A 115,343-nucleotide genomic window follows, 5' to 3' on the forward strand; every position below is an offset into this window, starting at 1 on the left:
CCGTGAACGGCAGGGCGGGCGGGAAGCGCTCGGGGACGTACGCCGTCCTGGCCGGACGGCCGGTGATCCGGCCCTCGGCGGGCGCGTCGACCCCGGCGACGAGCCGCAGCAGCGTCGACTTGCCGGTGCCGTTCGCTCCGGTGACCCGGACGAGCCGGCCGGCGGGCAGCTCCGCGTCGACGCCCCGCAGCACCCACGGGCCGCGCGGCCCGTACCGGCGCCCCACCCCCGCGAGCCGCACCGGCTCCCGCGCTCCGACGATCGTGCTCATGGGCGGGATCCTCGCCCGGCCACGGGCCGGGCCGCAAGATCCGGCTCCCGGAGGCCGGTGGCAGACTTGCCGGGTGAGCAGCAACGACACCGATCCCCGCGACGAGAAGCCGCAGTTCGTCCTGCCCCTGGTGGTACGGATCGAGCGCGACGCGCCCCCGGCCCGTACCGACGCCCTGGAGACGGCGGCCCGCGCCGTGCTCCGGCTCCTCACCGACGAGCGGTCGCTCGGCGACGGCGAGTGGGCCGCGGCCGTCGCCGACTGGGAGGACGCCCGCATCCGCAAGGTCGTGCGGCGGGCGCGCGGCGCGGAGTGGCGGCGCGCCGGGGCCCTGCCCGGCATCACCGTGACCGGCGAGACCGCGGAGGTACGCGTCTTCCCGCCGGTCCCCCTGGACGGCTGGCCCAAGGAGCTGGCCAAGCTCCAGGTCTCCGGCACCGACCTCGACGACCCGGATGCCGCGCCGGGACCCGTGCCGGAAGGGGCGGCCGTGCTGTGGATGAATCCGGGGCTCGACATGTCCGCCGGCAAGGCGATGGCCCAGGCCGGGCACGGCGCCCAGCTGCTGTGGTGGGCGCTGGACGACGCCGCCCGCGCGGCCTGGCGGGAGGCGGGCTTCCCGCTGGCCGTGCGCACGGCGCCGGAGGCCGAGTGGCCCGCGCTCGCCGCGAGCGGCCTGCCGGTGGTCAGGGACGCGGGCTTCACGGAGATCGCGCCGGGCAGCGCCACGGTCGTGTCGGCGTACCCCGGCGTCCTGGCCGTGGCGCCCGGGAACCTCAAATGAAGCTCTGAACCTCTTCCTCCTTGGGTTCGACCGGCTCCGCCGGGGTCATCACGTGGATGACTGAGGACCGAAGGAGGGGGACATGACGGAACTCGGCATCGGCATCGGCTGGCGTCCCGAGATCGCGGACGCGGTCGAGGGGCTGTCCGGGATCGACTGGGTGGAGGTCGTCGCGGAGAACGTGTGCGCCGGCCACCTGCCCGACTCGCTGGCCCGGCTGCGGGCCCGGGGCGTCACGGTCGTGCCGCACGGGGTGTCGCTGGGGCTCGGCGGGGCGGACCGGCCGGACCCGGAGCGGCTGGCCGCGCTCGCGGCGAAGGCGGAGGCGCTGGGGGCGCCGCTCGTCACCGAGCACATCGCGTTCGTCCGGGCCGGCGGGCCGCTGACCGCCACCCCGCGCCTGGAGGCCGGGCACCTGCTGCCCGTCCCCCGCACCCGCGACGCCCTGGGCGTGCTCTGCGAGAACGTGCGGATCGCGCAGGAGTCGCTGCCGGTGCCGCTGGCCCTGGAGAACATCGCCGCCCTGTTCTCCTGGCCGGACGAGGAGCTGACGGAGGGCCGGTTCCTGGCGGAACTGGTGGAGCGCACGGGGGTACGGCTCCTCATCGACGTCGCCAACCTCCACACCAACCACGTCAACCGCGGCGAGGACCCGGCGCGGGCGCTCTCGGAGCTTCCGGTCGAGGCCCTCGCGTACGTCCACGTGGCGGGCGGCCTCGAACGGGACGGCGTCTGGCACGACACCCACGCCCACCCGGTCCCGGAGCCGGTCCTGGACATCCTCGCCGACCTCGTCGGCCGGGTCGCCCCGCCGGGCGTCCTCCTGGAGCGCGACGACCACTTCCCGCCCGCGGCGGAACTCGCCGCGGAGCTCTCCACGATCCGCGCGACGCTGACGGCGGCGACCCGCCGGCGGCCGGCGCGCCCGGCACCCGCCGCCGGCCCGCTCGCCGCGCGCCACGGCGTCGGCGCCGCCGCGCTGCGCGCGGGCCGTGCCCTCGCGGGCCACGACCCGCTCCACATCGGCGCCGGCGCCCGCGTCTCGGGCGGCCCGATGCCGGCCACCCGGCCGAGCGCCCCGGCCCCGGAGCCGGAGCGGCCCGGCACGGCGGCCGGGCCCGCGACGGCGCGCCCCGACGGCGCGCTGGCCGTCCTCTCCCGTCCCACGGCCGAGGCCGTCACCGACACGGCACGGCAGCGCGTCGGAGTGGGACAGGCCGCCGTGCTGTCCGCGCTGGTCGCGGGGACTCCGGTGCCCGAGGGCTTCGACGTGCGGCGGATGCGGGTGCAGAGCCGGGCGCTCGCCGCCAAGCGGGCCTCCGTCGTGGCGCGGATCGCGCCCGAGCTGCCGGAGATCCTCGGCGACGGCTTCCGGCCCGCGTTCCTCGCGTACGCCAGGACCCGGCCCATGCCGGGCAGCTACCGGCGCGACGCGCTCGACTTCGTCGAGGCACTGCTCCTGGAGGACCGGCCCGAACGGCGGGAGCTGACCCGCTGGTGGCGGGAGCGGGCCGAGAGCCAGCCGGCCGGCGGGCTCCTGGGGCGGCTGGCGCGGCGCCTCCTCGGGGGGCGGTGACCGGTATGAACCCGCTCCTCCTCGTGCTCCACCTCGCCGCCGCCGCCGTGCTGGTCCGTCTCTTCGTGCTGGCCCGCCGCGTCCGGAGCGGCCCCGGCGGGCCGCTCCAGGACGTCTACGAGGCCGCGTTCCTCGGCGGCGGCCCCGGCAGGGTCGCCGACACGGCGCTCGCCGCCATGCACCTGGACGGCCGGATCGTCATCGGCGGCCCCGGGGTCGTCGCGGTCGTCCACCGGATCGCCCACGACCCGGTGGAGCGGGCGGTGCTGGACACCCACGCGACCGCCCCCAGCGGCTCCCTGCGCGCGCTGCGCCTGGGCGTGATGACGCACCCGGCGGTGCAGGAAATCGGCGACGCCCTCGCCGACCGGGGCCTGGTGACCCCGCCGGGCCCGCGCCGCACCCTGCGCCGGTGGTGCGTCGGGCTCGTCATCGGGTCCTTCCTGCTGTTCCCGCTGGGCATCCTGGTCACCGTCGCCGAGTTCGCCCTGGACGGGCCGGCCGTGCCGTTCTTCGTGAAGCTCCTGCCGCTCTTCCTCGTCTGCCTCGTCTCGGCGCTGGTCTGCGGGACCACCTCCACCCGTCAGGTGAGCCCGGCGGGGCTCACGGCGCTCACCGCCTACCGGCGCGCCTACGGCCACGGGGGCGTCAACACGGTGGCGCTCGGCGGGATCCGGGCGCTGTCCGACCGCGAGCTGTGGGAGCGGCTGCGGGACGCGGCCCGGCCCGACGGGCCGGTGCGCGGGGGCCGGAGCCGTGGCGCGTACCGGCACTCCTCCGACACGACCGCCGCCGCGGCCGTGGTGATGTGGTGCGCGGGGGCGGCGGCGGGCGGCGGCGACGGCTGGGGCTCGGACTCGGACTCCGGGTCGGGCGGCTCGTCCTGCGGTTCCTCGTCCTCGTCCTGTGGCTCCTCGTCGTCGTCCTGCGGCTCCTCGTCCTCCTCGTGCGGCTCCTCGTCGTCCTCCTCCTGCGGGTCGAGCGGCTGAGCCGTTCGGGTGGCGGGGCCGGAGGTCCTGACGTACAACTCGATCATGGTGTGGATCCCGCTGCTCCTCCTCGCCGGCGTCGTGACCGCCCTCGCCTGCGCCCGGCTCTGCCGGGCCTCGATCGCCGCCGGCGGGCCCCCCGCGGGGGCGGGCGGGGACGGCGAACTGACCCTGGGCGAGGCCGCGTTCCTCGCCGGGGGTCCCGGGCGGGTCGCCGAGCTGACGCTGGTGTCGATGCACCGGGCCCGGCGGCTGCTGCTCGCGCGCACCGGCTGGGCCACCGTCGTGGACGGCTCGGGCGGCGGGGACGAGCTGGAGCGGGCGGTGCTCGGCGCGATCGGCCCCGAGGGGCAGGCGCCGGTGCCGGGGCTGCGTCCGGCGGTCGCCGCCGCCGCGTGCGTACGCCGCATCGAGGCGGGTCTGGTGGAGCGGGGGCTCGCGGTGCCGGCGCCGGGGCGGCGGGAGGTCGCGGCCGGGCTGCGGGCGGTGCGGGGAGCGTTCCTGCTGGCGCTCGCGCTGGGGGCGGTGGCGGTGCCGCTGGTGCCGGAGGCGGACCGGACGCGGGTGATCGCCGGGTTCGTGCTGCCGCTGACGGTCTCGGGGCTCTGTCTGCTGATCGGGCGGGCGGAGTCGTATCCGCGCAGCCCGTGGGCCTCGCACGCCGGTCAGCGGCTGCTCGCGGGGCTTTCGGCGGAGGACCCGCTCACCGCGCTCGCCACCCGGGGGCCGGCGGTCCTGGAGCCGGAGCTGAGGGCCGCGCTGGGGACCCCGTAGGTCCCCGTAGGGCATCCCCGGGAAGGGACCCTCGGGGAAGGGATCCCGGGGCGGGAAGGGACGCCGGTGCGGCGCGCTCGCGCGCGCCGCACCCGGTGCCGGACCCGGTGTCGCTGGAGCGGCCGGCCATGGCGTGGCGGCCGTCTGATCTTCCGGGTCGAGGGACGGACGCCCCGGCTGGGAGCCGGGGCGCCGCCAGGTTCACGGGGCGGCCGTCAGGCCAGGCCCGCCACCAGGTCCGCGACGGTCTTGCGGCGGCCGGTGTAGAAGGGGACCTCCTCGCGGACGTGCATCCGGGCCTCGGAGGCGCGCAGGTGGCGCATGAGGTCGACGATGCGGTACAGCTCGTCGGCCTCGAAGGCGAGGATCCACTCGTAGTCGCCGAGCGAGAAGGAGGCGACCGTGTTGGCGCGGACGTCGGGGTAGCCGCGGGCCATCTTGCCGTGGTCGGCGAGCATCCGGCGACGGTCCTCGTCCGGCAGCAGGTACCAGTCGTAGGAACGGACGAAGGGGTAGACCGAGACGTAGTCGCGCGGGGTCTCGTCGGCCAGGAAGGCCGGGATGTGCGACTTGTTGAACTCGGCCGGGCGGTGCAGCGCCATGTTCGACCAGACCGGCTCCAGGGCGCGGCCCAGCTTCGTACGGCGGAAGAGGCTGTACGCCTCCTGGAGCTGGTCGCTCGTCTCGGCGTGCCACCAGATCATGACGTCGGCGTCGGCGCGCAGACCGGAGAGGTCGTACGTGCCCCGGATGGTGATGTCCTTCTCCGCGAGCCGGTCGAACAGCTCCTGGACCTCGTCGGCGTAGCCGGTCCGGTCGGCGGGCAGGACGTCGCGCAGCTTGAAGACAGACCACAGGGTGTAGCGGATGACCTCGTTGAGGTCCTTCGCCTTCTTACCGGCGTTCGGGATCTTTTCGGGCGCACTCATACGCCTATTCTCGCCCGTCACGAGGAGTGCCCCGCACCGGGGTGCCCCGTTTCCGACGTGGCGATGATCTCGTCGGCCAGGGCGTCCGCCGCGCGGTGGGCGGAGGCGACGCAGGCGGGGATGCCGACGCCGTCGTAGGCGGCGCCCGCGAGGCGCACTCCGGGCAGGTCCGCGAGGGCGGCGCGGGCCCGGGCGACCCGGTCCAGGTGGCCGACCGGGTACTGCGGCAGGCCGCCGGTCCAGCGGGTCACGGTGGTGGCGACGGGCCGGGCGGCGAGTCCGGTGGCGGCGCCGAGGTCCTTGAGGGAGGCGGCGACCAGGTCCTCGTCGTCGCGGAGGAGCTGGGCCTCCTCGCCGTACCGGCCGACGGAGGTGCGGAGCACGAAGAGCTCGGGGGCGGCCTCGCCGACCCAGCCCCACTTCCGGCTGGAGAAGGTGGAGGCCTTGATGGTGTGGCCGTCGACGGGCGGCACCAGGAAGCCGGAGCCGGGCAGCTCGGGCACGTCGGCGCGGCGGAAGGCGAGGGTGACCAGGGCCATGGAGGCGTACTCGATCGCGCCGAGGAGCGCGGAGGCCCCGGGGGCGTGGCCGCCGAGGAGTCCGGCGGCGACGGGCGCGGGGGCGGCGAGGACGACGGCGTCCGCGTCGAGGGTCCGCTCCGGGGTCTCCACCCGCCAGCCGGTGGCGCCGGCCCGGTGCAGGGCGGTCGCCGGGGTGCCGGTGAGGATCGTGCCGCCGGCCGCGCGGACGGCGTCGGCGACGGCCCCCGGGAGGGTGCCGATGCCGCCGGAGATGCCGGCGAAGACGGACCCGCCGAGGCCGGTGGCGGCGCCCGCGACGTCGGCGGGGACGGCTCCGCCCGCGGCCTGGACGGCGCGGACGGCGGCGGTGAGGCTCGGGTGGCGGCGGGCGGCCTCGAAGAGCGCGGGGACGGCGGCCTTCATCGAGATGCGGTAGGCGTCCCCGGCGTAGACGCCGCCGAGGAGGGGCTCGACGAGCCGGTCGACGACCTCGTGGCCCATGCGCTCGGCGACGTACGCGCCGATGGCGATGTCCTCGCCGATCTCGGTGGGGGGCAGCTCGGTGTCCCGGCCGATCCGTCGCAGGCCCTCCTCGGAGAGGAGCCCGGCGACGGCGACGGCGTCGCCGGGGACGCCCATGACGTGGCCCTTGGGCATGGGCACGAGCCGGCCCCGGGACCAGACGGAGGCGGTGGTGGTGGCCGGCGCCCGGAGCCGGTCGCCGAGGCCGACGGACTCGGCGAGGGCGATCGCCTCGGGGCGGCGGGCGAGCAGGGACTCGGCGCCGAGGTCCACGGGGGCGCCGGCGATCTCCCCGGCGAGCAGCTTGCCGCCGAGCCGGCCGCCGGCTTCCAGGAGGGTGACGCGCGCGCCGGCGGCGAGCAGCCGGTGGGCGGCGGCGAGGCCGGTGATGCCGCCGCCGACGACGACGGCGTGCGGTCCGGCGTGGGGTCCCGTGGTGTCCGCGTTCATGGGACCACTCTCTCAAATCGCCCGGGCCGCCCCGCCCCGAGGCGGGCCGTAGCGTGGGCGCATGAGCGAACGACTGGTGATCATCGGCGGGGACGCGGCGGGCATGTCCGCCGCCTCGCAGGCGCGCAGGCTCAAGGGGCCCGGGGAGCTGGAGATCACGGCCTTCGAACGGGGCCGCTTCTCCTCGTACTCGGCCTGCGGCATCCCGTACTGGGTCGGCGGCGACGTGGCGGGGCGCGAGGAGCTGATCGCCCGCTCCCCGGAGGAGCACCGGGCGCGCGGGATCGACCTGCGGACGCGGACCGAGGTGACGGAGATCGACCTGGCCGGGCAGCGCGTTCTGGCCAGGGACCTGGCGGTCGGCACGGAGGCGTGGACGGGCTTCGACAAGCTGGTGATCGCGACGGGGGCGCGCCCGGCCCGGCCGGCGGTGCCGGGGATCGACGCGGCGGGCGTGCACGGGGTGCAGACGCTGGAGGACGGGCAGGCGCTGCTCGACTCGCTGGCCGGGACGGCGGGGCGGCGGGCGGTGGTCGTCGGCGCCGGGTACATCGGCGTGGAGATGGCCGAGGCGCTGCTGAACCGGGGCTACGAGGTGACGGTCCTCAACCGGGGCGAGCAGCCGATGGCGACGCTCGATCCGGACATGGGGCGTCTGGTGCACGCGGCGATGGACGGGCTCGGGATCCGTACGGTCGGCGCGTCCCCGGTGACGGGGATCCTCACGGGTGACGACGGCGGGGTCCAGGCGGTGGTCACGGACAGGGACGAGTACCCGGCGGACGTGGTGGTCCTGGGGACGGGCGTGGTGCCGGAGACCTCGCTCGCGGAGGCGGCGGGGCTGCCGCTCGGCACGCACGGCGGGCTGCTGACGGACCTGTCGATGCGGGTGCGGGGGCAGGAGAACGTCTGGGCGGGCGGGGACTGCGTGGAGGTCCTGGACCTGGTGTCGGGCCGGGAGCGGCACGTGCCGCTGGGGACGCACGCCAACAAGCAGGGGCAGGTCATCGGCTCGAACGCGGGCGGTGACTACGCGACCTTCCCCGGGGTGGTGGGGACGGCGGTGTCGAAGGTCTGCGACCTGGAGATCGCCCGCACCGGGCTGCGGGAGAAGGACGCCCGCGAGGTCGGGCTGCGGTACGTGACGGTGACCGTGGAGTCGACGAGCCGGGCCGGGTACTACCCGGGGGCGGCGCCGATGACGGTGAAGATGCTGGCCGAGAAGCGGACCGGGCGGCTGCTCGGGGTGCAGATCGTGGGCCGGGAGGGCGCGGCGAAGCGGGTGGACGTCGCGGCGGTGGCGCTGACGGCCCGGATGACGGTGGAGCAGATGGCGGCGCTCGACCTGGGGTACGCGCCGCCGTTCTCCCCGGTGTGGGACCCGGTGCTGATCGCGGCCCGGAAGGCGGTGGCGGCGGTACGGGCGGCGGGCTGACCCCGCCGCCCGTACCGCGTGGGCCGCCGGGTCAGACGGCGGTGCGCTCGTGGACGTAGGCGACGAGGCGGGTGAGGGCGTCCGGGTCCATGGACGGCATGACGCCGTGGCCCAGGTTGAAGACGTGCCCCTCCAGGTCCTTCGCGGCGGCCAGGACCTCGTCGGCCTTGGCCTCGACGACGTCGGTGGAGGCGAAGAGGACGGCGGGGTCGAGGTTGCCCTGGAGGGCCTTGCCGGGGCCGACGCGGCGGGCGGCCTCGTCGAGCGGGACGCGCCAGTCGACGCCGACGACGTCCGCGCCGGCCTCGCCCATGAGGCCGAGGAGCTCGCCGGTGCCGACGCCGAAGTGGATGCGCGGGACGCCGTAGCCGGCGACCGCGTCGAAGACCTTGGCGGAGGCCGGGAGGATCGAGCGGCGGTAGTCGGCGGGGGCGAGGGCGCCGACCCAGGAGTCGAAGAGCTGGACCGCGGAGGCGCCGGCCTCGATCTGCACCTTCAGGAAGGCGGAGGTGATCTCGGCGAGGCGGTCGAGCAGGTCGGCCCAGAGCTGCGGGTCGCCGTACATGAGCGCCTTGGTGTGCTCGTGGTTGCGGGACGGGCCGCCCTCGACGAGGTAGCTCGCGAGGGTGAAGGGCGCGCCGGCGAAACCGATGAGCGGGGTGTCGCCGAGCTCCTCGGTGAGCATGCCGATGGCCTCGGTGACGTAGTGCACGTCGTCGGGGGTGAGGTCGCGCAGCCGGTCGAGGTCGGCGCGGGTGCGGATCGGGTCGGCGACGACGGGGCCGACGCCGGGCTTGATGTCGAGGTCGACGCCGATGGCCTTGAGCGGGACGACGATGTCGCTGAAGTAGATCGCGGCGTCGACCCGGTGGCGGCGGACGGGCTGGAGGGTGATCTCCTTGACCAGCTCGGGCCGCATGCAGGACTCCAGCATGGGGATGCCCTCGCGGACCTTCAGGTACTCGGGGAGGGAGCGCCCGGCCTGCCGCATGAACCAGACGGGGGTGTGCGGCACGGGCTCGCGCCGGCACGCCTTGAGGAACGCGGAGTCGTACGTCCGCGACTGCTGCTTCGTCTGCTGGCCCGTCGGGCTGTTCATGGCGCTCACGCCCAAATCTTCGCATGTGGCCGGAAGCCGCTCGTGCCGGGCGGGTGTCCCTCCCCGCATGGCGGCCCCGTTCCGCCTACTCTTCCCCGCATGGCTGCGGCTCAGGGACATTTTTCCGATCATTCCGACGGCATTCGAGGGACGGGCGACAAGGCGGAGAGTACGGCGGGGACCCCGGTGCCGACGGCGTTCCGGAGGGCGGTGGAGGCCCTGCGGGCGGCGCGGCTGCGGTCCGAGATGGAGGTCGAGCCGACCCGGCCGCCGCAGCGGCTCGCGCCGTACGCGTACGCGGTGGAGGCGGCGGTCGTCGACGGCGAGGAGGATCTCGCGGACGGGCGGCTCGTGCTGCTGCACGACCCGGCGGGCCACGAGGCCTGGAAGGGCACCTTCCGCCTGGTGACGCTGGTGCGGGCGGAGCTGGAGCCGGAGATGGCGGCGGACCCGCTGCTGCCGGAGGTGTGCTGGTCGTGGCTGACCGGGGCCCTGGAGGCGCGCGGGCTCGCGTACGGGGAGGCGAGCGGGACGGTCACGATGGCCGGCTCGCACTACTTCGGGGGGCTCGCGGAGCGGCGGCCGGCCACCCAGATCGAGATCCGGGCGTCCTGGACGCCCCGGGAGGGTCTCGCCGGGGTGCCGGACACGGCGGCGCACCTGGCGGCCTGGTCGGATCTCCTCTGCCAGATCGCGGGCCTCCCGCCGGCGCCGGCCGATCCGCCGTCCCCGCCGGGCCCCTCGGGGCCGACGGGCCCGGCGGGGACGGTGTCGGGGGCGGGGGTCGTCTCGCTGCCCCAGCGGCGGGGACCGCAGGGCGCCTGAGCGGTCCGGACAGGTGTGCGGCGGGACGGATGTCCAGGGGGCCCTTCGGGGCCCCCTCGGCGTTCGTACGGGGGGTCCCTCGTGGGGGTGAGGGAGCGGGGGCCGCTCGTAGGATGATCGATCGCGCGTCCGAATTGCCCTAATTGTTACTCACTAAATCGTGATCTTTCCCTAAAGGCGGGCGGCCCTGCTGCCGAAGGAGTCAATGACCCCTTCAGAGCACGGGTTCGCCCCCGGCTTCTTCCCCGAGCCGGCTCCGTCCCGCACCTTCCCCCAGGAGGCCGAGTGTCCGTTCTGCTCGAGCAGCCCGCTAGCCTGGTCGCCTACCGCCCGAACAAGCCGACGGCCATGGTCGTCGTGGCCGACCCGCGCGTCCGCTCCACCGTCACCCGCCACCTGTGGGCGCTCGGCGTACGGGACGTGATCGAGGCGTCGTCCATCGCGGAGGCCCGTCCCCGCGTCGGCAACCCGCGCGACATCTGCGTGGCCGACGTCCACCTTCCCGACGGCAGCGGCCTCACCCTGCTGTCCGAGACCCGCGCCGCCGGCTGGCCCAACGGCCTCGCCCTCTCGGCCGCCGACGACATCGGCGCGGTGCGCAACGCCCTCGCCGGCGGCGTGAAGGGCTACGTCGTCACCGGCACGAGGACCAATATCGGCCACCCGACGCGTCCCGGCGCCGCGCCCATCGGCGCCGCGGCCGCCCGGCTCGGCCACCGCCGCCCCCCGGGTGCCCCGAGCCACCCGGGCGGCTACCGCGAGCTCTCCGGCCGCGAGGTCGAGGTGCTCCGGCTCGTCGCGGAGGGCCAGTCCAACAAGGCCATCGGCGTCTCCATGGGGCTCTCGGCACTCACCGTGAAGAGCCACCTCGCCCGGATCGCCCGCAAGCTGGGCACCGGCGACCGGGCCGGCATGGTCGCCGTCGCGCTGCGGACCGGGATCATCCACTGACCCGGCCCTGACGGAAACGCTGCGCCTGCCGACGGAACGTTCCGTCGGCAGGCGCTTGCCGTCGGCGGATACCCTTGACAGGTGACCGACGCCCAAGAGACCGCGGCTGACACCGCACCGCGCACCACCGGGGGCGGCCCCCCGGACGAAAACGTCCCTGCGAATGGGCTTCCGATCCCGTTGCTGGAGCCCCGCGAGGGCATCCCGCCGGTCGTCGCGAGCGACGAGGCCCTCGCCCAGGTGATCGCCGCCTTCGCCGCCGGGCGCGGGCCGGTCGCCGTCGACGCCGAGCGGGCCTCCGGCTACCGCTACGGCCAGCGCGCCTACCTCGTGCAGCTCCGCCGCGAGGGCGCGGGCACGGCCCTGATCGACCCGGTCGGCTGCCCGGACCTCTCCGGGCTCGGCGAGGCCCTCGGCGGCACCGAGTGGATCCTGCACGCCGCCACCCAGGACCTCCCCTGCCTGCGCGACATAGGCATGCGCCCCTCCTCGCTCTTCGACACCGAGCTGGCCGGCCGGCTCGCGGGCTTCCCGCGCGTCGGACTCGGCGCCATGGTCGAGTCCGTCCTCGGCTACGCCCTGGAGAAGGGCCACTCGGCGGTCGACTGGTCCAACCGCCCGCTGCCCGAGCCCTGGCTGCGCTACGCGGCCCTGGACGTCGAGCTCCTCGTCGACCTGCGCGACGCGCTGGAGAAGGAGTTGGACCGGCAGGGGAAGCTGGAGTGGGCCCACGAGGAGTTCGAGGCCATCGCCACCGCCCCGCCGGCGCCGCCGCGCAAGGACCCCTGGCGCCGCACCTCCGGGATGCACAAGGTCCGCCGGCGCCGCCAGATGGCGGTCGTACGGGAGCTGTGGACGGCCCGCGACCGGGTGGCGCAGCGGCGCGACGTCTCCCCCGGCAAGGTGCTGAGCGACGCGGCGATCGTCGAGGCGGCGCTCGCCGTCCCGGTGAACGTGGCCGCGCTGACCGCCCTGCCCGGTTTCGGGCACCGCATGGGCCGGCGCCAGCTGGAGCAGTGGCAGGCGGCGATCGACCGGGCCCGGGCGCTCCCCGAGAGCGAGCTGCCGCAGCCCGGCCAGCAGCCGGCCGGCCCTCCCCCGCCGCGCGCCTGGGCGGACAAGGACCCGGCGGCCGCCGCCCGGCTCTCCGCCGCCCGCGCCGGGGTCACGGCCCTCGCCGAGGAACTGCACCTGCCGCAGGAGAACCTGATCACCCCGGACACCGTCCGCCGGGTCTGCTGGGAGCCCCCGGCCCACGGGGACCGGGACGCCGTCGCGGCCGCCCTCGCCGCCTACGGCGCCCGCCGCTGGCAGGTCGGCCTGGTGACCCCGCTCCTGGTGGAGGCCCTCTCCGCGAAGGCGTGACCCGTGTCCCGCCCCGCACGTCGAAGCCCCCGGCACCCGTCCCGGTGCCGGGGGCTTCCCCGTACGCCGGGGTGTGACCTTCGCCGCTTGGCCCCCAGGGGGTGGGCAGCTTGGTTACCCGCAAGTAGCATGGGGGGAAGCAAGCGCACGCTTAGTGGTGCGCCGCAGCAGTGCCGTCCCGCACCTGGAGGAGAGCCATCGTGCCTCGTACCGTCAGGGACGTCGTCTTCGTCGACGGCGTCCGCACCCCGTTCGGCAAGGCGGGCCCGAAGGGCATCTACCACGAGACCCGCGCCGACGACCTCGTCGTGAAGGCCATCCGGGAGCTGCTGCGCCGCAACCCGGCCCTCGACCCGGCGAAGATCGACGAGGTCGCGATCGCCGCGACGACCCAGATCGGCGACCAGGGCCTCACCCTCGGCCGTACCGCCGGCATCCTCGCGGGCCTCCCGCAGTCCGTGCCCGGCTACTCGATCGACCGCATGTGCGCCGGTGCGCTCACGGCCGTGACGAGCGTCGCCGGTTCCATCGCCTTCGGCGCCTACGACGCCGTCATCGCCGGCGGTGTCGAGCACATGGGCCGACACCCCATGGGCGAGGGCGTGGACCCGAACCCGCGCTTCGTCAGCGAGAAGCTGGTCGACGAGTCCGCCCTCTTCATGGGCATGACCGCCGAGAACCTGCACGACCGCTACCCGAGCATCACCAAGCAGCGCGCCGACGAGTACGCCGTGCGCTCGCAGGAGAAGGCCGCCAAGGCCTACGCGGACAACAAGATCCAGCCCGACCTGGTGCCGATCTCCGTCCGCCGCACCAACGCCGAGGCCGGCGAGACCGGCTGGGGCCTGGTCACCGCCGACGAGCCGATGCGCCCGGGCACCACCCTGGAGTCGCTGGCGGGCCTGAAGACGCCGTTCCGCGTCCACGGCAACGTCACCGCGGGCAACGCGGCCGGCCTGAACGACGGCGCCACCGCCTCGATCATCGCCTCCGAGGACTTCGCGCGGGAGAACGGCCTCCCCGTCAAGATGCGCCTCGTCTCGTACGCCTTCGCCGGCGTCGAGCCCGAGGTCATGGGCTACGGCCCGATCCCGGCGACCGAGAAGGCCCTGGCCCAGGCCGGCCTCTCGATCGACGACATCGGTCTCTTCGAGATCAACGAGGCCTTCGCCGTCCAGGTCCTCGCGTTCCTCGAGCACTACGGCATCGCCGACGACGACGCGCGCGTCAACCAGTACGGCGGCGCCATCGCCTACGGTCACCCGCTGGCCTCCTCCGGCGTCCGTCTGATGACGCAGCTGGCGCGCCAGTTCGAGGAGAACCCGCAGGTCCGTTACGGCCTCAACACCATGTGCGTCGGCTTCGGCATGGGCGCGACGGTCATCTGGGAAAACCCCCACTGGGAGGGCAAGTGAGCACCACCGCCGAGCTTCTGAAGGGCGCCGCCGAGCTCTTCCCGGACGAGGTCGTCACCTCGGCCCACGTGCGTCACTTCGAGCTGCCCTTCGGGGCCGGCCGTTTCGCGCTGATCACGCTGGACAACGGCTTCGACCACACCAAGCCGACCACCTTCGGCCCGCAGTCCCTCGCCAACCTGAACACGGCGATCGACCAGGTCGAGGCCGAGGCCGCGAACGGCGAGATCGTCGCCGCCGGCATCACCGGCAAGCCGTTCATCTTCGCCGTCGGCGCCGACCTCAAGGGCGTCGAGCTGCTGAAGAAGCACGACGAGGCGCTCGCCATCGGCAAGGGCGGCCACGACGTCTTCAAGCGGCTCTCCGCGCTCGCCGTGCCGACCTTCGCGTACTACAACGGCGCGGCCATGGGCGGCGGCGTCGAGGTCGGTCTGCACTGCACCTACCGCACCGTGTCGAAGGCCCTCCCGGCCTTCTCGCTCCCCGAGGTCTTCCTCGGCCTGGTGCCCGGCTGGGGCGGCTGCGCGATCCTCCCGAACCTGATCGGCGCCGAGAAGGCCGTCCAGGTCATCATCGAGAACTCGCTCAACCAGAACCGCCAGCTCAAGGGCAAGCAGGTCTTCGAGCTCGGCATCGCCGACGCGCTCTTCGAGGGCGCCGACTTCCTGGAGCAGTCGCTCATCTGGACCGCCGGCGTGCTGAACGGCTCCGTCGCCGTCGAGCGCCCGGAGATCGACCGGGGCGAGGGCTGGGACGCCGCCGTCGCCAAGGGCCGCGCCATCGCCGACTCCAAGGTGCACGGCGCCGCCCCGGCCGCCTACCGCGCCCTCGACATCATCGAGGCCGCCAAGGACGGCGACCTGCAGAAGGGCTTCGACGCCGAGGACCAGGCCCTCGCGGACCTGATCATGGGCGGCGAGCTCCGCTCCGGCATCTACGCCTTCAACCTGGTGCAGAAGCGCGGCAAGCGCCCCGCCGGCGCCCCGGACAAGTCGCTGGCCCGCCCGGTCACCAAGGTCGGCGTCGTCGGCGCCGGTCTGATGGCCTCGCAGCTCGCCCTGCTCTTCCTGCGCCGCCTGGAGGTGCCGGTCGTCCTGACCGACATCGACCAGGAGCGCGTCGACAAGGGCGTGGGCTACGTCCACGGCGAGATCGACAAGCTGCTCGGCAAGGGCCGCATCAACCAGGACAAGGCCAACCGTCTCAAGGGCCTGGTCTCCGGTGTCCTCGACAAGGCCGAGGGCTTCGCGGACGCGGACTTCATCATCGAGGCCGTGTTCGAGGAGATGTCCGTCAAGCAGAAGGTGTTCGCGGAGGTCGAGGCGGTCGCCCCGGCGCACGCGATCCTCGCCACCAACACCTCCTCGCTGTCGGTCTCCGAGATGGCGTCCAAGCTCCGGCACCCGGAGCGCGTGGTCGGCTTCCACTTCTTCAACCCGGTCGCCGTCCTGCCGCTCCTGGAGATCGTCAAGGGCGAGCAGACCGACGACGCCTCCCTCGCCACCGCCTTCGGCGTGGCGAAGAAGCTGAAGAAGACCGCGGTCCTGACGAAGGACGCCCCGGCGTTCGTCGTGAACCGCATCCTGACCCGCTTCATGGGCGAGATCCAGAACGTCATCGACGAGGGCACCTCGGTCGAGACGGCGGAGAAGGCGGTCGAGCCGCTCGGCCTGCCGATGTCCCCGCTGGTCCTCCTGGAGCTCGTGGGCCCGGCCATCGGCCTGCACGTCTCCGAGACCCTGAACCGCGCCTTCCCGGAGCGCTTCACCGTCTCCCCCAACCTGAAGGCGGTCGTCGAGGCCGGCAAGCGCGGCTTCTACGTCTACAAGCCGGAGAACGGCTTCAAGCCGGAGCTCGACCCCGAGGTCGCCGCGCTGCTCAAGCAGGGCGACACCGTCCTCACCGAGCAGCAGGTCCGCGACCGCGTCCTCGACGCGGTGGCGCAGGAGATCGGCCTCATGCTGGAGGAGGGTGTCGTCGCCGAGGCGCAGGACATCGACCTCTGCCTGATCACCGGTGCCGGCTGGCCCTTCCACCTGGGCGGCATCACGCCGTACCTGGACCGCGAGGGCGTCTCCGAGCGCGTCAACGGCAAGCGTTTCCTGGCCCAGGGCGTGGCGAGCGTCCCGGCGTAAGCGGTAGCGCGTACCGAGGTCCGGCATCCCTCCGCGGGGTGCCGGACCTCGGCGTTTCCGGGGGCCTTCGGGGTCAGCGCGGGCCGGTGCGCTCCAGCCGGGCCAGCAGCATGGCGTGGTCCGACTCCGGGAAGTCCCGGACGAGCGTGGTGCCGGAGCCGAAGTGTCGGCGGTCGGCGAAGACGTAGTCGATCTTCCGCCCGTCCGCGGTGGGCGCGTCCGTCCGGTCCGCCTCCAGGAAGCGGGTGCGGAGCCGGTCGACGGCGGGCGCGTCGGGCGGCAGGTTGAGGTCGCCGGCGACGATCAGCGGGGTTCCCGGGGGGAAGCGCGACTCGTCGGCGGTCCAGGCCCGGATCTCGTCGAGCTGCCCCGGGACCGCCGCGTAGGTGTGCGCGGTGCAGACCGTCAGGGGGCCGTCGCCGTGCCGGGTCCGCGCGCAGAGCAGGCCCCGGTGCACGGGCTCGGCGCGTCCCGCGTTGCGGTAGGTCTCCCCGCCGGTGTCGGTGAAGGCCCGGAACTCGGGGGCCCCGTCGCGTACCGGCTCACGGCTGAGGACGGCGGTGCCGAAGCGGCCCGAGGGGCCGCAGGCGGGCACGTTGGTGAGCCCGCCCTGGAAGGTGCCGTCCATGGGCGCCCCGGCGGCGGCGAGCCGCTCGCGCAGGGCGGTGTACTGGGTGGCGCAGACCTCGTTGAGGGTGATCACGTCCGGCCGGGAGCTCCGGGCCTCGGTGACGATCCGGGCCACGGAGGTGCCCCGGCCCGATCGTCCGGCGTTCCACGGGCAGCCGGTCGCCGCGCCGCACATGTTGTAGTGCAGGACGGAGACCTCCCGCGCGCCGTCCCGGTCCCGGCGGTCCTGGCCGGTGTCCCCGGCCGGGCCGGGACCGCCGACGAGCAGGGCCCCGACGAGCAGCGTCCCGAGGAACGCGAGGCGGGTGACGGGAGGCCGGAAGCGGCCGTGGCGGAACCGGGGCACGTCCTACCAGGCGCCGGTGAACGGCCGGTGCCCGCAGACCTCGCCGCAGTCGTGGACCCGGGAGGCGCCGGCGGAGCGGATAGGGCTGTCCTCCGGGATGCCGACGACCGTGAAGGTCCGCTCCGCGGGCGCGGACTCCTGCGCGCCGAACAGGGCGATGGCCTGGACCGTGTGCGTGCCCGCCCGCCAGGCGTGGCCGTGGGTGAAGCCCCACTTGCCGTCCTCGACCCCCGTGGCGCCGATGAGGACGCCGTCCTCCATCAGCACGATCTTGGTCGTGCCGGGCTGGGCGGTGCCCGTGAAACGGGGCCGCGGACTCGCGTACGCGCCCGCCTGCGGAGCGGTGATCACCGGCGGCTCGACCTCGGTGCGCACCGTGAACGAGCGCTCGGAGATGGGCGTACAGCCGTCGGCCCGCAGTCCGACGCAGCGGACGAGGTGGGGGCCCGCCTCCCAGTTGACGGCGCGGCGCCAGGTCCACTTTCCGTCGGCACCGGCCTTGGTGCCGCCGAGGTAGTGCCCGTACTCGAAGAAGAGGAGGTAGTCGGTGCCCTGGGAGGCGGTGCCGGAGAACTTCACCATCGGGCCCGTGGTGCCGTCCGGTTCGGGACGGGCAAGAACGGGGGCCTCGCCGGTCCGCTCGGGGTAGTCGAGCGCGGAACTCGGGGAGTTGACCGTGAACTCCTGGGAGACCTCGGGCATATCGGCCGGGGCCGAAAGGGCCGCGACGTCCGCGTCGCTCTGGGGGACCACGCCGTGCCGGCAGAGGCCGGCCACGACCATCCGGGCCACCTCGTAGGCGCCGGCGTCGTTGAAATGGGTGGAGTCGATCTTGCCCTCGGGGTGCAACGGGTGCTCGCCCGCGTCCACCCAGCAGAAGTACTGGCGCAGCCGGGTGGGGCCGATCTCCGCCCAGCGCTCCGTGGTCATCCGGTTCAGATCGATGAGCGGGAGACCCGCCTCGGCGGCGAACTCGCGGGTGGCCTGCGGATACGCGCCGAGGGTGTCCACGACTTCGCCCTGCGGCCCGAAGGAGTAGCCGGCCGCGGAGGTGACCACGACCGGCGTGCCGCCGGCGCCCTGGATGTAGGCGGCGAAGAGGCGGAGGAGTTCCTTGTACTCGGGGACGGGCACGAAGCGCGTGCCGTTGTGGATCATGTGGTCCACGCGGCCGAAGCCGAGCAGCACGATGTCGCCGGGCTTCATGCGGTTGAGGAGGCCGGGCAGCCGCTCGGTGAAGTACTTGCGCGTGGTCATCGCGCTGCGGGCGTAGTTGGCGACCTCGTAGGGGCCCACGAGGAGTTCCTCGATCTTCTGGCCCCAGCCCGCCATCGGGGCCTCCTCCTCCGTGCGGGGAGCGGCGACGGAGTCGCCGAGGACGAATATCGTGCGCTTCACTTCGTTCCAATCCATGGGATGCGCTCCGGTCCGGAGGGGCTAGCGGTCGACCACGTTGACGGCCATGGCTCCCGACACCGAGGTGTAGGGGCGGACGCGCACGGGGCGGGAGGGGTGGACGACGACGAAGGGCGAGACTTCGTCGGGTACCGGGACGACCGGGTGGGCATAGGAGCCCTTGACGTCCGGGAAGTCCTCGAAGAGGTGGCAGACGCGGAGCCGGCGGCGGTCCCGGGGGTCCGGCTGGAGCCACCAGTCCCAGTCCTCCCAGCGCTCCAGGCGTGCGTCGACGAGCTCGCGCAGCGGAATGTCGACGGTGAACTCGTGGGGGCCCAGCAGCCGCGCCGGCACCGCGATCTCGTCGCGGTGGTGGCCGCGGCGCACCATGAGGAACCGGGCGTCGGGGGCGAGCGGCCGCCCGGCGCAGAGGACGCCGCGGGCCGTGACCCGGTCGTCGGTGACGGTGAGCTCGGTGCACTCCACGTGCTCGTCGCGCAGGACGGTGCGCAGCATGAGCTTGCCGTTCGGCTGGGCGTACGGGAGGTTCCAGCGGACCGGACTGTGCTGGGGGTACGCGAGCAGGCGGGCGCGGGCGGTGATGAGGGCGCGGGTGTCCCGGATGCCCGCCTTCATGTGCACGGCCTCGCCCTTGGCGGAGACCATCTGGACCCGCCAGCGGCCGTCCCCGAGGTGGTCCAGGGCGGACGGGGGCAGGGTGGCGGTGTAGCGGGTGGCGCCGGTCGGGAGCGGGGCGCGGTCGGTGTCGAGCTCCAGGTCGGGCTGCCGGTCGGCGCCGGTGGCCGTGTGGCGCAGCCGGAAGCTCCAGCGCTGCCGGCCGTCCTCGGGGCCGTCGACGGTGAGCCGCAGCCGGCCCGTCTCGTCGGCGACCGTGTGCACCACGCTGGTCCGGACGGCGGCGGGCGGCGCGTCGCTGCCCGAGCCGCGGCGCAGCGGCTTCCGCTTCGGCGCGCGGTACTTGGCGTCCCTGGCCGCCCGGCGCTCGGCCGCGTCCTCGAAGAGGTCGGTGTACCGGTCGGCGATGACGGCGGGGTCGTACCGGGCGGAGTTGTGCAGGGCGGCCGCGCCCATGGCGGCGCGCAGGGCGTCGTCGGCCATGAGCCGGCGCAGTCCTCCGGCGATCGCGTCGACGTCGCCGTTGGGCACGAGGAGGCCGTCCTCGCCGTCCCGCAGGATCTCCCGGGGGCCGACGGGGCAGTCGGTGGAGACGACGGGGAGGCCGCAGCGCATGGCCTCGACCAGCGTCATGCCGAAGGACTCGGCGCTGGAGGTCACGGCCGCGATGGAGCCCTTGGCCCACTCCGACTCGATCGGGGAGAAGCCGCCCATGAGCAGGGCGCGGCCGGTGAGCCCCAGGTCGGTGACGAGGGCGCGGAGCTTGCCCGCGTCGGCGCCGTCGCCGTAGATGCGCAGCTGCCAGTCGGGGAACTCGTCGGCGATCTGGCCGAAGGCGCGGACCAGCAGGTCGTACCGCTTGACCGGGTGGATGCGGCCGGCGCTGACGACGATCTTGCGGGCCGCGTCGGAGGGGGCGACGACGGGCTGGGGCACGCTGTTGGGGATGCCGGTGACCGGCACGCCGTCGATCGGGGTGTTCTCCCGGAAGGACCGGGCGTCGGCGTCGGTCACCGTGGTGATCGCGTCGAGCCTCGGGTAGACCCGGGCCATCTCCTCGCGGACCGCCGGCGGGATCGCCAGGTGGGTCATGTGCTCCTGGGCGACCCGCAGCGCGGAGTCGCGGGTGAAGCGGGCGACGAAGAGGTTCAGGCTCGGCCGGGTCCCGATGACGACGTCGGCGTCGGTCTTCCGCAGGTAGTCGGTGATCCGCTCGTCGGAGAGCCGGCTGTACTGGGCGTAGAACTCCTCCTGGCGGGGGACGACCGACGTCGGCTCGGCGAGCCCGTCCGCGTCCCGGTCGGCGCCGGAGCCGGCCCGCAGGTCGACCAGGGCGCGCACGGTGACCTGCGGGGAGATCTCGAACTTGGTGGTGCCGGCCCGGCGGAAGACCGAGACGATCTCGACCTCGTGGCGGGCGGAGAGCGCCTCGGCGAGGTTGATCACGGTGCGGTTGGTGCCGCCGATGCCGTAGATGTTGTTGATCAGGAAGGAGACCTTCATCGTTCCTGAGGTTCCTTCCACTCGAAGGGGCTGGGTATCGGGTAGTAGGCGCGGAGGAACCGCGCCAGCTGGTCGAACTGCCGGGCCACGTCCTGGCCGTCGGAGAGGGTGTCGTTGATGCAGAACGCCTGCCGGTCCCGGCGGGCGAGCAGGATGCCGAAGCGCCGCTCGATCTCCGCGCGGGCAAGGTCCAGGTAGGCGAAGCGGATGTCCGAGGGGACGGCGCGCCCGGTGAAGTAGGCGTAGTAGTGGTACAGCGACGACGGGATCGAGATGTCGGTGGCGCTGCGGAACCGGCTGAAGGTGGTGGCCCGGTGCTGGTCGGCGAAGGCCTGCTCGATCTCCAGGAGCACGCTGCGGCGCAGCGGGTAGGGGGCGTGCCGCATCTTCTGCACGATCGAGGAGCCGAAGCAGGCCTCCAGGATGCGCCGGTTGTTCTTGCCCGCCGCGTCCACCGGGCGGTCGCCGAAGGAGCGTTCCCACTGCGGCACCTTCGACGGCGACAGGAAGATCCGGGTCATGCCGTTGGACAGGAAGAAGTCCTGGGGCGTGACGGGGCTGCCGAGGAACATGTCGTCGTTGAAGTACAGGAAGTGCTCGGAGAGGCCGTCGATGTGGTGCAGCCGGCTCTCGATGGCGTGCGAGTTGAAGGTGGGCAGCGCGGAGGGGTCGTCGAAGATCTCGGTGTGGTCGACGACGCGGATGCGGGGGTGGTGCGGGTCGAGCCACTGCGGCCGCTGGCGGTCGGTGACCAGGTAGATCCGGCGTATCCAGGGCGCGTGCTGGGCCAGCGACCGCAGGGAGTAGCGCAGTTCGTCGCGGCTGATGTAGCGGGCGGCGTTGGCGGACTCGGCGTGGTAGCCGGTGTCGCCGTACCGGGCCCGGCGCTCGCGCCAGGCCGGGTCGTCGCCGTCCACCCAGGTGTAGACGGCGTCCACGGGGAAGAGGACGTCCTCGGGCAGCGGGACGGCGCACGGCTCGATGGTGCGGACGGTACGGGTGCGGCGGCCGTGCAGGGCGGCGAAGCCGGTGAGCCGGCTGATGGGCACGTCGACGCGGGGCGCGCCGGCCGCGACGTCCTCGGTGACGCGGTTGGGCCGGGGCGCGACGAGACGGCCCTCCTCGGGCCGCCAGAACTCGACGTCGCAGCCGTACTCCAGGCCGAGCGGCAGGGTGCCGCCCGGGTCGCGCCAGACCATGCCGACCCGGAGCGCCGAGGCACCGGCGGTCGCCTTCCGGCCCCGGCGGTCGCCGACGAGGGCGGGCCGGCCGTGGGACTCGCCGCCGAGCCACCGGGTCACGTACACCGGGGTCTGCTCCCCGGCGCGGGCGAGTGCCTCGCGGACCCGCTCGCGGTCGGCGGCGGAGACGGCGACGCAGGCGCGGAACTCGGAGCCGCCGCGGACGGCGAAGTGGTCGACGCCGGCGGCGTCGAGCGCCGAGGCGACCAGTTCGAGATTGGCCTCGCGCAGCCCGAGCGGCGAGGCGGTGGGCCGGACGAGGGCGATGAGCGCGCCCTGGTCGACGAGGGTGGCGAGCCGCTCGCCGCCGGTGAAGAGATGGGGCCAGCGGCGCCGGGCGCTGCGGGCCCGCAGCGAGCGGAACAGGCCGAGGCCCTGCTGGATCCTGCGGAGCAGGCGCTTCACCAGCGTGCGCAGGCCCATCGGCACGCGGCGGGCGATGGCGCGGCGCAGCGAGGTGGGCAGCAGGGCGCGGTAGATCCCGACGGCGGCGGACGCCTCGGGGTTGAGCGTGGTCATGCGCCGGAGTCCCCCTCCGCGCCCGCGGGCTCCTCGAAGGGGCTCGCGACCGGGAAGTAGCGGCGGAGGAAGCGTACGGCGGTCGCCGTGCCGCCCTGGCCCCGCGCCTCGGCGGTGTCGAGGCCGAAGAGGTGGAACTGCTGGGCGTCCCGGCGGACCAGGAGCCGGTCGAGCCAGCGCCCGAGGCCGGGCATGGCGGCGTGCAGGGCGACGGTCGTCTCGCCGGAGGGGTCCGCGACGCCGGCGCAGCGGGCCGAGTGGTGGACCAGCCCGTCGAGCGGGTGGGTGCCGGGGAGCGCGGGGGTCCGCTGGGTGTCGAGGAGGCTGCCGTCCCGGTCGTAGCCCTGGTCGATCGCGGCGAGGACGTTGCGGGTGTACGGCTGCGGGCCGCTGCCGTAGCCGTGGGCGACGGCGCGGGTGGTGAAGGCGAAGGCGGTGCTGGTCCAGGGGGCCGCCGCCTCGGCGGCGGTCCACGGTCCGCGGCGCGGCCGGGTGCCGCCCAGCGGGGTGAAGAAGTCGAAGGAGCGGACCGGGCGGGCGAGGACCGCGCCGGGCCGGAAGAGCAGGAAGTGCTCGGCGAGGTCCGGCAGTTCGTGCAGCCGGGTCTCGGCGTCCGGGGCCGCGCCGTAGGGCGACAGCCGGTCGCCGGGGAGGACCCAGTCGGGCAGCGGGGCCGAGGCGACGACGTGGACGTGGCGGATCCAGGGGGCGTACTGGTGCAGCGAGCGCAGGGTGGCCCTCAGCAGCGCCTCCGCCCAGTCTCCGGTGTGCTGCAGCAGGACGACGGCGTCGACGGGGAAGGTGATCTCCTCGACCCGGACGATGTCGAAGGCCTCGGGGATCCGGGTCGGCTCGCCGGACGGGGCGAGGTCGCTGTAGCCGGTGAGCCGGTGGTGCTCCGCCTCCATGGTGGCGGCGCCGACGGGCACGACCCGCTGCACCCGGTTGGGGCGGGGGCCGACGAGCCGGGGCGTGGGCAGGTCGTTGTTGACGGACCAGAACTCGATCTCGACGCCCTGGTGTTCACCGACCGGCAGGGAGCCGGTGGGGTCGGTGCGCAGCCAGACGAGGCGGATGACCCTGGCCTTGGCGTACGACTTCCACGCCTTCAGGTGGCTGCCGGGCGTGTTCAGGCCCGAGGCGTCCGAGGGGGACACCGAGCAGACGTAGCCGGTCTGCTCCTCCAGGACGGCGCGCAGCACCCGGCGTACGGCGGGCTTGTGCTCCTTCGGGACGGCGAGGGCGGTGCGGCGGTCGTCCAGCGCGGGGACCGCGAACCAGGGGATGCCCGCCATGTCGAGGGCGGAGGTCACCAGGTCGTGGTCGATGCGGCGGGCGAGGTCCGCCGTCAGCCCGGCGTGGACGTGGACGACGCGCCCCTCCTCGTCCGTGACGCGGCTCTCGGGCCGGGCGGCGAGGCCGGCGTCCCGCAGCTGCCTGAGGCTGCGCCGGTGCAGCCGGGACTCGCGCTCGGCGAGGGTGCGGGCGAGCTGGGACTTCACCTTGCGGCGGACCCTCGGCGGCACGCTGGTGGCCGCGGCGGCGCGCAGCGGCTGCGGGACGTAGTTCTTGTAGATGCTCGCGGCCGAGCCCATGGACCCCGGTTCAGACATGACGACGGCTCCTGTTCACCGTTCGTAGGGGCTGGGGGTCGGGAAGTAGGCGTTGAGGAAGCCGTCGAGGAGTTCCTGCTGCGCCTCCAGGTCCTCCGGGGTGGAGAAGGCGTCGTTGAGGCAGAAGGAGTCCTGGTCGCGGCCGTCGAGCAGCCGCTGGAGCCGGTCGGCGAGGTCCGGGACGGCCAGCTGGAGGTAGGTGAAGGGCATCGAGCCCGGCTGTGCGCGGCCGGTGAGGGCCGCGTAGTACAGCGCGAAGGACGAGGTCGGCGAGAGGTCCGTCATCGCCCGGAAGCGGCTGGCGGAGGTGCGGGCCCAGGCCTCGGGGAACTCGGCCTCCGCCTCGTCCATGGCGCTGCGCCGCAGGGCGTACGGGATGTGCTCCATGGGCTGGGTGATGACCCGGCCGAAGCGGGCGCGCAGCAGCGCGCGGTTGTTCTTGCAGGCCGCGTCGACGGGGGAGTCGGTCTCGACGACCGGGCCCTGCGGGATGCGGTTCCTGGACGGGAAGTAGCGCGCGGTGCCGGTGGGGGTGAAGAAGGCGTGGGGCGCCACCGGCCGGCCGATGAACATGTCGTCGTTGAAGTAGAGGAAGTGCTCGGCGAGGCCGTCGATGTGGTGCAGCTGGCTCTCGATGGAGTGCGAGTTGAACGTCGGCAGGTCGGCCGGGTTCCGGAAGACCTCGCGGTGGCTGACGACGCGGATGCCGGGCAGGTCCTCGCGCAGCCACGGCGGGACCTGGTCGTCGGTGACGATGTAGACCGTGCGGATCCAGGGCGCGAAGAGGTGCAGCGACCTGACCGAGTAGCGGAGCTCGTCGCGGCTGATGAAGCGGGCGTCGCTGGCCGACTCGGCGTGGTAGGCCTCGCCCTTCGCGGCGGCCTTGCGGCGGGCCCAGGCGGGGTCCTGGCCGTCGACCCAGGTGTAGACGGCGTCGACGGGGAAGGAGATGTCCTCGGCGGAGGGCACGAGGAACTCCGGCCTGGTGAACAGGGGCGGGGCGTCCTCTTCCGGGGTGTGGTCGGAGACGAAGCGGCTGAACAGCCGGGCGGCGCCGCCGACCCTGACGCCGTCGGCGGCGACGGACCAGGTGGTGCGGTTGGGGCGGGGGGCGAGAAGGCGGTCGCCCTGGCGGCTCCAGAACTCGATCGTGGCGCCGTACTCGTGGCCGAGGACGAGGTGGCCGCCCGGGTCGGTCTGGAGCCAGCTGATCCGGATGGCGACGGCGGCGCGGACGTCCCGCCAGGCACGGGGGTCCTTGGCGGGCAGCGGGCCGGTGGGCCTGGCGGGCTCGGGGCGGTACACGGTGAGGTGGCCCGGGTACTCGCCCAGGTGCTGGAAGAGGCCGCCGAGCACCCGCTCGCGGTCCTCCTCGGCCACCGCGACGACGGTGCCGTGGTCGGAGGTGCCGCGGACCGCGAAGTAGTCGACCCCGAGGTGGTCCAGGAGCTCGGCGACGGCCACCCGGTTCATCTCGCGGGCGGCGAGCGGACGGGCCTGCTCGTGGACGTACGCCCACTCGCCCGCGTCGCCGACCGGCATCATGCGCGGTGGCTCCTGTGGTACGACGGCACGGTCCTCGCCCACGAGGCCGTCCACGGTCGGTGCCGTGTGCACGGGCGCGGTCATCCGCCCCTCCCCTCCCTGCTCCTGCTGAGCGGTCCGGCGCACCGGACCGTCCCGTGGCGCGCCACGGGAAGCACCTTCCTGATGAATCGACGTGATCAGGCCGATCGGGCTCCGTCGCACCGATCCGCGCCCAGCCGGCGGCGGCCCTCCCCTGCCGCGCCCGCTCGCTGCCCACCCCCCTTGTCCGACGAGGGCGGTGGAACCGCCCCCGAGAGACGTCCCCGAGTTCACAGACTTCTCACGCTACACATACTTTAAGGTCTGTTTCTGTTCGGGTGGGAACCAATCTTGAGTGATAAGCGTCCCGTCCCGTGATCGAAACATTTGTCTATAGTGCGGGGTCAGCCTGTTGATCCTGTGGACCGGCCTTCCCCCCACCCGAGTCCCCACGTCTGCCCGCACTGGGCCCACGAGCATTGGACTCGCGCACACATGACCGACACAGCCACGCGTTCCCGCAAGGCACCCCGCAAGCGCCGCAGGACAGGCCGCATCGTCCTGATCACCTTCCTGGTCCTGCTCCTCGCCGCGGGCGGCGGGCTGTACTGGATGTACAGCAGCATCGACGGCAACATCAAGGCCGTCGACATCGACAAGGCACTCGGCGACGACCGGCCGGAGAAGCTCCCCACCAGCGGGCAGAACCTGCTGGTCCTGGGCTCGGACTCGCGCGCCGGCGACAACGGGGACCTGGCCGGCGGCGCGGTCGGCGGCGGCCGCGCCGACACCACGCTCGTGGTGCACATACCCGAGGGCCGCACCGAGGCCGTCGCCGTCAGCATCCCCCGCGACACCCTGGTCACCCGGCCCGAGTGCGTCGGCCGCGACGGCGCCACCGCCCCCTCCAAGAAGCGCGTCATGTTCAACTCCGTGTACGCGCAGTACGGCCCCACCTGCGTCGCCAAGACCGTGGAGGCGATGTCCGGCGTCCGCCTCGACCACTTCATGGAGATCGACTTCGCCGGCTTCAAGGACCTCGTCGACACCATCGGCGGCGTCACCGTCGACGTGAAGCAGCCGATCGACGACACGCAGTCCGGCCTCCACCTCGAAGCCGGCCCGCAGAAGCTCGACGGCACCCAGTCCCTCGCCTTCGTCCGCACCCGCCACGGCGTCGGCGACGGCTCCGACCTGGGCCGCATCTCCCTCCAGCAGCAGTTCCTCACGGCGCTGCTCACCGAGGTGAAGAAGCAGGACCTGCTGAGCAGCCCCGCGAAGTCCTACAAGATCGCCGATTCGGCGACCAAGGCGCTCACGACCGACTCCGAGCTCGCCTCGCTCACGGCGCTCGGCGACTTCGGCCGCAGCCTCAACGGCGTCGACCCGCAGAACATGGAGACGATCATGCTGCCGGTCGCCTACGACAAGATCGACCCCAACCGTGTGGTCGCCTACGAGCCCAACGCCTCCCAGCTGTGGAAGGCGATCCGCGAGGACGCCGAGATCCCGGCCGCCGCGAAGAAGTCCCCCGCGACGGGCGGCTGACCCGCCCGGCCCTCCCCCGGACACACCGGTGCCCCGGTCCCCTCACGCGAGGGGGCCGGGGCACCGGTCCGTCTACAGGCGGGTCCAGGGCGCCAGGGCGAGACCCTGCTCGTCGGGCTTCTGCCGGGTGACGACCACGCCTCCGTCGGGCGTCAGGGCGGCGAGGGCCACCCCGCCGTCGAGGCCGGTCGTCAGGGCCGGCGGGGCCGTCAGCGGCGGGCCCGAGGGGCTCCAGTACAGGCCCATGTCCTCACGCTCCGCCATGAAGGCCCCGAGCGAGGTGACTCCCGACGGGTCGCACTGGGCGACGAGGGTGCACTCGTATCCGTCGATCAGGCAGGGGGTGGCGGTCAGCGGACCGGCGCCGACCGCCTGGGCGACGGGCGTCGGCGCCAGGCCCCGGCCCGGCGACCAGAGGCAGACCCGGCCATGGCCGTCCGCGTAGTAGACGGTCACGTGTCCGGACGGGCCCGTCACGGCCGCGAGCGTGCCCTGGACCGCCGCGGTCGCCACCGGGGTCTCGGCGACCGGCCTGGCCCCCGGCTCGTGCTGGACGTAGCGCAGCAGCCCGCGGTCGGTGACCGTGTACAGCTCCACCAGGCCGGCGCCGTTCACCGCCGCCACCGGGTTCCGGTCGGTGCGGCCGCCCTTCAGGTCCCACCAGGGGTGCCAGCCGCCGGCGTCCTTCTGGGCCCGGGCGCTGACGCCGCCGCCGCGGTTGCGCACGAAGACGTGGGCGCGGCCCTGGCCGTCCACGGCGAGGGCGGGGTTGCCGTACCACTCGGCCTTGCCGTTGGAGTGGCCGATGGACTTCCACTCCACGTTGGGGCGGCCGGTCTGGAACTGGACGCTGTGCACCAGCTCCACATGGCGCTCCCCCGCCTCCGCGCCGGTGTCGGTGGCCCGGAAGCCCACGAGGTGCACATAGCGGTCGCGGCCCTGCGCGGCCGCCAGGAACGGCAGCAGACCGGCGCCGCCCATCCCGGCCGGGCCGTCGAACCGGCCGTCGGGGCCCTCGGTCCAGCGGAGGACCTCGCCGTCCCGGGGGACGTACACGCTGAAGCGTCCCTCCGCGCCTCGGGCCAGCCAGCCCCCGTGCGTTCTCGGGACACGCGGGGAGACGAGGAAGGGGTCGGCGGGGGCCTGGGATGGGTTCACCATGGGAGGATCCAGCGCTCCGGGTCGAGTGGGGACGGTTCGCACCGACTGTATCCGCCCGGCCCGGGCGCTCTCCGCGCGCCCGGGGGTTCGGCCCCGGACCCGGGGCTCCGCTCAGGAGCGGACCCGCTCGCCCTCCCGCCCGAGCCGGCTGTGTCCGCGCCCGTAGGCGAAGTACACGACGATGCCCAGCGCCATCCAGACCGCGAAGCGGAACCAGGTCTCGCCCGGCAGGTTGAGCATCAGCCAGAGCGAGGCGGCGATGGAGATGATCGGGAGGACCGGCACCCACGGGGTGCGGAAGGCGCGGTGCAGGTCGGGTCGGGTGCGGCGGAGGATGATGACGCCGACGGCGACCATCACGAAGGCGAAGAGGGTGCCGATGTTCACCAGCGTCGCCAGCTCGTTGATGCTGGTGAAGCCCGCCACGATCGCGATGATCACGCCGAGCAGGACGGTCGGCCGGTACGGGGTCTTGAAGCGCGGGTGCGTGACCGAGAAGAAGCGGGGCAGCAGCCCGTCGCGGCTCATCGCGAAGAAGACGCGGGTCTGGCCGAGCAGCAGGATCAGACAGACCGTGGTGAGGCCGACGGCGGCGCCGAAGCTGATCACGCCCGCGTAGAAGGGATGTCCGGCGGCCTTGAACGCGTCGGCGAGCGGGGCGCTCACGGACAGCTCGGTGTAGTGCTGCATGCCGGTCACGACCAGGGCCACCGCCACGTACAGCACGGTGCAGATGAGCAGCGAGCCGAGGATGCCGCGCGGCATGTCGCGCTGGGGCAGCTTGGTCTCCTCGGCGGCGGTGGCGACCACGTCGAAGCCGATGAAGGCGAAGAAGACGATGGAGGCGGCCGTGAAGATGCCCATGACGCCGAAGTTGGTGGGCTCGTAGCCGAAGAGGAGCTGGACGAGCGGGGAGTCCCAGTTGGAGCCGCCGCCCTCCGGGGTCACGGCGGGCGGGATGAACGGCGAGTAGTTGTCGCCGACGATGAAGAAGAGGCCCGCGACGATCACGATCATGACGACCGTGACCTTGATCGCCACCACGACCGCGGTGATCCGGGCGGACAGCTTCATGCCGACGACCAGGATCGCGGTGAGGACCAGGACGAGCAGGAAGGCGAGGATGTCGAAGGTGCCGCCCGCCGCGTCCGGTCCTTCCAGTGAGGCCGGTAGGTGCCAGCCGATGTTGTCCATCAGCGAGCGGACGTAGCCGGACCAGCCGACCGCCACCACCGCCGTGCCGAGCGCGAACTCCAGGACCAGGTCCCAGCCGATGATCCAGGCCGGCAGCTCGCCGATGGAGGCGTACGCGAAGGTGTACGCCGATCCCGCCACGGGCACCGTGGACGCGAACTCGGCGTAGCAGAGGGCGGCCAGGGCGCAGACGATGCCGGCCGCGACGAAGGCGAGGGCGGTGGCCGGGCCGGCGTTCTCCTTGGCGACCTTGCCGGTCAGCACGAAGATGCCGGTGCCGATGATGACGCCGACGCCGAAGACCGTGAGGTCCCAGGCGGAGAGGGACTTCCGGAGTCCGTGCTCCGGCTCCTCGGTGTCCCTGATGGACTGTTCGACCGACTTCGTCCGGAAAATTCCGGAGTTGGCCCGTGGGGGGCGTTGGTCCGTGCTCACCGTCGTACCTCCGCGTCGTGGGTGACGTCGGGTCTCGTGGCCCCGCGGACGGGGGGTCGAGGGGACGCTGCCCGCGGTGAAGCCAGGATGCACGCGAAAGGGCCGGTCGGCACCCGGGAGGGTGAACCGACCGGCCCAATGGTGACGCGGAGTGACGAACTCCGGGGGGGAGGGGTCAGTCGCGGGCGGGCTCCACGGCCTGCCGCGGGGTCTCGGTGGGGGTGCCCCCTGCTCGAGCGGAGCCGAGAGCTCGGGGGAGTCCGTCCAGGCGCGAGACCAGACCGGTGACCTGGCGCGCGATGTCCGGCGCGGTCAGGCCGATCTCGGCCAGGACCTCGCCGCGGGAGGCGTGGTCGAGGAAGACCGGCGGGATGCCGAAGTCACGCAGCGGTACGTCGACGCCGGCGTCGCGCAGCGCCTGGGCGACGGCCGAGCCGACGCCGCCGACGCGGCTGTTGTCCTCGACGGTGACGACGACCCGGTGCTCGGCGGCGAGCGGCGCGAGGGCCTCGTCGACCGGCTTGACCCAGCGGGGGTCGACCACCGTGGTGGAGATGCCCTGCCGGTCCAGGAGGTCGGCGACCTCCAGGCACATGGGCGCCAGGGCGCCCACGGAGACCAGGAGGACGTCCGGCGTGTCGCTGCCGGGCTCGCGGAGCACGTCCATGCCGCCGACCCGCCGCAGGGCGGGGACGGCGGGGCCGACCGCGCCCTTGGAGAAGCGGACCACGGTGGGCGCGTCGGTGACCTCGACGGCCTCCCGGAGCTGCGCGCGGACCTGGTCGGCGTCGCGCGGGGCGGCGAGCCGCAGACCGGGCACGACCTGCAGGATCGACATGTCCCACATGCCGTTGTGGGAGGCGCCGTCGGTGCCGGTGACGCCGGCCCGGTCGAGGACGAAGGTGACGCCGCACCGGTGCAGGGCCACGTCCATCAGGACCTGGTCGAAGGCGCGGTTGAGGAAGGTCGCGTAGACGGCGAAGACCGGGTGGAGGCCGCCGGTGGCGAGGCCCGCCGCGGAGACCGCGCCGTGCTGCTCGGCGATGCCGACGTCGAAGACCCGCTCGGGGAAGGCCTTGGCGAACTTGTCGAGCCCGACGGGCTGGAGCATGGCCGCGGTGATCGCGACGATGTCCTCGCGCTCCTTGCCGAGCGCGACCATCTCCTCGCCGAAGACGCTGGTCCAGTCGGCGCCGGAGGAGGCGATGGGCAGACCGGTGTCCGGGTGGATCTTGCCGACGGCGTGGAAGCGGTCGGCCTCGTCCTGGAGGGCCGGCTGGTAGCCGCGGCCCTTCTCGGTGAGGCAGTGGACGATCACCGGGCCGCCGAAGCGCTTGGCGCGGGTGAGCGCGGACTCCAGGGCCTCGATGTCGTGGCCGTCGATGGGGCCGACGTACTTCAGGCCCAGGTCCTCGAACATGCCCTGGGGGGCGATGAAGTCCTTGAGGCCCTTCTTGGCGCCGTGCAGGGTCTCGTACAGCGGCTTCCCGACGACCGGGGTGCGCTCCAGGATGTCCTTGCCGCGGGCGAGGAAGCGCTCGTAGCCGTCGGTGGTGCGCAGGGTGGCCAGGTGGTTGGCGAGGCCGCCGATGGTGGGCGCGTAGGAGCGCTCGTTGTCGTTGACGACGATGACGAGCGGGCGGTCCTTGGCGGTGGCGATGTTGTTGAGCGCCTCCCAGGCCATGCCGCCGGTGAGGGCTCCGTCGCCGATGACGGCGACGACGTGGTCGTCCTTCTTCAGGATCTGGTTCGCCTTGGCGAGGCCGTCGGCCCAGCCGAGGACGGTCGAGGCGTGCGAGTTCTCGATGACGTCGTGGTCCGACTCGGCCTGCGAGGGGTAGCCGGAGAGGCCGCCCTTCATCTTCAGCTTCGAGAAGTCCTGGCGGCCGGTGAGCAGCTTGTGCACGTAGCTCTGGTGGCCGGTGTCCCAGAGGACCTTGTCCTTCGGGGAGTCGAAGACGCGGTGCAGGGCGATGGTCAGTTCGACCACGCCGAGGTTGGGGCCGAGGTGTCCACCGGTCTTGGAGACGGCGTCGACGAGGAAGGTCCGGACCTCCGCGGCCAGCTGGTCCAGCTGTTCCGGGGAGAGCCGGTCCAGGTCGCGCGGTGTCCTGATACGGGTCAGCAGGGCCACCCGTGCCTCCTTGCGTTCTGAGCTGGTCGAGCTTGCCGATTTTGCCGAGTCTAATGTTCCGTCTTGGATCGTGGGCATCGGGCCAGCCGGAGCGGCATCACCCTCATGGGGGATGTACTGCTCCGGACGCGACGGTGCCCGGCACCGGTTTCCCGGTGCCGGGCGGATGTGGCCCGTGCCTCAGGCGCGCCCTTCGGAGCGGCGCGCCGGGCGCGTCAGGCGCGTCCCGCGGACTTCTGGGTCTTGCGGGAGACGGAGTCGATGATCACCGCGATGAGGAGCACCGCTCCGGTGATCATGTACTGGATCGCGTTGGACTCCAGGTTGAGCTGGTTGAGGCCCTGGACGATCGACTGGAGCACCAGGATGCCCAGGAGCGCCGACCAGACCTTGCCGCGGCCGCCGAAGAGCGAGGTGCCGCCGATGACCGCCGCGGCGATGCACATCATGAGCTGGTTGCCGCCGCCGAGGGAGCGGTCGGCGCCGCCGGTGGCGGAGGCGAGGAAGAGGCCGCCGATGGCGCCGAGGGTGCCGGAGATCATGAACACGGAGATCCGGATCCAGGCGACGTTGATGCCGGCCCGGCGGGCCGCCTCGATGCCGCCGCCGACCGCGAAGACCTGCCGGCCGTAGGTGGTGCGGCGCAGCACGAAGTCGGTGACCAGCAGGATCACCAGGAAGATCACCAGGGAGAGCGGGAGGCCCTTCTCCTGGTTGAAGCCGTACGCGGCGACCAGGACGAGGACCGCGAGGACGCCGGTGCGCAGCAGGATCTCGCTGTGCGGGCGGTGCGGGAGCTCGGCGGCCTTGCGGCGGCCGGAGTCGCGCAGCTGGGCGAGGTAGAAGGCGGCGATCACCACGGCGGCGAGGCCGTAGGCGGCGGCGACGTCGGAGAAGTAGTACTTGGTGAGGTCGCCGACGAAGCTGCCGATGGGGGTCGGGATGGTGGACCGCTCGCCCATCACCCAGGTCTGGAGGCCGGCCCAGCCGAGGAAGCCGGCGAGGGTGACGACGAAGGCGGGGACGCCGATCTTGGCGAAGACCAGGCCGTGGAAGGCGCCGAGCAGGGTGCCGGAGAGGACGCCGAGGAGGATCGCGAGGGAGTCCGGCATGTCGGTGGCGAAGACGCCCCAGACGGAGCCCGCGAGGCCGGCGACGGAGCCGACGGCGAGGTCGATCTCGCCGAGCAGGAGCACGAAGACGATGCCGACGGCCATGATGCCGGGGCCGGCCGCGTACAGCGTGATCTGGTCGAGGTTGTACGAGGTGATGAAGTTGCCGGTCAGCGCCTGGAAGACGATGCCGATGACGATGAGGCCGACGACGACCGGGAGGGAGCCGATCTCGCCGGAGCGGATCTTGCGCTTGAACTCGTCGACGTAGCCCTTGAGGCCCTGCTCGCGGACGAGGAGGCGGGGGTCGACGGCGGGGATCGCGGCGGCCTCGGGGGTACGGGGCTCGGGGACCTCGGCCTTCTCGGTGGCCTGGGGGGTCGTGCTCACTGGGCTGCCTCCGCGGTGCGGGCCTGCCGGCGGGTCACGGCGTTGTCCGTGGCACCGGTGATCGCGGCGATGATCTCTTCGTGCGTGGTGGTGGCGACCGGGAAGGTGCCGTTGTTGCGGCCGAGGCGCAGCACGGCGACGGTGTCGGCGACGGCCTTCACGTCGGCCATGTTGTGGCTGATGAGGATGACGCCGAGGCCCTGCTCGCGCAGCCGCTCGACGAGGTCGAGGACCTGGGCGGTCTGCTCGACGCCGAGGGCGGCGGTGGGCTCGTCCAGGATCACGATCTTGGGGTCGCCGACCAGGGCGCGGGCGATGGCGACGACCTGCCGCTGACCGCCGGAGAGGGCGGCGACGGGGATGCGGACGCTGGGGATCCGGATGGACAGGGTGGACAGGAGGTCCTTGGCGCGCTTCTCCATGGCGACCTCGTCGAGGACGCCGCCCTTCTTCAGCTCGCGGCCGAGGAAGAGGTTGGCGACGACGTCGAGGTTGTCGCACAGGGCGAGGTCCTGGTAGACGGTGGCCACGCCGAGGGCCTGCGAGTCCTGCGGGCGGGAGATCCCGACCGGGCGGCCCTCCCACTCGATGACGCCCTCGTCGATGGGGTGGACGCCGGCGATCGTCTTGACCAGCGTGGACTTTCCGGCGCCGTTGTCGCCGACCAGGGCGACGACTTCGCCCGCGTGGACTTCGAGGTCGACACCGGAGAGGACCTGGACCGCTCCGAATCGCTTGAAGATCCCGCGCAACGCCAGGACAGGCGTCTGGGACACGTGAACCAACTCCTTCGCCGCCCGTGCGGAGGGCGGCGGCATGTCGCGCCGTACGGCGGCGCCGAGTTCGAGGGGGGCTGTGCTCGTCCGGCCCCGGACCGACAGCGGGGTCTGGGTCGGCCGGGGCCGGACGGGTCTGGGGGCGGCGGCGGCCGCGTCACGGGGACGGGCGCCTGCCGCGTCCTGCCGGGGCTGACGGTCCGGCAGGGAGGGTGCGGGGCCCGGGAGTCCGGGCCCCGGCGCCTGCCCTGGCGGGCAGGCCCTCAGGGGCTTACTTGATGCCCAGCTCGGCGCACTTGGCGGCGAGGTCCGCGGAGCAGATGTCGGCGGCGGCGTAGATGCCGTCCTTGATCACCGTGGACTGGATGTTGGTCTTGTCGACGACCACCGGGGCGAAGAGGGTGGACTTCACGCCGTCGGTCTCGCCCTGGGCGCCGAGGTCCTGGCCCTTGAGCAGGTTGACCGAGAACTTGGCGGCCTCGGGGGCCAGCTGCAGCGGGCTCTTGTAGATGGTGAAGGTCTGGGTGCCGGCGACGATGCGCTGGACGCCCGCGACCTCGGCGTCCTGGCCGCCGACCGGGATGCCCTTGATGCCGGCGTTCTCCAGGGAGGTGACGATGCCGCCCGCCATGCCGTCGTTGGCGGAGTAGACGGCGCCGATCTTGTCCTTGCCGAGGGAGGAGATGGCGGCGGCCATCTTCTCGCCCGCGACCTTCGGGTCCCACTCGCCGGAGGCCTCGTAGGCGATCTTGCCGACCTTGCCGTCGAGCGCGGTGTGGGCGCCCTTCTTGAAGAGACCGGCGTTCGGGTCCTTCTCGTCGCCGTTGATCATGACGATCTGGGCGGTGGCGGCCTTGTCGCCGAGGGCGGTGAGCAGGGCCTGGCCCTGGAGCTCGCCGACCTTGTTGTTGTCGTGGCTGACGTAGGCGTCGGCGCCCTCGATCGCGCGGTCGTACGCGACGACCTTGACGCCCTTGCCCTGCGCCTCCTTGACCCAGGCGGCGGCCTTGGCGGAGTCGACCGGGTCGAGCGCGATGACCTTCACGCCGTCGGCGATGAGCTGGTCGAACTGCTGCTTCTGCTTCACGACGTCGGAGACGGCGTTGTTGTAGACGACCTCGCAGTCGCCGCAGGCGGCCTTGACGGCCTTCTCGAACTGCGGCTTGTCCAGCGACTCGTACCGCGCGGTCTTGTTCTCCGGGAGGAGCAGACCGATCTTGGTCGAGCTGCCCTTCTCCTCGCTGTCACCACCGCCGGCCTGGCCACAGGCGGAGAGCGCGAGGGCCATCGAGACCGCGGCCGAGCCTATGACGACGCGACGAGTCATTGCGTTCATGTGGGGTTGCCTCCCTGACGAGGCCGCGACGGTGCGGCCGAGGTGTCACGAAGTCAACTCGGCCGCAACACCGTCGTCAAGAAGTGAAAACTTAACGAGATGACAACGGTGGTTACCGTTCTCTAAGTGAACGCGGGAACGGAGGCCGGAGCGGTGGCCTGAAATGCCCCTTCCGCCCCGTTGAGGAGCGTCGAGTCGCCCATCTCGCTCAGCACCAGGGCCAGCGCCCCCAGCACCTCGGCGCGGCCGCCCAGCGCCCCCTGGACCAGGGAGAGCCTGCGGGCGGCGCTGGGGATCGCGTACCGGCCCACCGAGTCCCGGATGGGGGCGAGCACCAGCTCGCCCGCCTCCGCGAGGTCGCCGCCGAGCACGACCCGGCTCGGGTTCAGGAGATTGCAGAGGTTGGCGACGCCGCTGCCGATGTGCCGGCCCACGTCCGCGATGACCCGACGGCAGCCCGGGTCGCCCTCGCGGGCCAGCTGCACCACCCGCTCCATGGTGAGGTCGGGTCCGTGGCTCGGCTGGAGCAGCGGCAGCACGTACCGGGCGGCGGTGAAGGTCTCCAGGCAGCCGCGGTTGCCGCAGCGGCAGACCGGGCCCGACTCGTCGAGGGTGATGTGGCCGATCTCGCCGGCCGTGCCGCCCGGACCCCGGTAGACCCGTCCGTCGATCACCAGGCCGGCGCCGACACCGCTCGCCACCTTGATGTACGCCAGGTCCTTCACGCCCCGGCCGCTCCCCCACACCAGCTCGCCGAGCGCGCCCAGGTTGGCGTCGTTGTCGACGTGGACGGGGACCCCGAGCCGGGCGGACAGCTCCTCGGCGGGGTTGATCCCGCTCCATCCCGGCAGGATCGAGGTCGAGCCGAGCGTCCCGGAGGCGACGTCGATGGGGCCGGGCACGCCGAGACCGACGCCGATCACCTTGTCCCGGCCGATGCCCGTGGCGTCGATCAGCCGGTTGACCAGCTGTTCCGCCCGGCCGAAGCCCTCCGCGGCGGAGGCGTCCACGTCGAGCGGCTCGGCCTCCTCGGCGAGCACCTGGTGGGCGAGGTTGCCCACCGCGACCCTGAGGTGGGTGTGGCCGAAGTCGACGCCGATGACGATGCCGGCGTCGCCGGAGAGCGAGACGCTGCGGGCCCGCCGGCCGCCCGCCGAGGTGGGCGTCACCTCGACCGTGCCGCCGTCCTTCAGCTCCCGGACGATGTTGGAGACCGTCGCTGCCGACAGCCCCGTCGCCCGGGCGATCTCCGCCTGGGTCAGCGAACCGGCCATCCGGACCGCCCGCACGACCCGCTCGAGATTGGCCCTGTGCAGAGACGTCTGCGACCCCGGAGTCTCCATCGACTCTTTCACTCCCACCGTTATCTCCAACATGTGAACTCTAAGGGGACGCTTTCGCCTTCGCTTCCGTCAAGACCTCGACGGAGAGCCTCCGAAGAGACACAGCGCGAAGGGGACGGCGCACGCCTACCGCAGGTAGCCAACGGCACGCCTTCTGCGTCTGCGACACCCCAACGGCTCGAACGAATCAAGGTCCTGGTGCGTATGCAGCCTGGTCGCGGCGGTGCGATAGGTCAGCCCATCACTTACGCAACGCACCTTCAGGTGATCGAAGGATCCTCCCTGGTCAGACACAGCCCATTGCGGACGGCGCTAGGAACTGTCGCTGGTGAAGCACAGCTGCCAGTAATGCTAGATCCCCGTCGGCGGCGAGTGGTTCGCCCCGATTCGCGGCCGGGTCCACTGGTCGCTGCCGCCACCATGATCATCGACAGACAGCCCTTGGGTAGCCGTTCGCCTGGCGGCCTCGGGGACGGGACAGCCGCCCCCCCATCGCCCGCGAAGGCTTCACAGCACACCCTCGCCCGCGCGCGGTACCTGGGCGCGATGGTCGCCAGCCGAACCATCACCCAGCTACAGGTTCACGACATATCACTGGAATCACCTGCTCCGCCACGCCGCCGAGGTTATCCATCCAGGCCGCACCACCCGTGGCATCACCCTCAGTCCGGCTGACCCCCGCTACGGAAACTCCACCCCAGCATCCCGGCCTGCTCCCTGCACTCGCCCACGGAGCAACGGCTTCCTCGCATCCATGACAGCCGATTCGGCGAGGACGTCATGGAGGCCCTCGCCCACCCTGACCTCAACGAAATACTGACCCACACCACCGTTGCCCTACCCGGCATCACCGTCACACGACGGTACGGCTCCTGCGACCCGTTCGCCTCCTCACCCAATTGCGCACTATTACCCCCTAAAACATGTTGACTTCCATATTGCGTCTCAGTCGCACACCCATGGCCTCGCACATAGATGCTCACGTCCTAAAAATGACGACCGCACGTCCCCAGAATCCTGTAGATTCCACTCGAGCACCATGGAATTCACCTCTCAGAGGAGTCCAATCATGGCAAAATTCAGACGGGCCGCAATTTTCTGCGCCACATCGACCCTGATCGCCGGAGCTCTGATAGGAGCCACAGCAAATCCGGCGTCAGCTCACGGCATGGGTGAGGCGTTTCACGAGGGTTGCGGCTGGACGGGCTCTTGGATGGAAATCGACAGCGAAAATATCTACAACCCGGCCGGGGCCTGGATGGGGACCGTTTTCCTCACCTGGAACAACACGACCAAGCAGAACTGCGTAGTGACTCAGCAGGTGGCGGGACACGGAATTCCCATGAAGCTTGTCGCGACGCTAGGCATACGGAGCAGCGGGAGTGGCGCAATCACCTACCGCACCGACTCCGGCCAGTACGGGCATTTTGCCGCAGTGAAGGAGTACACTTCCGGCCAATGCGTGAACTATCGCGGAGAGATCGCGGGTAGCGTGGCTGGCAGATCCGCTTGGGGAAACTGCGGATAACACCAAAGGGTGCCCTCGAAAACAAGTTCGAGGGCACCCTCTCTTAGTCAGTGGGTCACACCTGGATGCAACCTATTTCACGGCGCCCGCGGTGAGACCGGCCACCACCTGCCGCTGGAAGACGATGTACGCGGCGAGCACCGGCAGCATCGCCATCACCAGGCCGGCGAAGAGCCCGGACCAGTCGCCCTTGTAGCCCTGGCTGACCGCGAGCTGCACCAAGCCCTGCGAGAGGACCTTGTTCTCCGGGTTCGTGTTGAGCACTGTCGGCAGCAGGTACTGGTTCCACTGGCCGAGGAAGTTGAAGATGCCGACGCTGATCAGGCCCGGCTTGGCCATCGGCACCATCACCTGGAAGAAGGTGCGGGTGTGCGAGGCCCCGTCGATGAAGGCCGCCTCCGCCACCGAGGTCGGCAGCGTCCGGAAGAAGGCGGTCAGGAAGAAGACGGTGAAGGGCAGCGAGTACGCGATGTAGACCAGGATCAGGCCGTGCAGGGTGTTCAGCAGGGCCATGTTCTGCATCACGTAGAAGAGCGGCACCAGCGCCAGGATGATCGGGAAGCTCATCCCGCCGATGAACAGGAAGTAGAGGAAGCGGTTCCCGGGGAACTCGAAGCGGGCCAGCACGTACGCCGCCATCGAGCCGAAGAGCAGGGTACCGACGAGTGAGCCGCCGACCACCACGAGCGTGTTCAGGAAGTATTCGCTCATGTGCGCTTCGGACCAGGCGCGCGACCAACTGTCGAAATTGAGCGTGTCCGGCAGCGACCAGGGCGAGGTGAAGATCGCCCGGTCGGTCTTGAAGGAGGTCATGACCGCCCAGAGCAGCGGCATCACCACCATGATCGCCCATATGATCAGGACACCGTGCGAGAAGACGTTGAGGACGCCGCCCTCGCGCTTCTCCTTGCCGGGGGCCGCCGTCTTGCGGACGACCGGGACCTGGTCCGTACGGATCGCGGACATCTGTGCGTCCCCGGCGGGTGGGGTGTCGGTGGTCTTCATCAGAACTCCAGCCGCTCACGCCGGCCCAGCTTCATCACGACCGCGGCGAAGGCCAGCGTGACGAGCAGGAGGGCGACTCCGATGGTCGTGGCGTAGGCGGCCTGGCCGTCCCGGAACGCCTTCTGGTACACGTACAGCGGCAGGACGATGGTCGAGTAGTCGGGCCCGCCGCCGTTGGGCCCGACGGTCATGATCTGGACGACCGCGAAGGACTCCGCGCCGAGCGCGAGGATGCCCATGTAGATCCATCCCGACTGCACGGTGTCCCAGAGCAGCGGCAGAGTGATCTTGAAGAACGTGGTGAAGCGGCTGGCGCCGTCGAGCAGCGCGGCCTCGTAGAAATCGCGCGGAATGGACGCCATGCCCGCCGAGAAGAGCACCACGAAGAAGCCGACCGTCGACCAGACGAGGACGATCATCACGCAGATCAGGGCGAGGTTCGGATCACCGAGCCAGTCCGGTTGGACACTGCCCAGCCCGACCGCCTTGAGGAATGAATTGATGGCCCCGCTGTTCGGGTTGTACGCGAACTGGAAGAGCAGCGCCACGATCACGATCGACAGCACCTGCGGGAAGAAATAGACGATCTTGTAGAAGGACGAGCCGCGGACGCCCGTGACCGCCGCGCCCTTCCGCCGCCGGCCCCCGACATTCAGCATGAACGCCAGGAAGAGCGCGAATCCGACCGTCACCAGGGGAAGGACGACCGCGAAGGTCAGACTGTGCTGGAGCGATTTCCAGAAGATCTCGTCGTCGAGCAGTCTCGTGTAGTTGTCGAGACCGACGAACCCGAATTCGGGACTCAGACCGCTCCAGTCCGTGAGCGAGTAGTAGATGGACTGGATGAACGGCCAGATGACGAAGAGCGCGTAGAGCGCCAGGGGGACCACCAGGAACCCCACGATGAAACGGTACTTGCCGTGCTGCATTCCGAACCGACCCCGATCTCCGGCGAAGGACGCGCGCCCCGGCGCCGCGCGCCGAGGGGCCGGGGCCCGCTCCCGGTCGGCGGGAAGGGGCCCCGACACTGCTCACTGGTGCTTGTAGTGCTTGATGTTCGGGTCCTTGGCCGCCTCGTCGGCGAACTTCTGGATCTTCTTGATCGTCTCGGCCGGAGTGGCGCGGCCGGCCATCATCTCGCCGATGCCGGCGACGCCGATCTTCTCCTTCTGGAGCGCCACGTACCAGTCCTGGAGGCGGGGGTTGACCACGTTGGTGCCGGCCTTCTCCAGGGCCGCCACACCGGACTTGAGGCCCGGGGACAGCTCGATGCCGCTGGTGCCGCCGTTGAGCGCGCTGAGCGACTTCACGGACTGGGTGAAGTTCTTGGAGGAGGCCTCGCTGAGCATGATGCGCAGCTGCTCCATGGCTGCCTCGGGGTTCTTCGCCTTCGCCGGGACGATGAAGGGCTCACCGCCGGCCGCCCAGAGGGTGCCGAACGGCATCTTGTCCGAAGAGTCGAGGCCGGTCGGGGCGGACACTGCGAGGTCGAAGTCTGCCGGCATCGTCTTGGCCGCTTCGTTCTCGACCCAGGAACCGTTCGGAATGAAGAGCGCCTGCCCCTCGGTCCATGCCGTCTGCGACTGGTTGTGGTCAAGGCCGGGGGTGCCCTGGAGGATGTAGCCCTTCTTGAAGAGCTCGTAGTACGCCTCGAAGCAGGCCTTGACGGCCGGGTGCTCCCAGGCCTTCGGCTCCAGGTTGTCGATGGCGTCCAGGACCTCGCGGCCGCCGACCTTGCCGATCATCGGGTAGAGCGAGAAGGGGAGGTAGTACGGGTGCTTGCCCGCGTACGTCCAGGGCGCGATGCCCTTCTTCTTGGCCTTCTCGCAGACGGCCAGCATCTCGTCCCAGGTCTCGGGGTACTTCGCGTCGAGCGAGTCGAGCGCCTTCTGCGAGTACCACACGCCGTAGACGGTGTAGGCGTAGTTGAGCATCCAGCAGGGCTCGCCGTCGAACTGGCCCATCTCGATGATGCCGGGGCGCAGGGTGTCGCGGACCTTCTTGCTCGGGTCGTCGATCGACGGCGCGTCGAGGAGCGGGGTCAGGTCGGTCAGCTGCTTCTGGCCGACGAGGACGCCCATGTCCATCTGCTCGGCGCCCGAGTTGTCGATCAGGTCCGGCGGGGTGCCGCCGTTGAACCGCGGCTGGAGCTCGGTGGTGATCTTCTGCGTCGGGGTGAACTTGACCTTCGCCTTCGGGTAACTCGCCTCGAAGAGCTTGATCGCGTCCTTGGCGTACTGCTGGCCGAAACCGCCGTCGAAGAGGACGAAGTCGAGCTCGGCGGACTCGTTGACCCCGAGCGGGTTCTTCTCGGACTTGACGCCCTTCTCGACCTTGTCGTTGCTCTCGCCGCCACCGCTGGCGCACGCGGAGAGGAAGCCCATGGCCGGGACGGAGATCAGACCGACAGCGGCGGAACGCTTGATCAGATCGCGACGGCCGAGGCCGCCCTCGTTCGACTGGGCGGAGGTGGATCCCATGCTCAAGTCCTCGCCTTCATTCAGGACTCAGGCGGTGTACCGGTCGCCCGTACTTCGTCTCGCCCACGGGCGAAGGGCCCCGCCACCGCGGTCAATTGCAGCTGGGTCGTGCAGGCGTCGGGCCGTCGCCGGAGGATTCCGACGGGCTGGACGCCGACAGGTATAGTCCACTTCCCTCGGCGGGAGCAAGATCGAAAGCAGCATTCGTCAGGCATCTTTCCCGAGTTGAGACCTCGGGGATTTCGCCTTCACAAGATGAATGGTCCAATCGAAAAGCGGCGAAACGGACCGCCTCGGAAGAAAGTCAGGTCGGCCGGAACCGCACGGGCGCGGACGTCGTCTTCCTGTCATGTACGGAGCCACTGCCGGGCGGCGGAAACGGGGGAAAACCCGCCGAACCAGGCCGAGTTCGGCGGTGCTTCGTGCCCTTCTGTTCCCGAACCTGATCTGGAGATCACGTGGCCAAGACTTCTGGCCTGAACCGCACGGGCACGCTCGCCCGTGTCACCGTCGCCGCGGTGACCGCCGCCCTGGTGGGCACCACGACCGCCGCGGTGGCGGCGGAGCCGGCCCCGGCCTACAAGCCCGCGCCCACGCAGCAGTCGGACCGCGTCTCCGCGTACGCGGCGACCGCGTACACCGGTGCCCCGCTCAACAACCTGTACGGCGTGAACAGCGCCGGCACCGTCTGGGGCTACACCCCCGTCAGCGGCGGCGGCATCCAGCGGCTCGCCGACCCCTCGGGCACCAACTGGACCTCGTACAAGCACTTCAACCAGTCCGACGTGGACGCGCAGGTCGACCAGTACGGCTACAAGCACTCCGACGGCTGGTACGCCGTCCGCAGCGACGGCCGGCTGAACTACACCGACGGCGGTCCGCTCCGCGACCTCGGCGGCGGCTGGAACATCTACAACAAGGTCATCTCGGCCGGCAACACCGGCGGCGGCGCCTCCGAGGACATCCTGGCGCGCGACAGCGCGGGCGTCCTGTGGCACTACCTGGCCTACACCAACGCGGCGCTGACCCAGCGGGTCCGGGTCGGCGGCGGCTGGGACGCGTACACCCAGATCGCCGGCAAGGGCGACATCACCGGTGACGGCCGGGCCGACCTGGTCGCCCGCGACCGCGGCGGCGTCCTGTGGCTGTACAAGGGCACGGGCAGCCGTACGGCCCCCTTCACCGCCCGCACCCGGATCGGCAGCGGCTGGAACACCTACAACTCGATCGTCTCCTCCGGCGACCTGACCGGTGACGGGCGCGCGGACCTGGTGGCCCGCGACGGCAACGGCGCGCTGTGGCTGTACAAGGGCCGGGGCAGCTCCACCACCCCGTACACGAGCCGTGTGAAGATCGGCACCTCGGGCTGGAACGGCTTCCGCGCCATGTTCTGACCGACCCGGTGAACGCCGGAAGGGCCCCGCTCCTCGTGACGAGGAGCGGGGCCCTTCCCGTGGTCCGCCCGGCGGCGCCGCGCGTCAGGTGGTGCGGGGGCGGCTCACTCGATCAGCTCCGCCAGGTGGGCCGACAGTTCCGTGATCGTGGGGTGGTCGAAGCTGTAGGTCGGGGTGAGGCGGACGTCCAGGTCCTGACGGAGGCGGCTGCGCAGGCGCAGGCCGAGGAGGGAGTCCAGACCCAGCTCGATGAAGGGGGCTTCGGTGTCGAGGCCGCCGGGTTCCTCTCCCAGCAGGGTGGCGACGGCGCCGGCCACGTAATCGGTCATCCGCGCGGCACGCTGCCAGGGCCGGAGCGCGCGCAGCTCGGCGGCCACGGCGCCGGCGGCCGCCGGGACGGCGCCCTCGGCCGGCGGGGTGGCGAGCCGGCCGGCGAGGGCGACGGGACCGGCGTCGGCGTGCGGTACGCGCAGGTGGGCGGCGAGCGTGGTGCCGGGTGCGGTGGCGAGCACGTGGTCGAGCACGGACATGCCCTGCTCGGGGCTGAGCTCGCCCAGACCCCGGCCGGTGCTCCTGGTCCGTTCCCCGAGGGCGGTGTGCATGCCGCCCCCGGACCAGGGACCCCACTGGACCGAGGCCGCCCGCTGCCCGCGCGCCCGGCGGCCCGCCACGACGGCGTCCATCGCGGCGTTCGCGGCGGCGTAGGCGGCCTGGGCCGGGGCGCCCAGCGTCGCGGTGATGGACGAGAAGCAGACGAAGAAGTCGAGGTCGAGCCGCTCCGTGAGCCGGTCCAGGTGCCGGGCGCCGTCGAGCTTGGGGGCCAGCACCCGGGCCAGCGCCTCGGGTGTGAGGTTGGCCAGGGTCGCGTCGTCGAGCACTCCGGCCGCGTGCACGATGCCGCGTACGGGCGGATAGGCGCTCGCCAGATAGGCGAACAGGGAATCGAGTTGCGCGGGGTCGCCGACGTCCACCTGGGCCCTCAGCAGGTCGAGGCCGTCGGCACGCAGCTCCCCGAGGATCGTCTCGCCGACACCGGCGCCGCCCGCCGACCGGCCGAGCGCCACCAGGTGACGGGCGCCCCGTTCGTACAGCCGGCGCAGCGCCCGGGCACCGAGCGCGCCACCGCCGCCGGTGACCAGGTACGTCGCGTCGGGGTCCAGACGCGGCAGGGCGGACTGCCCGGTGACCGGACCGATCCGGGCGAGCAGCCGGACGCCGTCACGGTAGGCGACCTCCGGGTCGGCACCGGCGACCAGGTCGGCCACCAGACCCGCGTCGAACGGGCCGCCGTCCGTGTCCACGCAGTGGATCGCCATCTCGGTGAGTTCGGTGCGCGCGCTGCGGGCCAGGCCCCACAGCGCCGCGTGCGCGGGGTCGGGGGCGGTGTCGGGGGCGGTGTCGGTGGACTGGGCACGGGTGGTCAGCAGGACCAGGCGGCGCGGCGCGGCGGTGGTGCCGTCCGCGTAGCCGCGCAGCAGGGCGGCCACGGTGGCGACGCAGTCGGGCAGGCCGGCCGGTGCCGGATCCGCGGTCGGGTCGGGGACGCAGACGACCCCCGCGGCGAGGGTGCCGGGCGTCCCGCTCGGCGCGGCCTCGCCCGGTGCCCGCAGCTCGCAGGAGCCCGTGTGCGCGCGGATGGCTTCCGCGAGGCGCACGGCGACCGGATCGTCGGGTGAGCCCAGCACGGTCCAGGACAGGTCCGGGGTGGTCCCGGTGAGGGGTGCCGGTGCCGGCTCCCAGACCGTGCGGCCGTGGAAGAGCGTCCCGTCGGTGGCCGACGCGGCCTCGGGCGTCGCGGCCAGCGCGGCCTCGGGCGTCGCGGTCCGCGCGGCCGGGACCGGGTCGATCCAGTAGCGTTCGCGGATCCGGTGCGAGGTGGGGACGAGCACCCGCCGTCCGGAGCCGGGCGCACCGAACCGGGAGGTGTCGACCGGCGTGCCGAGGACGTGGAGCCGGGCGGCCGCCTGCGCGAGCGCCTCGGCCGTGTCCCTGCGGCGCTGCACGGAGGGGACGAAGGCGGCGTCGGCTCCGGAGCTCCGCCCGTGGCCGCTGAGCACGGCGGCGGGGCCGATCTCCAGGAACAGCCGGTGGCCGTCGAGCAGCGACGCCAGCGCGTCCCCGAACCGTACGGTCTCGCGCACCTGGCGCACCCAGTACGCCGGGTCGGCGACGGACAGCCCCGCGCCGCCGGCCATCGAGGAGACGAACGGCACCGTGGGCTCGCGGAACCGGACCCCGTCGGCGGCGCGCTCGAACTCCTCGCGCATCGGGTCGAGGGCGCTGGTGTGGAACGCGTGCGTGGTACCGACGGCGGTGGTGACGGTCTCGGTCCCGAGTTCGGCGGTGATCTTGGCGAGCGCGGCCGGGGACCCGCCGACCACGACCGCGCGCTCGCCGTTGACCACGGCGATCTCGGCGGGCACGGCGGTGCGGACGAGGACGTCGCGCACCCGCTCCTCGGTCTCCATCACGGCCAGCAGCGAGCCGGCCGGGCAGAGCTCGTCCATCAGCCGGCCGCGCGCGGTCACCAGGCGCAGTGCGTCCGGCAGGTCGAGGACCCCGGCCGCGCAGGCGGCCGCGTACTCGCCGAGGCTGTGGCCGAGCACGGCGGCGGGGCGGATCCCGGCCGAGGTCCACACTCCGGTGAGCGCGTACTGGAAGCAGAACAGCCCGAGCTGGGCCCAGCGCGCCTCGGTGTGCAGGGCCGGGGCGTCGGTGCGCAGCAGTTCCAGCAGTACGGGGCCCGCCTCGCCGAGTTCCCGCAGGCACTCGTCCAGTCCGGACCGGAAGGCCGGCACCCGCTCGTACAGGCTCCAGGCGGTCTCGGCGAGTGCGCCGCCCTGGCCGCTGAACAGGAAGACGGGCTGCTGCTCCCCCGCCGGCGCGGCCCGGTCCGGCGCCACGTCGTGGCGCGCCAGGGTGCGCAAGCGCTCCACCAGGGTGTCCGCGTCGGGCGCGGCCACGGCGGCACGGTGGGCGAACGCGGGACGGGCCGTCCGGGCGGTGACGCAGACGTCGGCCAGGTCCTGCTCGGTGGCGGCCACGTGGTCGGCGTAGGCCTCGGCCTGCTGACGCAGCCCTTCCGGGCTGCGGGCCGACAGGGTGAGCAGGTAGGGGCCGTCGTCCTTCCGCGCGGCGGGCCGCTCGGGCGCGGCGGCGAGCACCACGTGCGCGTTGGTGCCGCCACCGCCGAACGAGCTGATCCCGGCCAGGCGTTCGGCACGGTCCTGGATCCACGGGGTGTTCTCGGAGACCACGAAGAAGGGTGAACTGTCCAGCCGGAGCGCCGGGTTGGGGGTGGTGAAGTTCAGCGTGGCCGGGATCAGGCCGTGCTCCAGCGCCATGGCCGCCTTCATCAGCCCGGGCAGGCCGGCCGCGGTGTCCAGGTGGCCGATGTTGGACTTCACCGAGCCCAGGCCTATCTCCTGCCCGGATCCCGCGCCGAACACCTGGGTGAGCGCGCTGACTTCGATGGCGTCGCCGAGCGAGGTGCCGGTGCCGTGCGCCTCCAGGTATCCGATGTCGTCCGGGGTGATCCCGGCCATCCGCTGCGCCGTGCGGATCACGTCGGCCTGGCCCTCGGCGCTGGGGGCCAGGTAGCCGGCGCGGAGGGCGCCGTCGTTGTTGACCGCGCTGCCCTTGATGACCGCGCAGATCGGGTCGCCGTCGGCCAGCGCGTCCCGCAGGCGGCGCAGCAGCACGACGCCCGCGCCGCTGCCGCCCACAGTGCCACGTGCCGCGGCGTCGAACGGGCGGCACACTCCGTCCGGGGACAGGAAGCCGCCTTCCTCGTACACGTAGCCGCGGCGCAGCGGGAAGTGCACCCCGGCCGCACCGGCGAGCGCCATGTCGGTCTCTCCGGTGAGCAGCGACTGGCAGGCCAGGTGGAGCGCCACCAGGCCGGTGGAGCAGGCGGTCTGCACACCGACGCTCGGTCCGCGGAGGCCGAGGCGGTGCGAGACCCGGGTGCAGAGGTGGTCGCTCTGGGTGGCGATGAACGCCTGGAGCGGGGCGAGTTCGGTGAGCAGGCCGGAGCTGCGCGCGAGGTTCTCGCTGAAGTAGGAGCTGAGTCCGTTGCCCGCGTACAGGGCCATGCCCGCGCCGCCGAAGCAGCCGACCCTCGCGTCGCCGAGCCGCTGCGGGTCGTACCCGGCCCGTTCGAGGGCGTCCCAGACGCATTCGAGGAAGAGCCGGTGCTGGGGGTCGGTGATCCGCGCCTCGGCGGGCGGGATGCGGAACAGCCCGGGGTCGAAGTCCTCGGCGCCGTCCAGGTAGCCGGCGGACGGCACGTAGTCGGGGTGGCGCACCACCTCGGGGTCGACGCCGGCGGCGAGGAGTTCGTCGGGGGTGAAGGTGCGGATCGAGGAGACCCCGCCGGTGAGGTTGGCCCAGAACCGCTCGGGCGTGTTCGCGCCCGGGAACCGGCAGGCCATGCCGATGATCGCGACGTCGCGTCCGGATTCGGCGATGCTCATCGGACGGCCTCCGTTTCCGTTCGGCCGGTGCCCGGCCGGCCGAACCGGCCGGAGCGCGGCCGCGGCGCGGCCGGTTCGGGTTGTCCGGCCCCGTCTCCCCCACCGCCGGCGCCGCGCAGGCCTTCCAGGTGCGCGGCGAGGGCGGCCACGGTCGGATGGGCGAAGAAGTCGGAGATCTCCACCCGGGTGTCCAGCTTCTTCTCGATCAGGTGCTGCACCCGGGGCAGTTGCAGGGACCGCGCGCCCAGGTCGAAGAACCCCGCGTCGTAGGGGACTTCGGGAGCGGCGAGGACCTCCTGCCAGATGCCGGCGAGCGTGGCGAGGGTCTCCCGGTCGGCGCCCTCGCGCGATCCCGTGCCCGTCGGGTCGGCGACGGCCGCCACCTCGACCGGTGTGCCGAGCAGATCGTCGACGACGAGCTCGCCGGTGTCGGCGGGCAGCGGTACGCAGCGGACCTCCAGCCGGTCCAGCGGTGCGGTCGGCATGTCGACGCGGCCCAGGATGAACGGGTTGGCCGGTTCGAGTCCGATCACCGTGTGGCCGACGGGCAGCCGCACGGCGGTGTCGAAGGCGCGCAGCGCGGCCTCCACGGTGAGCACCCGGTAGCCGCGCGAGCGGACCAGTTCGTCGTCCTCGCTGCCCGCGCTCATGCCGGTCGACTGCCAGCGGGACCAGGACAGCAGGTGCACCGGCACACCCTGGGCGCCCAGTTGGGCGGCCCAGGCGTCGAGGAAGGCGTTGGCCGCGCCGTAGCCGGCCACCTGGGCGCCGCCGAAGATCGCGTTGACCGAGGAGAAGGCGACGACGGAGCCCTTGCGCTCGGCGATCAGCCGGCCCAGCAGCAGGGCGGGTTCGACCTTGGCGGCGAGCACCTCGCGCAGCCGCTCGGGCGTGAGCCCGGCGACCGGGACGCCGTCCATCAGCCCGGCCAGGTGCACGGCACCGGCGACCGGCAGGTTCCAGTCCGCCTCGACCTCCGCGAGCGCGGCGCGCAGCCCGTCCTCGTCGCCGGATTCGACGGCGAGGTAGCGGACCCGGCCGGCCCGTTCCAGCTCGCGCAGACGGCGCCGGCGGGCGTCGAGCGCGCCCCCGTCGCCCTGCGGGCCGCTCGGCTCCGGCAGCGGGGTGCGGCCGAGCAGGACGAGCGAGCAGCCGGTGGTGGCGAGCAGATGACGGCAGACCTCGAAGCCGACGCCGCCGAGGCCACCGGTGACCAGGTAGGCGGCGTCCCGCCGGAACAGTGCCGACGGCCCGTCCGGGACGGGCTCGGACGCGGACGCGGACGCGGACACGGGATCGGACACGGACACGGACGCGGGCTCGGGCTCGGGCTCGGGCTCGGGCTGGCCGGTGATCCACAGCTCGCGCCGCACCCCGCCCCGGTAGGAGACCGCCGCGCCCACCGCTTCGCCGAGCAGTTCGCCGTCCGCGGCCCGCTCGTCACCGGGTTCGGCGTCGATCAACCGCACCCGCAGCCAGGGCAGTTCGGCATCGAGGCTGGGGGCGAGGCCCGCGAGCGGGCTCAGCGCGAGGTCCGGGACGTCGTCGGCGGTGACGGCGCACAGGCCGGCGCCGACCAGGGTGAGCCGGATCGGCCCGCGCGGCCCCAGCCCGTCCAGTGCGCGGACTACCAGCAGGACCTGCTCGATCACGGCGGCCTGACGCTCGATCAAGGTGCGCGCGTCCTGCGGCCGTGGCTCTGCGGGGAAGGCGAGCACCACTTCGCCGGGCAGCCGGGTGCCGTCCGCGCCGTCGGTCAGGAACGCGCCGACCGCGTCGAGCGTGGGGGCGACGGTGACCAGTCGGGGGTCCATCTCCTGGTCGCCGTCCCAGACCCCGAAGGCGCAGCGGTGCCCGTGGGCGTTCAGCAGGGCGCGCAGTCGTCCGCCGGTCGCGGCGTCCGCGCCCAGCACCAAGGTCCGCCCGCTGTCGACGTCACGGACGCGGGGCGCGGTCGGACGGGCCGCCCGGACGCGCCACTGGGGGCGGGCCAGCCACACCCCGGCGGGTTCGGCCGCCGCGCCGCGCGCCAGCCGGTCGTCGAACTCCCCCGCGTGCAGCCGGGCGGCGAGCACCGCACGGCGGATCTTGCCGATGGAGGTCTTGGGGATCTCCTCGGGCCGCACCTGGATGACGTGCCGGGGCGGGAAGCCGTAGTGCTCCAGCACCCGGCGGCGCACGTCGGCGCGCACCGCCTCCGCCTGCCGGCCGGGCCGCGGGCTGTAGAAGACGGCGATCTCGTCGGTGGCGGCGTTGTCGGGGCGGTAGCAGACCGCGGCGGTGAAGCTCTCGAGCACCCGGTCGGAGCGCTCGACCACGGCCTCCACCTCGGTCGAGGGGATGCTGATGCCGTTGACGCGGATGACGTCCTTGGAGCGGCCGACGATGGTCAGCGACCCGGCGGCGATCACGGCGCGGTCGCCGGTGCGGAACCAGCCGTCGGGCGCGAAGGATTCGGCGTTGGCCTTGTCGTTGTTGTGGTAGCCGCGGGTGACCATGCTGCCGGTGACCTCCAGGTCGCCGGTCTCGCCCTCGACGGCGGTCGAGCCGTCGGGCCGGACGATGCGCACCGACAGGCCGGGGAACGGGCCGCCGACCGGCACGGGACCGAGCAGTGAGCCCGCCGTGCCGGTGAAGTCCTGGTCCGCGGTGACCACCGAGCAGGTCTCGGACATGCCCCAGGCGGGCTGCACGGTGTGGTCCCGCAGCCCGAACGGGGCGAGCACGGCGAGGAACTGGCGTACCTGCTCGGCGACGACCATCTCCCCCGCGTTGATGACGGAGCGCACCCGGGACAGGTCCCAGTCACGGTCGCCCAGGTCCCCGCCGCGGGCTCCGATCAGCGAGAAGGCGAAGTTCGGAGCCCAGGTCAGGGTGGCCCGGTACCGGGTGAGCAGGTCCAGCCATCGCAGCGGGTCGCCCAGCACGGCGTCGGTGGGGACGTGGACGTCCTCGCAGCACAGGTAGACGTCGCGGACGTGGCACATCAGCAGGCCGACCACGTGGTCGAGCGGGAACCAGTTGACGGAGACGTCGTCGGCGCCGAGGCCGAGCGTGGCGCGGGCGGCGGCGGTCATCGAGAGGATCGCCGCGTGGGTCTGGGTGACCAGCTTGGGCATGCCGGTGCTGCCGGAGGTCAGCAGCATCACCGCGGTGTCGTCCGGGCGGATGTCCGCCGGGGCGGCGGGCTCGGCCTCGGTCAGCGCGTCCAGGCCGTGCAACCGGGCGCGTTCGCGTACGGCCGGCGGCACACTCGTCGGGTCGGAGGTGACGATCACGGGTTCCCGGAGCAGTTCCCACACGTACTGGAGCCGCTCCGCCGCCGAGACGCCCGCCTCGGCGGTGACCGGGGCGCACGGGACGGCCACCGCGCCGCTCAACTGGCAGGCCCAGAAGGCGGTCAGGAACTCCTCGTTGTCGCCGGCGGGCAGCAGCACCGGATCGCCGGGACGCACCCCGGCCCCCCGCAGGCCCTTCGCCACCCGCGCGGCGCGCTCGCGCAGCTCGCCGTAGGCAAGCCGGGACGCCTCGCCCGTACCCGGGTCGAACACCACGCCCGCGCTGCCGGCCGCGGCCCGCTCCAGAGCCTGGACGAGGGTGAGCGGACCGTCCGGGTCGCTGATCCGCCGCCCGCCGTCGAGCAGCGCCGGGGACGCCTCGCCGTCCTGACGCCCGGTCACCGGGGCGGCGTCGTCCGGCCGGACCACCAGGCCGCCGGGCTGCGGCACCCGGGCCTCCACGATCGCCGCCCTGGCCTGGGTGGCGCCGGCTTCCCGTGCTGCCCGCTCGGCGGCGCGCAGCGTGTCCTCGCCGAGGGCCGGCAGCTCGGCCAGCCGGTCCTGGTCCACCCGACCCTCGGGGTCGCGGGGCAGCGCGGTCAGCCGGACCAGGTGCGGGCCCAGCTCCGGCGGCACGCCGACGCAGGCGCGCCGCAGGGTGCGCAGGAGGTCGGCGTGGCCGGTCGGCCGTCCCGGGACCACGTAGGCGATGATCCCGGTGCCGGCCGGACCGGCGGCCACCCACCAGTCGGTGATCCCCGGCAGCTCCCGGAGTGCCCCGCGGACCCGGTCCGCTGCCTGCTGGACGCCAGGGGACCCTGACTCCTGATTCATCGCTCTCCTACGTGCTGTTCGGCGGGACGTGCGGTGACGGCGGGCGGCCCGCCCGTGGTCAGTGGGGCCGCACCGAGCGGGCCAGGTCTCCGACGGTGGGCGCGTCGAAGAAGACGTCCACGGGGAGGTCGACCGCGAACCGGGTGCGGATCTTCGCCAGGATCTGGACCGCGGCGATGGAGTCGCCGCCCTCCTCGAAGAAGTCCGACGCGGCGGTGAATCCGGTACGGCCCAGGACCTGGGACCAGATCTCGATCAGCTCCGGGACGATGCCGGCGTCCCCCGTGGCGGGGGCGGCGGCCTGCTCCGGCGTGCCGGAGCGAGTCGACTCGCCGGCCGACGGAGCCGGCTCGTCGGTATGCGGAGCCGGCGACGGGTACGCGCGGGCGCTCTCCCGCTCCGGCGGAACGGGCTCGTCCCACCGCACGGCGCGGCCGCCGGCCGCCGCGGCGAGCAGGGTCGCCCAGTCCGACGCGTCCGCCATGTCACGCGGGAGCAGCTGCCCGTCCTCGGCATCGTCGCCGTGCGTGGCGACCGCCGCGGCGACCGCGCCCGCCAGCTGACGGTGCGTCACCGGGGCGTCGTGCCGCGGTCGCAGTGCCACGGCCTGGTCGTCGAGCACCGGCAGCTCGGGCACCGGCCCGGCGTCCCAGGCGTGGACCTCCACCAGGGTGACGCCGTCGAGACCCGGCACCCGGCCCCGGTCGGTGACGGCCACGCCCGGCCGGCCGGCCGTCGCGTCGCCGTCGGTGCCCAGCGGGACCCAGCAGCCGCCGGACCACAGGATGCCGAGCACTCCCACGAGCAGCGCGGACCCCGGTTCCACCGCGAGCCCGACCGGATCGCCGGCGCGGACCCCGGCCTCGACAAGGCGTGCCGCCAGCCGCCGGGCGCGCTCGGCCGCCATGGCGAGCGTCAGCGGAACCGTCTCGCCGTACACCGGCACGGCCTCCGGCCGCCGCTCGGCGTGCCGGGCCACCAGGTCCGTGGCGCGCTCGGCCTCGGCGGTGGGCGCGCCCACCGCGGCGCGCAGCAGCACGTCGAACCGTTCGTTCAGTGCCCGGACCTCGTCCTCACCGATCGCCTCGGTGTTGTAGTCCCAGGAGATGCGGTGGCCGGTGTCGAAGTGCGTGATGTTCAGCCCCAGGTCGAACCGGACCGCCGGGGCCCCGCTCTCCAGGTGCCGCACGGTGAGCCCGGGGAGCTCCGGCAGGTGCGGCTTGTCCCAGCTGAACACTGCCGAGAGCATCGCCGGCTGGCCCCAGGTCGCGGGCTTCGGCAGCTCGCGCATGATCTCGGCCAGCGTGCAGGCCTCGTGGTCGAAGGCGTCGAGCAGGACGCCGCGGATCCGGCGCAGATGGGCGGGGAACTCCTCCGCCGGGTCGCGGAGCGAACGCAGGGGCAGCACGTTGGCGCAGTAGGCGACCAGGTCCTTGCCCGGGCCCTCGGCGGGGCGGCGCGCGGTGGGCACGCCGACCACCACGTCGTCCTGGCCGGCGATCTCGTGCAGCAACGCCGTGTAGGCGGCCAGCACCACCATGAACGGGCTGGCGCCATGCCGGGAGCCGAACTTCTGCACCCGGCGCAGCAGGTCCTGGTCGAAGTCGACGTTCAGCCGGGCACCGGCGTGACCGGTCACCCGCTTGGCGGCGGTGCGGCCCCGGCCGGGCAGGGCGAGCGGCTCGGGCAGCGGGTCGAAGACACCCCGCCAGTACGCCAGGTCGGCCTCGGTGGCGGACCGGCCGTCGGGCCCGAGCAGGTAGTCGGCGAGACGGGGTGCCGGGGCGAGCGGCTCGCCGACGCCGGTCTCGTGGGCGTAGAGCCGGCCCAGTTCGTCCAGCAGCACGTTCTCCGCGCCGCCGTCGACGGCGACGTGGTGGGCGGTCAGGCAGAGCAGGTGCTCGCGCGGCCCCATGGTGAGGAGCGTGCCGCGCAGCAGCGGTCCGCGGGACAGGTCGAACGGGCGGGCGGCCTCCTCGTCCAGCAGCGCCGTGAGCTCCCGGTCGCGGGCGGCCTCGTCCAGACGGGACAGGTCGACCAGATCGAGCTCGGCGTCCACATCCGTGCGTACGGTCTGGGCGGCGCCGTCGTCGCTGAAGGCCACCCGCAGCGCCTCGTGCCGGTCCACCAGCGCCCGGAACGCGGCGCGCACCGCCCGGATGTCCAGCTCTCCGCTCAGGCTGAGCAGTCGGCGCAGGTTGTACGCGCTGTTGGTCTCGGGGCCGAACTGGGCGGCGGCCCAGACCAGGCGCTGGTTGGGGGTGCTGGGCAGCGCGACGGGCAGCGGCGGGACGCTCCGCGGCGCGGCGGCCGGGCGCTCGGGCCCGCTGAGGACGACCGCCGGGGCGGCGGCCACGGCGTCGCGGGCGGGGGCGTCGGCCACCGTCCGGCGCAGCCGGTCGAGCGCCTCGAATCCTTCGCGCGCCAGGTCCGGCCGCACGCCGAAGTCGACGAAGCAGGCGATCTCGTCCACCCCGGCGTCGGCGAGCTCGTCCACGGTCGCCCGGCAGCCGTCGATGCCGCCGATCAGCGAGCGGTGACGCAGGTACTTGTCCTGGGCCGAGCGGATCAGGAACTCGCGGTCGGACGGTGCCAGCCGATCCGGGTCGATCCGCCGCTCGGCGGGCGACATCCGGTTGGTCAGGTCGAGCGCCGCGGCCAGGTAGTGCGCCAGCGGGTCGGCGGCCTCGGCCCGCACCTTCTCCTCGTCGTCGCCGACCAGGGTGTGCACGAGGACCGTGATCCGGCCCTCGTCGTGGCCGGCCCGGGCCCGGGCCGCCCGGTAGGCGGCGATCTTGGTCTTGAGCTCGGCGATGTCCTGGGTGAGCAGGTTGGTCAGCACGCCCAGGCCCGCCTCACCGGCCGCGCCGAACGCCTCGGCACTGCCCAGCGTGGTGAGCCACATCGGGAGTTCGGGCTGCACGGGACGCGGGTACGTGAGGATCTTGTGGCTTCCCTCGCCCGCGGGGAACTCCAGCTCCTCGCCGCGCCACAGCCGGCGGACCTGGTCGATCCGCTTCATGGTGACGTCGCGGCGATCGGCGAAGGAGCCGGGGGCCAGGACGAAGTCGCGGTCGTTCCAGCCGGAGGCGACGGCGATGCCGACCCGCCCTCGGGAGAGCCGGTCCACGACGGCCCACTCCTCGGCGATCCTGGCCGGGTGGTGCAGGGGACCCACCACGCTGCCCGCGCGCAGCTTGACCCGGCTGGTGCGCTGGGCGAGCGTCGCGGCGAGCACGGCGGGGTTGGGCGACAGGCCGCCGAAGGCGTGGAAGTGCCGCTCGGGCAGCCAGATCGCGTCGAAGCCGTGCTGGTCGGCGAAGTCGGCGCCGTCCATCAGCAGCCGGTAGTGCGCGTCGATGTCGATCATGTCGCTGTCGCCGAAGTAGGACAGGCTCAGCTGCGGGACGCGACGCGCGGCCGGGACGGCCGGGGCCTGCGGGCGTACGGGTTCGCGCACCGTCAGTACCGGGGCGGCCGGCGTCGACGCCGGTACCGGGCGCCGGGGCGCGGTCTCGGGCTCACGGACCGCCGGCGCCGGACCGGACGACGCGTCGGCGCGCTGCCACAGGCCGGCCTCCTTCATCTCGGTGGCCGCGTCCAGGGCCGCGTGCACCACCTGGTCGACGTCGTCGTCGGTGTGCGCCGTGGACAGGAAGGAGGCTCCGGTCTCGGCGACGTACACGCCGCGCAGCGCCAGGTTGGCGCGGAACAGGTCCATCTCCACCGGCTGGTGGACGAAGCTGAAGTTGGCGTTCTGCGCGAACCGGAAGAAGGAGCCCGTATTGGCGGCGCCGAGCGGCACGCCCAGCTCGGCGAAGCCCGTGTTCAGCCGCTCGATCATCGCGTCGGAGCGCTCGTCGAGCTCCTTGTACAGCCCCGGTCCGTTCTCCCGCACGTGCCCGAGGACCGCGCGGGAGGCCGCCAGGGCGAGCGGGTGGTTGGCGTACGTGCCGGCGGTGAAGGTGAGCGGGGTCTCGCCCGGGATCCTCCACTCGCCCACCCAGGACCCGCCGTCGACCCGGTCGAGGAAGTCGCGGCGGCCCGCGACGGCAGCCATCGGCAGGCCGGCCGCGAGCGTCTTGCCGTAGGTCACCAGGTCCGCCTGGATGCCGAACAGCTCCTGGCAGCCGCCGGCGCCGACCCGGAAGCCGGTGAGGACCTCGTCGAAGACCAGCGCGATGCCCTCCTCGTGGGTGAGGGCGCGCAGTCGGCGCAGGAAGTCGACGGGGTGCAGGCCCGGGTTGCCGTTCTGCACCGGCTCGACCACGACGGCGGCGAGCTCCCCGGCCAGCTCGGCGATGGTGGTCAGCGAGCTCTCCCGGTCCAGCGGCAGCACGATGACGTCTTCCACCATCGCCCGCGGGATGCCGGTGACCATCGGGTCCGCGCCACGGGCCGGGTCGTCGAGGCGGGGCGAGACCAGGGTCCCGTCGGAGTGACCGTGGTAGGCCTTGGCGAACAGCACGACCTTGGACCGGCCGGTGGCGGCGCGGGCCAGGCGGATCGCGGTCATCACGGCCTCGGTGCCGGAGGCGCAGAACAGCATCCGCTCGGCGCCGGTCAACTCGCCGACCAGCTCGGCCACCTCGCCGGCCAGCCGGCTGGCGCTGCCCAGTTGCATGCCCTGGCGCATCTGCTCGGCCAGAGCCGTGACGACCGGCTCGGGGCTGTGACCGAGCAGGTGGGCGCCGAACCCCATGGAGAGGTCGATGTACGCGTGCCCGTCGGCGTCCCAGAAGCGGGAGCCGGCCGACCGGTCGCCGCACAGCGGGTAGCGGATCGCGCGTACCTCCGGGCGGGTGGCCGGGGCGAAACGCCGGTTGTTGGCCAGGCGGTCCTGGTTGCGCAGCGCGTACGCCCGGGAGGCGGCGGTGCGGGCCTCGTAGCGGGTGACGACGTCGGCGAGGTACGCCTCACGGCGGGCGGCGGGCGCGAGGGCGGGCGCCGCGGTCGCGGGCGCCGCGGCACGTGGTCCGGGAACGGGGTTCGTGGCCTCGGCGGTTCGGGCACGCAGCTCGGTGAGCTCGGCGGTCAGCGTGCGGACCCGCGCCTGCAGCGCCTCAAGGGCTTCGTCGACAGGACCGGGCGCCGCGGACGCGGCGACGGGCCCGGGGGCGGGGACCGGAGCCGGGGCGGGGGCGGGGACCGGAGCCGGGGCCGGGGCGGGGACCGGAGCCGGTGCCGGGGCGGGTGCCGGAACCGGTGCCGGGGCCGGGGCGGGGGTGGCGGCCGGGGACCGGACGGGAGCAGGAGCCGGGACGGCGGCCGGGGACGGCGCGGCTGTCGGCGCGGGCGCGCTCGCAGGCGCCGGCGCGCTCGTGGCCGCGGGCGCGCTCACCGCCGGCCCGCCGATCGCGCCCGCGACGTGACGGGAGATCTCTTCGATGGTCAGCAGTTCCTCGAAGAGCTCACGCACCGTCAGCGCGACGTCGAACCGGTCCGCGACCCGCTGGACGATCCGTGCGAAGACCAGTGAGTCCGCGCCGAGCTCCAGCAGCGGCGCCCGCTCGGACACCTCCGCCTCGGCCATGCCCAGCATGTGCGCGAGTTCACTGCGCAGGAACGCTCCAACATCGGCCATGCCGCCATCCCCTTCTTCGTCAGGTTGATCGTCCGCGTGTGCTGTGCCGGGTACGAGCTGCGGGTCCGGGACGCCGGACAGCCACAGCCGGTTGCGCCGGAACGGGTGTCCGGGGAGCCTGGCCGAGCGCGCCCCGGGCAGCACCTGCCGCCACTCGACGGCCCACCCGTGTACGAACAGTTCGGCGAGCCCGGCCAGCACACCGGCCCGCGAGCTGTCCTCGACGCCGGTCAGTGCCGTCACCACCGCCGTTCCCGCGGCGGCCGACGCGAGCACGCGCCCGGCCGGTCCGGCTTCGCCGCCGGCCTGCAGCAGGACGCAGGGGGTCCGTGCCGCGAGTGCCGCGGCCTCGCTCAGGACCGGGTGCGGGCCGTCGCCGCCCCGGGCGATCACGATGTCGGCCGACGCGCGGGCCGGCTGCCCCACCGGACCGCCCGCGCCCGCGTCTCCCGTGACCGCCGACACGGCTTCGGCCAGCGAGAGTTCGCCTGCCAGACAGCGCGCGACGGTCGCGGTGCCGGGCTCGGCGATCAGCACGTCGGGCGTCAGGCCCCAGGCCCGCCACATCCGGCCGGCCGCGTACCGGCTCGCGAAGGCCGCCAAGTCGCCCGCCACGCCGTCGAGGACGGCCCCGGGTTCCACGCCCGCCGCCTCGGCCACCGCGTCGACGGCCTGCCGGAACACCTCGACCTCGCGGTAGGTCCGCGTCGGCACGCCCGTCGGGCCGCCGTCGGGCAGGAGCAGCACCACCGGACCCTGGGGCGGGCGCGTGCCCAGCTCGCCGACGCGCACGCCGGGGGCCGCGCCGGCGCTCCCGTACTCCAGCAACAGCTCGCGGGCGGCGGCGGCGTCGGGTGCGACGAACGCGAGCCGGGTGCGAAAGGCCGACCGGCCCACGGCCAGGGCGGCGCTGACCTCGTCGAGCGGCGCATCCGTCTCCTGCCACGCCCGCGCGCACTCCAGCGCCGTCGTGCGCAGCGTCTCCTCGTCCTTCGCCGAGAGCAGCACCAGGCCGGGTCCCCGCGGCACCGGTGTGGACGCGGGTCGGACCGGGGGCTCGGTGACCACCACGTGGCAGTTGGTGCCGCTCAGGCCGAAGGCGCTCACGCCGGCGGCGCGCGGGCCGGATCCGGCCGCCCAGCGGCCGTGCCTCGTCTGCACCCGCAGGCTGCTCCGCTCCCAGTCGATGTGCGGGTTGGGCGTGCGGTGGTGCAGCGTCGCGGGGATCTCCCCGCGCTCCACCACCAGCAGGGCCTTGAGCAGCGAGAGGATGCCGGCGGCGGCCTCCAGGTGGCCGAAGTTGGTCTTCACCGAGCCGATCACCAGCGGCCGGTCGGCCGGTCGGCCCTCGCCGTAGGCCGCCGTGAGGGCCTCGGCCTCGATCGGGTCTCCCAGCGAGGTCCCGGTGCCGTGCGCCTCCACGTAGCCGACGTCGGCCGGGGCGAGCCCTCCCATCCGCAGGGCGCTGCGGATGACCGCCTGCTGGGCCCGGCCGTTGGGGGCGGTGAGTCCGCTGCTCGGCCCGTCGTGGTTGACCGCCGAGCCACGCAGCACGCCGAGGATCGGGTCGCCGTCGCGCTGCGCGTCGTCGAGGCGCTTGAGCACGACCGCGCCGGCGCCCTCGCCGAGCACGAATCCGTCGGCCTCGGCGTCGAAGGCGCGGCACACGCCGGTGGGTGACAGTGCGTTGGTCAGGCCGCGGGTGACGACGTTCCACGGCGTACGGACCAGGTGGCTGCCGGCCGCGAGTGCCACGTCGCTCTCGCCCGTACGCAACGACTGCGCGGCCATGTGGACGGCGACCAGCGAGGAGGAGCAGGTGGTGTCCAGCGTGAGGGCGGGACCGTGAGACCGCAGCAGGTAGGCGATCCGGCCGGCCGCCATGGCGCGGTTGACGCCGAGCAGGGAATAGGCGTCGAGCCGGTCGAACCGCCCGGGTGCGGTGGCGAGCTGGGCGTAGTCGTCGCCGCCGATGCCGATGAAGACGCCGGTCGCGCTGCGGGCGAGCGCGTCGGCCGCGAGGTTGGCGTGCTCCAGGGCCCGCCAGCAGATCTCCAGCAGGATGCGCTGCTGCGGATCCATGCTCGCCGCTTCCTTGGGGGATATCCCGAAGAAGCCGGCGTCGAACCCGTAGACGTCGCCGAGGAAGGCCCCGCGCACCGGCCGGGACGGCTGAGCGTGATCGACTCCGAGCAGGGCCTCGGTCTCCCGCCGCCAGGGGGCGTCCGGCAGGTCGGTCACGGCGTCCACACCCTCGCGCAGGGCGCGCCAGAGGGCGTCGAGGCTCTCGATGCCGCCGGGCAGCCGGCAGGAGGCGCCGATCACGGCAATCGGTACCGCCGGACCATCGGGTTTCATCGCGCTCACAGAATTCCAATGAGAAGCAGGGCATTCTTGGACAAGGAATGGTGTGGCATGGCCGGAAATCACTGGGGCCGCTTTTGTATTTGCAATACGACGGCTCGCCGAATGTGACATAAAAGGCCCTCGCGGCCCCCCGGCGCTCCACCTATATCACCCGGGGAAGGTGCCGGACCAGGAGCAACCTGAGGCTAAGTCAACTTCGTTTCAGTGGTCAAGATCTCCCCTGTCCCCCACCATCCCCCTCTCCGGCCGGGACCACTCGGAGCCGCCTGACAATCGTTGACCGCTTCCCGCCCGCGCTGATAGAACTCGTGACCGACGAGAAATTCGACTCAGCCGTTGCCGTTTCCCCGAGGACCGGTGGCGACCACCCCGCTACTGCTGAAGGCAGGTAATGCGAAGCACTGAGCGAGGCGCCCGGACCTCGCCCGTCCTGGCCCTGCTGCGGGCCGCGATCGGTACCGACGCCCGACGCACCGTCACCCTCGCCGCGGCCGTCGCCACGAGCGGGGCCCTGCCGATCCTGATCGCGATCGCCAACGGCCACCTGGTCGGGTTGATCCGGCGGGGAGACCAGGGCGTCGGGATCGGCCAGGCCGTCGCCGTCACGGCGGTCGCGCTGGCCGCCATGTTCTTCTGCCTGCAGCTCACCGCCCTGGTGATCAACATCATGGCCGAGGACCTGGGCCGGCGGATCGGCGACTCACTGCGCCAGAGGATGATGGCGGCGATGCTGCGGCCGGCCACCGTCGCACCGCTGGAGGACCGGGAGCTGCTGGACCGGATCGCGGTGGCCCGCGGCATCGGCACCAACCAGGTCGAGGTGCACGTCGCCGTCACCGCCCTGGCGAATCTCTCGGTGACGCGGCTTCAGGCCCTGGCCTGCGGCCTCGTCCTGCTCTGGTTCGACCCGCTGCTCGGGGCACTGGTCACCCTCGCGTACTTCGCCCTCACCCTGGCCCTGGCCGCCGAGTACCGCGACCAACAGGCCGCCGTCTACACCGAGTCGGAGCGGCTGCGCCGGTCCGGCTACATCCGCGACCTCGCGCTGACGGGTGAGGCGGCCAAGGAGATCCGCGTCTTCGGCCTCGCCGGCTGGCTGGAGCGGCAGTTCGCCTCCGCCTGGCGGCCCGGAGTCGCCGGAGCCCGGCTCAGCCCGGCCGTCCTGCGGATCCTCGCCGCCTGCGCCGCCGTGGTCGCCGCGCACACCGTGATCTTCTACCGGCTCACCACGGCCGCCGCCGACGGATCCCTCGGGTTCGGCGGGTTCATCGTCTTCACCACCGCCGCGGCCGGCCTGGTCTCGGTGATCGCGCTCACCATGGACCTGGTCTATCTCCGTGAGGGCGCGCTCGCCATCCCGGCCGCCCTGTCGGTGATCGCCGAACTGGACGGGCACGCCCCTGACGCCGGCGGCGAGCGCGTGGACGCTCCGCTGCCGCCGATCGTCTTCGAGAACGTCGGCTTCCGCTATCCCGGCAGTTCCCGTTGGGCGCTGCGCGGGCTCGACCTGGAGATCCACCCGGGTGAGACGCTCGCGGTGGTCGGGTTCAACGGCGCCGGCAAGACCACACTGGTCAAGCTGCTGTGCGGCCTGCAGCGCCCGACCGAGGGCCGGATCACGGTCGGCGGGCGCGACCTCGCCACCCTCGAACCCGCGGCCTGGCAGCGGCACTTCGCCGTGGTGTTCCAGCACTTCAACCGCTATCCGGTCTCCTTCGCGGAGAACATCGCCTTCGGCGCCCCGCAGCAGCCGGCCGACCGCGAGCGGATCGAGGAGTCGGCCCGCGCGGCCGGCGCCGAGACGCTGGCGCAACGGCTGCCGCACGGCTTCGACACCGTGCTCTCCCGCCGCTACCCGGACGGGGACGACCTGTCCGGCGGCCAGTGGCAGCGGGTAGCGGTCGCCCGCGCGCTGCACGCGGTGCGCGCCGGTGCGCCCTGTCTGGTGCTCGACGAACCCACGTCGGCCCTGGACGCCCGTGCCGAGGCCCGGTTCTACGACGAGGTGATGGAGCGCAGCGGCGCCTCCATGACCCTGCTGATCTCACACCGCTTCGCGACCGTGCGGCACGCGGACCGGATCATCACCCTGGACGGCGGCCGGATCACCGAGGACGGCAGTCACGACGAACTCATGCGTCAGGAAGGGGTCTACGCCCAGATGTTCACCCTTCAGGCCAAGCGGTTCCATGACTGAGCCGCGGCCGGGCACCGCCGGGACCCGGGACGAACTGTCCGACATGCGCGGCCTGCGCACCGTGCTGCGGCTCTCCTTCGTCGCCGACCGCCGCCGCTCCGTCGCCACCCTGCTGATGTTCGGCCTGCGCCCGCTCGGCCAGGTCCTGGCCGTGGTCTGGCTGGGCCTGCTGGTGGACGCCGCGGGCCGCGGCGACACCTCCTCCGCCTGGGGGTACGCCCTCGCCAGCGCCCTGACCATGGGGCTGACGGTGCTGGTCATGCGGCTGTCGCTCAACGTCAGCGCGCTGATGATCGAGAACACCGCGCACCACGCGGACCTGGGCATGCAGTCACTGGCGAACCGGATCCCGGGGCTGGGCCACTACGAGAACCCCGCCTATCTGGACCGCCTGGAGCACCTGCGGCAGGAACGCCAGCACCTGGCCGAAGGCGCGGACGTGGTCGGCCTGGAGATCGGGGTCCTGGTCCGTACCCTCGCCACCGTGGTGCTGCTGGCCCTGATCAGCCCGTGGCTGCTGCTCCTGCCGCTGGCGACGCTGCTCTCGCTCGCCGCCGGACGGCACGCCGAACGGCTGCGCCAGACCGCGCTGACCGAGGCGGCGGCCGACCTGCGCCGCACCCGCGACCTGTTCCAGCTGGCCGGCTCCCCCGACGCCGCGATGGAGCTGCGGGTCTTCGGTCTCGCCTCGACCATCGAGGCACGGCACGCCGACAGCACCGAGCGGGCCCGGGCCACGCTCGCCGCGGCGAACTGGCGGGGACTGTGGCTGACGTCGCTCGGCTGGGCGGTGTTCAGCGCGGGATACCTGACCGCGCTGCTGCTCGTGGTGGGCGCGTACCGGAACGGCACGGCGAGCGTCGGACAGGTGGTGCTGGCCCTGCTGCTGATCACCGGGATGAACCTGCAGATCGACCTGCTGGTGCGGTTCACCAAGGCGCTGCTGCGGATGGCCCGGGCGGGCGCGCTGTACGACTGGCTGGAGCGCTTCAGCGCGGCCGAGCGGGTCGCCGACACCGGGGTGCGGCCGCCGGAGCGGCTCACCGACGGCATCGCGCTGCGCGGCGTCACCTTCCGCTATCCGGGCACGTCCGGCACTCCCGTCCTCGACGCGGTGGACCTGCGGTTGCCCGCCGGCAGCGTGGTCGCGCTCGTCGGCGAGAACGGCGCGGGCAAGTCGACGCTGGTCAAGCTGCTCGCCGGGTTCTACCGGCCGACCTCCGGCGAGCTCCTGGCCGATGACGTCGATCTGACGGCCGTGGCTCCGGAGGCCTGGCGGGAGCGCGTCACCGCCGCCTTCCAGGACTTCGCCCGCCTGGAGTTCACCCTGCGCGACGTGGTCGGCGTCGGCGACCTGTCCCGTGCGGAGGATCCCGACGCGCTGATCGGGGCGCTGGACAAGGCCGCCGCCGGTGACCTGGCGGAGCGTCTGCCGCTGGGCCTGGACACTCCGCTGGGGTCCTCCTTCCCGGACGGCGCCAAGCTCTCCGGCGGCCAGTGGCAGAAGACCGCGCTGGCCCGCTCGGCGATGCGGGAGACCCCCCTGCTGCTGCTCTTCGACGAGCCCACCTCGGCGATCGACGCCGCCGCCGAGCAGGAGCTGCTCGACCGCTACCTGCTGGCGGCGCGCACGCTCACCCGATCCACCGGCGCCGTCGCGGTGATCGTGACACACCGGCTGTCCACGTTGAACCACGCCGATCTCGTCGTCTTCCTCAAGCACGGCAAGGTGCACGAGTTCGGCCCCCACCAGGAGCTGCTCGCCCATGGCGACGACTACGCCCGCCTCTTCGAACTACAGCGCCGTGCTTACCGGTGACGCGGTCGCTCCCGCTTCCGTCGGGAGCCGTTCGGCGAGTACCGGCGCCCTGGTCCTCGCCGGTCTGGACGCCGCCCCGCAGGACGTCGCCGTCATCGACGGCCGACGGCTGCTGACGGCGGGCCGGCTGAAGCGGGACGCCGAGCGGTGGGCGGCGCTGCTGACCGCACAGGGGGTCGGTGCCGGCCACCGGGTGGCCGTGCTCATGGAGCGTTCGGCCGCCCACATCGCCGCGGCCCTCGGCATCATCAGCGTCGGCGCCGCCTACCAGCCCAGCGACCCGCGGCTGCCCGGGGCACGGATCGGAGAGCTGCTGACGCAGAGCCGGCCGGCCCTGCTGATCACCGACTCCGACTCCGCCTCCGCCGGGCTCGGACCGGCCGGGCTGCCCGTCCTCACGCCCGCCGACGCGGACCGCTGGACCGGGCCCGCCCCGGCCCTACGGCCCGGCCCCGGCGGCGGCGACGCCGTCTACGTGATGCACACCTCGGGGACCACCGGGAGGCCCAAGGGCGTGGTCGTACCGCATCGCGCGCTGGTCACCCGGTTCCGCTGGGGTCAGGGCGTGTACCCGCTCGGCCGCGGCGACCGGGTGCTCTGGCACGCCAACGTGGGCTTCGACTTCTCCGTCTGGGAGATGCTCGCGCCGCTCGCCTTCGGCGCGACCGTCGTCGTCGGCGACCCCAAGGAGGCGGGCGACCCGGACGCGCTGGCCGCCTGCCTGGCACGCGACGCCATCACCGCGGTGCACTTCGTGCCGCGGATGCTCGGCCTCGTCACCGGGCGCCTGTCCGCCGCCCGGGCCGCCCAGCTGCGGTACGTGTTCTGTGGCGGCGCCGCGATGAGCGCCGCCGTCCGCGACGCGTGGCTGACCGCGTACCCGTGGACCCGGCTCTACAACCAGTACGGGCCGACCGAGACCTGCATCGACTCGACCACCTTCCTGTGCAACGGCTCCGAGCACACCGGCGAGGTGCCGATCGGCACACCGGTCGACGGCACGCACGTCAGGGTGGCGGACCGCTCGCTGCTGCCCGTCGCTCCGGGCGAGACGGGCGAGCTGCTGATCGGCGGGCTCGGCCTGGCCGACGGCTACCTCCACCAGCCGGAGCGTACGGCGGAACGGTTCGTCACCGACCCGTACGGCGAGCGCCTCTACCGCACCGGCGACCTGGCCCGGCTCGCCCCCGACGGACGGCTGTTCCACCTGGGCCGACTCGACCGGCAGATCCAGATCAACGGCGTGCGCGCCGAACTGGGCGAGATCGAGCACGAGTTGCTCCGGCACCCGGACATCCGCGAGGCGCACGTGACGGCGCTGACGCGCGGCCCGGACACCGTCGGCACACTCGCGTACGTGGTCGCGGACGCCGAGCTCACGGCCGCCGCGATCCGCCGCCACGCGGCCGGCCTGCTGCCCCGCACCCTCGTCCCCACCCGGATCGTCCGGCTGGACTCCCCGCTCCCCCGCACCCACAAGGGCGAGGTGGACGTCCAGGCTCTGCGCGCGGCCCACGCCCTCGGCCACTGAACCACCGGACCTGGAAAGGCAACTCCCGTGACCGAGCAGCAGCCCCCCGCCCCCACCACCGCGCGGGTCTTCGCCGCCAACGCCTCTCAGCAGCGCCTCGTGATCCACCCGCGCCGGGCGGCCGCCGACGGCATGTTCAACGTGCTGACCCGGCTGCGGCTCACCGGCCCGCTGGACACCGGCCGGCTGGAGCGCGCGCTGCGCCGGCTCGCCGTCCGTCACGCGGTGCTGCGCAGCACCTTCGCGCTCCACGGCGACCGGGCCGTACAGATCGTGCACGCCGAACCCCACCCCGACCTCTTCCGGACGGTCGACGGGGACGGCCTCCCGGCGGGCACGGCCGCCGAGAGCCCGGTCGACGCCCTGGCCGTACGGCTCCAGGGCACCTCTCTCTCCCTGGACCACGGCCCGGTCTTCCAGTGCACCCTGGTCCGCGTGGCCGAGGACGAGCACGAGCTCTTCCTGGTGATGGACCACATCGTGGTCGACGAGCGGTCCAAGGGGATCCTCATCAAGGACCTGCGGGCGTACTACGCCGACCCCGACGCGGAGCCGTCCCCGGCGCCCCAGCTCCACGAGGTCCCCCCACGCGACGAGGTGTCGGCGGAGGACCTCGACTACTGGACCCGGCGCCTCACTCCGCTCTCCCCGCGCCCCCTGCCGGACGTCTCCCTCCGGCGGGACCCCGACGCCTTCACCGCCGGCGTGGTGCACTTCGCCCTGCCCGCCGACACCACGGCCGCGCTCGACCGCACCGCCGCCGCGCACCGGGCCACCCCGTTCGCGGTGATGCTCGCGGTCTACTACGCCGTGCTGTGGGACTGGACGGGCACCGCCGACACCACCATGTTCGTGCCCACCGACACCCGCAGCGAGGAGGAGCACTTCGACGCCGTGGGCTTCTTCCAGACCGCCACCTTCATGCGCTACGAGGTGCGCCCCGAGGAGTCGTTCGCCACCCTGCTGGACGGCGTCAAGCGCATGGCCGCCGCCGCCCACGCCCGCCGTCACGTCCCGATGCTGCAGATCCTGGACGCCCTGGGCCTCGACTACGGCGACCTGCGCCACCCGGTCTACCAGACAGGGTTCACCTACGCGTCCCAGGACGTCGACAACGGCTGGCAGCTGGACGGCGTCCGGGTCGAGAACGTGCTGAGCTACCCGTCGGTGGCCCAGATCGAGCTGCTGTTCGAGGTCATGCGCTCCCCCGGCGTGTACCGCTGCGAGGTCGTCCACGCCCTCGGCGCCGTCGACCGCGAGGCCGCCGAGGACTTCGCCCGCCGCTACCGGTCCGTCCTCGCCGCCGCCACCGAGGACCCGACCCGGACCGTATCCGCGCTGACGGGCCGCGCCCTCACCCGCTGAGCGCGATCGGCACGGCCGGAGCCGAGGGCGCGCTGCCGGTCACCCGACGCCCCCGGCCCGCCCGGTGTCTCAGGGCGTCAGCGGGGTGATGTCCGCGATGACCTTCTCCTCGGCGAGATCGAGGATGTGCGTGGTCGCGGCCTCGTCGGCGGCGACCGCCACCAGGGCCGCGAGCCGCGGAATGGGGTTCTTCGGCGGCAGGAGCAGCCGCGTTCCCGGCCCGGCGAGCGCGGTCGTGTACGCGACGCCGGGCAGGCCCTCGACATTGCTGAGGTCGACCTCGCGGACCGTGCAGTCGTGCGGCGGATAGACGAAGCGGATCTCCGCCGTGCCGCCCGGCTCCCGGCCTTCCGTACCCAGCTCGGGAGAGCGGCCGAGGGCGATCTCGGCGGCGGCCTTCACCAGGTCGATCCCGGTGGCCATGCGGCTGATCAGAGGGATCAGGTCACCGCCGAGCCGGGCGTTCAACTCGATCAGCCGGGGGCCGTCGGCCGTCAGCCTGACCTCGGCGTGCGTGACGCCGAAGTCCACCTCCAGGGTGCGGTGCGCGCTTTCGATCAGCTCGGCGACCTCCGGGGGCAGCGCCCCCGTGACGTCCGCCGTGACCAGGTGCCCCACCTCTTCGAAGTACGGAGGGAACCCCACGCGCTTCCGGGCGACGTGGACGCACCGTACGTTCCCCTCAAAGACCACGCTGTCCACGCTGATCTCGGGACCGTCGAGGAACTCCTCCACCAGGATGCCCTCACCGGCCGGCAGCGTCGCGTACGCGGCCCCCGCGGCCAGGTCGAACGCCGCGCGCACGGCGCTCTCGTCCTCGGCCTTCACGACACCGATGCTGCCGGCCAGGGAGCGCGGCTTCACCACCACCGGATAGCCGAACTCCGCCGCGGCGGCGGCCGCTTCGTCGGCCGAGGACGTCAGCCGGTACCTCGGCGACGGCAGCCCGGCCTCCCGCATGAGCGACCTGGTCGCGTACTTGTCGCGGCAGCGCGTCACCGCGGCGACCGAGGTGTGCGGCAGCCCCAGCGCCTCGGCGGCCCGGGCGGTCGCCTCCAGCACCAGCTCGTCCCAGGTGAAGACGCCCGTACCGCCGCCGGCCGGGGTCAGTTCGGTCACCGCGGCGGCTATCGCCAGGGGATCGGTGCAGTCGACGACCCGGTAGTCCGTCAGGTACGGGGCCTGCCAGGTGGGCTCCGCCGGGAGAACCGCCGTCAGCTCGTAGTCCGCGACGAGGGATCGGAAGGAGTACTCCCGGTAGGGCTGTCCCCCGCTTCCGACGATGGTCAGACGCGGCTTCTCTCGCTGTGCCATGGCGTGTGCTCCTCTGTCGCTCTGTTCATGCCACGATCCACCAAGATCGTTGCGGAAGCCATAGCTTCCCGCGGGGAACGGGGAACGCCCCGCCGGGCCGAAGCCTGACGGGGCGTTCGCGCGAGCGTGTCCGAGGCTCAGCCGCGGATCAGGTTGCGCAGCACGTACTGCATGATGCCGCCGTTGCGGTAGTAGTCCGCCTCGCCGGGGGTGTCGATGCGGACGACCGCGTCGAACTCGACACCGGTGTCGGTGGTGACCTTCACCGTGCTGGGGGTGGTGCCCTCGTTCAGCTCGGTGATGCCGGCGATGGAGAAGGTCTCCTCGCCGGTCAGGCCCAGCGAGTCGGCCGACTGGCCGGCCGGGAACTGGAGCGGGAGGACGCCCATGCCGATGAGGTTCGAGCGGTGGATGCGCTCGTACGACTCGGTGATGACGGCCTTGACGCCGAGGAGCGCGGTGCCCTTGGCGGCCCAGTCGCGGGACGAGCCGGAGCCGTACTCCTTGCCGCCCAGGATGACCAGCGGGGTGCCGGCGGCCTGGTAGTTCTGCGAGGCGTCGTAGATGAACGACACCGGGCCGTCCGCCTGGGTGAAGTCGCGGGTGAAGCCGCCCTCGGTGCCCGGCGCGATCTGGTTGCGCAGGCGGATGTTGGCGAAGGTGCCGCGGATCATGACCTCGTGGTTGCCACGGCGCGAGCCGTAGGAGTTGAAGTCACGACGCTCCACACCGTGCTCGGTGAGGTACTTGCCGGCCGGGGTGTCGGCCTTGATGGCACCGGCCGGGGAGATGTGGTCGGTGGTGACCGAGTCGCCGAGCTTCGCGAGCACGCGGGCGCCCGTGATGTCGGTGACCGGGGTGGTCTCCATCGTCATGCCCTCGAAGTACGGGGGCTTGCGGACGTAGGTCGACTCGGCGTCCCACTCGAAGGTGTTGCCGGTCGGGATCGACAGCGCCTGCCACTGGGCGTCGCCGGCGAAGACGTCCTGGTAGGACTTGGCGAACATGTCCTCGCCGATCGCGTTGGCGACGACGTCGTTGACCTCGGACTCCGACGGCCAGATGTCCTTGAGGAAGACCGGGTTGCCCTCGGTGTCGACACCGAGCGCGTCCTTGGTGATGTCCACCTTCATGGAACCCGCGAGGGCGTACGCGACGACCAGCGGCGGGGAGGCCAGGTAGTTCATCTTGACGTCGGGGTTGATGCGGCCCTCGAAGTTGCGGTTGCCCGAGAGGACCGAGGTCACGGCCAGGTCGTGCTCGTTGACGGCCTTGGAGACCTCCTCCGGCAGCGGGCCGGAGTTGCCGATGCAGGTGGTGCAGCCGTAGCCGACGAGGTTGAAGCCGACCTTGTCGAGGTACGGGGTGAGACCGGCCTTGTCGAAGTAGTCGGTGACGACCTTCGAGCCCGGGGCGAGGGTGGTCTTGACCCACGGCTTGCGGGTCAGGCCCTTCTCCACGGCCTTCTTCGCGACGAGCGCGGCGGCGACCATGACGTACGGGTTCGACGTGTTGGTGCAGGAGGTGATGGCCGCGACCGTCACCGCACCGTGGTCGAGGGTGTAGGTGGTGCCGTCGGGGGCGGTCACCTCGACCGGGTTCGACGGGACGCTGCCCGAGACGGCCGGGGCGTCGGAGGCCGGGAAGGACTCCTCGCCGGCCTCGTCGGCGGTGGAGACGTAGTTGCGCACGTCCTGGGCGAACTGCTCGGCGGCGTTCGCGAGGACGATGCGGTCCTGCGGGCGCTTCGGGCCGGCGATCGACGGGACGACCGTGGAGAGGTCGAGCTCCAGCTTCTCGGAGAAGTCGGGCTCGGCGGCCGGGTCGAGCCAGAGGCCCTGCTCCTTGGCGTACGCCTCGACGAGCGCGACCTGCTGCTCGGAGCGGCCGGTGAGCTTGAGGTAGTTCAGGGTCTCGTCGTCGATCGGGAAGACCGCGGCGGTGGAGCCGAACTCGGGCGACATGTTGCCGATGGTGGCGCGGTTCGCGAGCGAGGTGGCGGCGACGCCCTCACCGTAGAACTCGACGAACTTGCCGACGACGCCGTGCTTGCGCAGCATCTCGGTGATCGTGAGCACCAGGTCGGTGGCGGTGGTGCCGGTGGGCAGCTCGCCGGTCAGCTTGAAGCCGACGACGCGCGGGATGAGCATGGAGACCGGCTGGCCGAGCATGGCGGCCTCGGCCTCGATGCCGCCGACGCCCCAGCCGAGCACACCGAGGCCGTTGACCATGGTGGTGTGGGAGTCGGTGCCGACGAGGGTGTCGGGGTAGGCCTGGCCGTTGCGGACCATGACGGTGCGGGCCAGGTGCTCGATGTTCACCTGGTGGACGATGCCGGTGCCCGGGGGGACGACCTTGAAGTCGTCGAAGGCGGTCTGGCCCCAGCGCAGGAACTGGTAGCGCTCCTTGTTGCGGCCGTACTCCAGCTCGACGTTCTGCGCGAAGGCGTCGTTGGTGCCGAACTTGTCGGCGATGACGGAGTGGTCGATGACCATCTCGGCCGGGGAGAGCGGGTTGATCTTCGCCGGGTCGCCGCCGAGCGCGGCGACGGCCTCGCGCATGGTGGCGAGGTCGACGACACAGGGGACACCGGTGAAGTCCTGCATGATCACGCGCGCCGGCGTGAACTGGATCTCCTGGCTCGGCTGGGCCTGCGAGTCCCAGTTGCCGAGGGCCCGGATGTGGTCGGCGGTGATGTTCGCGCCGTCCTCGGTGCGGAGCAGGTTCTCCAGGAGGACCTTCAGGCTGTAAGGGAGGCGCGCGGAGCCCTCGACCTTGTCCAGCTTGAAGATCTCGTACGACTCGTCGCCCACGCGCAGCGTGCTGCGGGCGTCGAAGCTGTTCGCCGACACGACAGTCTCCTTCATCAATGTGCGCGTACTACCGTCATGCTGCCGCCACGGCATCTCGCCGATCCGCTAAGGTAAGGCTAAGTTAGGTAACCCTTACCGGGGAGGCGGCCGCAGTGCGCCGTCAGCAGTTATCTCGATGTCGAGATAACTCTAGTGCATCCCCGGCCGTCGGTCATGCCCGGACCGCCCCCGATCTCGCGTGGCGCCCGACGGCGGGACGAGGCCGTCCCACCCGTCCGGGCGCGCCCGCGTTGCCGGACCACCCGGCCGCGCCGACGATCGGCACATGTTCAGCGGCGCGCACATCACCCTCTACAGCCGGGACGCGGAGGCCGACCGGGCCTTCCTGAGGGACGTCCTCGGCTTCCCGCACGTCGACGCGGGGCGGGGGTGGCTGATCTTCCGGCTGCCGCCCGCCGAGATCGCGGTCCACCCCGCCGAGGAGGGCGGGGGCAGACCCGAGGTCTATCTGATGTGCGAGGACCTCACCCGCACCCTCGCCGACCTGGACGACAAGGGCGTGGAGATCTCACGGGCCGTCACCGACGAGCAGTGGGGACGGCTCGCGGCGGTACGGCTCCCCAGCGGCACCGAGCTGCCGCTCTACGAGCCGCGACACCCCACGGCCCTCGGACATCCCGACTGACCCAAACCGGTCATATAACCTCATACGTAACGACACGTCACTCGGATGCCTCACCCCAATGATCGCCACATCTCATATCTGAGATAACGTGACGGCATGGCAGACGACTACCTCGTACGCATCGGCAAGCTCATCCGTGACGCCCGGCAGCACCGCGGCTGGACCCAGACGCAGCTCGCCGAAGCCCTGGCCACCAGTCAGAGCGCCGTCAACCGGATCGAACGCGGCAACCAGAACATCAGCCTTGAGATGATCGCCCGCATCGGCGAGGCGCTCGACAGCGAGATCGTGTCCCTCGGCTACGCCGGCCCCATGCACCTCCGCGTCGTCGGCCGCCGCCGGCTCTCCGGCTCCATCGACGTCAAGACCAGCAAGAACGCCTGCGTCGCGCTGCTCTGCGCCACGCTCCTCAACAAGGGCCGCACGGTGCTGCGCCGGGTGGCGCGGATCGAGGAGGTCTTCCGCCTCCTCGAAGTCCTCAACTCCATCGGCGTCCGCACCCGCTGGATCAACGACGGCGTGGACCTGGAGATCGTGCCCCCGGCCGAGCTGGACATGGAGTCCATCGACGCCGAGGCCGCCATCCGCACCCGCTCCATCATCATGTTCCTCGGCCCGCTGCTGCACCGCCTGGACCGCTTCAAGCTGCCGTACGCCGGCGGCTGCGACCTCGGTACGCGCACGATCGAGCCGCACATGATCGCGCTGCGCCGCTTCGGCCTGGACATCACCGCCACCGAGGGCCTCTACCACGCGCAGGTCGAGCGGGCCGTCTCCCCCGACCGCCCGATCGTCCTGACCGAGCGCGGCGACACCGTCACCGAGAACGCGCTCCTGGCCGCCGCCCGCCACGACGGCGTCACCGTCATCCGCAACGCCTCCTCCAACTACATGGTCCAGGACCTCTGCTTCTTCCTGGAGGCGCTGGGCGTCCGCGTCGACGGCGTCGGCACCACCACCCTCACCGTGCACGGCGTCCCGGAGATCGACGTCGACGTCGACTACTCCCCCTCCGAGGACCCGGTCGAGGCGATGAGCCTCCTCGCCGCGGCCGTCGTCACCGAGTCCGAGCTGACGATCCGCCGGGTCCCGATCGAGTTCCTGGAGATCGAGCTCGCCGTCCTGGAGGAGATGGGCCTCGACCACGACCGCTCCGCCGAGTACCCCGCCGACAACGGCCGCACCCGCCTGGTCGACCTGACGGTCCGCCCCTCCAAGCTGGAGGCGCCGATCGACAAGATCCACCCGATGCCCTTCCCGGGCCTCAACATCGACAACGTCCCCTTCTTCGCGGCCATCGCGGCCACGGCCCAGGGCCAGACCCTCATCCACGACTGGGTCTACGACAACCGCGCCATCTACCTCACCGACCTCAACCGCCTCGGCGGCCGCCTCCAGCTCCTCGACCCCCACCGCGTCCTGGTCGAGGGCCCCACCCGCTGGCGCGCCGCCGAGATGATGTGCCCGCCCGCCCTCCGCCCCGCCGTCGTCGTCCTCCTCGCGATGATGGCCGCCGAAGGCACCTCGGTCCTGCGCAACGTGTACGTCATCAACCGCGGCTACGAGGACCTGGCGGAGCGGCTGAACTCGATCGGGGCGCAGATCGAGATCTTCAGGGACATCTGACGCGCGCACCCGGTTGGCAGGATCGTGCACGGCGTCGAGGCAGGAGCGTGCCAACCGGGGGTCTGTGGGGGGCGGGGGAACGCTGGGATGCTTCCGAAGTGGTCGGGGATCCCGTCCCGGCACTTCCGAGGAGTCGGCGCCCGCGCGCCGAGGAGGGAAGAACCATGATGCGTACCGTCATCGGCAGGGCCGCCCTGGGGATCGCGGCGGCGGTGCTGACCGTGTCCGCGACGGCGGGTTCGGTCGGCGCAGTCGCGGGGCACGGGACGGGGGCCGGCGGTGGTGTCGTCCTGGCGGACGACCGCTGTCTCGGCGCCCCGGACGTGTGCGGGCCGGTCAACGGCTGGCAGGAGACGCCGGACGACTGATCCCGGGCCGCGCGCCCGGGGCGGGCCCGGTGGTCCGGGGGGCGAGCGCCGTGCCCGGACCACCGCCTCTCCATACTCGTCACCGACCGACTGTGGAGCGCCACCGATGCACCCCATGCAATTCCTGGGAGTCACCCAGGCCGAGGAGGAGACGTACCGCCACCTGTTGAGGAATCCCGGCAGCGGCGTCGAGGACGTCGTCGCGGCGCCCTGGCATCCGCCCGGGACCGGCGCGGCCGTCGTCCGCCGGCTCAAGGACCTCGGGGCCGTCGTCGAGGACGACGGCGTGCTGTGGCCGGAGAAGCCGGAGCTGGTCGTGGGCCGGCTGGCGGAGCGGCTGCTGACCGAGCTGCACACCATCACCCGCGGGCTCGCCCAGGTCTACCCGATGGTGCGCTCCCTCCAGGACGAGGCCGCCGGAGGGCCGGCCGAGGAGGCCGACGCGCCGGCGGCGGACGGGACGGCGGTGGAGCGGATCACCGATCCCGCCCTGGTGCGCGCCCGGGTGGAGGAGCTCGCCCTGGGCGCCCGCTCCGAGGTCCTCGCGGGCGGGCTCTGCGAGGAGACCGAGCTGGGGACCCCGTGGGTGACGGTGCCGCTGTGCCTGGGGATGCTGGAGCGCGGGGTCGGCGTGCGGCTCCTGGTGTGGCGGTCCGCGCTCGCCGTCCCGGCGGTCGTCGCGCAGCTGCGCCGGCTGGCCGGCGCGGGCGCGCGGGTGCGGGTGCTGCCCTCCTCCGAGGGCCCGATGGTGGTGTACGACGGCCGGACCGTGCTGGTCCCGGTGGTGCCCTCGGACATCGGCAAGGGCGCGTTCGTGACGGGGGAACCCGGCATGGTGGGCATGGTCGTCAACCACTTCGAGCGGCTGTGGGCGGACGCCCGGGAGTTCGGGGACGGCTGACCGCCGGGCCGGCGGACCGCGGTCAGACCCAGCCCCGTTCGCGGGCCAGCAGCGCGGCGTGGGCGCGGTTCTCCGCGCCCAGGATCCGCATCAGCTCCGATATGTGGCGGCGGTAGGTGCGCAGCGCGGCGCCCACCTGGCGGGCGCCGGTCTCGTCCTTGGCGACCGTGCACATCGCCCGGAGCACCTGTACCTGAAGCTCGCTCAGCCGGGGTTCGTCCGAGGAGCCGTCCCCCTGCCCGACGGCGCCGGCGAACTCCGTGGCGCCCGCCCACAGCCGCTCGAAGTTGTTGACGACGGCGGTGACGATCCCCTCCTCGCTGGAACAGAGGGCCCCGCGGGAGGTGACCTTCGGGTCGACCGGGACCAGCGCGGTGTGGCGGTCGTAGACGATCATCAGCTCGCTCAGGTCGTCGAGGACCCGGATCCGGGCCCCGGCGGCGGTCAGCTCCTGGAGGTAGGCCCGCGTGGTGTCGTCCGCCACGGCGGAGGCGCGGACCAGGCTGCGCAGGACGACGCCGCGGCGCAGGCAGCGCAGGTCCAGCTCGCGGGAGCGCTCGATGTTCTCCGGGGTGAGCGCGTCGTACGGCTCGGAGGACATGACTTCCGTACGGGCGAAGAACGCCAGTTCGTCCAGGCGTTCGCGGATGGCCGGCAGCCCCATCAGCCGTTCCACCGGGGCCTGTTCGGCGTGCGTACCGCGGTCGTGCGCCTCGCGTCTCAGCGCGTCCACGAGCGGGTTCAGGTCGGAGAGCGTGCGGATGGTGCTGTAGAACTCGTCCAGGCGCTGCTGGGCCAGCCTGTTGACCACCAGCTCCGGTTTGTGCGGCCAGGCCCTGCCGCCGTCCTCGCGGATGACCTGCAGGTCCCGCAGGCGGCGCACGGCCGCCGCGGAGACGAGCGGGTCCTGGCGTAACAGGACGTGGACGTCGTCGAGTTCGACCCCGGGATTGCGCAACAGGTGCCGGTAGATCTCCTCTTCCGCCGTGCTCAGGCCAAGGACCGCCATGTGGTACACGATCAAGGGGCACTCCGGGGCAGGGGGAGGGTCTGGCCAACGTGTGCTTGCCCGGATTGTAGAAGGTGCGTGCGCGAAGGGTAAAGGTTTCCCCATGCGTCACCAGGGGCCACATCGCGAGATCCGCAGGAAACGGCCGAACGGGCCGGATGCTGCACCGGGTTGGCCGGATGCGGCCAGCGGGCCTGGTTCCTCCCCGCCTGAGGCACTGCCATATTCGGCCCCGAGGGAGGCGTGGTACCGATCACACGCCGCCAGGGCACACGATGCCGTCGGCGGCGATCCCCGTTGGCCCGGGGCCGGTCCATGCCTCAGCACCCCACACGAGAGGTGACGGAGCCCGAATGCTTTTCCGACTGCTGGGTCCTGTGAGAATCGCGGGCGGTGCCGAGATGCAGTCGGCCGCCCGCCGCGCCCTGCTCACCGCGCTGCTGCTGCGCCGGGGACAGTTCGTCGGCATGGGCGAGCTGACCGAGCTGTTGTGGGACGAGCCGCCGAGCTCCGCCGTGGCCAACATCAGGAGCCACCTCACCGGGCTCCGCCGCGGCCTGGACTCCGCGCAGCCGGGCCTGAGCAAGCGGCTGACGACCAGCCGGGGCGCGGAGACCGGGTACGCCCTCACCGTCGACGCCGACGAGCTCGACCTGTCACGCTTCCTGGGGCTCGCCCGGCAGGGCCGGGAACGGCTGGCCTCGGGCGACCACCAGGCGGCGGTCGGCGTCCTGGACGAGGCCCTCGCCCTGTGGCGCGGCCCCTTCGGCCAGCGGCTGCCGGCCACCCGGTGGTTCCACGCCCACACCGTGGGCCTCGGCAACACCCGCTTCGAGGCCTGCCAGGACTTCTTCACCGCCTGTCTGCTGACCCACCGGACCGAGATGCTGGCGTACCGCATCGAGACGGTCCTGGCCGAGGCCCCCTACCGGCAGAAGCTGTGGCAGCTGCTCGCCGCCACGTACTGCGCGCAGGGCGACGTGGCCGGGGCGCTGGGCGTGGTCGAGCGATGTCAGGCCGTCTTCGCCGACGAGCTGGGCCTGGACGTCCCTCCCGGCGTCGAGGCCATCCGGGCCGCCGCGCTCTCCTGGGACACCGAGCGGGCGCACCGCCTGGTGGCCGAGATGGCGCGCCGGTGACGGCGGGCGTCCGGCGGCGGCTGCTGTCGCTCGCGGTGGGGGAACTGGTCAACGTCCCCCTGCAGGCGGCCGTCTGGTTCGGGGTGGCGGGCGTGCCGGCGACCGCCGCCAACCTCCTCGGGTTCGCGCTGGTCGTCCTGCTGCTCCTGGAGGGCGCCGCGTACTGGGCGGCCAAACTCCGCGCCCTGGCCGCCGGCGGCGGGGCGCCGCTGCCGGCGGCGGCCTGGTTCGCCGCCGCCCGGGTGGCCAACGTGGTGCTGCTCGGGCTCGGCGTGCCGCTGACCGCGCTGGCGGTGGCCGCCGATCCCGGGACCGGGAGCGTCCCGGGCCTGCTGTTCGCCCTCTTCGCCGTCCTGGAGCACGTCAACTACTTCCACACCCAGCTGATGTACAGCACCCCCGAGGACCGGCGCAGCCGCCGCGTGAACGGCCGGCGCCGGGCCCATCTCGCCCGCGACCTGGACCGGGCCCGCAGGGGGACCCGTCAGGGCGCGGCCTTCAGGAGCTCGTAGAGGTCGGACGCGGCGGCCCGGGGCCCGTGCACCGCGGCGACCCCGGTGACGTTGAGGACCACCTCGTCCACGCCGAGCGCCCGGTAGTCGTCCAGCCGCTGGTGGATCTCCTCGGCGGTCCCGTAGTGGAAGATCCCGCCGTCCACCAGGGCACGGACGTCGTCGGCCCCGCCGTCGCCGGTGATCCGGATCCCGGCCCGCCGCAGGGCGGCCTGGTAGTGGGGGAACCGGATGTGCCCGCCGACGGTCGCCCGCAGCAGCTTCGCCATGTCCCGGTCGGGGCCGGCCAGCGCCACCGGGACGTACGCGGTGACCTTGGCCGGCTCCGCCGGGCGCCGCTCCTTCGCGCCCCGCAGCGCCGGCATCAGGAACTCCTCCAGGTAGGCCGCCGAGGCCATCCAGGTGATGGCCACGTCGGCCAGCTCGCCGGCGAGCCCGGCCATCCGCTCCCGCAGGACACCGAGGCCCAGCGACACCTCCGGCTTGTGGAACGGCAGGAGCTGCGCCTTGGCGGAGAAGAACTCCCCCTCGCGGTCGCTGATCCCGCCGTCGAGGAGGTCCCGGACGATGGTGAGGTACTCCCGGCAGGCGGTGAGCTGGCTGGAGTAGGGCCGGCCCATGGCGCAGGTCTGCGCGGCGAGCGAGCCGGGGCCGTAGCCGGCCACCACCTCGTGCCCGGTGGCCAGCGCCACCGACCGGGCCTCGATGGCCGCGTTGTACGGAGCGCGGTACGGCATCAGGGAGACGCCGAACCCGGCGGGCACCCTGATGCCGGCGCCGGCCAGCCAGTTCACGAGCTGGTGGCTCTCCAGGACGAGGCCCTGCCCCTGCCACAGCCGGGCCGCGCCGCCCCATTTGACGAGGTTGGCGAAGGGGATCGCCTGCTCGGGACGGGTGGCGTTGACGGGGAGGAGGATCGAGTGCCGCATCCCGGCAGCCCTTTCGACGAGGGGGAACGGAGGACAGGCGGGCGGTCAGCCCCGGGCGGGCGCGGACAGCTCCAGCGGGAGGCGCAGGGCGGCCGGGTCGGCGCCGCCGAGGAGGGCGCCGACCATCAGGTCGGTGTCGCCCACGCCGGCCCAGCCGAGCATGTAGCCGATCAGCGAGGTGCGGCCGGCCGCGCCGGTGAAGTAGCCGTCCTCGCGGATCCGTCCGAGGACCTCGCCCTGGTGGGCGGCGGCCCGCTCGAAGAGGTCCGGGCGGCCCAGGGTGCGGCCCGCGCCGATGAGGCACTGGACGACGCCGCTGCTGCCGTGGCAGGCGGAGAGGTCCACCGCGCGGCCGGCCGGCAGGGCGGTCGCCCGGCCGAGCAGCTCGGCAAGCCGGGGCTCGGTCAGCCAGTCCGCCCGGCCCGCCGCGGCGAGGATCTCCGAGCCGGCCAGCAGGAAGCCGGCGGCGCCCTTGCACCAGCCGTGCTCGGCCGGGAGGCCGTCCCGCTCCCAGCGGCCGATCAGCCAGTCCGCGGCCTCCTTGGCGGTGCGTTCGAGGCCCAGGACGGAGCCGACGCGGGCGGCCGCCCAGCGCAGTCCGAGCTCGCCGTGGGCCAGGTCCGACCAGTGGGCCTCCCGCTCCCGGCCCAGGTGGGACAGGGCCAGGTCGGTCAGCCGCTCGACGGTCGCGGTGTCGGCCGGGAGGGCGGAGCCGTCGCGGCGGAGGCGGTCGAGGAGGACCATCAGCAGTCCGGCCGGACCGTTGGAGAGGTCGGTCTCCAGCTCGCCTTCCGCCTCGCGCTCCGCCAGGGCCCGGAGGAGTCCGGCCAGCCGCTCGGACTCGGTCGCCGGGTCCTCGGGGCGGACGAGCAGCAGCGAGGCGGCGCCCGTGAACACCGACTCGGGGCGCTGCAGCAGCGCCTCGCCGTACTCGGCGAGCAGGGTGGTGAGGCCGCGGTCGGCGCTGCCGGCAGGGCCGGCGAGGCTCTCGTCGCGGGCGGCGGCGCGGCCCAGGAAGGCGGCCACGCCGGCCGTGTCGTGGAAGGAGACGAAGTTGCCCGGGGTGATGGTGGAGGCGTCGCGGTCGGGGCCGATGCCGCCGACCCAGCCGCACTCCTCGCGGCCGTCGGGGCCGGTGGCCGGGACCCGTACCTCGGCGATCCGCGCGGCGATCCCCCGCCACCAGCCGCCGGGGCGGGCCCCGGCCAGCAGGGGCCCGCCGAAGACGCCGGAGGCCGAGAGCCCGCCGGGGGTGTCCTCGCCGCACAGCTCGCCGAAGCACTCCTCCAGGAGGAAGTGGTGGTAGGCGTCGCTGCGGGCCGCGTTGTGGGCGACGCCGCGCCGGGCGAAGCCGGAGGCGGTCGCCGCGTACACGCCGGGCGTCGAGCCGGCGACGGTGCCGAGGGCGTCGGAGTCGCCCCGGGTGACGAAGTAGGGCACGTTGCCGACGCGCAGCGAGGCGCGTTCCTGCTCCGCCGCGAAGCGCTCGGCCTCCGGGGACAGGTAGTCCTGGTGCATCTTGAGGAGTCCGAACAGCCGCTCGGCCTCCTGGGGGTCGGCCAGGTACTTCGGGTGCGTGGAGGCGTCGATGAACCGTCCGTAGATCATCGTGGAGCGCAGCAGCAGCCGTACCGGCACCTCGGGGTGCGCGTCGATGACGCGGGTGACGGCGCCGTCCCGCAGGGCGCCCAGGGCGGCGCGGCAGCCGGCCAGGATGGCGTCGAACCAGTCGGTGGCGACCAGGTGCCGCTCGCCGAGCCGGGGCACGTTGTCGCCCTGCCGGTAGCTGAACGGCTCCCGCGACACCGCGATGGCGTCCGTGCCGGGGTCGCGGATCACCGCGCTGGTCATGGAGGACTGCTGGTCGCCGGCCACGCCGACGCCCGCCATGATGAAGTCGACCGGCGAGGTCGGGTTCACCATCGGCACGAGCATGGTGGAGGCGACGGACAGCTTGGTGTGGTTCATCAGCACGTCGGGGAGCTCGTCGTCGCCGACCCCGGCGTCCGGCCGCAGCATCGTCTCGGTGTCGATGACGCACGGGTGCTCGCCGCGGGCCAGCAGGTTCTCGTCGTGCAGGTCGGTGGCGCCGATGGCGCCGAACAGCACCGCGAGCGCCCCGATCCGGTAGAAGTAGCGGCCGGGCTGGTCCGCCTCCTCCATGGGGGCCGGCACGGTGAACTCCTGCCAGCCGTGCGAGCCCACGGTGAGCGACCGGGGGACGCAGCGGGCCAGCGCGTGCTCCAGGTACGGGTCGACCGCCCGGTACACGTCGCGGACGAAGTCGTCCGCGGTGAGCGGCCTCGGCTTGAACACCAGCCGGGTCCCGTTGGCCAGGTGGAGGATGTGCACCTGGCGGTTGTCGTTGTGCAGGTCGGAGCCGCTGGGCGAGATCGCGGACAGCAGGCGGCCGGCGCCGTCGCCGTCCGCGTCGCCGTCGGGCTCGCCGAGGAGGCCGGCCTCCGCGAGGAGCGGCCGGTCGTCGGCGAAGGCGGTGAGGAACTCGCGGTAGGCGTCGAGGGAGTTCGACAGCATCGTGGTCAACCGCGCCTGGAGCACCGGGTACTTCTCCAGCAGGGCGGCCGGGACGCCGGGCTCCTCCAGGTGGGAGGTGAAGCGGCGCAGGGCGGTGTCGGTGCCGGATTCCATCGGCAGGCCGAGGTGTTCGCGGAAGGTGTGGAACGCGCCGATGAGCGCCCGGTAGGACTGGGTCTCCACCATGCGCAGCAGGGCGTCGTGTGCCTGGTCCACCACGCTGTCGCGGCGGTCCGGGGCGGCGGCCCGCAGCAGCGGTGCGCCGAGCGCGCGGGCGACCGCGGAGCGGGGCGCCACATGGGTGTAGAAGGGGAGGAAGGCCTGGACGGCCACCGCGCTCTCGCTCATGCCCCGGCACCTCCCGCCAGCAGTTCGGCCGTCCGGCCGGTCGTCGCCCCGGCCGTCGGGCCGTTCTCCTCGGCCGTCGGGCCGTTCTCCTCGGCCGTCGGGCCGTCGTCCTCGGCCGTCGCCGCGTAGAGATCCCGGTACACGCTGCCTCCGTCCATCAGTTCTGAATGTGTTCCTTGCTCGACGATCCGGCCCTGGTCGAACACGTAGATGAGGTCGGCGGACTCGACGGTCGACAGACGGTGCGCGATGACGATCTGGGTGGCGCCGATGCTCTCGATCAGCCGGGTCACCCGGCGTTCGTTGACGGTGTCCAGGGAGGCCGTGGCCTCGTCCATGACGAGGATGGTCGGCCGCTGGAGCAGGGTCCGTACGATGGCGAGCCGCTGCCGCTGCCCGCCGGAGAAGTTGGAGCCCATCTCGGCGACCAGGGTGTGCAGGCCCATCGGCAGGTCGTCGAGGAAGTCCAGGATGCCGACCTCGCGGCAGAACTCCCGGACCGTCTCCTCGGGGATGTCCTGGCCCAGGGTGAGGTTCTCCAGGATCGACCGGTTGTGCAGGTGGACCTCCTGCGGGATGTAGCCGATCACCCGGCGCAGGGAGTCCCGGTCGTACGCGGCGGCGTCCCGGCCGCCGAAGCGCACCGCGCCGGAGGTGGGTTCGTGCAGCCCGCAGACGATCCGGGCGAGGGTGCTCTTGCCCGACCCGGACGCGCCGACCAGGGCGACCCGGGCGCCGGCCGGGATGACCATGCTGACCTCGCGGACCACGGGTTCGCTGTGCCGGGTGTAGCGGAAGGACACCCGGTCCAGCTCGACCGAGGGGGACGCGAGCTCCTTCAGGTCGCCGCCGGTGCCCTCGGGCTCGGCGCGGGTGATGTCGCTCAGCCGGGCCATGTAGCGGCTGGTCTCGGTGAACTCCGCGTACGCCTGGAAGACCGAGGTGGAGATCGCGAAGTAGGTGGCGGAGACGGTCTGCACCGCGATCGCCCCGCCGATGGTGATGGTGCCCTGGCCGACGAAGTACAGGCTGGCGAGCAGCAGCACCAGCGGCCCGAACATCTGGATCGTGGCGGCCACTCCGGACACCCGGCCCTGCTGCAGCCGCATCCGCGCCTTCATCGCCTCCAGCGATTCGGCGTAGGTCTCGCGCCAGGTGTCCAGGTACTGGTCGGCGTAGCCGCCCATCTTGATGGTCGGGATGGAGACGATGGCGTCCAGCTGGAGCGACTGGCTCCGGCCCAGGTGGGTGATCTCCATGTCGACGGCTTCGAGGACCCGCTGCCGGGTGGTGGCGAGATAGCCGGCGTTGGCGAGGACCAGGGCGAGCGCGATCAGCCCGAGGCGCCATTCCGCGTGCAGCAGGTAGCCGCTGACGCAGACCATGGTGCCGAGGTCGAGGACGCCCTGGGCGACCCGGGAGGAGAGCATGTCGCGGACGGCGTTGACGCTGCCGAGCCGGAAGAGCAGCTCGCCGGGCTGACGGGTGGTGAAGAACCGGTACGGCAGCGAAAGGAGACGGGTGAACGCGTGGTCCATCAGGTGCCGTCCGAGCACCGACACCAGCGAGGACAGCAGCACGATCCGCAGCAGGTGCAGCAGGTGGTAGCCGAGCGCGGCGCCGACCACCATCCCGATGACCCACAGGTGGTCGCCGAGCTCCGTCCAGCCGGAGAACCGGTCCACGGACCACTCGGTGAGCAGCGGGATCCCGAGGACGGCGGCGTACGCGGCCAGGGACAGGACGCCGACTCCGGCCATCCGCCCGCCCGCGCCCTGGGGCAGCAGGGGCATCGTCCGCCAGTCGGCGAAGGGCCGGCGGCGCAGCCGGCGGAACTCGGGCCCGGGCTCGGCGGTGACGACCACGCCGCTGAAGTGGCGGGCGAGTTCGTCCCCGGTCAGCCGGCGGCGGCCGACGGCCGGGTCCATGACCACGGCCTGTTCGCCGTCGAAGCTCTCCAGGACCACGAAGTGGTGGTCGTCCCAGAAGAGGATCACGGGTGAGGTGAACCGGGTGAGCGCGGCGACGCTCCGGGCGCTCAGCAGCCGGCTGCGCATGCCGCGGGACTCCAGGAACCGCGACAGCTGCCGGGCGCTCAGTCCGTCCCGTCCGGCGTCCATGTCCTCCCGGACCTCGGAGACGCCCTCGTCCCGCCCGTGGTAGCGGAGCAGGGACACGCAGCAGCAGAGGCCGCACTCGGTCTGGGCGACCTGGGTGACGGCCGGCACGCGTCGTGCGGTCCGACGTGATTCCGGGCGAGCGCCCATGGCTACCGCACCTCCGGGTCGTGGGATGTCGGGCGGGAAGGGGGAAGAGGGAAGGGGTGCGTGGCCGGGACGTCGGACGGGGCGGAGGACCGGCGGGTCCGGCCCGGGGTCGTGAGACCTCGGTCCGGCCCGCCCCGCCCCGTCCGACGTGGCCGACGCGACGGTCAGGCTCGGCCGGCCGCGCGTATCAGAGCCGCCAAGCGGTTCAGCACTGGCTGGTGCACTTGGTGGTCGGGCAGGCGGAGGCGGACACCAGGGTCGCCACCGCGGTGACGATGGCGCAGCTCCAGGTCGTACCGCCGTACACGTCCGCCTCGCCCATCTCGACGAGCTCGAACTCGTCGTAGCCGCCGAGGACGTCGGTCTGCGTCTTCTCCATGATCTTCTCCTTCGTGAGGACCGGATGGACCGAATGAAAAGCGTCCGGAAATCATTTGTCAGCCGAAATTCCGAACATGTCGTCCCCCGTCTCCGGAGGACGTCTCCCAGCCTGTCCTCTCCGCATTCGCTGAACGCATAGACCGGGCGGCACCGAGCGCACACAGCGGAATTGCGCCGGAAAAAGGTCCGGCCCCCGCGCCTGCGCGCGGGGGCCGGACCACGGAGTTCTTCTCAGGCGTCGCGCCGTACCGTCGCCCACCGTCCGGCGCCCACCGCGAGGGCCGTCCACAGGACGAGTACGCCGAGCCCCGTCCAGGGCCCGAGGGCCCCCTCGGGCTCCGCGGCGCCGAGCACCCTCGCGCCGGCCACGTCCGGCAGGAACCGCGCCGCCTCCCCCACCACCGGGATGTTGCCGAGGATCGTGGAGAGCATGAAGAACAGCGGGAGCAGGAGGGAGAGCGTCGCCGCCCCCGAGCGCAGGAGCGTCGCCACACCCATGGAGAACGCCACCAGGAGCGCCGTGTAGAGCACCGCCCCCAGCACATGGCCCGCCGTGCCCGCCTCCGCCGGCGCCGCGTGCTCCCCGATGCCGTGCTGCACGATCAGGAAGGCGGGTACGACGCCCGCCACCGCCAGCGCTCCGCTGACCAGGCTGACCAGTCCCACCTTGGCGTAGTAGAAGCGGGCCCGGTCGGGGACGGCCAGCAGGCTGGTCCTGATCGACCCGGACGCGTACTCGCCGGTGACCGCGAGGATCCCCATGACCACCAGGACGATCGCGCCGAGCGGCACGGCCGAGAGGCCGAGCCCCACCGGGTCGAATCCGGGGGCCGTGAGCATTCTTTCGGTGGAAAAGGCCCCGTAGACGAATGCAAGCGCGATCATCAGGCCGAGATAGACCGCGAGGGACCATTTCGGGGACCGCAGAGTCGTCAATTTGACCCATTCGGCGGCCACGGCGTGTTTCATCGGATCCCTCCGGTCGAGGCCCGGTATTCGGCGTGTTCCTGAGTGAGTCTCATGAACGCCTCCTCCAGCGAACCGACGGATTCGGTCAGCCCGAACACGGTGATGTCCGCGGCGCTCGCGACGAGACCGACCTGTTCCGCGGAGGCGCCGTTCACCGCGAGCGTCGCGTCGTCCTGCCGCACCGACCCGATGCCGCGCTCCCGCAGCGCCCGCCGCATGCCCTCCGGATCCGACACCCGGGCCAGGACGGTCCGTTCCGAGTGGGCGGCGACGAAGGCGTCCACGGAGGTGTCCGCGAGCAGCCGCCCCCGGGCGACGACGACGAGGTGGTCGGCGGTCACCGCCATCTCGTTCATCAGGTGGGAGGAGACCAGCACCGTCCGTCCCCGCGCGGCCAGCGCCCGCATCAGCTCCCGGATCCACCGGACGCCCTCGGGGTCGAGCCCGTTGACCGGCTCGTCGAGGACGAGCACCTCGGGGTCGCCGAGCAGCGCGGCCGCGACGCCGAGCCGCTGCCCCATGCCGAGGGAGAGGCCGCGCGCCCGCTGCCGGGCCACCGCGGTCAGGCCGACCTGCTCCAGGACCTCGTCGGCCCGGCCGGCGGGCAGGCCGTGGGAGGCGGCGAGGACCCGCAGGTGGTCGCGGGCGCTGCGGCCGGGATGGACGGCCCCGGTGTCGAGCAGGGCCCCCACCCGGGTCAGCGGGCGGTCCAGGCTCCGGTAGGGGGCGCCGCAGACGGTGGCCCGGCCGGCGGTGGGCTCGTCCAGGCCGAGGATCACGCGCAGGGTGGTGGACTTGCCGGCGCCGTTGGGGCCGAGGAATCCGGTCACCTTGCCCGGGGTCACGGTGAACGACAGGCCGTCCACGGCGACCTTCGCGCCGTACCGCTTGGTGAGGTTCTGGACCTCGATCATCACAGCACCTTTCGTTCTACGGACGGGCCCGGCCGGGACGGCCGTGCCCCCCGGCCGGCCCTCATACGGCCCTCGTGCGGTCCTCGTGCGGTCCTCGTGCGGCCCTCATACGGCCCCTCATACGGCCCGTGCCACCGGCTCCGCGTACAGCCCCGCGTACACCCCGCCCAGGGCCAGGAGTTCCTCGTGCGTCCCGCGTTCCACGATCCGGCCGCGGTCGAGCACGTGGATGAGGTCGGCGTCCTGGATGGTCGCGAGGCGGTGCGCGATGACGATCTGGGTGGCGCCGGTCTCGGCGATGATCCGGGAGACCCGGCGCTCGTTGGCCGTGTCCAGCGAGGCGGTCGCCTCGTCCATGACGATGATCCGCGGCCGTTGCAGCAGGGTCCGTACGACGGCCAGCCGCTGGCGCTGCCCTCCGGAGAAGTTCGCGCCCATCTCGGACACCAGGGTCCGCAGCCCCATCGGCAGTTCCTCGACGAAGTCGAGGATGCCGACGGCGGCGCAGTACTCCCGGACCGTGGCCTCGTCGATGTCCTGGCCCAGGGTCAGGTTCTCCAGGACGGTCCGGTTGTGGAGGTGCACCTCCTGGGGGACGTACCCGATCTGCCCGCGCAGGAAGTCGGTCCGGTAGGCGCTCATGGGGCGGCCGGAGAACTCGACGGTGCCGCCGGTGGGCTGGTGGAGGCCGCAGACCATGCGCCCGATGGTGGACTTGCCCGAACCGGACGCGCCGACGAACGCCACCTTCGCCCCGGCCGGGATCTCCAGCGACACGTCGTCGAGCACCGGCCTGCTGTGCCGGGTGTACCGGAACGACACGCCCCGCAGCCGTACCGAGGTGTCGGCGAGCTCGGTGAGCGGCCCGCCCTCCGGTTCGCTCTCGTGGGCCGTGATGTCGCTGAGCCTGCTCACGTAGCGGGAGGTCTCGGTGATCTCCGTCAGCATCTGGAAGACGGAGGAGCTCAGGGCGAAGAAGGTGCCCGCCACGGCCTGCACGGCGATGGCCGAGCCGACGGTCACCGTCCCCCGCGACACGAAGTGCAGGCCGGCGAGGAGCAGCGCCAGCGGGCCGAACATCTGGGTGGTGGCGGCGATCCCGGAGATCCAGCCCTGCTGGATCCGCATCCGGACGCGCATGGCGTCCAGCGAGGCGCGGTAGGTCGCCTCCCACTCGTCGGCGAACCGGCCGGCGTAGCCGCCCATCTTGATGGTGGGCACGGACACGACGGCGTCGAGCTGGGTGGACTGGGAGCGGGAGAGCAGCGCGAGTTCGGTGTCCGTCACCTCCTTCACCCGGTGCCGGCTCAGCCAGAGGACGCCGGCGTTCAGCAGGAGCAGCCCGAGCGCCAGGAGACCGATGCGCCACTCGGTGACGAACAGGTAGGCGCCGATGCAGGCCAGCGTCCCGACGTCCAGGACGCCCTGGGCGATCCGCGAGGAGAGCAGGTCCCGCACGCTGTTGACGGTGTTCAGGCGGAACAGCAGCTCGCCCGGCTGCCGGGTGGCGAAGAACTTGAAGGGCAGGGAGAGGAGTCTCCTGAAGACGTGGCTCATCAGGTGACGGCCCATCACGGCGATGAGCCCCGCCAGGGCGGCGGTGCGCAGCATCCACAGCAGCAGGTAGCCGGTCGCGGCGGCCGCGACCACGGCCGCGACCAGGCCCGTCTGGGACAGGTCGCTCCAGGCGTCGTCCCGGTCGACGGCCCACTTGGTCAGGGCCGGGATGCCGAGGACCGCCGCGTAGGAGCCGAGGGACAGCAGGGCGACCAGGCCGATCCGGCGGCCGGAGTCGGCCGGGACCAGGGGCAGCGACCGCCAGTGCCGGAAGGAGGGCAGGGTCTGCCGGACGAAGTCCGGGCCCGGGGAGGCCGCGATCACCACCTGGGAGAAGCCGGCCTCCAGCGCCTCGCGGGTGAGGCGCCTGCGGCCGACGGCCGGGTCCATCACCCAGGCCGTCGTGCCGTCGAAGCGCTCCAGGACCAGGAAGTGGTAGTCCTCCCAGAAGAGGATCACCGGTTCGGTGAAGCCGCGCAGGGCCTCCACGCTCCGGGCCCGGAACGCCTTGACGTCCATGCCCCGCGAGCGCAGGAAGTCCGCGAGCTGCTTGGCGCCGAGACCGTCCCGGCCGGCCTCCAGGTCCTCCCGCACGGTCGCGAAGTCCTCGGTGCGGCCGTGGTATCCGAGCACCGCGACGCAGCAGCACAGTCCGCACTCGGTCTGGGTGACCTGGGTGACGGAGGGAACCCGCCGTCCCATCAGAGGGATCCGTGCCAGATCGGCGACACCCGGGGGCGCGCGCCGTCGAGGCGGCCGAGGAGGTGCAGCAGCACCCCGGAGGAGCCCACCATGGCGCTGTCGGTGTGGGCGTAGCGGGAGCCGGTGTCGGCGAGCTTCTCCGCGATCACGTCCGGGCCGAGGCGGCCCGCCTCGACTTCGTCCGCCCTGTCGAGGAGGTCCCCGCCGGGGAGTCCCCGGCCGGAGCCGGCGATCCGCCGGACGATGTCGATGTTGCCGAGGTCGCCGTGGCACCACGTGAGGTTGCGCCCGAAGCCCTGCCGGAAGGTCTGGTCGAGGGCCGTCTCCAGGCGCGCGGCGGCCCGTTCGTCCGCCGTCCGGGAGCTCACCGCGGACAGCGCCATGGCGATGCCGGCGGCGCCGTGGCACCAGCCGGTCGAGAACCGTTCCGGGAAGGCGGAGTTGGTGGACCAGTTCCGTTCCCCGGGGATGTAGAAGGACTCCAGACGGTCCGTCAGGGCGTCGATCGCGCCGTCGACCCGGTCCCCCACTCCGTCCCCGACGTGGTCGCGCAGGACGGCGAGGGCGTACAGGACCCCGGAGACGCCGTGCGCGAAGCCCGACTGCTCCCACCAGGAGCCCTTCGGTTCGGCCGCGTGGCGCAGCAGCCGGCCGGCGAGCGCGTCCAGGGTGCCGGCGGCGTGGTCGCCGCCGATCGAGGCGACCATCGTGGCGATGCCGGAGATCCCGGAGATCACCTCCGGGGTGTCCCCGGGGCCGAGCTGCTCCACGACGAGCGGTACGGCGTCCTGGGCGGCCTTCACCCAGCCGGGTTCCCGCAGGATCCGGCCGGCCTCGGCCAGGGCGAACAGCAGGCCGGTGGTTCCGGTGTAGGCGCCGGCTCCGCTCTGCCGGATGCTGCGCAGCTCGTAGACGCCGTCGGTGAGGATGCCGGCGCTGCGCGCGAAGACCTCGCGGGCCACCCGTTCGTAGCGGGCGTCGCCGAAGTGGGCGGCGGCCGCGGCCAGGGCGAGCGCGGGGCCGGTGCGCCCGGTGTACAGGTCGTACCCCAGGACGCCGGAGGGCCAGGGCCGGGCGGCCTGCGCGGAGGCCAGCGGGCCGATCCAGGTGGTCGGCAGGTGGCCGTACTGGTCGGGGAGGCTGCCGGCGGTGAGGGCGTCGGCGACCGACCGGGCGAGCCGCTCCAGACCGGTGCGCTCGCCGGCGGCGGCCCGGCCTTTCCAGGGGGCCCCGCCGGACAGGTGGTTGTCGGGGAAGCGGGAGCAGAAGGCCGAGTGGAGCAGCCTCAGCTGCCGCCGCACCACCTGCTCGTCGAGCGCCGCGGCCTTGGCGAGGGCCCGGGAGAGCGGGGTGCGGTCGATCCGGACGCCGGTGTCCGCGCCGTCGCAGTCGTGGACGGCGGTGCCGGTGGCGGGCACGGTGAAGTAGGGGACGTCGCGTTCGGCCATCTGCCGCAGCTCCGAGCCGATCAGCCGGCGGTCGGAGAAGCGGGAGGGGATGGCGATCCGGTGGAGCAGGGCCCGGGCGAGCTCCGGGTCGGCCATCGCGGCGGCGGAGGCCGTCATGCGCAGGATCTGCGCGTACTGCGACGTGGGGTTGTGGATGTAGCGCAGGCGCAGGGACGGCGCGATCCGCCGGAGGAGACCGGTCCACCAGGTGGGGCGGCGCGTCACCGCCTCGCACACCTGCCGGAAGCCGTCGGCCATCTGTCCGGCGAGGCCGTGGATCTCCGGCTCGGTGGTCTCCCGGACCACGGTGGAGCGCTGTTCGGCCGGGCGGGCCTGGAGGTGCACCCTGATCCGGTCGGTGAAGGGGTGCTCGAAGACCATCGTCTTGAAGGGGGAGACGCCCTGGTTGTCGCCGCCGAGGAAGCCGAGGTCGACGTGGCCGGAGTCCTCGTCCTTGCCGGCGAGGACCAGCGGGAGGATCCCGATGCCGTAGACGCTGCGGCCGATCTCGTCGTAGGCGTTGCCCTCGGCCTCCCGGGTGGGGCCGGTGTGCACCCGGGCGGGGTGCAGCAGCGTCTCCAGGTCGATGGCGACCGGGCCGCGGCGGGTGGGCAGGATGTTCTCGAAGTGCATGTCGCGCGCGTCCAGCAGGTAGAACACGGCGGCGAGTTGGCCGCAGGCCCGCATGAAGGCGGCGCTGTCCGCGCCGACGTCCTGCCGCTCGACGTACTCGACGTAGCCGTAGCCGTCACGCGCCAGGGTGCGGGCGGCGGGCAGGGCGCAGCCGGCCTCCGCGTTGACGCGTGCGACGACGGTCTCGAAGGCGGCCTCGCAGGAGACGTCCCTGGGCTTGTAGACGAGGCGGGCCCCCGAGGCGAAGGTCAGGATGCCGACCGCCCTGCCGTGGGCGTGCGCGTCGCCGTCGGCCCCGCCGATGGAGAGCAGCGGGTCGCCGGGGGCGATGCCGGAGAAGCGGGAGACGGCCTCGCGGTCGGTGTGGAGCCGCCGGAGGAGTTCCCGCGCGGCCTCGCGGGCGTTGCGCACGACGTGGCCGGCCGCGGAGCGGAGCACCGGGAACGGTTCCACGGCGTCGTTCCACGCCCGGGTGACGAAGTCCTGGTAGCGCTCCTCCGGGGTGGCCCCGCGCAACGCCCCGTCGGCGGCGGCCTTGTTGACGGCGGCGACCAGGGTGCGGGTGGCCGTGTCGCGGAGCCGGGCCTCGGCCCTGGCGAGGACCTGGAGCGCGAAGGCGTCCGGGTCGGCCACGGTCTCCGTGAGGTCCTCGGGGAGGAGCCGGTCGGCGGCCGGCAGGGCCAGTCGCCGGATCACGCGCTGGAAGGGGTACGTCTCCGGCTCCAGCGTCCAGGCGAGCGCGGCGGCCGAGGGGGCCTCCGGGGCGGCGTCGGACGGGGCCGAGAGGGTGCCGTGGACGGCGGACGCGAAGACGCCGAGGGGCTCGATGGTTTCGCGGATCTCGACGCTGTCGAGTTCTGGGTAAAGCTTCGCGGGCGAGATCAATGCTCCGGCTCCCTGCGCGGACGGTGATAGATTGCCACGTTGCGCCGGGGGCGGGGAGCATGAGCCGCTCCCCGCCCCCGGTCCGTGCCCGGCCCTTCGGGCTCAGTTGCAGTTGGGCTGGCACTCCTTGGTGAGCGTGCACCAACCGCCCTGGTTTCCGAGGAAGTCGGAGAGCGAGAACGTGTTGGTCGAGCACGCGCCGTAGGCGACGCCGTCGAAGTCCTGCTCGGAGATCTCCTCGATGAGCGAGATGTCACCGTCGTAGTTAGTCATGGGAATTCACATCCAATCCGGCCGCATGTGTTCAAGGGGTCGCTCTCGGGAATCCGAGGCCCTTTGCCTGCCGCTCGGCCGAGCGACGGGCAAAAGCTATGCGGGCCGCGACGCGGTCCACAACCCATCGGTTGACGACCGGTCTCCGAAAATTGTTCGGGCAGGGCGGCGATCGGCGCCGGTGACTCCCCTGATCTGCGACTTCCCCGCCGTGTGGCCGAATCCTGCCAAGGCGGTGGCAGCTTGGTGCACATGGCTTTCCGCGGAATTCATGCGCCTGCGTATGCGCGCGCGGATGCGTGGAACATGCGCGGCGATCGGCCGACCGAATGCGGTCGGCCAATTTCCGCGCACGACACCCCCCGGAGGCAATTCCTTTTTCCTGGCGCTCGGCCGCCCGGGGCTCAGCCGCCCGGCATCATCCCGCCCTTGAGGCGTTCGATGTCGGAGGGGCGGACCTGGATGACGAAGAGGGCGATGAGGAGGGCGACCACGGCGAAGGCGGCGGCGACGATGAAGCCGGCGGACACGCCGGAGGTGAGGACCTCGTCGGCCCAGGGGGGCGGGAGCTCGCCGGTCTCGGCGAAGCGGGCCTTCTCCAGGGGGCCGGCCTGGGCCAGGAAGGCGGGGACCTGTTCGTCGGCCTCGTTGCGGCTGGCGGTGCCGAAGACGGTGACCAGGATGGAGAGGCCGAGGGAACCGCCCACCTGCTGGGTGGCGTTGAGGAGGCCGGAGGCGGCGCCGGACTCGGCGGGCTCGACGTTGGAGAGGGCCATCAGGGTCAGCGAGACGAACATGAAGCCCATGCCGGCGCTGAAGACGAGCATCGGTCCGAGGATCGAGCCCGCGTAGGTGGAGTGGACGTCCGTCAGGGTCAGCCAGGACAGGCCCACCGCGAGGCAGAGGGCGCCGAGCACCATGAAGGGCTTCGGGCCGTACTTCGGGAGGAACTGGGAGGTCAGGCCGGCGATCACCGCGATCACGGCGCTGACCGGCAGGAAGGCGAGACCCGCCTCCAGCGGGCTGAAGTCGAGGACCTGCTGCACGAAGAGGGTCAGGAAGAAGAACATCCCGAAGATGGCCGCCGCCAGGCAGAGCATCATGCCGTACGTGCCCGCGCGGTTGCGGTCGGCGAACATGTGCAGCGGGGTGATGGGCTGCCGGCTCCGGCGCTCCACCAGGATAAACACGACGAGCAGCACCACGGCGGCGCAGAACGAGGCGATCGTCCAGGGATCGCTCCAGCCCTCCTGGGCCGCGCGGATGAAGCCGTACACCAACGCCACCATGCCGAGCGTCGACGTCAGCGCGCCCGCCAGGTCGAAGTGGCCGGGATGCCGTTCGGACTCCCGGACATGACGGGGCGTCAGGATGGCGATCATCAGCGCGATCGGCACGTTCACGAAGAAGATCCAGCGCCAGTCGAGCCACTCGACGAGGACGCCGCCCGCCAGCAGGCCGATCGCACCGCCGGCCGCCGACACACCCGCGAACACGCCGAAGGCCCGGTTGCGTTCGGGGCCTTCCTCGAAGGTGGTGGTGATGAGCGAGAGCGAGGTCGGCGAGGCGATCGCGCCGCCGACGCCCTGGAGGGCGCGGGCGGCGAGGAGTTGCCAGCCCTCCTGTGCGAAACCGCCGAGCAGGGAGGCGAATCCGAAGAGCAGCACGCCGAAGATGAAGACGCGGCGCCTGCCGAGGATGTCGCCGGCCCGGCCGCCGAGCAGCAGCAGGCCGCCGAAGGTCAGCGTGTAGGCGTTGACCACCCAGGACAGGCTGGTGGTCGAGAAGGCCAGATCGCTCTGGATGTGCGGAAGCGCGATGTTGACGATCGTGATGTCGAGAACGACCATCAGCTGGCAGGAGGCGATGACGAACAGGGCGATGCCCTTGCCGTCGCCCGCGCCGGTGGGGGTGGGGTCCACCGCCGGTGTCGTCGGCTTCGGTGTGCTAGTCATTGTCGTTCATGGCGCGTCGCGCCCTCACCGCAGGAGCCGTGGGCCGGTCGGTCCACCTTTCGACCCTAAGCCCGGCCCCGTGACCCGACCAGTCGATCAAGCACGGGCGGACGCGGCCCAGTTCGGGCCGGTGGCGCGAGGCGCACGGTATCGGGTGAAAATGCGGGCATGTGGGCCTCCTCCGACACCTTCGGGCATCCCGGTCGCCGCCTCCGCTCCCGTTGCGGATCGGTGACGGCCGTCATCGATACGATATGTCCCGCCGAGGGGGCGGCGCCGTGGAGCTGACGCCCTCCGGGCACGTCGACGGTTTCGCCCGCGACCGGCTGCCGCCCGCCGCCCAATGGCCGCGGCTGCTCTTCGAGCTGCCCGGGCTCGACTACCCCGAACGGCTCAACTGCGCCGTCGAACTCCTCGACCGGACCGCGGAGCGGTTCGGCGCCGGTCGGCCCGCCTTCCACGACGGCGAGGGCGGGACCTGGAGTTACGGGGAGCTGCGCGAGCGCGTCGACCGGATCGCCGGGGTGCTCACCGGCGAGCTGGGACTGCGGCCCGGCAACCGCGTGCTGCTGCGCGGGCCCACCACCCCCTGGCTGGCCGCCTGCTGGCTGGCCGTCGTGAAGGCCGGCGGCATCGCCGTCACCGTCCCGGCCGAGCACCGGGCCGCCGAACTGGCCTTCGCCGCCACGACGGCCGCCTGTTCCCTCGCCCTGTGCGACGCGAGGGCGCTCGACGAGCTGTCGGCCGCCTCCGTCCCGGGCCTGCCGGTCGTCCCGTACGGCGGCGACGGGCCCGGCGACCTCCTCGCCCGCGCCGGGCGCCGGGCGCCCGGACCCGTACCGGCCGCCGGCACCGCCGCCGACGACGTGGCCCTGATCGCCTTCACCTCCGGCACCACCGGCCGCCCCAAGGGCTGCGTCCACTTCCACCGGGACGTCCTCGCGGCCGCCGACACCTTCTCCGCGCGGGTCCTGCGGCCCCGCCCGGACGACGTCTTCGCCGGCTCCCCGCAGCTCGCCTTCACCTTCGGCCTCGGCGGGCTGCTCGTCTTCCCCCTGCGGGCCGGGGCGAGCGCCGTGCTCCTGGACCGGGCGGGGCCGCAGCAGCTGCTCGCCGCGATCGGCCGGCACCGGGTCTCGGTGCTCTTCACCGCGCCCACCGCCTACCGGGCGATGCTCGGCCTCCTCGACGCCGGCTCGGCCGCCGACCTGTCCTCGCTGCGCCGCTGCGTCTCGGCCGGCGAGCACCTGCCCGAGGCCGTCTGGACGGCCTGGTACGCCAGGACCGGGCTGCGGCTGATCAACGGCCTCGGCACCACCGAGCTGCTGCACATCGTCCTCGCCGCCGCCGACGCCGACAGCCGCCCCGGCACCACCGGCCGCCCGGTGCCGGGCTGGCACGCCGCCGTCCTCGGCCCGGACGGCCGGCCCGTCCCCGACGGACAGGAGGGGCTGCTCGCCGTGCGCGGCCCGGTCGGCTGCCGGTACCTCGCCGACCCCCGCCAGACGGAGTACGTGCGCGACGGCTGGAATGTCACCGGCGACCGGTGCGTCCGCGAGCCCGACGGCCGCTTCCGGTACGTCTCGCGCGCCGACGACATGATCGTCTCGGCCGGGCACACCATCGCCGGCCCCCAGGTGGAGGAGGTGCTCCTCGGCCATCCGGACGTCGTCGAGACGGCGGTCGTGGGCCGCCCCGACCCGCTGCGCGGCCAGGTCGTCGTCGCCTACGCGGTGGTGCGGGAGGGGGTGGCGCGCGACCCGGGCACCGCCGCCGAGCTGCGCTCCTTCGTGCGCGCCCGGCTCGCCCCGTACAAGTCGCCCCGCGCCGTCGTCTTCGTGGACGCCCTCCCCCGGACGGCCACCGGCAAGCTCCAGCGCCACCGGCTGCGCGACCCGGGTCCGGCCTCCACGGCCTAAAATGATCACGTGGCCGAGCAGCACACTCCCCGTTCCCTGATCGTCTCCCTCTACGGCGCCTACGGCAGGCCGGCGGAGGAGACGCCGATGCCGGTCGCCGCGCTGATCCGGCTGCTCGCCGTGGTCGGCGTGGACGCCCCCTCGGTGCGCTCCTCGGTGTCCCGGCTCAAGCGGCGTGGGCTGCTGCTCTCCCGCCGGACCCCCGACGGCGCGGCCGGATACGCCCTCTCCGACGACGCCCGCAGGCTCCTGGAGGACGGCGACCGGCGGATCTACGCCCGGACGGAGCCCTCCCTCGCCGACGGCTGGGTCCTCGCCGTCTTCTCCGTCCCCGAGCAGGAACGGCACAACCGCCACCTGCTGCGCTCCCGGCTCGGCCGGCTGGGCTTCGGGACGGCGGCCCCCGGCGTCTGGATCGCACCGGGCCGGCTGTACGAGGAGACCCGCAACGCCCTGGAGCGGCTCGGCCTCTCCTCGTACGTGGACTTCTTCCGCGGCGACCACCTCGGCTACACGGCGACGGCGGAGGCGGTGGCCCGCTGGTGGGACCTGCCGGCGATCGCGCGGCTGCACGAGGAGTTCCTCGCCGGCCACGAGCCGGTCCTCGCCGCCTGGCGCGAGGATCCGGGCACGGAGGAGGACGCCTACCGGGACTACCTCCTCACCCTCGACTCCTGGCGCCGGCTGCCGTACGCCGACCCGGTCCTGCCGCCCGAGCTGCTGCCCGCCGACTGGCCGGGGCGCCGGTCGGCGGAGGTCTTCGCCGCGCTGCACGCGCTGCTGTGGGAGCGCGGCGCGGAGTACGTCCGGGCGGTGGAGAAGGACCTGTAGGACGGGACGTCCAAGGTCCCGTACCGGGTGGGTCGGGGGTCCTGTCAGGTCGGGAGGGGGGTCTCTGTGGCTGGAAATCGCCCCCTTATATGGTGGAAAGCAGGATGTCCCGGGTCGTCCGCCCGGCCCGTCCTCCGTCGCCTTCCCGCCACCCCCCGGCAAAGGGAGCTCGTCCCCATGCCCGAAACCACCGGCCCGCCCGGGACCGCCTGGCGCCTCCGGCTGCCGCGTACCACCGCCGCCGTCCCCGTCGCCCGCGCCCTGGTCCGCACCGCACTCGGCGAGATCGACCCCGGCGCGACCGAGCTGCCGGACCGCGACACGGCGGAGCTGCTCACCGCCGAGCTGGTCGCCAACGCCGTCGAGCACACCTCGGGCGAGGGCCCGATCGAGCTGATCGTGGAGCTGCTCGCCGCGCCGGGCGGCTGTCAGATCGAGGTGCACGACCCCGACCCCGCCCGCCCCGGCCGGCTGGAGTGCCCGGATCCGGACGCCGAGGTCGATCCCTGGCAGGAGCACGGCCGCGGGCTGCTGCTGATCCGGGCGCTCAGCAGCGACTGCGGCCACCGCCCGACCCCGCACGGCAAGGCCGTCTGGTTCACGCTCCCCCGGGTGCCCGCCCAGCGGCCTCGTCCGCGGCCGTGAGCGCCAGCCGGGAGTGGCGGCGCCCGTAGACCGCGTACAGCACGGCGCCGACGACGAGGAAGCAGGCGAAGACCAGCCAGGTCCGCCAGCCGGTTCCCCAGATGAGGTAGAGGCAGAAGCCGATGCCGAGGACCGGGCTCGCCGGGTAGAGCGGCACCTTGAAGGAGCGGCCGAGTCCGGGTTCGCGGCGGCGCAGCACCATCACGGCGAGGTTGACCACGGCCATGACGGCGAGGGTGCCGATGGTGGTGAGGTCGACGACGACGTCGAGCGGGGCGAAGGCGGCCGGGACGGCGAAGACGGCGGCGACGATCCAGGTGTTGGCGACGGGGGTGGCGGTCTTCGGGGAGACCCGTTCGAGGATCCGGGGCATCAGGCCGTCGCGGGACATCGCCATGAGGATGCGGGTCTGGCCGTACATCACGGCGAGGACGACGGAGGCGATGGCGACGACCGCGCCGAAGGCGATGATCCCGCCGCCGACGGAGGAGCCGGTGACCTGGTCGACGACGAGGGAGAGCGCGGCGGGCTTGTCGGCGACCTCGTCGGCGCCGAGCGCGCCGATCGCGGCGAGGGCGACCGCGCAGTAGAGCACGGTGACGAGGCCGATGCAGACGAGGATCGCGAGCGGGATGTTCCGGCGCGGGTCCTTCACCTCCTCGCCGGCGGTGGTGATGGCGTCGAAGCCGATGTACGAGAAGAAGGCGACCGAGGCGCCGGCGGTGATGCCGGCCACGCCCTCGGTGGCGAACGGCGAGAGGTTCCCGGCCTCGAAGGCGGAGAAGCCGACCGCGCAGAAGACGATCAGGATGCCGATCTTGAGGATCGACATGGCGGCGGTGGCGCGGGCGCTCTCGCGGACGCCGCGGACCAGGAGCGTCGCGGCCATCAGGATGACGACGACGGCGGGGAGGTTGACCACGCCGCCCTCGGCGGGTCCGGCCGCGAGCGCGTCGGGGAGCCGGAGGCCGGTGACGCTGTGGAGGAGTTCGTCGAGGTACTGGCTCCAGCCGACGGCGACCGCGGAGACGGAGACGCCGTACTCCAGGAGCAGGCACCAGCCGACGAGGAACGCGGCCCGCTCGCCGAGGCTCGCGTAGGCGAAGGAGTAGGAGGAGCCGGAGACCGGGATCGCGCCGCCGAGCTCCGCGAAGGAGAAGGCGGTGAAGACGCAGGTGATCGCGGCGAGGACGAAGGAGACGACGACCGCGGGACCCGCCTCGGCGACGCTGTCGGCGAGGCCGACGAAGATGCCGGTGCCGACGATCGCCCCGACGCCGAAGCACACGAGCTGGAAGAGCCCCATGGTGCGCTTGAGGCTGTGGCCTTCGAGGTCGCCGCCGGATTCGGCGATCAGCTGCTGGGGGGATTTGGTCCGCGAGAGCATGCGGTCGTTCTCATCTCTGGTCTTGCATGGGGGGTGTACACGCGTCAGGGGGGCCCGGGCGTTTCTGCCCGGACCCCCCTGACGTCTGGGGTGATCCTATGCCCCCGCGGGACCCGCCAGGGTCGCGACGAGGACGGCCTTGATCGTGTGGAGCCGGTTCTCGGCCTCGTCGAAGACGACCGAGTGCGCCGACTCGAAGACCTCGTCGGTGACCTCCAGCTCGCTCAGGCCGTGCCGGTCGTGGACCTCGCGGGCGACCTTCGTGCCCAGGTCGTGGTAGGCGGGCAGGCAGTGCATGAACTTCACGTCCGGGTTCCCGGTGGCGCGCAGCACGTCCATGGTGACGGAGTACGGGGCGAGGGCGGTGATCCGCTCGTCCCACACCTCCTTGGGCTCGCCCATCGAGACCCACACGTCGGTGACGACGAAGTCGGCGCCCCGGACGCCGTCGGCGACGGAGTCGGTGAGGGTGAGGGTGGCGCCGCTCGCCTCGGCCAGCTTCCGGGCGGCGGTGATCACCCCCTCGGCCGGCCAGTACGCCTCGGGGGCGACGATCCGCACGTCCATGCCGAGCAGGGCGCCGGTGACGAGGTAGGAGTTGCCCATGTTGAAGCGGGCGTCGCCGAGGTAGGCGAAGGAGACGCCGTCGAGGGGCTTGTCGCTGTGCTCGGTCATGGTGAGCACGTCGGCGAGCATCTGGGTGGGGTGCCAGTCGTCGGTGAGGCCGTTGAAGACGGGGACGCCGGCGAAGGCGGCCAGCTCGTCCACGGTGGCCTGGCTGTCGCCCCGGTACTCGATGCCGTCGAACATCCGGCCGAGGACGCGGGCGGTGTCCTTCACCGACTCCTTGTGCCCCATCTGCGAGCCGGAGGGGTCGAGGTAGGTGGTGGAGGCGCCCTGGTCGGCGGCGGCGACCTCGAAGGCGCAGCGGGTGCGGGTGGAGGTCTTCTCGAAGATCAGGGCGATGTTCCGGCCGCGCAGCCGCTGCACCTCGGTGCCCGCCTTCTTGGCCGCCTTCAGCTCGGCGGCGAGGGTCACCAGGCCGCGGAACTCCTCGGCGGTGAAGTCCAGCTCCTTGAGGAAGTGGCGGCCGGAGAGGTCAAGGGCCATGACGGGCGCTCCTGGGGTGGGAGGGGTGGATGCGGTCGGGGACGGAACCTGCGGGGCGATGGAAGTCTATACATACATAGGCATGTCTATACAGCCCCATCGGGTCGGGACCCTCCCCTCGGGACCTTTGAGGCCCCGCGAGGCCCCGTGAGAGCCCGTGAGGCCCCTCACACCGCGTCCCGCTCCACCGGGCAGCTCATGCAGCGCGGGCCGCCCCTTCCCCGGCCCAGCTCGCTCCCCGGGATCTCGATCACCTCGATGCCCTGCTTCCGCAGATGCGTGTTGGTCGTCACGTTCCGCTCGTACGCCACCACCACCCCCGGCTCCACCGCCAGCACGTTGCAGCCGTCGTCCCACTGCTCCCGCTCCGCCGCGTGCACGTCCTGCGTCGCCGTCAGCACCCGCACGTCCTGGAGGCCGAGGGCCGCCGCGATCGCGCTGTGCATCTGCTCCGGCGGATGGTCCGTCACCCGCAACGCCTGGCCCTCGTCGCCGGGCTCGATCGTGTACGAGCGCAGCATCCCGAGCCCCGCGTACTGGGTGAAGGTGTCGCCGTCCACCATCGTCATCACCGTGTCCAGGTGCATGAACGCCCGCCGCTTCGGCATGTCGAGCGCCACGATCGTCCGCGCCGAACCCGCCGCGAACAGCCCCCGGGCCAGCATCTCCACCGCCTGCGGGGTGGTCCGCTCGCTCATCCCGATCAGCACCGCGCCGTTGCCGATCACGAGCACGTCGCCGCCCTCGATCGTCGAGGGGTAGTCGGCCTGCCCCTCCGACCAGTGGTGGAACGGCCCCGCCTCCGGGCCGGTGAAGAGCGGATGGTGCTTGTAGATCGCCTCGAAGTGCACCGTCTCGCGCTGCCGCGCCGGCCACTTCATCGCGTTGATCGACACCCCGTCGTAGATCCACGCCGAGGTGTCCCGGGTGAAGAGGTGGTTCGGCAGCGGGCCGAGCACGAAGTCGTCCAGCTCCAGGGCGTGGAAGCGGACCGACGTCGGCTCCCGGTGCGCCGCCAGGAACTCCCGCTTCGTCATCCCGCCCACCAGCGCCTCCACCAGCGCGCCGGTCTCCAGCGAGTCGAAGGCGGCCCGCAGGTGGTCGGCGGCGAGCGGCCCGTACTCCTTCTCGTCGAAGACCCGGTCGAGGACGAGCGCCCGGGCCGCCGGCACGTCGAGCGCCTCCGCCAGCAGATCCCCGAAGAGGTGCACCTCGACGCCCCGGTCGCGCAGCACGTCCGCGAAGCCGTCGTGCTCCTGCCGGGCCCGCCGCACCCACAGCACGTCGTCGAAGAGGAGGGCGTCCTTGTTGGTCGGGGTCAGCCGCTTCAGCTCCAGATCGGGGCGGTGGAGGATCACGCGGCGGAGCCGGCCGGTCTCTGAGTCGACATGGAATCCCATGCGCCCATCCTGGCGGAGCGGACGGCCGTGCGCGTGGGAAGCGCACGGCCGAATTCCCGTCACACGGGGCGCCGGTGCCCCGGCGGGGCACCGGCGGCCTCGGGCCGGCCGGGGTCCGGCCACGGCCCCGGGCCGGCCAGCTCCCGCCACGGCCCGGGGCCGGCCGCCCCCGCTACAGCCTCGGGTCGACCGGCTCCGATTCCAGGGCGAGGACCGCGAAGACCGCCTCGTGCACCCGCCACAGCGGCTCCCCGGCCGCGAGCCGCTCCAGCGCCTCCAGGCCCAGCGCGTACTCGCGCAGGGCGAGCGAGCGCTTGTGGCCGAGGTGGCGGTGGCGCAGCCGCGCCAGGTTCTCCGGGCGTGTGTACTCGGGGCCGTACACGATCCGCAGGTACTCCCGGCCGCGTACCTTCACGCCCGGCTGCACCGGGCGGCCCGCGCCGTCGCGGACCAGCGCGGCGAGCGGCTTGACGACCATGCCCTCGCCGCCGGCGCCGGTCAGCTCCAGCCACCAGTCGGTGCCCGCGCGGACCGACTGCTCGTCGCCGGTGTCGACGACGATCCGCCGCGTCACCTGGAGCAGCCCCGTCGGATCGTGCTCGACGAGCCGGTCCAGCCACCCGAGCTGGACGTCGTGCGGCACGTCCGCGAGCGACCGCCCCCGGACCGCGAGCAGCTGGAACGGCGCGAACCGCACCCCGTCCAGCCCCTCCGTCGGCCAGCAGTACCGCCGGTACGCCTCGGTGAACGCGCCCGCGTCCGCCGCCCGTCCGCGCTGCGCGGCGAGCAGCCCGTCCAGGCCCTCGACGCCCCGCGCGGCTGCCGTCTCCAGCGCCCGTACGGCCTCCGGGAGGACGGCTCCCGAGGCGGCGCCGACCGCCGCGTACTGGTGGCGCAGCAGCCCGCCCGACTTCAGCGACCACGGCATCAGTTCGCCGTCGAGCAGCAGCCAGTCCGTGTCGAGCTCCTCCCAGAGCCCGGCCGCGCCGATCGCCGTCCGCAGCCGGCCGAGGACCTCCTCGGTGGCGGCCTCGTCGTCGAAGAACGGCCGGCCGGTACGGGTGTGCAGCGCGCCCGTCGGCCCGTCCACGCCGAACCGCTCCCGGGCCGCGTCCGCGTCCCGGCAGACCAGCGCCACCGCCCGCGAGCCCATGTGCTTCTCCTCGCACACGACCCGCTCGACGCCGTCCGCCCGGTACTGGGCGAAGGCCTCCGCCGGATGCTCCAGGAAGCCGTCCGCCTTCGCGGTCGGCGTCGGCGCCATCGTCGGCGGCAGGTACGCGAGCAGCCGGGGGTCGACGGCGAAGCGGCTCATGACCTCCAGGGCCGCCGCAGCGTTCTCCTCCCGCACCGCCACGTTGCCCAGGTGCCGGGTCTCCACCGTGCGCCGCCCGTGGACGTCGGCGAGGTCGAGCGGCCGGCCCTCGTGCCCGCCGGGCGCCTCGGACGCCAGCGGCCGGGCCGGCTCGTACCAGACCCGCTCGGCCGGCACGTCGACGAGCTCGCGCTCCGGCCAGCGCAGCGCGGTCATCCGCCCGCCGAAGACGGCACCGGTGTCCAGGCAGAGGGTGTTGTTGACCCAGGACGTCGTCGGCACCGGAGTGTGGCCGTAGACGACCGTCGCCCGGCCCCGGTACTCCTCCGCCCACGGATAGCGCACCGGAAGCCCGAACTCGTCGGTCTCGCCGGTGGTGTCGCCGTACAGCGCGTGCGAGCGGACCCGGCCCGAGGCGCGGCCGTGGTACTTCTCCGGCAGACCGGCGTGGCACACCACCAGGTTGCCGCCGTCGAGGAGGTAGTGGGAGACGAGCCCGTCGATGAACTCGCTCACCTGCTCCCGGAATTCGGCCGGCTCGCGCTCCAGCTGCTCCACGGTCTCGGCGAGGCCGTGGGTCTGCTGGACCTTCTTGCCCTTCAGCCAGCGGCCCAGCTTGTTCTCGTGGTTGCCCGGCACGCAGAGCGCGTTCCCGGCCGCCACCATGCCCATGACCCGGCGCAGCACGCCCGGCGAGTCCGGGCCGCGGTCGACGAGGTCGCCGACGAAGACCGCAGTGCGGCCCTCCGGGTGCGCGCCGTCCACATAGCCGAGCCGCGCGAGCAGCGTCTCCAGCTCGCTCCGGCAGCCGTGGATGTCGCCGATGATGTCGAACGGCCCGGTGAGGTGCCGCAGGTCGTTGAAGCGGCGCTCCAGGCGCACCTCCGCGGCCTCCACCTCGGCGACCGAGCGCAGCACGTGGACCTTGCGGAAGCCCTCCCGCTCCAGGCCCTTCAGCCCCCGGTGCAGCTCGCGCCGGTGGCGGGGGATCACGTGGTCGGGCATGCCGGCCCGGTCGGCCCGCAGCGCGTTGCGCTCCCGGCAGACGGACTCCGGCAGGTCGAGCACGATCGCGATCGGCAGCACGTCGTGCTCCCGGGCCAGCTGGACGAGCTGCCGGCGCGCCTCGCGCTGCACGTTGGTGGCGTCGACGACGGTCAGCCGGCCGGCCGCGAGCCGCTTGCCGACGATGTAGTGGAGGACGTCGAAGGCGTCCTTCGACGCCGACTGGTCGTTCTCGTCGTCCGCGACGAGCCCCCGGCAGAAGTCCGAGGACACCACCTCGGTGGGCTTGAAGTGCCTTCGCGCGAACGACGACTTGCCGGAGCCGGTGGCGCCGACGAGCACGACGAGGGAGAGGTCGGTGACGGGCAGCGCCCGGCGCTCCTCGGTGGTGGTGTCGGTCATGCCCGGTCCTCCTCCTGCTTCTTCGTCGTCGTCTGTTCGTCCCCTTCCCCCGCGCGGGTGAAGACGGCCATCTGCGTGGGCGCGCCGACCTCGGGGTCGTCCGCGCCGACGGGCGCGAACTCCACGGCGTAGCCGTACCGTCCGGCCACCGCGTCGGCCCACTCCCGGAACTCCGCCCGGGTCCACTCGAACCGGTGGTCGCCGTGCCGGACGTGCCCGGCGGGCAGCGTCTCCCAGCGCACGTTGTACTCGACGTTCGGCGTCGTCACCACGACCGTGCGCGGCCGGGCCGCGCCGAACACCGCGTACTCCAGGGCCGGGAGGCGGGGCAGGTCCAGGTGCTCGATGACCTCGCTGAGCACGGCCGCGTCATAGCCGCCGAGCCGCTTGTCGGTGTACGCGAGCGAACCCTGGATCAGCTTCACGCGGGCGGCCTGCCGCTCGCCCATCCGGTCCAGGTGGAGCCGGCGCGCGGCGACGGCCAGCGCCCGTACCGACACGTCCACGCCCACGATCTCCGTGAACCGCGCGTCCTTGAGCAGCGCCTGCACCAACTGGCCCTGGCCGCAGCCCAGATCGAGGACCCGGGCGGCGCCGGCGGCCCGCAGGGCGGCGAGGATCGCCGCCCGCCGGTGCTCGGCGAGCGGCACCGGCCGCTGCTCCGTGTCGCTCGCCTCGTCCACGGCGTTGTCGACGTCCTCGACGTCGAGCCCGTCGGCCTCCGCGAGCCGCACCAGTTCGAGCCGCTCCGAGGCCTCGCGGGCGAGGCTCCGGCGGCGGGCCAGATAGCGGTGGGTGATCAGCTCGCGCCGGGGGTGCGCCGCCAGCCAGCCGTCGCCGGCCCGCAGCAGCTTGTCGACCTCGTCGGGCGCCACCCAGTAGTGCTTGGCGTCGTCGAGCACCGGCAGCAGCACGTACAGCTGGTTCAGCGCGTCCGCGAGCCGCAGCCCCTCGCCCTCCAGGACGAGCCGCACGTACCGCGAGTCGCCCCACTCGGGGAACTCGGCGTCCAGCGCGACCGGTTCGGCGTCCACCGTCGTCCATCCGAGCGGCCCGAACAGCTCCCGTACGAGCTCCGCACCGCCGCGCGCCGGCAGCACGGGCACCTCGATCCGCAGCGGCAGCGGCGCGGCCGCCCGCTCGGGCAGCGCACGGCACTGGCCGTGCAGCGCCGTCTTGAAGACCTGCGCGAGGGCGACCGCGAGCAGCGAGGACGCGGCGTACGGCCGGTCGTTCACGTACTGCGCGAGCGCCGCGTCGGGGGCGCCGCCCCGGCCCTTCCCCTTGCCCCGGCGCACCAGCGCCACGGGGTCCACTTCCAGGAGCAGGGCCGCGGTGCACCGCTCCGCGGTGGCCTCGGGGTAGAGCACGTGCGCGATGCCGTGCGAGGTCGAGAACGCCTGCGCCCGCTCGGGATGCTTGTGCAGCAGGAAGCCGAGATCGGTCGCGGGGCGCTCCGGGGTGCCGGTGGTACTGATCGTCAGGAACACACGACCGAGTATGGGCGCCCCACCTCAACCCCGACCAGGCATTTTCCCTCCTCCCTTCGGTGCCGGCCCCGCCGAGGCGGCGAGGGCGGCGACGGTCTCCGGCCCGACCCGGCAGCAGCCGCCGATCAGCCGGGCCCCGGCGGCGGCCCACCCGGCGGCGAGCCCCGGAGCGGCCGCCGGGCCGTACGCGGCCGCCCCGCGCCAGCCCCGGGCCTCCGCGTCCCAGCGCTCCCCGCTGTTCGGGTAGACGACGGCGGGGCGGCCGGTCACGGCGACGGCCGCCGCGACGGCCTCCTCGGCCTCCGCCGGCTCGCAGCAGTTCACCCCGACGGCCACCACCTGGTCGTTCCCGGCCGCGACCGCGAAGGCCTCCGCCAGCCCCTGCCCGGCCCGGGTCCGCCCGCCGGCCACCGTGTACGACAGCCACACCGGCACCCCGCACCCCTCGGCCGCCCGCAGCAGCGCCTCCGCCTCCACGGCGTCCGGCACCGTCTCCAGGGCCAGCACGTCCGGTCCCGCCTCGGCCAGCGCCTCCACCCGGGGCCGGTGGAAGGCCACCAGCTCCCGCACCGAGAGCCCGTACCGCCCGCGGTACTCGCTCCCGTCGGCCAGCATCGCCCCGTACGGCCCGACGGAGGCCGCCACCCAGGCCTTCCCCGCCCCCGCTTCCCGGGCCAGCGACACGCTCCGGCGCAGCAGCTCCGCCGTCTCCCGCCGCCCGAGGCCCCGGCGCGCGAAGCCCTCGAAGGTCGCCTGGTAACTGGCGGTGATCAGCACCCGGGCACCGGCCCGGACGTAGGCGGCGTGGGCCGCGGCCACCTGCTCGGGCGCGTCGGCGAGCAGCCGCGCCGACCACAGCGCGTCCGACAGCTCGCACCCCTGCGCCTCCAATTGGTGGGAGAGCCCGCCGTCGAGCACGAGCACCCCGCCGGCGAGCGCCCGCGCGAGCGTCGTGGCCGCCGTCCGGCCGGGCATGCCGTCGGGCGTGACGTCGGGTGTCCGGTCCGCGGGCATCGGTCAGCCCAGCTGCGGTGCGACCTGCGCGGAGATCAGCTCCAGATGGTCCAGGTCGTCCAGGTCGAGGACCTGGAGGTAGACCCGGGAGGAGCCGACCGCCGCGTAACGGCCGAGCTTGTCGACGACCTCGGCGGGCGTGCCCGCGAGGCCGTTGGCCTTCAGTTCCTCCACCTCCCTTCCGATCGCGGCGGCGCGGCGCGCCACCTCGGCGTCGTCCTTGCCGACGCAGACGACCAGCGCGTTGGAGTACACGAGGTCCCCGGCGGGCCGCCCCGCCGCCTCGGCCGCGGCGCGCACCCGGCCGAACTGCCGCTCGGTGTCCTCGACGGACGCGAACGGGACGTTGAACTCGTCGGCGTACCGCGCCGCCAACCTCGGCGTGCGGGTCGCGCCGAGGCCGCCGATCAGGACCGGGACCCTCCGCTGGGCCGGCTTGGGCAGCGCGGGCGAGTCGGCGAGCCGGTAGTACTCCCCCTCGTAGTCGAAGGTCTTGCCGGCCTCGGTCTCCCACAGGCCCGTGACGATCGCCAGCTGCTCCTCCAGCCGGCCGAACCGCTCCTTCGGGAACGGAATGCCGTACGCGGTGTGCTCCGCCTCGAACCAGGCCGCGCCCAGGCCCAGCTCGACGCGGCCGCCGGACATCTGGTCGACCTGGGCAACCTGGATGGCGAGGACGCCCGGCAGCCGGAAGGTGGCGGCGGTCATCAGGGTGCCGAGCCGGATCCGCCGGGTCTCGCGGGCGAGACCCGCCAGGGTGATCCAGGCGTCGGTCGGTCCGGGCAGCGCGTCCCCGGACCCCATGCGGAGGTAGTGGTCGGAGCGGAAGAAGGCGTCGAAGCCGAGGTCCTCGGTGGCGCGCGCCACCCTGAGGAGGGTGTCGTAGTCGGCGCCCTGCTGCGGTTCGGTGAAAACGCGAAGATCCATGCCTCCATCCTGCACCTCGGGGTGCCTGTCAAGCCGCGCGTCAGCGCGGGGGGCCTCCCGGCCCGGTCGGGTGAATATCCGTCCCCCTGGCGGGACGCGTCACCGCTGGCCAGTGACCGTGACCGGGCGTCGTCGTTTGCTCGGGCGGAGCCGGACCGCCCGGCCCGCGTGCCGGCGGCCGCAGCCGGTGCGTCGTTCTTCTCCCGTGGTCCCGTCCGTGCCGGCCGGGGTGCGGGGCGAGGAGGCCGCGATGTCCCAGGAAGCCGCGCCGGAGCAGGCGCTGCCCGAGCAGCAGGTGCCGCAGTCCGTGCCCGAGCAGCAGGCTCCGGGAGCCCCGAAGGGGCTGCTCCAGCAGATGGAGGAGCTGATGGCGGCGCTCTCCGCCGACCTCTCCCAGCTGGACGCGGACCTCCAGTCCTCGGCGGAGCGCCTGGACGCGGAGCCCTCCGACGATTCCGGGGCGCACTGACCGCCCCGCCCCTTCTGTCTCCCGTACCGCCCCCTCGTTCTCCCCGTCCTCCCCGTCCCTCTGTTTCTCCCTCGTTCTCCCCCGTCCCCTTCGCCGCCGGGCCTGGGACCTCAGCGGTCCCGGGCCCGGTCGCGCTCCCGCTCCCGCCCCTGGTCCTGGTCCTGTGCCTGCTCCGTCTCCCGGCCGGGCTCGGGGGCCGGGCGGGAGGGGGCGGCGGGGGACCTGGGGTGCGGGGTGGTGGCGGGCGGGATGGTGACGGGCGGAGGGCCGGCCCGGCGCGTCGGCGGGTCGGGAGGGCGGGCCCGGCCCTGCTCGCGGACGTCGAGACGGCGCAGCATGCCCCGGACCCGGTCGCCGGCCTCGTCGGCGGTGTCGATGGCCTCCATGCACTGCCAGTACAGGCTCTCGTCGTCGGTGACCGAGGCCACGCCGACGAGCGCGATGCCCACCTCGCCCAGCAGCTCGCCGAGGGCGGTGAGCGCCGAGCGCGGGTCGCCCACCTCGGTGAGCCGCGCCGCGCGCGGGCCGGCGGCTCCCCACGCCGGGTACTCCCCCGCCTCGCTGAGCCCCCGCGCCTCGCCTCGCAGCTCCAGCGGTCCGCAGAGCGCGAGGTGACTTCCTATCGCCTGGGCGAGGGCCCGGGCCTGCCAGGCTTCCGCCACGATGTCGTGTGCCGTCCGGCTCTCGCCCAGCGCGTACAGCCCCGCCTGGACGAGTCGCTCCGCTTCCATCAACTCCGCCCCCGTTCGTGCGACTTGCCGTTCTCTCAGTCCACTACCCAGAGTGAGGCCGCCTGAGCCCCGGCACCAGAGGAATTCGGAAATCTGTGGACAGGCATCTCGACGGGGATGAACCGATCACTCCGAAGAGTGACGATCCGTGCTTTCGGTGCCCGACTCGTCCGTTCCGTCCCGTCTGCGGGGTGGGAAGCGGAGCTCGTTCCGGTCGATCTTGGCGGCGAGCGCGGCGAGGGGGTCGATCCCCAGCACCGTGCAGAACTGGAGGGTGTAGGCGAGGACGTCGGCCACCTCGTCGGCGACCCGGTGGGCCTTCTCCGGGTCGTCCATCACCTTCTCCGCCTGCTCGGGCGTCAACCACTGGAAGATCTCCAGGAGTTCGGCCGCCTCGACGCTGAGCGCCGCCGCCAGGTTCTTGGGCGTGTGGTAGGGCTGCCAGTCGCGCGCCGCCGCGAAGGCGGCGAGGCGGCGCTGGAGCCCCGCCACGTCGTCGTGTTCGGTGTCCGTCACGGGGTCAGGTCTACCACCGTCACCCCGGCGGTCCGCCGGGCCTGGACGGCGGCGCGCTCGCCGACCGCGCCCGCCAGCCGGATGTGGCCGTCGGCGGCGATGGCGGCGGTCAGGCCGAGGAGGGCGGCGGTCTGCCGGCCGTCGAGCCCCCGGTCGAGGTCGTCGGCGAGGAGGGTCAGGCACTGCATGGCGTCCGGGACCTCGGCGATGCGGTCCATGGCGAGGACGCCGGGGCCGGTGAGGAGGGTCAGCGCGAGGGCGAGGTAGCGGAGTTCGCCGGCGCCGAGGCGGCTGAGCGGGGTGCCGGGGCGGGCGCCCCGGGCGAGGAGGGCGCGGACGGTGCCGTCGCGGAGCTCCTGCACGCCGACGCCGGTGACGGGTCCGGCGCAGCCCGCGCCGGCGACGGCGGCGAGGCGCTGGTGGCGGCGCGGGCAGTCGGTGTGGGTGCGGTGCAGGACCTCGGCGAGGTTGGCGCAGTCGCGCAGCAGCCGGCCCTCGCCGGGGAGGACGGGGGCGCGCATCCTGTCCGGTTCGGGGGCGCAGGGGAAGAGGGAGCGGAGGCCGACGACGGCCTGTTCGGCGGCGGCGAGCACCTCGCGCTGCCCCTGGGTGGCGCCGGCCACCCGCAGCGGGAGGAGGGCGGTGCCGAGGAGGTCGTCGGGCAGCGGGGCGCGGGTGACGGGCGTGGCGCCCGCGGTGAGCCAGGCGGCCTGGACGGTGGTGCGGCCGGGGTCCCTGAGGGCGGTGGTGAGGAGGGTGCGGCCGTGGCGGGTGAGGCGTTCGCCGACGATGCGGAGTTCGGGGTGGGCCTGGACGGCGAGGTCGATCCGGACCGGGCCGACGGGGCCGTCGACGGTGCAGCCGATGCGGAAGCCCCGGCGGCCCTGGGCGTCGGGCCGGGCGCTGTCCGGGACGAGGTCGGCGGGGCGCGGGAACACCTCGCCGAGCGGCTCCCCCGCGCCGAGCCTGGCCAGCGCCTCGTACGCACCGAGGACGGTCGACTTCCCGCTGCCGCTCGGCCCGGCGAAGAGGGTCACGGGCCCGAGGGCGTACGCGGCCCGGCGCCGCCCCGCGTAGGCGGAGAGCCGCAGCTCGGTCACGGCGGGACGGGGCAGGGTGGGCGCGGCGGTGTCGGCGGCACGGTCGGTGCGGGGGGCGCTGTCGGTGGTGCCGGGGCCGGGGGCGCTGCCCGTGGTGCCGGGGCCGTCGACGTCACCCGGGCCTTCGGTACGCGAACGGCGCCGGGCCGACGGGAAACGGGTGCCGGGACGGGCGGCTGGGCCGGTGCGGGGTGCGGTACTGGTGCCGGCGCCGGGAGCGGTACTTGTGCGGGGCACGGCGCCAACGCCAGGAGCGGTGCCGGTGCCCGTGGCGGGTGCGGTGCCGGTGCCCGTGGCGGGAGCGGTGCCAGTGGCGGTGCCGGTCTCGGCGCTGGTGCGGGGTGCGGTGCCCGTGGCGGTGCCGGGCTCGGTGCCCGTGCCGGGCGTTGTGTCCGTGCCCGTGCCCGTGCCGGGGCGGGGGGCGGGGGTGCCGGCGTTCGGGCGGGGGGTCGGGGGCGTGGGCCTGGCGTCGTCCCCGCCCGGTCCCGCGTCGGAGGGCGGGGTCGGGCGGGGGCTGGGGACGGTGTTCGGGCGGGGTGCGCCCGGGGTGCGGTGGCCGGGGGTGCGGGCGAGGGCGGGGCCGCAGGTGAGGTCCATGATCGGACGGTACGCAGGGGTGGAGCTGACGAACCGTTACGTCGAGATGACCTTCCTACGATCGGGGGACTCCGGCGCGCGGTGCGCCGACGGGCTCCTCGTCCTCGTCGCCCGACGGGCCCTCGCCGGTGCTCTCGACCTCGGTCCCGGGAGGGGCGAGCAGGAACACGTTGCGGTCGACGCGGTGCATGCCGCTGCCGAGGCCGAAGACGACGCCGCTGCTGAAGTCGAGGACCCGCTTGGCGACTTCCGGGTCGGCGCTGGTGAGGTCGAGCAGGACCGGGATCTGGGCGATGAGGTACTCGGCGACCTCGCGGGCGTCGGCGAAGACCTGGACCCGCAGCACGACCATGCGGCGCTGCTCGACGGACTCGTACTGCTCGGGGATCGTGCGGTGGTCGACCCTGGACGGCCATTCGTCACGGCCGCGCAGCGGCAGGACCTGGGCCAGGCCCTCCCACTGCTCGTCGGTGACGTCGTACCTCTCGTACCTACTCATGACCCCATCCTCCCGCCCCTCACCCGTTCGGCCCAACAACGACACGGGTGAACGGCCCCGGGACGCGGACCGCCGGCGCCGAAGGTGCGGGTGTACGGGATGCGGTGGGCGGCGAGCGCGCGGCGGGTGGCGTCGGCGCGGGCCTCGGCGCCGGGGGCGGCCGGGTCGTGGAGCACGCCGGCGACCGAACCGCTGTGGGAGATCTGGACGCCGACGGCGCCGGTGCGGCGGGCCAGGGCGACGAGCGCCTCGAAGTCCGGGTGCCGCAGCACGCGTTGGGCGCGGCGGGCGCTGGCGGTGGCGACCCGGCCGACGAGCCCGGCGTCGCCGTCGGCGACGGCGCGGCGGAGCAGGTCGCGCAGGAGGGCGTAGGCCCGGAGTTCGGTGCCGGTGGCGGCCGGGACGGGCAGGGCGAGGGTGTCGACGGGTTCGCCGCCGCCGAGGAGGCAGCCGACGACGAGGAGCGGCGGCAGCGCGGGCCCGAGGACTTCGAGGACACGGCCCTCACGCTGGGCGAAGAGCACGGGCCGCTCGTCGAGCATGAGGGGGTCGCTGGCGCCTTCGGCGCGGACGGCGAGCCCGGCGGTGGTGCCGGGGTCGAGACGGATCCCGTACGCGTCGGCGACGGCGCGCACGGCGGCGAGGACGTCGCTGGTGGAGCTGCCCATGCCGAGCCCGAGCGGCACGGAACCGGTGAGGCGCAGCGTGCCGCCGCGGGCGGGGCGGCCGGTGCGGGCCGCGCAGACGGCGACGGCGAGCCGGGCGGCGCGTGCGGCCTTCGTCCGCCCGGCGGGCACGACTGCGACCGCGTCGGCCGGCGCGTCGGGGCTCGGCGTGAACTCGGCGCGCGTGCCGGGACCGTCCAGGGGCAGCGTGACGAGACCGGCCCGCGGCCGCCCGCCGCCGTCGGCGAAGACCCCCTGCAGCAGCTCTCCGTGATGGGCGGCGGCGTGACCGGTGCCGGGGGTGGGGGCCGGGGCGGACATGCTCGTGGTCACGAAGAAGAGTGTCACCTTCGCCCGGCGCGTGCCCGTGCGCGGGGGGATGCTTCCGGGAAGCGGTGGTACGGCTCCGAGGGTCGTCGCCCAGCCCCGGGCGACGCCCCTCGGCGCACCGCGCGGGGGCCTCCGGCCCGGACCGGGGCTGGGGGCGAGGGCAGTTCACGGACCGCGCCGCTCAAGGCCTCCGGCCGGGTCCGGCACCGGGCCGGGGTGCACGGGCACCGCGTGGGGCCCTCCGGCTCAGGGCCGGGACGTGCGGGCAGGGCGCCGGATCCGTCCGGCGGGGGCGGGGGTACGCGGGGGCCCGCGCGAGACCCACCGGCCCCGGGCCGCCCGGGGCCGGGAGGGGACCCACAGGCGCGGCGCGCCCTCCGGGCCGCCCGGCACACGGCTGGGCGAGGCGGGTACACGGGCGCCCCTCAAGCCCCCTCCCGCCCCGGGCGGCCCGGGGTGGGAGGGGGTGCTGTGGCGGCGCGTGGGGGTCAGGTGGCGGGCCACCAGGGGTGGGGTTCGGTGGTGTGCCTGATGTAGAGGAGGGCGTCCGTGGTGGGCAGGTGGGTGGGGTCCAGGGGGGCGTAGCCGTGCCAGGGGGAGGTGCGGGGTGGGGGTGGTGTGGTGCCGAGTGCGTGGGTCAGGAGGCGGGTGTCCACCAGGTGGTGGGGGGCGGGGAGGGTGTGCAGGAGTCCTTCCACCGTGTCGGGGGGCGGGGCCTGGACCCCGCGGTGGCGGAGGGTGCCCAGGGCGGTGGCGACGAAGGCGTACTCCCGGCCCAGGCGGGCGGCGGCGATCGCGCCCGCGCCCCACCGCTCGACCGGGCGCTCCCCCATCCGCATAGTGCTCCGTTCGCGCTGGAGGTGGGTGTTGTGGGCGTGGGCGAGGACGAGGCCGTCGGCGGCGAGGGCGAGGAGGTTGCCCGTCGTCCGGCGGATCCGCGCGGCGGGCGACACCCGGGCGCTGGAGGCGGCCCTCGACGAGTGGCGCGGCCGGGTCGCCGCCAGGGGGCGGGCGATGCTGACGGCCGCCGCGCTGCTCTCGGACTACCTGGCGCTGGAGGAGGCGGCGTCCGCCGCCGGGTGACGGTGGTAGGCCTTGTTGGCGATCCGCCAGGTGTCGCCGGTGCGGACCAGCAGGAAGACGTCGGTGAAGGTGTCCGGGCCGTGGCGGAGGGTCATGGTGGCGGTCGCGACGGTGCCGTGGACGTCCACGGTGTCGACGCGCCGGGACCGGGTCGCCTCGTCGGGGGCCGGGCGGCCCTGGAAGAGGGCGCAGTACTCGTCCAGCGGCCAGGTGACGAAGGCCGAGTCCCTGATCCCCTCGATGTGGGCGGTGGGCAGGAACGCCTCGCGGAAGTGGCGGGGATCGCCGGTGGCGTGGCCCCGGGCGTAGGCGCGGAGCGGGGCGAGGAGCGCGTCCGGCACGGCGGGGGCCGTGGCGGCGACGGCGATGTCCGCGTCGGACGCGGCCCCGGGGGTGCCGAACGGGGCCGTACCGCCCCGCAGCGGGAGCCGCGAGGCCTCCGCGAGGAGGGCCAGGTCCTTGGCCAGCGCGCCGACCGTGAACTCGGCCGTGGCCGGGGGCGGGCCGTCGAGGAGATAGGGGCGCTTGCCGGCGACCAGGCCGCCGAGCCGGCCGCGTTCGAGGACGTCCAGGGCCCGGTCGCGGGGCAGGCCGAGCGCGTCGGCCTGGTGCAGGGCGTCGCGCAGGGCGAGGACGGCGCCGGCAAGGCTGTGGTTGGCGACCAGCTTGAGCGCGGCGGCGGTGGCGGCGCCGTCCACGGACCGTACGGTGCCGAGCGCTTCGAGCACCGGTCGCACCCGGTCGAGCGCGGCCGGTTCCTCGGCGGCGGCGAGGAACGTCAGCGCGCCGGCGGCGACGGCCGGCACGGAGCCGAGGACGGGCGCGTGGACGTACGCGGGGCCCGGGCGCCGGGCCAGCGCGGCGGCCTCGTCGGGGGCGATCGTGGCGGTGTTGACGACGACGGCGTCCGCGCGCAGCGCGCCGTCGACGGCGTCGAGCACCTCCCGGCAGGCCGCCCCGTCGAAGAGCGCGAGGAGGACGACGTCGGCGCCCGCCACGGCCTCCTTCGCGTCGGGGACCGTCGCGAAACCGCCCGGCGCGCGGTCCTCCCGCGGCCGGCCCTCCCCCGTCCGTCCCTTCTGCGGCCCGTCCGAACGTGGTCCGTCCGAGCGTGGTCCGCCCGAGCGCGTCCAGCCGGTCACGTCCGCGCCCGTCTCGGCGAGTCGGGTGGCGATCGCGGTGCCCATCCGTCCCAGTCCGAGGACGGCGATGGTCTGTGGTGGCGTCATGGGGCCATGATCGCGCCCCCGCGAGCCCTGCGACAAGCGCAGGTCTCGCAGGGCAGCCCTGCGGACGGCGCATGGCTCCCGGCATACTGGCGTCCATGGATCTGGCGGTGTGGCGGAGTTTCGTGACCGTGTGCCGGCTCGGTTCGCTGTCCGCGGCGGCGGCCGAGTTGCACCACACGCAGTCGGCCGTCTCCCGGCAGATCGCCGGCCTTGAGCGGCAGCTCGGCGTGGCGCTGATGGAGCGTCACGCGCGGGGCGTGCGCCCGACGGCGGCCGGGGAGGTGTTCCGGCGGCACGCCCTGGCCACGCTCGACGAGGCCGACCGGGCCCTGAGCGCCGTCCGGGCCGTCCGGGACGGGGCGGGTGAGCGGCCGCTGGCCCTCGGGGCCACGCCCTCGCTGGCGGCGGGAATCGTCCCCGAGGCGGTGCGGGCGCTCCTCGACGGGGCCGGTCCGCTGCGCTGGAGTCTGCGCCCCGGGCCGAGCGCCGCCCTGCACGAGCGGGTGCTCGCGGGGGAGCTCGACCTCGCGGTCGTCACCGACGCGCCGCCGGGGCTGCCGCACGCGCCGCGGCTCGTACGCCACTTCCTGGGTCTCGACGAGATGGTCGTCGCGCTGCCCGCCGGGCATCCCCGTGCGGGCGGCGGGCCCGTGGACATCGGCGGGCTCGCCGGGGAGACGTGGGCGGAGGACGACGACGGCTCGGCGGCGCTGCTGCGCCAGCACGCCGCCCGCGCCGGGGCCACCGTCCGCGTCGGCCTCGCCGCCGCGGACCTCCCCGGGAAGCTCGCCCTCGTGGCGACCGGTCACGCCATCGCCCTGATTCCGGGGGTCCTGACCCGGGCGCTGCGCCCGGACGTCACCACGGCGCGGCTCGTCGCCGCCCCGACGCGCGGGATCTACGCGATCGCCCCGCGCCGGGACGCCCACCCCTCGGTCGGGCCGCTCCTCGGGCATCTCGGCGCGGCCTTCGCCTGACGCGGACGCGGACGCGGCGTCAGCGGCCGACGGCGCCGTCGAGTCGTTCGCGGATGATGTCGGCGTGGCCGGCGTGCCGGGCGGTCTCCTCGATCATGTGGACGAGCACCCAGCGCATCGACCGGACGACGCCGTCCTTGCCCGCCGGGCGGGCGCACGGGGCGCTCAGGTCGGCGCAGGCGCCGGCGATCTCGTTCGAGCGGGCGACGGCCTCGCGATAGGCGGCGAGGAGGTTCTCCTCGCCGTCGTCCGGGCCGAGCCGCATGCTCAGGTCGGGGTGCGGGACGTCGGCGCCCTCGAAGGCCCAGACGAACCAGTAGCGTTCCGCCGCCGTGAGATGTCTGACCAGTCCGTACAGGCTGGTGCCGGAGGGGACGGCCGCGGTGCGGCCCCGGGCGTCGTCGAGGCCGCGGGCCTTCGCGGCGACCGCGTCCCTGAGGTAGTCCAGGAAGGCGAGCAGGGTCGCCTTCTCGTCCGGGCCCTCACCGGGGGGACCGGTGTCGGGCCGTGGGGGTGTGTCCGTCACGCGGAGGTCCTTCGCCGCTCGGTGGTGGGGTGGGGCCGCCGGTCCGCTCCCCCGCACATGGGAGCGGACCGGCGGCCGGTCCGGGGAGGGTGGGTCAGATCACGCCCTGGTCGAGCATGGCCGCCGCGACGCGCTCGAAGCCGGCGATGTTGGCGCCGGCGACGTTGTCGCCGGGGGTGCCGTAGCGGTCGGCGGTCTCGACGCAGGTGCGGTGGATGTCGCGCATGATGGTGGCGA

79 protein-coding genes and 2 pseudogenes (2 of these 81 running past the window's edge) are annotated in these 115,343 nt (G+C 73.3%); 29 read left to right on the forward strand and 52 right to left on the reverse strand.

From position 1 onward, the window contains the following. Positions 1 to 271 carry the 5' portion of an ABC transporter ATP-binding protein gene (locus ABZ621_RS16360; protein WP_360604888.1) on the reverse strand. 665 nt of this gene lie to the left of the window's left edge, so 271 of the gene's 936 nt are visible here — the first part of the coding sequence; the start codon lies at positions 269 to 271; its stop codon lies beyond the left edge, outside the window. A gap of 73 nt (positions 272 to 344) precedes the next feature. Here ABZ621_RS16360 and ABZ621_RS16365 point away from each other — a divergent pair, with 73 nt between their 5' ends. The 4 genes from ABZ621_RS16365 to ABZ621_RS16380 all read left to right on the forward strand — a co-directional run bounded on the left by ABZ621_RS16365 (position 345) and on the right by ABZ621_RS16380 (position 4,394). Further along, entirely contained in the window at positions 345 to 1,055 is a 711-nt protein-coding gene (locus ABZ621_RS16365) for a peptidyl-tRNA hydrolase (protein WP_360604890.1), read from the forward strand. Between the two features lie 82 nt (positions 1,056 to 1,137). Then, positions 1,138 to 2,631, forward strand: coding sequence for a DUF692 domain-containing protein (locus tag ABZ621_RS16370; protein WP_360604892.1), 1,494 nt, complete (start codon positions 1,138 to 1,140; stop codon positions 2,629 to 2,631). Positions 2,632 to 2,636: 5 nt separating this feature from the next. After that, positions 2,637 to 3,620, forward strand: a complete 984-nt coding sequence (locus ABZ621_RS16375) for a TIGR04222 domain-containing membrane protein (protein WP_360604894.1) — start codon at positions 2,637 to 2,639, stop codon at positions 3,618 to 3,620. Positions 3,621 to 3,665: 45 nt separating this feature from the next. After that, on the forward strand, positions 3,666 to 4,394 hold the full coding sequence (locus ABZ621_RS16380) for a TIGR04222 domain-containing membrane protein (RefSeq protein ID WP_360604896.1): 729 nt from the start codon (positions 3,666 to 3,668) through the stop codon (positions 4,392 to 4,394). A gap of 215 nt (positions 4,395 to 4,609) precedes the next feature. Here the strand turns inward: ABZ621_RS16380 and hemQ are convergent, their stop codons facing one another. Next, a complete protein-coding gene (gene hemQ / locus ABZ621_RS16385; RefSeq protein ID WP_360604898.1) occupies positions 4,610 to 5,323 on the reverse strand; it encodes a hydrogen peroxide-dependent heme synthase in 714 nt (237 codons plus the stop codon). A 17-nt stretch (positions 5,324 to 5,340) separates the two neighbouring features. Then, entirely contained in the window at positions 5,341 to 6,816 is a 1,476-nt protein-coding gene (gene hemG / locus ABZ621_RS16390) for a protoporphyrinogen oxidase (protein ID WP_360604900.1), read from the reverse strand. A gap of 61 nt (positions 6,817 to 6,877) precedes the next feature. Here hemG and ABZ621_RS16395 point away from each other — a divergent pair, with 61 nt between their 5' ends. After that, the gene (locus ABZ621_RS16395) at positions 6,878 to 8,251 is read left to right on the forward strand and encodes an FAD-dependent oxidoreductase (protein WP_360604902.1); all 1,374 of its coding nucleotides are present in this window, start codon (positions 6,878 to 6,880) and stop codon (positions 8,249 to 8,251) included. A 31-nt stretch (positions 8,252 to 8,282) separates the two neighbouring features. Here ABZ621_RS16395 and hemE read toward each other — a convergent pair whose 3' ends face one another. Further along, the gene (gene hemE, locus ABZ621_RS16400; protein WP_360604904.1) at positions 8,283 to 9,359 is read right to left on the reverse strand and encodes a uroporphyrinogen decarboxylase; all 1,077 of its coding nucleotides are present in this window, start codon (positions 9,357 to 9,359) and stop codon (positions 8,283 to 8,285) included. Positions 9,360 to 9,449: 90 nt separating this feature from the next. Here hemE and ABZ621_RS16405 point away from each other — a divergent pair, with 90 nt between their 5' ends. The 5 genes from ABZ621_RS16405 to ABZ621_RS16425 all read left to right on the forward strand — a co-directional run bounded on the left by ABZ621_RS16405 (position 9,450) and on the right by ABZ621_RS16425 (position 16,041). Continuing rightward, a complete protein-coding gene (locus tag ABZ621_RS16405; protein ID WP_360604906.1) occupies positions 9,450 to 10,175 on the forward strand; it encodes a DUF3000 domain-containing protein in 726 nt (241 codons plus the stop codon). A gap of 285 nt (positions 10,176 to 10,460) precedes the next feature. Next, on the forward strand, positions 10,461 to 11,126 hold the full coding sequence (locus tag ABZ621_RS16410; RefSeq protein ID WP_015037008.1) for a response regulator transcription factor: 666 nt from the start codon (positions 10,461 to 10,463) through the stop codon (positions 11,124 to 11,126). Positions 11,127 to 11,207: 81 nt separating this feature from the next. Further along, positions 11,208 to 12,491 (forward strand): ribonuclease D, encoded by a 1,284-nt coding sequence (locus ABZ621_RS16415; RefSeq protein ID WP_360604908.1) that lies wholly within the window; start codon positions 11,208 to 11,210, stop codon positions 12,489 to 12,491. A 200-nt stretch (positions 12,492 to 12,691) separates the two neighbouring features. Continuing rightward, the gene (locus ABZ621_RS16420) at positions 12,692 to 13,906 is read left to right on the forward strand and encodes an acetyl-CoA C-acyltransferase (RefSeq protein WP_360604910.1); all 1,215 of its coding nucleotides are present in this window, start codon (positions 12,692 to 12,694) and stop codon (positions 13,904 to 13,906) included. Beyond that, the gene (locus ABZ621_RS16425; protein ID WP_360604912.1) at positions 13,903 to 16,041 is read left to right on the forward strand and encodes a 3-hydroxyacyl-CoA dehydrogenase NAD-binding domain-containing protein; all 2,139 of its coding nucleotides are present in this window, start codon (positions 13,903 to 13,905) and stop codon (positions 16,039 to 16,041) included. The genes ABZ621_RS16420 and ABZ621_RS16425 overlap by 4 nt, the downstream gene beginning before the upstream one ends. 73 nt (positions 16,042 to 16,114) lie before the next feature. Here the strand turns inward: ABZ621_RS16425 and ABZ621_RS16430 are convergent, their stop codons facing one another. From ABZ621_RS16430 to ABZ621_RS16455, 6 genes are read right to left on the reverse strand one after another with little or no spacing between them, the layout of a single operon-like run. Next, positions 16,115 to 17,017 carry an endonuclease/exonuclease/phosphatase family protein gene (locus tag ABZ621_RS16430; protein ID WP_360604914.1) on the reverse strand — a complete coding sequence of 301 codons (903 nt, stop codon included), beginning with the start codon at positions 17,015 to 17,017 and terminating at the stop codon, positions 16,115 to 16,117. A 3-nt stretch (positions 17,018 to 17,020) separates the two neighbouring features. Further along, positions 17,021 to 18,415: a GDSL-type esterase/lipase family protein gene (locus tag ABZ621_RS16435; RefSeq protein WP_360604916.1), complete on the reverse strand. Its 1,395-nt coding sequence runs from the start codon at positions 18,413 to 18,415 to the stop codon at positions 17,021 to 17,023. Between the two features lie 39 nt (positions 18,416 to 18,454). Beyond that, positions 18,455 to 20,551 carry a glycosyltransferase family 4 protein gene (locus ABZ621_RS16440; RefSeq protein ID WP_360604918.1) on the reverse strand — a complete coding sequence of 699 codons (2,097 nt, stop codon included), beginning with the start codon at positions 20,549 to 20,551 and terminating at the stop codon, positions 18,455 to 18,457. Further along, on the reverse strand, positions 20,548 to 22,311 hold the full coding sequence (locus ABZ621_RS16445; protein WP_360604920.1) for a stealth family protein: 1,764 nt from the start codon (positions 22,309 to 22,311) through the stop codon (positions 20,548 to 20,550). Before ABZ621_RS16445 ends, ABZ621_RS16440 begins: the two co-directional genes overlap by 4 nt. Then, complete coding sequence (locus tag ABZ621_RS16450; protein WP_360604922.1) at positions 22,308 to 23,924, reverse strand: sugar phosphotransferase; 1,617 nt, start codon at positions 23,922 to 23,924, stop codon at positions 22,308 to 22,310. The genes ABZ621_RS16445 and ABZ621_RS16450 overlap by 4 nt, the downstream gene beginning before the upstream one ends. 15 nt (positions 23,925 to 23,939) lie before the next feature. Then, positions 23,940 to 25,553, reverse strand: a complete 1,614-nt coding sequence (locus ABZ621_RS16455) for a stealth family protein (protein ID WP_360604924.1) — start codon at positions 25,551 to 25,553, stop codon at positions 23,940 to 23,942. 432 nt (positions 25,554 to 25,985) lie between these two features. Between ABZ621_RS16455 and ABZ621_RS16460 the strand changes: the two genes are divergently transcribed. Continuing rightward, positions 25,986 to 27,038 carry an LCP family protein gene (locus ABZ621_RS16460; protein ID WP_360604926.1) on the forward strand — a complete coding sequence of 351 codons (1,053 nt, stop codon included), beginning with the start codon at positions 25,986 to 25,988 and terminating at the stop codon, positions 27,036 to 27,038. A 72-nt stretch (positions 27,039 to 27,110) separates the two neighbouring features. Here ABZ621_RS16460 and ABZ621_RS16465 read toward each other — a convergent pair whose 3' ends face one another. The 7 genes from ABZ621_RS16465 to ABZ621_RS16495 form a co-directional block, all read right to left on the reverse strand. Then, the gene (locus ABZ621_RS16465; protein ID WP_360604927.1) at positions 27,111 to 28,199 is read right to left on the reverse strand and encodes a hypothetical protein; all 1,089 of its coding nucleotides are present in this window, start codon (positions 28,197 to 28,199) and stop codon (positions 27,111 to 27,113) included. A 111-nt stretch (positions 28,200 to 28,310) separates the two neighbouring features. Continuing rightward, on the reverse strand, positions 28,311 to 29,828 hold the full coding sequence (locus ABZ621_RS16470; RefSeq protein WP_360604929.1) for an amino acid permease: 1,518 nt from the start codon (positions 29,826 to 29,828) through the stop codon (positions 28,311 to 28,313). Positions 29,829 to 30,003: 175 nt separating this feature from the next. After that, positions 30,004 to 31,962, reverse strand: a complete 1,959-nt coding sequence (gene dxs, locus ABZ621_RS16475) for a 1-deoxy-D-xylulose-5-phosphate synthase (protein WP_360604931.1) — start codon at positions 31,960 to 31,962, stop codon at positions 30,004 to 30,006. Positions 31,963 to 32,177: 215 nt separating this feature from the next. After that, positions 32,178 to 33,464, reverse strand: coding sequence for a sugar ABC transporter permease (locus ABZ621_RS16480; RefSeq protein ID WP_360604933.1), 1,287 nt, complete (start codon positions 33,462 to 33,464; stop codon positions 32,178 to 32,180). Further along, positions 33,461 to 34,240 (reverse strand): ATP-binding cassette domain-containing protein, encoded by a 780-nt coding sequence (locus ABZ621_RS16485; protein ID WP_360604935.1) that lies wholly within the window; start codon positions 34,238 to 34,240, stop codon positions 33,461 to 33,463. Before ABZ621_RS16485 ends, ABZ621_RS16480 begins: the two co-directional genes overlap by 4 nt. Positions 34,241 to 34,511: 271 nt before the next feature. After that, complete coding sequence (locus ABZ621_RS16490; RefSeq protein WP_360604937.1) at positions 34,512 to 35,576, reverse strand: substrate-binding domain-containing protein; 1,065 nt, start codon at positions 35,574 to 35,576, stop codon at positions 34,512 to 34,514. 122 nt (positions 35,577 to 35,698) lie between these two features. After that, positions 35,699 to 36,919 (reverse strand): ROK family transcriptional regulator, encoded by a 1,221-nt coding sequence (locus tag ABZ621_RS16495; protein WP_360604939.1) that lies wholly within the window; start codon positions 36,917 to 36,919, stop codon positions 35,699 to 35,701. Positions 36,920 to 37,988: 1,069 nt separating this feature from the next. On the opposite strand from ABZ621_RS16495, the gene ABZ621_RS16500 reads away from it, so the two are divergent. Continuing rightward, the gene (locus tag ABZ621_RS16500; protein WP_360604941.1) at positions 37,989 to 38,447 is read left to right on the forward strand and encodes a hypothetical protein; all 459 of its coding nucleotides are present in this window, start codon (positions 37,989 to 37,991) and stop codon (positions 38,445 to 38,447) included. 72 nt (positions 38,448 to 38,519) lie between these two features. On the opposite strand, the gene ABZ621_RS16505 is transcribed toward ABZ621_RS16500, so the two are convergent. From ABZ621_RS16505 to ngcE, 3 genes are all read right to left on the reverse strand, one after another. After that, positions 38,520 to 39,413: a carbohydrate ABC transporter permease gene (locus ABZ621_RS16505; RefSeq protein WP_360605121.1), complete on the reverse strand. Its 894-nt coding sequence runs from the start codon at positions 39,411 to 39,413 to the stop codon at positions 38,520 to 38,522. 38 nt (positions 39,414 to 39,451) lie between these two features. Further along, positions 39,452 to 40,381 (reverse strand): sugar ABC transporter permease, encoded by a 930-nt coding sequence (locus ABZ621_RS16510; RefSeq protein ID WP_360604943.1) that lies wholly within the window; start codon positions 40,379 to 40,381, stop codon positions 39,452 to 39,454. Between the two features lie 102 nt (positions 40,382 to 40,483). Then, a complete protein-coding gene (gene ngcE, locus ABZ621_RS16515; RefSeq protein WP_360604945.1) occupies positions 40,484 to 41,932 on the reverse strand; it encodes an N-acetylglucosamine/diacetylchitobiose ABC transporter substrate-binding protein in 1,449 nt (482 codons plus the stop codon). Positions 41,933 to 42,390: 458 nt separating this feature from the next. On the opposite strand from ngcE, the gene ABZ621_RS16520 reads away from it, so the two are divergent. Next, complete coding sequence (locus tag ABZ621_RS16520) at positions 42,391 to 43,326, forward strand: VCBS repeat-containing protein (protein ID WP_360604947.1); 936 nt, start codon at positions 42,391 to 42,393, stop codon at positions 43,324 to 43,326. A gap of 104 nt (positions 43,327 to 43,430) precedes the next feature. Here ABZ621_RS16520 and ABZ621_RS16525 read toward each other — a convergent pair whose 3' ends face one another. From ABZ621_RS16525 to ABZ621_RS16535, 3 genes are read right to left on the reverse strand one after another with little or no spacing between them, the layout of a single operon-like run. Next, entirely contained in the window at positions 43,431 to 47,801 is a 4,371-nt protein-coding gene (locus ABZ621_RS16525; protein ID WP_360604949.1) for an SDR family NAD(P)-dependent oxidoreductase, read from the reverse strand. Then, positions 47,798 to 51,913: an SDR family NAD(P)-dependent oxidoreductase gene (locus tag ABZ621_RS16530; protein WP_360604951.1), complete on the reverse strand. Its 4,116-nt coding sequence runs from the start codon at positions 51,911 to 51,913 to the stop codon at positions 47,798 to 47,800. Before ABZ621_RS16530 ends, ABZ621_RS16525 begins: the two co-directional genes overlap by 4 nt. A 58-nt stretch (positions 51,914 to 51,971) precedes the next feature. Further along, positions 51,972 to 59,822 carry a MupA/Atu3671 family FMN-dependent luciferase-like monooxygenase gene (locus tag ABZ621_RS16535; RefSeq protein ID WP_360604953.1) on the reverse strand — a complete coding sequence of 2,617 codons (7,851 nt, stop codon included), beginning with the start codon at positions 59,820 to 59,822 and terminating at the stop codon, positions 51,972 to 51,974. A gap of 433 nt (positions 59,823 to 60,255) precedes the next feature. On the opposite strand from ABZ621_RS16535, the gene ABZ621_RS16540 reads away from it, so the two are divergent. From ABZ621_RS16540 to ABZ621_RS16555, 4 genes are read left to right on the forward strand one after another with little or no spacing between them, the layout of a single operon-like run. Then, a complete protein-coding gene (locus ABZ621_RS16540; protein WP_360604955.1) occupies positions 60,256 to 62,061 on the forward strand; it encodes an ABC transporter ATP-binding protein in 1,806 nt (601 codons plus the stop codon). After that, entirely contained in the window at positions 62,054 to 63,880 is a 1,827-nt protein-coding gene (locus ABZ621_RS16545; protein WP_360604957.1) for an ABC transporter ATP-binding protein, read from the forward strand. The genes ABZ621_RS16540 and ABZ621_RS16545 overlap by 8 nt, the downstream gene beginning before the upstream one ends. Beyond that, positions 63,828 to 65,411, forward strand: a complete 1,584-nt coding sequence (locus ABZ621_RS16550) for an amino acid adenylation domain-containing protein (protein WP_360604959.1) — start codon at positions 63,828 to 63,830, stop codon at positions 65,409 to 65,411. Before ABZ621_RS16545 ends, ABZ621_RS16550 begins: the two co-directional genes overlap by 53 nt. Before the next feature lie 27 nt (positions 65,412 to 65,438). Further along, positions 65,439 to 66,776, forward strand: coding sequence for a condensation domain-containing protein (locus tag ABZ621_RS16555; protein WP_360604961.1), 1,338 nt, complete (start codon positions 65,439 to 65,441; stop codon positions 66,774 to 66,776). A 69-nt stretch (positions 66,777 to 66,845) separates the two neighbouring features. Here ABZ621_RS16555 and ABZ621_RS16560 read toward each other — a convergent pair whose 3' ends face one another. Together ABZ621_RS16560 and acnA are read right to left on the reverse strand one after the other, a co-directional pair. Then, on the reverse strand, positions 66,846 to 68,090 hold the full coding sequence (locus ABZ621_RS16560) for an ATP-grasp domain-containing protein (protein WP_360604963.1): 1,245 nt from the start codon (positions 68,088 to 68,090) through the stop codon (positions 66,846 to 66,848). A 137-nt stretch (positions 68,091 to 68,227) separates the two neighbouring features. Beyond that, positions 68,228 to 70,942, reverse strand: a complete 2,715-nt coding sequence (gene acnA / locus ABZ621_RS16565) for an aconitate hydratase AcnA (RefSeq protein WP_360604965.1) — start codon at positions 70,940 to 70,942, stop codon at positions 68,228 to 68,230. A 286-nt stretch (positions 70,943 to 71,228) separates the two neighbouring features. On the opposite strand from acnA, the gene ABZ621_RS16570 reads away from it, so the two are divergent. The 4 genes from ABZ621_RS16570 to ABZ621_RS16585 all read left to right on the forward strand — a co-directional run bounded on the left by ABZ621_RS16570 (position 71,229) and on the right by ABZ621_RS16585 (position 74,483). Continuing rightward, positions 71,229 to 71,588 carry a VOC family protein gene (locus tag ABZ621_RS16570; RefSeq protein ID WP_360604967.1) on the forward strand — a complete coding sequence of 120 codons (360 nt, stop codon included), beginning with the start codon at positions 71,229 to 71,231 and terminating at the stop codon, positions 71,586 to 71,588. 96 nt (positions 71,589 to 71,684) lie between these two features. Further along, complete coding sequence (locus tag ABZ621_RS16575) at positions 71,685 to 73,214, forward strand: UDP-N-acetylglucosamine 1-carboxyvinyltransferase (RefSeq protein ID WP_360604969.1); 1,530 nt, start codon at positions 71,685 to 71,687, stop codon at positions 73,212 to 73,214. A 164-nt stretch (positions 73,215 to 73,378) separates the two neighbouring features. After that, complete coding sequence (locus ABZ621_RS16580) at positions 73,379 to 73,582, forward strand: hypothetical protein (RefSeq protein WP_360604971.1); 204 nt, start codon at positions 73,379 to 73,381, stop codon at positions 73,580 to 73,582. A gap of 106 nt (positions 73,583 to 73,688) precedes the next feature. Then, complete coding sequence (locus ABZ621_RS16585; protein ID WP_360604973.1) at positions 73,689 to 74,483, forward strand: helix-turn-helix transcriptional regulator; 795 nt, start codon at positions 73,689 to 73,691, stop codon at positions 74,481 to 74,483. A 22-nt stretch (positions 74,484 to 74,505) separates the two neighbouring features. Here ABZ621_RS16585 and ABZ621_RS16590 read toward each other — a convergent pair whose 3' ends face one another. Continuing rightward, entirely contained in the window at positions 74,506 to 75,492 is a 987-nt protein-coding gene (locus ABZ621_RS16590; protein WP_360604975.1) for a helix-turn-helix transcriptional regulator, read from the reverse strand. Positions 75,493 to 75,845: 353 nt separating this feature from the next. Here ABZ621_RS16590 and ABZ621_RS16595 point away from each other — a divergent pair, with 353 nt between their 5' ends. Together ABZ621_RS16595 and ABZ621_RS16600 are read left to right on the forward strand one after the other, a co-directional pair. Continuing rightward, positions 75,846 to 76,631: a BTAD domain-containing putative transcriptional regulator gene (locus ABZ621_RS16595; RefSeq protein ID WP_360604977.1), complete on the forward strand. Its 786-nt coding sequence runs from the start codon at positions 75,846 to 75,848 to the stop codon at positions 76,629 to 76,631. Further along, entirely contained in the window at positions 76,628 to 77,143 is a 516-nt protein-coding gene (locus tag ABZ621_RS16600; protein ID WP_360604979.1) for a hypothetical protein, read from the forward strand. The genes ABZ621_RS16595 and ABZ621_RS16600 overlap by 4 nt, the downstream gene beginning before the upstream one ends. Here ABZ621_RS16600 and ABZ621_RS16605 read toward each other — a convergent pair. The 10 genes from ABZ621_RS16605 to ABZ621_RS16650 form a co-directional block, all read right to left on the reverse strand. Beyond that, the gene (locus tag ABZ621_RS16605; protein WP_360604981.1) at positions 77,116 to 78,072 is read right to left on the reverse strand and encodes an LLM class flavin-dependent oxidoreductase; all 957 of its coding nucleotides are present in this window, start codon (positions 78,070 to 78,072) and stop codon (positions 77,116 to 77,118) included. The genes ABZ621_RS16600 and ABZ621_RS16605 overlap by 28 nt on opposite strands. 45 nt (positions 78,073 to 78,117) lie before the next feature. Next, entirely contained in the window at positions 78,118 to 80,955 is a 2,838-nt protein-coding gene (locus tag ABZ621_RS16610; RefSeq protein ID WP_360604983.1) for a DUF4135 domain-containing protein, read from the reverse strand. Continuing rightward, positions 80,952 to 83,183, reverse strand: coding sequence for a peptidase domain-containing ABC transporter (locus ABZ621_RS16615; protein ID WP_360604985.1), 2,232 nt, complete (start codon positions 83,181 to 83,183; stop codon positions 80,952 to 80,954). Before ABZ621_RS16615 ends, ABZ621_RS16610 begins: the two co-directional genes overlap by 4 nt. Before the next feature lie 244 nt (positions 83,184 to 83,427). Further along, positions 83,428 to 83,601 carry a class II lanthipeptide, LchA2/BrtA2 family gene (locus ABZ621_RS16620; protein ID WP_360604987.1) on the reverse strand — a complete coding sequence of 58 codons (174 nt, stop codon included), beginning with the start codon at positions 83,599 to 83,601 and terminating at the stop codon, positions 83,428 to 83,430. A gap of 233 nt (positions 83,602 to 83,834) precedes the next feature. Continuing rightward, entirely contained in the window at positions 83,835 to 84,443 is a 609-nt protein-coding gene (locus ABZ621_RS16625) for an ABC transporter permease (RefSeq protein ID WP_360604989.1), read from the reverse strand. Between the two features lie 125 nt (positions 84,444 to 84,568). Then, complete coding sequence (locus ABZ621_RS16630) at positions 84,569 to 85,486, reverse strand: ATP-binding cassette domain-containing protein (protein WP_360604991.1); 918 nt, start codon at positions 85,484 to 85,486, stop codon at positions 84,569 to 84,571. A 117-nt stretch (positions 85,487 to 85,603) separates the two neighbouring features. After that, the gene (locus tag ABZ621_RS16635; protein ID WP_360604993.1) at positions 85,604 to 87,745 is read right to left on the reverse strand and encodes a peptidase domain-containing ABC transporter; all 2,142 of its coding nucleotides are present in this window, start codon (positions 87,743 to 87,745) and stop codon (positions 85,604 to 85,606) included. Next, entirely contained in the window at positions 87,745 to 90,711 is a 2,967-nt protein-coding gene (locus ABZ621_RS16640) for a type 2 lanthipeptide synthetase LanM family protein (protein ID WP_360604995.1), read from the reverse strand. The genes ABZ621_RS16635 and ABZ621_RS16640 overlap by 1 nt, the downstream gene beginning before the upstream one ends. Positions 90,712 to 90,813: 102 nt before the next feature. Continuing rightward, the gene (locus ABZ621_RS16645; RefSeq protein WP_360604997.1) at positions 90,814 to 90,984 is read right to left on the reverse strand and encodes a plantaricin C family lantibiotic; all 171 of its coding nucleotides are present in this window, start codon (positions 90,982 to 90,984) and stop codon (positions 90,814 to 90,816) included. A gap of 404 nt (positions 90,985 to 91,388) precedes the next feature. Beyond that, a complete protein-coding gene (locus tag ABZ621_RS16650; protein ID WP_360604999.1) occupies positions 91,389 to 92,939 on the reverse strand; it encodes an MFS transporter in 1,551 nt (516 codons plus the stop codon). A gap of 278 nt (positions 92,940 to 93,217) precedes the next feature. On the opposite strand from ABZ621_RS16650, the gene ABZ621_RS16655 reads away from it, so the two are divergent. From ABZ621_RS16655 to ABZ621_RS16665, 3 genes are all read left to right on the forward strand, one after another. Further along, on the forward strand, positions 93,218 to 94,858 hold the full coding sequence (locus ABZ621_RS16655; protein WP_360605001.1) for an AMP-binding protein: 1,641 nt from the start codon (positions 93,218 to 93,220) through the stop codon (positions 94,856 to 94,858). Between the two features lie 9 nt (positions 94,859 to 94,867). Further along, on the forward strand, positions 94,868 to 95,689 hold the full coding sequence (locus tag ABZ621_RS16660) for a PaaX family transcriptional regulator C-terminal domain-containing protein (RefSeq protein WP_360605003.1): 822 nt from the start codon (positions 94,868 to 94,870) through the stop codon (positions 95,687 to 95,689). A 177-nt stretch (positions 95,690 to 95,866) separates the two neighbouring features. Beyond that, positions 95,867 to 96,334, forward strand: coding sequence for an ATP-binding protein (locus tag ABZ621_RS16665; protein ID WP_360605005.1), 468 nt, complete (start codon positions 95,867 to 95,869; stop codon positions 96,332 to 96,334). On the opposite strand, the gene ABZ621_RS16670 is transcribed toward ABZ621_RS16665, so the two are convergent. The 7 genes from ABZ621_RS16670 to ABZ621_RS16700 all read right to left on the reverse strand — a co-directional run bounded on the left by ABZ621_RS16670 (position 96,288) and on the right by ABZ621_RS16700 (position 106,384). Continuing rightward, positions 96,288 to 97,721 (reverse strand): amino acid permease, encoded by a 1,434-nt coding sequence (locus ABZ621_RS16670; RefSeq protein WP_360605007.1) that lies wholly within the window; start codon positions 97,719 to 97,721, stop codon positions 96,288 to 96,290. The two genes, ABZ621_RS16665 and ABZ621_RS16670, sit on opposite strands and share 47 nt — an antisense overlap. Positions 97,722 to 97,817: 96 nt before the next feature. Continuing rightward, a complete protein-coding gene (gene argF / locus ABZ621_RS16675; protein ID WP_360605009.1) occupies positions 97,818 to 98,831 on the reverse strand; it encodes an ornithine carbamoyltransferase in 1,014 nt (337 codons plus the stop codon). A 167-nt stretch (positions 98,832 to 98,998) separates the two neighbouring features. Then, positions 98,999 to 100,231 carry an arginine deiminase gene (locus ABZ621_RS16680; protein ID WP_360605011.1) on the reverse strand — a complete coding sequence of 411 codons (1,233 nt, stop codon included), beginning with the start codon at positions 100,229 to 100,231 and terminating at the stop codon, positions 98,999 to 99,001. 172 nt (positions 100,232 to 100,403) lie between these two features. Continuing rightward, positions 100,404 to 102,953, reverse strand: coding sequence for a polynucleotide kinase-phosphatase (locus ABZ621_RS16685; RefSeq protein WP_360605013.1), 2,550 nt, complete (start codon positions 102,951 to 102,953; stop codon positions 100,404 to 100,406). Then, positions 102,950 to 104,443 carry a 3' terminal RNA ribose 2'-O-methyltransferase Hen1 gene (locus ABZ621_RS16690; RefSeq protein WP_360605015.1) on the reverse strand — a complete coding sequence of 498 codons (1,494 nt, stop codon included), beginning with the start codon at positions 104,441 to 104,443 and terminating at the stop codon, positions 102,950 to 102,952. The genes ABZ621_RS16685 and ABZ621_RS16690 overlap by 4 nt, the downstream gene beginning before the upstream one ends. Before the next feature lie 24 nt (positions 104,444 to 104,467). Beyond that, entirely contained in the window at positions 104,468 to 105,418 is a 951-nt protein-coding gene (gene mmuM, locus ABZ621_RS16695) for a homocysteine S-methyltransferase (protein ID WP_360605123.1), read from the reverse strand. Positions 105,419 to 105,460: 42 nt separating this feature from the next. Then, complete coding sequence (locus ABZ621_RS16700) at positions 105,461 to 106,384, reverse strand: LLM class F420-dependent oxidoreductase (protein WP_360605017.1); 924 nt, start codon at positions 106,382 to 106,384, stop codon at positions 105,461 to 105,463. Positions 106,385 to 106,634: 250 nt separating this feature from the next. On the opposite strand from ABZ621_RS16700, the gene ABZ621_RS16705 reads away from it, so the two are divergent. After that, a complete protein-coding gene (locus ABZ621_RS16705) occupies positions 106,635 to 106,853 on the forward strand; it encodes a hypothetical protein (RefSeq protein WP_360605019.1) in 219 nt (72 codons plus the stop codon). 302 nt (positions 106,854 to 107,155) lie between these two features. Here ABZ621_RS16705 and ABZ621_RS16710 read toward each other — a convergent pair. The 6 genes and pseudogenes from ABZ621_RS16710 to ABZ621_RS16735 form a co-directional block, all read right to left on the reverse strand. Continuing rightward, positions 107,156 to 107,584 (reverse strand): annotated as a pseudogene (locus ABZ621_RS16710) (DUF6099 family protein); the annotation flags it as partial. Positions 107,585 to 107,710: 126 nt separating this feature from the next. Next, positions 107,711 to 108,100: a nucleotide pyrophosphohydrolase gene (locus ABZ621_RS16715; RefSeq protein ID WP_360605021.1), complete on the reverse strand. Its 390-nt coding sequence runs from the start codon at positions 108,098 to 108,100 to the stop codon at positions 107,711 to 107,713. Next, on the reverse strand, positions 108,097 to 109,215 hold the full coding sequence (locus ABZ621_RS16720; RefSeq protein ID WP_360605125.1) for an ATP-binding protein: 1,119 nt from the start codon (positions 109,213 to 109,215) through the stop codon (positions 108,097 to 108,099). Before ABZ621_RS16720 ends, ABZ621_RS16715 begins: the two co-directional genes overlap by 4 nt. Before the next feature lie 637 nt (positions 109,216 to 109,852). After that, positions 109,853 to 110,296 carry a cell division protein SepF gene (locus ABZ621_RS16725; protein WP_360605023.1) on the reverse strand — a complete coding sequence of 148 codons (444 nt, stop codon included), beginning with the start codon at positions 110,294 to 110,296 and terminating at the stop codon, positions 109,853 to 109,855. Continuing rightward, the gene (locus ABZ621_RS16730; protein ID WP_360605025.1) at positions 110,293 to 111,294 is read right to left on the reverse strand and encodes a GHMP kinase; all 1,002 of its coding nucleotides are present in this window, start codon (positions 111,292 to 111,294) and stop codon (positions 110,293 to 110,295) included. The genes ABZ621_RS16725 and ABZ621_RS16730 overlap by 4 nt, the downstream gene beginning before the upstream one ends. Positions 111,295 to 111,779: 485 nt before the next feature. Next, positions 111,780 to 112,208 (reverse strand): annotated as a pseudogene (locus ABZ621_RS16735) (erythromycin esterase family protein); the annotation flags it as partial. Here ABZ621_RS16735 and ABZ621_RS16740 point away from each other — a divergent pair. After that, on the forward strand, positions 112,207 to 112,374 hold the full coding sequence (locus ABZ621_RS16740) for a hypothetical protein (RefSeq protein ID WP_360605027.1): 168 nt from the start codon (positions 112,207 to 112,209) through the stop codon (positions 112,372 to 112,374). The pseudogene ABZ621_RS16735 and the gene ABZ621_RS16740 overlap by 2 nt on opposite strands. Here ABZ621_RS16740 and ABZ621_RS16745 read toward each other — a convergent pair. Continuing rightward, positions 112,335 to 113,603 carry a nuclear transport factor 2 family protein gene (locus ABZ621_RS16745; protein WP_360605029.1) on the reverse strand — a complete coding sequence of 423 codons (1,269 nt, stop codon included), beginning with the start codon at positions 113,601 to 113,603 and terminating at the stop codon, positions 112,335 to 112,337. The two genes, ABZ621_RS16740 and ABZ621_RS16745, sit on opposite strands and share 40 nt — an antisense overlap. A gap of 95 nt (positions 113,604 to 113,698) precedes the next feature. On the opposite strand from ABZ621_RS16745, the gene ABZ621_RS16750 reads away from it, so the two are divergent. Next, on the forward strand, positions 113,699 to 114,580 hold the full coding sequence (locus tag ABZ621_RS16750) for a LysR family transcriptional regulator (protein ID WP_360605031.1): 882 nt from the start codon (positions 113,699 to 113,701) through the stop codon (positions 114,578 to 114,580). A gap of 19 nt (positions 114,581 to 114,599) precedes the next feature. On the opposite strand, the gene ABZ621_RS16755 is transcribed toward ABZ621_RS16750, so the two are convergent. Together ABZ621_RS16755 and gdhA are read right to left on the reverse strand one after the other, a co-directional pair. Beyond that, positions 114,600 to 115,106: a DinB family protein gene (locus tag ABZ621_RS16755; protein ID WP_360605033.1), complete on the reverse strand. Its 507-nt coding sequence runs from the start codon at positions 115,104 to 115,106 to the stop codon at positions 114,600 to 114,602. A gap of 94 nt (positions 115,107 to 115,200) precedes the next feature. Continuing rightward, on the reverse strand, positions 115,201 to 115,343 hold the 3' portion of the coding sequence (gdhA, locus tag ABZ621_RS16760) for an NADP-specific glutamate dehydrogenase (RefSeq protein WP_360605035.1). 1,207 nt of this gene lie beyond the right edge of the window; the window shows 143 of its 1,350 coding nt (coding positions 1,208–1,350); the start codon falls outside the window, past its right edge; the stop codon is at positions 115,201 to 115,203.

It is taken from the genome of Streptomyces sp. NPDC007863 (genome assembly GCF_040633895.1).
Taxonomy (GTDB): domain Bacteria; phylum Actinomycetota; class Actinomycetes; order Streptomycetales; family Streptomycetaceae; genus Streptomyces.

What these genes read in the sequence shown, in the direction of transcription:
- ABZ621_RS16685 (WP_360605013.1), bottom strand. Translation starts at nt 102,953, where the DNA reads ATGACCGACACCACCACCGAGGAGCGCCGGGCGCTGCCCGTCACCGAC.
- ABZ621_RS16550 (WP_360604959.1), top strand. Translation starts at nt 63,828, where the DNA reads ATGGCGACGACTACGCCCGCCTCTTCGAACTACAGCGCCGTGCTTACC.
- ABZ621_RS16380 (WP_360604896.1), top strand. Translation starts at nt 3,666, where the DNA reads ATGGTGTGGATCCCGCTGCTCCTCCTCGCCGGCGTCGTGACCGCCCTC.
- hemQ (WP_360604898.1), bottom strand. Translation starts at nt 5,323, where the DNA reads ATGAGTGCGCCCGAAAAGATCCCGAACGCCGGTAAGAAGGCGAAGGAC.
- ABZ621_RS16560 (WP_360604963.1), bottom strand. Translation starts at nt 68,090, where the DNA reads ATGGCACAGCGAGAGAAGCCGCGTCTGACCATCGTCGGAAGCGGGGGA.
- ABZ621_RS16635 (WP_360604993.1), bottom strand. Translation starts at nt 87,745, where the DNA reads ATGGGACGGCGGGTTCCCTCCGTCACCCAGGTCACCCAGACCGAGTGC.
- ABZ621_RS16445 (WP_360604920.1), bottom strand. Translation starts at nt 22,311, where the DNA reads ATGACCACGCTCAACCCCGAGGCGTCCGCCGCCGTCGGGATCTACCGC.
- ABZ621_RS16605 (WP_360604981.1), bottom strand. Translation starts at nt 78,072, where the DNA reads ATGCGGCACTCGATCCTCCTCCCCGTCAACGCCACCCGTCCCGAGCAG.
- ABZ621_RS16440 (WP_360604918.1), bottom strand. Translation starts at nt 20,551, where the DNA reads ATGAAGGTCTCCTTCCTGATCAACAACATCTACGGCATCGGCGGCACC.
- ABZ621_RS16680 (WP_360605011.1), bottom strand. Translation starts at nt 100,231, where the DNA reads ATGGGATTCCATGTCGACTCAGAGACCGGCCGGCTCCGCCGCGTGATC.
- argF (WP_360605009.1), bottom strand. Translation starts at nt 98,831, where the DNA reads ATGGCCCTTGACCTCTCCGGCCGCCACTTCCTCAAGGAGCTGGACTTC.
- ABZ621_RS16585 (WP_360604973.1), top strand. Translation starts at nt 73,689, where the DNA reads ATGCACCCCATGCAATTCCTGGGAGTCACCCAGGCCGAGGAGGAGACG.
- ABZ621_RS16575 (WP_360604969.1), top strand. Translation starts at nt 71,685, where the DNA reads ATGGCAGACGACTACCTCGTACGCATCGGCAAGCTCATCCGTGACGCC.
- ABZ621_RS16570 (WP_360604967.1), top strand. Translation starts at nt 71,229, where the DNA reads ATGTTCAGCGGCGCGCACATCACCCTCTACAGCCGGGACGCGGAGGCC.
- hemG (WP_360604900.1), bottom strand. Translation starts at nt 6,816, where the DNA reads ATGAACGCGGACACCACGGGACCCCACGCCGGACCGCACGCCGTCGTC.
- mmuM (WP_360605123.1), bottom strand. Translation starts at nt 105,418, where the DNA reads ATGCCCGGCCGGACGGCGGCCACGACGCTCGCGCGGGCGCTCGCCGGC.
- ABZ621_RS16625 (WP_360604989.1), bottom strand. Translation starts at nt 84,443, where the DNA reads ATGCTCACGGCCCCCGGATTCGACCCGGTGGGGCTCGGCCTCTCGGCC.
- ABZ621_RS16500 (WP_360604941.1), top strand. Translation starts at nt 37,989, where the DNA reads ATGGCAAAATTCAGACGGGCCGCAATTTTCTGCGCCACATCGACCCTG.
- ABZ621_RS16750 (WP_360605031.1), top strand. Translation starts at nt 113,699, where the DNA reads ATGGATCTGGCGGTGTGGCGGAGTTTCGTGACCGTGTGCCGGCTCGGT.
- ABZ621_RS16745 (WP_360605029.1), bottom strand. Translation starts at nt 113,603, where the DNA reads ATGACGCCACCACAGACCATCGCCGTCCTCGGACTGGGACGGATGGGC.
- ABZ621_RS16545 (WP_360604957.1), top strand. Translation starts at nt 62,054, where the DNA reads ATGACTGAGCCGCGGCCGGGCACCGCCGGGACCCGGGACGAACTGTCC.
- ABZ621_RS16590 (WP_360604975.1), bottom strand. Translation starts at nt 75,492, where the DNA reads ATGGCGGTCCTTGGCCTGAGCACGGCGGAAGAGGAGATCTACCGGCAC.
- ABZ621_RS16610 (WP_360604983.1), bottom strand. Translation starts at nt 80,955, where the DNA reads ATGAGCGAGAGCGCGGTGGCCGTCCAGGCCTTCCTCCCCTTCTACACC.
- ABZ621_RS16460 (WP_360604926.1), top strand. Translation starts at nt 25,986, where the DNA reads ATGACCGACACAGCCACGCGTTCCCGCAAGGCACCCCGCAAGCGCCGC.
- ABZ621_RS16630 (WP_360604991.1), bottom strand. Translation starts at nt 85,486, where the DNA reads ATGATCGAGGTCCAGAACCTCACCAAGCGGTACGGCGCGAAGGTCGCC.
- ABZ621_RS16450 (WP_360604922.1), bottom strand. Translation starts at nt 23,924, where the DNA reads ATGTCTGAACCGGGGTCCATGGGCTCGGCCGCGAGCATCTACAAGAAC.
- ABZ621_RS16510 (WP_360604943.1), bottom strand. Translation starts at nt 40,381, where the DNA reads ATGCAGCACGGCAAGTACCGTTTCATCGTGGGGTTCCTGGTGGTCCCC.
- ABZ621_RS16670 (WP_360605007.1), bottom strand. Translation starts at nt 97,721, where the DNA reads ATGCTCTCGCGGACCAAATCCCCCCAGCAGCTGATCGCCGAATCCGGC.
- ABZ621_RS16505 (WP_360605121.1), bottom strand. Translation starts at nt 39,413, where the DNA reads ATGTCCGCGATCCGTACGGACCAGGTCCCGGTCGTCCGCAAGACGGCG.
- ABZ621_RS16375 (WP_360604894.1), top strand. Translation starts at nt 2,637, where the DNA reads ATGAACCCGCTCCTCCTCGTGCTCCACCTCGCCGCCGCCGCCGTGCTG.
- ABZ621_RS16530 (WP_360604951.1), bottom strand. Translation starts at nt 51,913, where the DNA reads ATGAATCAGGAGTCAGGGTCCCCTGGCGTCCAGCAGGCAGCGGACCGG.
- ABZ621_RS16645 (WP_360604997.1), bottom strand. Translation starts at nt 90,984, where the DNA reads ATGACTAACTACGACGGTGACATCTCGCTCATCGAGGAGATCTCCGAG.
- ABZ621_RS16525 (WP_360604949.1), bottom strand. Translation starts at nt 47,801, where the DNA reads ATGAGCATCGCCGAATCCGGACGCGACGTCGCGATCATCGGCATGGCC.
- ABZ621_RS16405 (WP_360604906.1), top strand. Translation starts at nt 9,450, where the DNA reads ATGGCTGCGGCTCAGGGACATTTTTCCGATCATTCCGACGGCATTCGA.
- ABZ621_RS16665 (WP_360605005.1), top strand. Translation starts at nt 95,867, where the DNA reads ATGCCCGAAACCACCGGCCCGCCCGGGACCGCCTGGCGCCTCCGGCTG.
- ABZ621_RS16465 (WP_360604927.1), bottom strand. Translation starts at nt 28,199, where the DNA reads ATGGTGAACCCATCCCAGGCCCCCGCCGACCCCTTCCTCGTCTCCCCG.
- ABZ621_RS16595 (WP_360604977.1), top strand. Translation starts at nt 75,846, where the DNA reads ATGCTTTTCCGACTGCTGGGTCCTGTGAGAATCGCGGGCGGTGCCGAG.
- ABZ621_RS16455 (WP_360604924.1), bottom strand. Translation starts at nt 25,553, where the DNA reads ATGACCGCGCCCGTGCACACGGCACCGACCGTGGACGGCCTCGTGGGC.
- ABZ621_RS16725 (WP_360605023.1), bottom strand. Translation starts at nt 110,296, where the DNA reads ATGAGTAGGTACGAGAGGTACGACGTCACCGACGAGCAGTGGGAGGGC.
- ABZ621_RS16540 (WP_360604955.1), top strand. Translation starts at nt 60,256, where the DNA reads ATGCGAAGCACTGAGCGAGGCGCCCGGACCTCGCCCGTCCTGGCCCTG.
- ABZ621_RS16705 (WP_360605019.1), top strand. Translation starts at nt 106,635, where the DNA reads ATGTCCCAGGAAGCCGCGCCGGAGCAGGCGCTGCCCGAGCAGCAGGTG.
- ABZ621_RS16580 (WP_360604971.1), top strand. Translation starts at nt 73,379, where the DNA reads ATGATGCGTACCGTCATCGGCAGGGCCGCCCTGGGGATCGCGGCGGCG.
- ABZ621_RS16700 (WP_360605017.1), bottom strand. Translation starts at nt 106,384, where the DNA reads ATGGATCTTCGCGTTTTCACCGAACCGCAGCAGGGCGCCGACTACGAC.
- ABZ621_RS16370 (WP_360604892.1), top strand. Translation starts at nt 1,138, where the DNA reads ATGACGGAACTCGGCATCGGCATCGGCTGGCGTCCCGAGATCGCGGAC.
- ABZ621_RS16650 (WP_360604999.1), bottom strand. Translation starts at nt 92,939, where the DNA reads ATGACTAGCACACCGAAGCCGACGACACCGGCGGTGGACCCCACCCCC.
- ABZ621_RS16395 (WP_360604902.1), top strand. Translation starts at nt 6,878, where the DNA reads ATGAGCGAACGACTGGTGATCATCGGCGGGGACGCGGCGGGCATGTCC.
- ABZ621_RS16495 (WP_360604939.1), bottom strand. Translation starts at nt 36,919, where the DNA reads ATGGAGACTCCGGGGTCGCAGACGTCTCTGCACAGGGCCAATCTCGAG.
- ABZ621_RS16620 (WP_360604987.1), bottom strand. Translation starts at nt 83,601, where the DNA reads ATGGAGAAGACGCAGACCGACGTCCTCGGCGGCTACGACGAGTTCGAG.
- ABZ621_RS16490 (WP_360604937.1), bottom strand. Translation starts at nt 35,576, where the DNA reads ATGAACGCAATGACTCGTCGCGTCGTCATAGGCTCGGCCGCGGTCTCG.
- ngcE (WP_360604945.1), bottom strand. Translation starts at nt 41,932, where the DNA reads ATGGGATCCACCTCCGCCCAGTCGAACGAGGGCGGCCTCGGCCGTCGC.